This window comes from Marinobacter flavimaris (genome assembly GCF_002933295.1).
GTDB classification, from domain to species: domain Bacteria; phylum Pseudomonadota; class Gammaproteobacteria; order Pseudomonadales; family Oleiphilaceae; genus Marinobacter; species Marinobacter flavimaris.
This window is the reverse complement of the sequence record NZ_PSSW01000001.1, coordinates 109,988-225,330: the sequence shown is the minus strand read 5'-3', so window position 1 is coordinate 225,330 and position 115,343 is coordinate 109,988. Positions and strand designations below refer to the sequence as shown.

The 115,343-nt window shown below is 57.8% G+C and carries 102 protein-coding genes (2 of these 102 running past the window's edge); 46 read left to right on the top strand and 56 right to left on the bottom strand.

Translation table 11 applies throughout. The features are described from left to right. The 7 genes from MDHKLMBL_RS01070 to bioB form a co-directional block, all read right to left on the bottom strand. A protein-coding gene (locus MDHKLMBL_RS01070; protein WP_104269917.1) for a putative metalloprotease CJM1_0395 family protein crosses the window boundary here: on the bottom strand, positions 1-70 show its beginning. Its footprint begins 599 nt before the window's first position; 70 of the gene's 669 nt are visible here — the first part of the coding sequence; the start codon lies at positions 68-70; its stop codon lies beyond the left edge, outside the window. A gap of 22 nt (positions 71-92) precedes the next feature. Then, a complete protein-coding gene (locus tag MDHKLMBL_RS01065) occupies positions 93-338 on the bottom strand; it encodes a flagellar basal body rod C-terminal domain-containing protein (protein WP_014577776.1) in 246 nt (81 codons plus the stop codon). 51 nt (positions 339-389) lie between these two features. After that, complete coding sequence (gene bioD / locus MDHKLMBL_RS01060; RefSeq protein WP_104269916.1) at positions 390-1,082, bottom strand: dethiobiotin synthase; 693 nt, start codon at positions 1,080-1,082, stop codon at positions 390-392. A gap of 22 nt (positions 1,083-1,104) precedes the next feature. Continuing rightward, on the bottom strand, positions 1,105-1,935 hold the full coding sequence (bioC, locus tag MDHKLMBL_RS01055; RefSeq protein WP_338063625.1) for a malonyl-ACP O-methyltransferase BioC: 831 nt from the start codon (positions 1,933-1,935) through the stop codon (positions 1,105-1,107). Next, positions 1,923-2,678, bottom strand: a complete 756-nt coding sequence (locus MDHKLMBL_RS01050) for an alpha/beta fold hydrolase (protein WP_041645377.1) — start codon at positions 2,676-2,678, stop codon at positions 1,923-1,925. Before MDHKLMBL_RS01050 ends, bioC begins: the two co-directional genes overlap by 13 nt. After that, positions 2,675-3,850 (bottom strand): 8-amino-7-oxononanoate synthase, encoded by a 1,176-nt coding sequence (gene bioF / locus MDHKLMBL_RS01045; RefSeq protein ID WP_014577780.1) that lies wholly within the window; start codon positions 3,848-3,850, stop codon positions 2,675-2,677. The genes MDHKLMBL_RS01050 and bioF overlap by 4 nt, the downstream gene beginning before the upstream one ends. Before the next feature lie 73 nt (positions 3,851-3,923). Next, positions 3,924-4,982 (bottom strand): biotin synthase BioB, encoded by a 1,059-nt coding sequence (gene bioB, locus MDHKLMBL_RS01040; protein ID WP_008170083.1) that lies wholly within the window; start codon positions 4,980-4,982, stop codon positions 3,924-3,926. A gap of 263 nt (positions 4,983-5,245) precedes the next feature. Here bioB and MDHKLMBL_RS01035 point away from each other — a divergent pair, with 263 nt between their 5' ends. Beyond that, on the top strand, positions 5,246-5,767 hold the full coding sequence (locus tag MDHKLMBL_RS01035; protein ID WP_227497727.1) for a ComF family protein: 522 nt from the start codon (positions 5,246-5,248) through the stop codon (positions 5,765-5,767). On the opposite strand, the gene MDHKLMBL_RS01030 is transcribed toward MDHKLMBL_RS01035, so the two are convergent. Further along, positions 5,764-6,861 carry an NAD(P)/FAD-dependent oxidoreductase gene (locus MDHKLMBL_RS01030; RefSeq protein ID WP_104269915.1) on the bottom strand — a complete coding sequence of 366 codons (1,098 nt, stop codon included), beginning with the start codon at positions 6,859-6,861 and terminating at the stop codon, positions 5,764-5,766. The genes MDHKLMBL_RS01035 and MDHKLMBL_RS01030 overlap by 4 nt on opposite strands. Before the next feature lie 161 nt (positions 6,862-7,022). Here MDHKLMBL_RS01030 and MDHKLMBL_RS01025 point away from each other — a divergent pair, with 161 nt between their 5' ends. From MDHKLMBL_RS01025 to cmoB, 5 genes are read left to right on the top strand one after another with little or no spacing between them, the layout of a single operon-like run. Beyond that, positions 7,023-7,448 (top strand): hypothetical protein, encoded by a 426-nt coding sequence (locus MDHKLMBL_RS01025; protein ID WP_104269914.1) that lies wholly within the window; start codon positions 7,023-7,025, stop codon positions 7,446-7,448. Positions 7,449-7,458: 10 nt separating this feature from the next. Next, the gene (locus tag MDHKLMBL_RS01020; protein WP_104269913.1) at positions 7,459-8,475 is read left to right on the top strand and encodes a serine/threonine protein kinase; all 1,017 of its coding nucleotides are present in this window, start codon (positions 7,459-7,461) and stop codon (positions 8,473-8,475) included. A 34-nt stretch (positions 8,476-8,509) separates the two neighbouring features. Next, complete coding sequence (locus MDHKLMBL_RS01015; protein WP_008170074.1) at positions 8,510-8,878, top strand: PA3694 family proteiin; 369 nt, start codon at positions 8,510-8,512, stop codon at positions 8,876-8,878. Next, positions 8,871-9,647 (top strand): carboxy-S-adenosyl-L-methionine synthase CmoA, encoded by a 777-nt coding sequence (cmoA, locus tag MDHKLMBL_RS01010; RefSeq protein ID WP_104269912.1) that lies wholly within the window; start codon positions 8,871-8,873, stop codon positions 9,645-9,647. The genes MDHKLMBL_RS01015 and cmoA overlap by 8 nt, the downstream gene beginning before the upstream one ends. Before the next feature lie 2 nt (positions 9,648-9,649). Continuing rightward, positions 9,650-10,642, top strand: a complete 993-nt coding sequence (gene cmoB / locus MDHKLMBL_RS01005) for a tRNA 5-methoxyuridine(34)/uridine 5-oxyacetic acid(34) synthase CmoB (RefSeq protein WP_199185470.1) — start codon at positions 9,650-9,652, stop codon at positions 10,640-10,642. Positions 10,643-10,697: 55 nt separating this feature from the next. On the opposite strand, the gene MDHKLMBL_RS01000 is transcribed toward cmoB, so the two are convergent. The 11 genes from MDHKLMBL_RS01000 to MDHKLMBL_RS00950 form a co-directional block, all read right to left on the bottom strand. Further along, positions 10,698-11,993 carry an adenylosuccinate synthase gene (locus tag MDHKLMBL_RS01000; RefSeq protein WP_008170068.1) on the bottom strand — a complete coding sequence of 432 codons (1,296 nt, stop codon included), beginning with the start codon at positions 11,991-11,993 and terminating at the stop codon, positions 10,698-10,700. An 83-nt stretch (positions 11,994-12,076) separates the two neighbouring features. After that, the gene (locus MDHKLMBL_RS00995; RefSeq protein ID WP_062781852.1) at positions 12,077-13,258 is read right to left on the bottom strand and encodes an ATP phosphoribosyltransferase regulatory subunit; all 1,182 of its coding nucleotides are present in this window, start codon (positions 13,256-13,258) and stop codon (positions 12,077-12,079) included. A 174-nt stretch (positions 13,259-13,432) separates the two neighbouring features. Further along, entirely contained in the window at positions 13,433-14,308 is an 876-nt protein-coding gene (gene hflC / locus MDHKLMBL_RS00990; RefSeq protein WP_008170064.1) for a protease modulator HflC, read from the bottom strand. Positions 14,309-14,310: 2 nt separating this feature from the next. Next, complete coding sequence (gene hflK, locus MDHKLMBL_RS00985) at positions 14,311-15,498, bottom strand: FtsH protease activity modulator HflK (RefSeq protein ID WP_053112707.1); 1,188 nt, start codon at positions 15,496-15,498, stop codon at positions 14,311-14,313. 83 nt (positions 15,499-15,581) lie between these two features. Then, positions 15,582-16,880, bottom strand: a complete 1,299-nt coding sequence (gene hflX / locus MDHKLMBL_RS00980; RefSeq protein ID WP_008170060.1) for a ribosome rescue GTPase HflX — start codon at positions 16,878-16,880, stop codon at positions 15,582-15,584. Positions 16,881-16,998: 118 nt separating this feature from the next. Further along, a complete protein-coding gene (hfq, locus tag MDHKLMBL_RS00975; protein ID WP_008170056.1) occupies positions 16,999-17,250 on the bottom strand; it encodes an RNA chaperone Hfq in 252 nt (83 codons plus the stop codon). Between the two features lie 33 nt (positions 17,251-17,283). Next, on the bottom strand, positions 17,284-18,288 hold the full coding sequence (gene miaA / locus MDHKLMBL_RS00970) for a tRNA (adenosine(37)-N6)-dimethylallyltransferase MiaA (protein WP_425269220.1): 1,005 nt from the start codon (positions 18,286-18,288) through the stop codon (positions 17,284-17,286). A gap of 28 nt (positions 18,289-18,316) precedes the next feature. Further along, positions 18,317-20,227, bottom strand: coding sequence for a DNA mismatch repair endonuclease MutL (mutL, locus tag MDHKLMBL_RS00965; protein ID WP_104269909.1), 1,911 nt, complete (start codon positions 20,225-20,227; stop codon positions 18,317-18,319). 20 nt (positions 20,228-20,247) lie between these two features. Then, positions 20,248-21,606 (bottom strand): N-acetylmuramoyl-L-alanine amidase, encoded by a 1,359-nt coding sequence (locus MDHKLMBL_RS00960; RefSeq protein ID WP_104269908.1) that lies wholly within the window; start codon positions 21,604-21,606, stop codon positions 20,248-20,250. A gap of 38 nt (positions 21,607-21,644) precedes the next feature. Beyond that, positions 21,645-22,142 (bottom strand): tRNA (adenosine(37)-N6)-threonylcarbamoyltransferase complex ATPase subunit type 1 TsaE, encoded by a 498-nt coding sequence (gene tsaE, locus MDHKLMBL_RS00955; protein ID WP_041645383.1) that lies wholly within the window; start codon positions 22,140-22,142, stop codon positions 21,645-21,647. Then, entirely contained in the window at positions 22,139-23,692 is a 1,554-nt protein-coding gene (locus MDHKLMBL_RS00950; RefSeq protein ID WP_104269907.1) for an NAD(P)H-hydrate dehydratase, read from the bottom strand. The genes tsaE and MDHKLMBL_RS00950 overlap by 4 nt, the downstream gene beginning before the upstream one ends. A gap of 147 nt (positions 23,693-23,839) precedes the next feature. Between MDHKLMBL_RS00950 and queG the strand changes: the two genes are divergently transcribed. Beyond that, positions 23,840-24,919, top strand: coding sequence for a tRNA epoxyqueuosine(34) reductase QueG (gene queG / locus MDHKLMBL_RS00945; protein WP_104269906.1), 1,080 nt, complete (start codon positions 23,840-23,842; stop codon positions 24,917-24,919). On the opposite strand, the gene orn is transcribed toward queG, so the two are convergent. Then, positions 24,914-25,456: an oligoribonuclease gene (gene orn, locus MDHKLMBL_RS00940; protein ID WP_008174128.1), complete on the bottom strand. Its 543-nt coding sequence runs from the start codon at positions 25,454-25,456 to the stop codon at positions 24,914-24,916. The two genes, queG and orn, sit on opposite strands and share 6 nt — an antisense overlap. A gap of 253 nt (positions 25,457-25,709) precedes the next feature. Between orn and rsgA the strand changes: the two genes are divergently transcribed. Further along, on the top strand, positions 25,710-26,765 hold the full coding sequence (gene rsgA / locus MDHKLMBL_RS00935; protein WP_104269905.1) for a small ribosomal subunit biogenesis GTPase RsgA: 1,056 nt from the start codon (positions 25,710-25,712) through the stop codon (positions 26,763-26,765). Positions 26,766-26,780: 15 nt separating this feature from the next. On the opposite strand, the gene motB is transcribed toward rsgA, so the two are convergent. After that, positions 26,781-27,740, bottom strand: coding sequence for a flagellar motor protein MotB (gene motB / locus MDHKLMBL_RS00930; protein ID WP_104269904.1), 960 nt, complete (start codon positions 27,738-27,740; stop codon positions 26,781-26,783). Between the two features lie 31 nt (positions 27,741-27,771). After that, the gene (gene motA, locus MDHKLMBL_RS00925) at positions 27,772-28,623 is read right to left on the bottom strand and encodes a flagellar motor stator protein MotA (protein WP_008174118.1); all 852 of its coding nucleotides are present in this window, start codon (positions 28,621-28,623) and stop codon (positions 27,772-27,774) included. A gap of 174 nt (positions 28,624-28,797) precedes the next feature. Between motA and asd the strand changes: the two genes are divergently transcribed. Next, positions 28,798-29,652 carry an archaetidylserine decarboxylase gene (gene asd / locus MDHKLMBL_RS00920; RefSeq protein ID WP_104269903.1) on the top strand — a complete coding sequence of 285 codons (855 nt, stop codon included), beginning with the start codon at positions 28,798-28,800 and terminating at the stop codon, positions 29,650-29,652. Positions 29,653-29,667: 15 nt separating this feature from the next. On the opposite strand, the gene epmA is transcribed toward asd, so the two are convergent. Both epmA and efp read right to left on the bottom strand, forming a co-directional pair. Beyond that, complete coding sequence (gene epmA, locus MDHKLMBL_RS00915; RefSeq protein WP_104269902.1) at positions 29,668-30,636, bottom strand: EF-P lysine aminoacylase EpmA; 969 nt, start codon at positions 30,634-30,636, stop codon at positions 29,668-29,670. Positions 30,637-30,643: 7 nt separating this feature from the next. Next, entirely contained in the window at positions 30,644-31,219 is a 576-nt protein-coding gene (gene efp / locus MDHKLMBL_RS00910; protein ID WP_041645387.1) for an elongation factor P, read from the bottom strand. 45 nt (positions 31,220-31,264) lie between these two features. Between efp and epmB the strand changes: the two genes are divergently transcribed. From epmB to MDHKLMBL_RS00895, 3 genes are all read left to right on the top strand, one after another. Next, positions 31,265-32,305 (top strand): EF-P beta-lysylation protein EpmB, encoded by a 1,041-nt coding sequence (epmB, locus tag MDHKLMBL_RS00905; protein ID WP_104269901.1) that lies wholly within the window; start codon positions 31,265-31,267, stop codon positions 32,303-32,305. Between the two features lie 222 nt (positions 32,306-32,527). After that, positions 32,528-34,333 (top strand): cyclic-di-GMP receptor FimW-related protein, encoded by a 1,806-nt coding sequence (locus MDHKLMBL_RS00900; protein ID WP_014577808.1) that lies wholly within the window; start codon positions 32,528-32,530, stop codon positions 34,331-34,333. Positions 34,334-34,441: 108 nt separating this feature from the next. Beyond that, a complete protein-coding gene (locus MDHKLMBL_RS00895; RefSeq protein WP_014577809.1) occupies positions 34,442-36,526 on the top strand; it encodes an EAL domain-containing response regulator in 2,085 nt (694 codons plus the stop codon). An 11-nt stretch (positions 36,527-36,537) separates the two neighbouring features. Here the strand turns inward: MDHKLMBL_RS00895 and serB are convergent, their stop codons facing one another. Next, positions 36,538-37,770, bottom strand: a complete 1,233-nt coding sequence (serB, locus tag MDHKLMBL_RS00890) for a phosphoserine phosphatase SerB (RefSeq protein ID WP_014577810.1) — start codon at positions 37,768-37,770, stop codon at positions 36,538-36,540. Then, positions 37,763-40,072, bottom strand: coding sequence for a DNA topoisomerase IV subunit A (gene parC, locus MDHKLMBL_RS00885; protein WP_104269900.1), 2,310 nt, complete (start codon positions 40,070-40,072; stop codon positions 37,763-37,765). Before parC ends, serB begins: the two co-directional genes overlap by 8 nt. A 278-nt stretch (positions 40,073-40,350) precedes the next feature. On the opposite strand from parC, the gene MDHKLMBL_RS00880 reads away from it, so the two are divergent. Further along, positions 40,351-40,608: a hypothetical protein gene (locus MDHKLMBL_RS00880; RefSeq protein ID WP_053112721.1), complete on the top strand. Its 258-nt coding sequence runs from the start codon at positions 40,351-40,353 to the stop codon at positions 40,606-40,608. A 116-nt stretch (positions 40,609-40,724) separates the two neighbouring features. Here MDHKLMBL_RS00880 and MDHKLMBL_RS00875 read toward each other — a convergent pair whose 3' ends face one another. Together MDHKLMBL_RS00875 and MDHKLMBL_RS00870 are read right to left on the bottom strand one after the other, a co-directional pair. Then, positions 40,725-41,306 carry a YceI family protein gene (locus MDHKLMBL_RS00875; RefSeq protein WP_104269899.1) on the bottom strand — a complete coding sequence of 194 codons (582 nt, stop codon included), beginning with the start codon at positions 41,304-41,306 and terminating at the stop codon, positions 40,725-40,727. A gap of 66 nt (positions 41,307-41,372) precedes the next feature. Then, positions 41,373-41,918, bottom strand: coding sequence for a cytochrome b (locus MDHKLMBL_RS00870; RefSeq protein WP_104269898.1), 546 nt, complete (start codon positions 41,916-41,918; stop codon positions 41,373-41,375). A 525-nt stretch (positions 41,919-42,443) separates the two neighbouring features. On the opposite strand from MDHKLMBL_RS00870, the gene MDHKLMBL_RS00865 reads away from it, so the two are divergent. Continuing rightward, positions 42,444-43,730, top strand: a complete 1,287-nt coding sequence (locus MDHKLMBL_RS00865; protein WP_104269897.1) for an EAL domain-containing protein — start codon at positions 42,444-42,446, stop codon at positions 43,728-43,730. Here MDHKLMBL_RS00865 and MDHKLMBL_RS00860 read toward each other — a convergent pair. The 8 genes from MDHKLMBL_RS00860 to MDHKLMBL_RS00825 form a co-directional block, all read right to left on the bottom strand. Further along, complete coding sequence (locus MDHKLMBL_RS00860) at positions 43,725-45,503, bottom strand: SLC13 family permease (RefSeq protein WP_008174090.1); 1,779 nt, start codon at positions 45,501-45,503, stop codon at positions 43,725-43,727. The genes MDHKLMBL_RS00865 and MDHKLMBL_RS00860 overlap by 6 nt on opposite strands. Before the next feature lie 95 nt (positions 45,504-45,598). Further along, positions 45,599-47,494, bottom strand: a complete 1,896-nt coding sequence (gene parE / locus MDHKLMBL_RS00855) for a DNA topoisomerase IV subunit B (RefSeq protein WP_008174087.1) — start codon at positions 47,492-47,494, stop codon at positions 45,599-45,601. Positions 47,495-47,561: 67 nt separating this feature from the next. Then, a complete protein-coding gene (locus MDHKLMBL_RS00850) occupies positions 47,562-48,035 on the bottom strand; it encodes a protease complex subunit PrcB family protein (protein ID WP_104269896.1) in 474 nt (157 codons plus the stop codon). After that, positions 48,035-50,506, bottom strand: coding sequence for a S8 family serine peptidase (locus MDHKLMBL_RS00845; protein WP_158254274.1), 2,472 nt, complete (start codon positions 50,504-50,506; stop codon positions 48,035-48,037). The genes MDHKLMBL_RS00850 and MDHKLMBL_RS00845 overlap by 1 nt, the downstream gene beginning before the upstream one ends. A 309-nt stretch (positions 50,507-50,815) precedes the next feature. Then, positions 50,816-52,867: a TRAP transporter large permease subunit gene (locus MDHKLMBL_RS00840; protein ID WP_104269894.1), complete on the bottom strand. Its 2,052-nt coding sequence runs from the start codon at positions 52,865-52,867 to the stop codon at positions 50,816-50,818. Between the two features lie 15 nt (positions 52,868-52,882). Next, entirely contained in the window at positions 52,883-53,893 is a 1,011-nt protein-coding gene (locus MDHKLMBL_RS00835) for a putative solute-binding protein (RefSeq protein WP_008174079.1), read from the bottom strand. A gap of 58 nt (positions 53,894-53,951) precedes the next feature. Next, positions 53,952-55,016 carry a hypothetical protein gene (locus tag MDHKLMBL_RS00830; RefSeq protein ID WP_104269893.1) on the bottom strand — a complete coding sequence of 355 codons (1,065 nt, stop codon included), beginning with the start codon at positions 55,014-55,016 and terminating at the stop codon, positions 53,952-53,954. A 204-nt stretch (positions 55,017-55,220) separates the two neighbouring features. Beyond that, positions 55,221-55,880, bottom strand: a complete 660-nt coding sequence (locus MDHKLMBL_RS00825; protein WP_014577825.1) for a TetR/AcrR family transcriptional regulator — start codon at positions 55,878-55,880, stop codon at positions 55,221-55,223. A 106-nt stretch (positions 55,881-55,986) separates the two neighbouring features. Here MDHKLMBL_RS00825 and MDHKLMBL_RS00820 point away from each other — a divergent pair, with 106 nt between their 5' ends. From MDHKLMBL_RS00820 to MDHKLMBL_RS00785, 8 genes are all read left to right on the top strand, one after another. Beyond that, complete coding sequence (locus tag MDHKLMBL_RS00820) at positions 55,987-57,783, top strand: acyclic terpene utilization AtuA family protein (RefSeq protein ID WP_104269892.1); 1,797 nt, start codon at positions 55,987-55,989, stop codon at positions 57,781-57,783. Positions 57,784-57,933: 150 nt separating this feature from the next. Beyond that, positions 57,934-58,800 carry an SDR family oxidoreductase gene (locus MDHKLMBL_RS00815; RefSeq protein WP_008174073.1) on the top strand — a complete coding sequence of 289 codons (867 nt, stop codon included), beginning with the start codon at positions 57,934-57,936 and terminating at the stop codon, positions 58,798-58,800. 10 nt (positions 58,801-58,810) lie between these two features. Further along, a complete protein-coding gene (locus tag MDHKLMBL_RS00810) occupies positions 58,811-60,427 on the top strand; it encodes an acyl-CoA carboxylase subunit beta (protein WP_104269891.1) in 1,617 nt (538 codons plus the stop codon). A 456-nt stretch (positions 60,428-60,883) separates the two neighbouring features. Beyond that, positions 60,884-62,044 carry an acyl-CoA dehydrogenase family protein gene (locus MDHKLMBL_RS00805; protein WP_008174068.1) on the top strand — a complete coding sequence of 387 codons (1,161 nt, stop codon included), beginning with the start codon at positions 60,884-60,886 and terminating at the stop codon, positions 62,042-62,044. Between the two features lie 22 nt (positions 62,045-62,066). Further along, on the top strand, positions 62,067-62,888 hold the full coding sequence (locus MDHKLMBL_RS00800; RefSeq protein ID WP_104269890.1) for an enoyl-CoA hydratase/isomerase family protein: 822 nt from the start codon (positions 62,067-62,069) through the stop codon (positions 62,886-62,888). A 152-nt stretch (positions 62,889-63,040) separates the two neighbouring features. Continuing rightward, positions 63,041-65,011, top strand: a complete 1,971-nt coding sequence (locus MDHKLMBL_RS00795) for an acetyl/propionyl/methylcrotonyl-CoA carboxylase subunit alpha (RefSeq protein ID WP_104269889.1) — start codon at positions 63,041-63,043, stop codon at positions 65,009-65,011. Next, a complete protein-coding gene (locus MDHKLMBL_RS00790; protein ID WP_008174063.1) occupies positions 65,008-65,835 on the top strand; it encodes an SDR family oxidoreductase in 828 nt (275 codons plus the stop codon). Before MDHKLMBL_RS00795 ends, MDHKLMBL_RS00790 begins: the two co-directional genes overlap by 4 nt. Before the next feature lie 63 nt (positions 65,836-65,898). Next, positions 65,899-67,725, top strand: a complete 1,827-nt coding sequence (locus MDHKLMBL_RS00785) for a long-chain-acyl-CoA synthetase (RefSeq protein ID WP_104269888.1) — start codon at positions 65,899-65,901, stop codon at positions 67,723-67,725. 347 nt (positions 67,726-68,072) lie between these two features. Here the strand turns inward: MDHKLMBL_RS00785 and MDHKLMBL_RS00780 are convergent, their stop codons facing one another. After that, entirely contained in the window at positions 68,073-69,053 is a 981-nt protein-coding gene (locus tag MDHKLMBL_RS00780) for an NADPH:quinone oxidoreductase family protein (protein WP_104269887.1), read from the bottom strand. Between the two features lie 146 nt (positions 69,054-69,199). Further along, on the bottom strand, positions 69,200-69,766 hold the full coding sequence (locus tag MDHKLMBL_RS00775) for a BLUF domain-containing protein (protein WP_008174059.1): 567 nt from the start codon (positions 69,764-69,766) through the stop codon (positions 69,200-69,202). A 193-nt stretch (positions 69,767-69,959) separates the two neighbouring features. Here MDHKLMBL_RS00775 and MDHKLMBL_RS00770 point away from each other — a divergent pair, with 193 nt between their 5' ends. The 5 genes from MDHKLMBL_RS00770 (at position 69,960) to MDHKLMBL_RS00750 (ending at position 74,643) form a co-directional block, all read left to right on the top strand. Further along, the gene (locus MDHKLMBL_RS00770; protein WP_008174057.1) at positions 69,960-70,577 is read left to right on the top strand and encodes a trimeric intracellular cation channel family protein; all 618 of its coding nucleotides are present in this window, start codon (positions 69,960-69,962) and stop codon (positions 70,575-70,577) included. 151 nt (positions 70,578-70,728) lie between these two features. Next, positions 70,729-72,027: an NCS2 family permease gene (locus tag MDHKLMBL_RS00765; RefSeq protein ID WP_104269886.1), complete on the top strand. Its 1,299-nt coding sequence runs from the start codon at positions 70,729-70,731 to the stop codon at positions 72,025-72,027. 30 nt (positions 72,028-72,057) lie between these two features. Further along, a complete protein-coding gene (locus MDHKLMBL_RS00760; RefSeq protein WP_008174054.1) occupies positions 72,058-72,600 on the top strand; it encodes an adenine phosphoribosyltransferase in 543 nt (180 codons plus the stop codon). 23 nt (positions 72,601-72,623) lie between these two features. After that, positions 72,624-73,286, top strand: a complete 663-nt coding sequence (locus MDHKLMBL_RS00755) for a fumarylacetoacetate hydrolase family protein (RefSeq protein ID WP_008174051.1) — start codon at positions 72,624-72,626, stop codon at positions 73,284-73,286. Positions 73,287-73,335: 49 nt separating this feature from the next. Beyond that, on the top strand, positions 73,336-74,643 hold the full coding sequence (locus MDHKLMBL_RS00750; RefSeq protein ID WP_104270129.1) for an ABC1 kinase family protein: 1,308 nt from the start codon (positions 73,336-73,338) through the stop codon (positions 74,641-74,643). A gap of 3 nt (positions 74,644-74,646) precedes the next feature. On the opposite strand, the gene MDHKLMBL_RS00745 is transcribed toward MDHKLMBL_RS00750, so the two are convergent. Next, positions 74,647-75,324: an SIR2 family NAD-dependent protein deacylase gene (locus tag MDHKLMBL_RS00745; RefSeq protein WP_104269885.1), complete on the bottom strand. Its 678-nt coding sequence runs from the start codon at positions 75,322-75,324 to the stop codon at positions 74,647-74,649. Next, positions 75,324-76,727, bottom strand: coding sequence for a D-2-hydroxyglutarate dehydrogenase (locus tag MDHKLMBL_RS00740; protein ID WP_041646296.1), 1,404 nt, complete (start codon positions 76,725-76,727; stop codon positions 75,324-75,326). The genes MDHKLMBL_RS00745 and MDHKLMBL_RS00740 overlap by 1 nt, the downstream gene beginning before the upstream one ends. Before the next feature lie 190 nt (positions 76,728-76,917). Between MDHKLMBL_RS00740 and serA the strand changes: the two genes are divergently transcribed. Continuing rightward, a complete protein-coding gene (gene serA / locus MDHKLMBL_RS00735) occupies positions 76,918-78,147 on the top strand; it encodes a phosphoglycerate dehydrogenase (protein ID WP_008174043.1) in 1,230 nt (409 codons plus the stop codon). Positions 78,148-78,213: 66 nt separating this feature from the next. Here the strand turns inward: serA and MDHKLMBL_RS00730 are convergent, their stop codons facing one another. Together MDHKLMBL_RS00730 and MDHKLMBL_RS00725 are read right to left on the bottom strand one after the other, a co-directional pair. After that, complete coding sequence (locus tag MDHKLMBL_RS00730; protein ID WP_008174041.1) at positions 78,214-78,870, bottom strand: YiaD family glycine zipper/OmpA-like lipoprotein; 657 nt, start codon at positions 78,868-78,870, stop codon at positions 78,214-78,216. A 38-nt stretch (positions 78,871-78,908) separates the two neighbouring features. Then, positions 78,909-79,916 (bottom strand): alpha/beta hydrolase, encoded by a 1,008-nt coding sequence (locus MDHKLMBL_RS00725; RefSeq protein ID WP_008174039.1) that lies wholly within the window; start codon positions 79,914-79,916, stop codon positions 78,909-78,911. Between the two features lie 94 nt (positions 79,917-80,010). Between MDHKLMBL_RS00725 and MDHKLMBL_RS00720 the strand changes: the two genes are divergently transcribed. Continuing rightward, complete coding sequence (locus tag MDHKLMBL_RS00720) at positions 80,011-80,904, top strand: alpha/beta hydrolase (RefSeq protein WP_092031043.1); 894 nt, start codon at positions 80,011-80,013, stop codon at positions 80,902-80,904. Here MDHKLMBL_RS00720 and MDHKLMBL_RS00715 read toward each other — a convergent pair. Together MDHKLMBL_RS00715 and MDHKLMBL_RS00710 are read right to left on the bottom strand one after the other, a co-directional pair. Continuing rightward, entirely contained in the window at positions 80,882-81,136 is a 255-nt protein-coding gene (locus MDHKLMBL_RS00715; protein WP_014577843.1) for a GIY-YIG nuclease family protein, read from the bottom strand. The genes MDHKLMBL_RS00720 and MDHKLMBL_RS00715 overlap by 23 nt on opposite strands. Positions 81,137-81,149: 13 nt before the next feature. Continuing rightward, on the bottom strand, positions 81,150-82,055 hold the full coding sequence (locus MDHKLMBL_RS00710) for a DMT family transporter (protein WP_053112741.1): 906 nt from the start codon (positions 82,053-82,055) through the stop codon (positions 81,150-81,152). A 171-nt stretch (positions 82,056-82,226) separates the two neighbouring features. Between MDHKLMBL_RS00710 and MDHKLMBL_RS00705 the strand changes: the two genes are divergently transcribed. Then, positions 82,227-83,330, top strand: a complete 1,104-nt coding sequence (locus MDHKLMBL_RS00705; RefSeq protein WP_104269884.1) for a TRAP transporter substrate-binding protein — start codon at positions 82,227-82,229, stop codon at positions 83,328-83,330. On the opposite strand, the gene MDHKLMBL_RS00700 is transcribed toward MDHKLMBL_RS00705, so the two are convergent. From MDHKLMBL_RS00700 to MDHKLMBL_RS00690, 3 genes are read right to left on the bottom strand one after another with little or no spacing between them, the layout of a single operon-like run. After that, entirely contained in the window at positions 83,304-84,107 is an 804-nt protein-coding gene (locus MDHKLMBL_RS00700; RefSeq protein WP_008174028.1) for a mechanosensitive ion channel family protein, read from the bottom strand. The genes MDHKLMBL_RS00705 and MDHKLMBL_RS00700 overlap by 27 nt on opposite strands. A gap of 10 nt (positions 84,108-84,117) precedes the next feature. Then, positions 84,118-85,386 carry a hypothetical protein gene (locus MDHKLMBL_RS00695; protein ID WP_241956150.1) on the bottom strand — a complete coding sequence of 423 codons (1,269 nt, stop codon included), beginning with the start codon at positions 85,384-85,386 and terminating at the stop codon, positions 84,118-84,120. Between the two features lie 32 nt (positions 85,387-85,418). After that, positions 85,419-86,258: a 23S rRNA (adenine(2030)-N(6))-methyltransferase RlmJ gene (locus MDHKLMBL_RS00690; RefSeq protein ID WP_104269883.1), complete on the bottom strand. Its 840-nt coding sequence runs from the start codon at positions 86,256-86,258 to the stop codon at positions 85,419-85,421. 184 nt (positions 86,259-86,442) lie between these two features. On the opposite strand from MDHKLMBL_RS00690, the gene MDHKLMBL_RS00685 reads away from it, so the two are divergent. From MDHKLMBL_RS00685 to MDHKLMBL_RS00665, 5 genes are all read left to right on the top strand, one after another. Further along, complete coding sequence (locus MDHKLMBL_RS00685; RefSeq protein WP_199185468.1) at positions 86,443-87,738, top strand: imelysin family protein; 1,296 nt, start codon at positions 86,443-86,445, stop codon at positions 87,736-87,738. A gap of 2 nt (positions 87,739-87,740) precedes the next feature. Next, positions 87,741-89,147: a di-heme oxidoreductase family protein gene (locus MDHKLMBL_RS00680; protein ID WP_053112746.1), complete on the top strand. Its 1,407-nt coding sequence runs from the start codon at positions 87,741-87,743 to the stop codon at positions 89,145-89,147. 9 nt (positions 89,148-89,156) lie between these two features. Beyond that, positions 89,157-90,191, top strand: a complete 1,035-nt coding sequence (locus tag MDHKLMBL_RS00675) for an imelysin family protein (protein ID WP_104269881.1) — start codon at positions 89,157-89,159, stop codon at positions 90,189-90,191. 13 nt (positions 90,192-90,204) lie between these two features. Beyond that, positions 90,205-91,299 (top strand): DUF1513 domain-containing protein, encoded by a 1,095-nt coding sequence (locus MDHKLMBL_RS00670; RefSeq protein ID WP_053112748.1) that lies wholly within the window; start codon positions 90,205-90,207, stop codon positions 91,297-91,299. A gap of 83 nt (positions 91,300-91,382) precedes the next feature. Then, on the top strand, positions 91,383-92,696 hold the full coding sequence (locus MDHKLMBL_RS00665) for an MFS transporter (RefSeq protein WP_092031052.1): 1,314 nt from the start codon (positions 91,383-91,385) through the stop codon (positions 92,694-92,696). 14 nt (positions 92,697-92,710) lie between these two features. On the opposite strand, the gene MDHKLMBL_RS00660 is transcribed toward MDHKLMBL_RS00665, so the two are convergent. The 5 genes from MDHKLMBL_RS00660 to MDHKLMBL_RS00640 form a co-directional block, all read right to left on the bottom strand. After that, positions 92,711-93,076: a DUF4870 family protein gene (locus MDHKLMBL_RS00660; RefSeq protein WP_053112750.1), complete on the bottom strand. Its 366-nt coding sequence runs from the start codon at positions 93,074-93,076 to the stop codon at positions 92,711-92,713. A 68-nt stretch (positions 93,077-93,144) separates the two neighbouring features. Continuing rightward, positions 93,145-94,785 carry a methyl-accepting chemotaxis protein gene (locus MDHKLMBL_RS00655; protein ID WP_104269880.1) on the bottom strand — a complete coding sequence of 547 codons (1,641 nt, stop codon included), beginning with the start codon at positions 94,783-94,785 and terminating at the stop codon, positions 93,145-93,147. Positions 94,786-95,004: 219 nt separating this feature from the next. Further along, positions 95,005-97,017, bottom strand: coding sequence for a PhoX family protein (locus MDHKLMBL_RS00650; protein WP_014577854.1), 2,013 nt, complete (start codon positions 97,015-97,017; stop codon positions 95,005-95,007). Positions 97,018-97,196: 179 nt separating this feature from the next. Continuing rightward, a complete protein-coding gene (locus tag MDHKLMBL_RS00645) occupies positions 97,197-97,493 on the bottom strand; it encodes a hypothetical protein (protein ID WP_088556673.1) in 297 nt (98 codons plus the stop codon). Between the two features lie 90 nt (positions 97,494-97,583). Beyond that, a complete protein-coding gene (locus MDHKLMBL_RS00640; RefSeq protein ID WP_041645413.1) occupies positions 97,584-97,835 on the bottom strand; it encodes a hypothetical protein in 252 nt (83 codons plus the stop codon). Between the two features lie 183 nt (positions 97,836-98,018). Between MDHKLMBL_RS00640 and MDHKLMBL_RS00635 the strand changes: the two genes are divergently transcribed. Further along, a complete protein-coding gene (locus tag MDHKLMBL_RS00635) occupies positions 98,019-99,287 on the top strand; it encodes an alkane 1-monooxygenase (protein ID WP_104269879.1) in 1,269 nt (422 codons plus the stop codon). A 230-nt stretch (positions 99,288-99,517) separates the two neighbouring features. Here MDHKLMBL_RS00635 and MDHKLMBL_RS00630 read toward each other — a convergent pair whose 3' ends face one another. Continuing rightward, the gene (locus MDHKLMBL_RS00630; protein WP_041645415.1) at positions 99,518-100,297 is read right to left on the bottom strand and encodes a crotonase/enoyl-CoA hydratase family protein; all 780 of its coding nucleotides are present in this window, start codon (positions 100,295-100,297) and stop codon (positions 99,518-99,520) included. Further along, a complete protein-coding gene (locus MDHKLMBL_RS00625) occupies positions 100,297-102,099 on the bottom strand; it encodes an acyl-CoA dehydrogenase (protein ID WP_104269878.1) in 1,803 nt (600 codons plus the stop codon). Before MDHKLMBL_RS00625 ends, MDHKLMBL_RS00630 begins: the two co-directional genes overlap by 1 nt. Before the next feature lie 114 nt (positions 102,100-102,213). On the opposite strand from MDHKLMBL_RS00625, the gene MDHKLMBL_RS00620 reads away from it, so the two are divergent. Then, on the top strand, positions 102,214-103,209 hold the full coding sequence (locus MDHKLMBL_RS00620; RefSeq protein WP_053112755.1) for a GlxA family transcriptional regulator: 996 nt from the start codon (positions 102,214-102,216) through the stop codon (positions 103,207-103,209). Positions 103,210-103,319: 110 nt separating this feature from the next. Then, positions 103,320-103,484 carry a hypothetical protein gene (locus MDHKLMBL_RS20945; protein WP_008173988.1) on the top strand — a complete coding sequence of 55 codons (165 nt, stop codon included), beginning with the start codon at positions 103,320-103,322 and terminating at the stop codon, positions 103,482-103,484. Between the two features lie 10 nt (positions 103,485-103,494). On the opposite strand, the gene MDHKLMBL_RS00615 is transcribed toward MDHKLMBL_RS20945, so the two are convergent. Next, a complete protein-coding gene (locus MDHKLMBL_RS00615; RefSeq protein WP_008173984.1) occupies positions 103,495-104,517 on the bottom strand; it encodes a CNNM domain-containing protein in 1,023 nt (340 codons plus the stop codon). Then, positions 104,514-106,568, bottom strand: a complete 2,055-nt coding sequence (locus MDHKLMBL_RS00610; RefSeq protein WP_104269877.1) for an NADPH-dependent 2,4-dienoyl-CoA reductase — start codon at positions 106,566-106,568, stop codon at positions 104,514-104,516. The genes MDHKLMBL_RS00615 and MDHKLMBL_RS00610 overlap by 4 nt, the downstream gene beginning before the upstream one ends. Positions 106,569-106,921: 353 nt before the next feature. Between MDHKLMBL_RS00610 and MDHKLMBL_RS00605 the strand changes: the two genes are divergently transcribed. The 8 genes from MDHKLMBL_RS00605 to MDHKLMBL_RS00570 all read left to right on the top strand — a co-directional run. Beyond that, positions 106,922-109,723, top strand: a complete 2,802-nt coding sequence (locus MDHKLMBL_RS00605) for a monovalent cation/H+ antiporter subunit A (protein ID WP_014577864.1) — start codon at positions 106,922-106,924, stop codon at positions 109,721-109,723. After that, positions 109,723-110,091 (top strand): Na+/H+ antiporter subunit C, encoded by a 369-nt coding sequence (locus tag MDHKLMBL_RS00600; protein WP_014577865.1) that lies wholly within the window; start codon positions 109,723-109,725, stop codon positions 110,089-110,091. Before MDHKLMBL_RS00605 ends, MDHKLMBL_RS00600 begins: the two co-directional genes overlap by 1 nt. After that, complete coding sequence (locus MDHKLMBL_RS00595) at positions 110,088-111,605, top strand: monovalent cation/H+ antiporter subunit D (protein ID WP_014577866.1); 1,518 nt, start codon at positions 110,088-110,090, stop codon at positions 111,603-111,605. Before MDHKLMBL_RS00600 ends, MDHKLMBL_RS00595 begins: the two co-directional genes overlap by 4 nt. Next, entirely contained in the window at positions 111,605-112,093 is a 489-nt protein-coding gene (locus MDHKLMBL_RS00590; protein ID WP_014577867.1) for a Na+/H+ antiporter subunit E, read from the top strand. The genes MDHKLMBL_RS00595 and MDHKLMBL_RS00590 overlap by 1 nt, the downstream gene beginning before the upstream one ends. After that, positions 112,090-112,359 (top strand): K+/H+ antiporter subunit F, encoded by a 270-nt coding sequence (locus MDHKLMBL_RS00585; RefSeq protein WP_062781700.1) that lies wholly within the window; start codon positions 112,090-112,092, stop codon positions 112,357-112,359. The genes MDHKLMBL_RS00590 and MDHKLMBL_RS00585 overlap by 4 nt, the downstream gene beginning before the upstream one ends. Positions 112,360-112,400: 41 nt before the next feature. Then, positions 112,401-112,733 (top strand): Na+/H+ antiporter subunit G, encoded by a 333-nt coding sequence (locus MDHKLMBL_RS00580; protein WP_014577869.1) that lies wholly within the window; start codon positions 112,401-112,403, stop codon positions 112,731-112,733. A 115-nt stretch (positions 112,734-112,848) separates the two neighbouring features. Further along, positions 112,849-115,158, top strand: coding sequence for a putative monovalent cation/H+ antiporter subunit A (locus tag MDHKLMBL_RS00575; RefSeq protein ID WP_199185467.1), 2,310 nt, complete (start codon positions 112,849-112,851; stop codon positions 115,156-115,158). Then, positions 115,155-115,343, top strand: partial view of a Na+/H+ antiporter subunit B gene (locus MDHKLMBL_RS00570; RefSeq protein ID WP_041645418.1) — the 5' end (the start) only. Its footprint extends 237 nt past the window's final position; 189 of the gene's 426 nt are visible here — the first part of the coding sequence; the start codon lies at positions 115,155-115,157; the stop codon falls past the right edge of the window. Before MDHKLMBL_RS00575 ends, MDHKLMBL_RS00570 begins: the two co-directional genes overlap by 4 nt.

Here is a 115,343-nt window from a genome sequence, read left to right as displayed (position 1 = left end):
GCGGAGAAACCTGACCCTGAAACGAGGCCGCTGGGATAGGTGGGGGAACAGGGGGGAGAGATGAAAGCACGAGCCAGGCGCCCTTTCAGTAATCAGGCCATGATATCAAGCAGCGTTCCGAGAGTTTCGTCAGCGGTTTTCACCACTTGTGCGGACGCTTCGACACTTCGCTCGTAAATCTTGAGATCAACAATGGGTTCAACGAGGCTGCCCGCGCCTTCCGCGGTTCCCTGGGGACCATCAGTACCACCACGAGCAATCTTGCGGGCGGCATTTTCCATGCCCACCATGCCATCCTGGATGCCCTGAATCCCAACTGCGAGAGTGTTACTGATCATAACTGCGCTGCCCGATGACCATAAATTGACTTCATTAAGCCACAAACCTGGTCAATTTTCAAACAGCCCATCGATATTCAGATAACCAGCCAGCATTTCAGGCCGCGCCTGCTCCAGCCACGGAAGAATACCCAGACAGGGCGCTCCCATGTGGTTAACCAGATAGTTCAGGGTGTCCTGTTCGCAACTCATGGGCTCAGGCTCGGTGCGATTGGCAACCCACCCTGCCACTCTGAGACCGTCACTTCTGATGGCCTCTGCCGTAAGAAGCGCATGATTAATACAGCCAAGGCGCAGTGAAACCACGAGAATGACCGGCATGGACAGCTGGCGCGGAAACTCTGAATAGGTTTCCCGATCGTTAAGCGGGACCCGCCAGCCGCCGGCACCCTCAACCAGCAGAAGGTCCGCCGGACGAATCTGCAATCCGCGGCAGAATCCAACCAGACGATCAGACGTAATGTGTCGCCCAGCCTGCTCAGCCGCAACATGCGGTGCAATGGCAGGCTCCAGCGCCACCGGGTTGATCAACTCGTAGGCCAGTGGCTCAGTAATGGCGTTCTGCAGAATAAGGGCATCTTCGTTGCGAAGGCCTTCCGGCGTCCGATCGCAACCCGAGGCGATGGGCTTCATCGCCAGGGCGTGCTTACCCATGGCCTTTGCCGCCTGAAGAATGGCTGCGGATACCAGGGTTTTCCCAACCCCGGTGTCGGTGCCCGTTACGAAAAAGGATTGCTTGGCCATGTGTATTTCCAGTTAACGACTCTTACGGTTTCTGCCAGTAAACCCAGGCAGCCTCATAGCTTGCCATGATAGTGCCATCCGGCTCTTTGGGGTACTGCCTGCACATTTCCCGCATCCGCCCCGGTGCCGTGGCCGCTCGTCGCCGGCCAGCGCCGCGGAAGCCCGCGCCAAGATGGCGAAGCTCACCCGCCAGGGCCATCGGCGATTCGTAGGGTAAGCTGATAGTGCGCTCTTCAACAACGGCATCCGGTAACTCGGCCCGCACCTTGGCCTGCAAGGCAAGGTCAGTCTCGAAGCGATTTACGTGCTGATGGCCAGGATCCGCCGCCTGCCAGGCCGATTTCAACTCACGGAGCGTACCGTCAAGGAGTGTGGAGACCATCAGATTCCCACCTGGCCGCAGGATCCGCCGGCATTCCCGAAGCACGGCGCCGGGGTCATCACACCACTGAATCATGAGATTGCTGAAAATCACATCGACACTGCTATCCGGCAAAGGCAGGTGTTCGGCATCGCCCACGATCCAGCTGATTCCCGCAGGCCCATTCTTGCGAGCCTGTTCCAACATGCCAGGCGACAGATCAACCCCACTCAACGATTCAATCTGCCCGAAATCCGCAAACTTTCGGGTAAACCAACCTGTGCCACACCCCAGGTCCAGCAATGTTAGATCATGATCCTGACTTTCCCGGAACTCAAACTTCTGCAGCATGGTATTGCCCATGAAGCGCTGCAGTCTTGAGGCATTTTCATAGGTGCCACTGGCAATGCCAAAGCCCCGGGCAATATCAGACTTGCGAGTGTCGGAAATGCCCCGGGCTATCTGGTTGGTCGAGATGCTCATAACGCCCATGACAACGCCTTTTGAGTGGCAAAAAACGCCTGTATCGCCTCCCAGCAATCCGAAGCCGAGCAGCCGCCCGGCCAGTGCGCCATACCCGGTACAACCGCATGACCGCTTGACGTCGGAATAGCGAGATCACCCGCCCACGACCTGACCACAATATCGTTCTCACCCATCACATGAAGGGCCGGTGTGGCGAGTGAACGCCATAACGCCCTCTGATCCCCGCTTTCCAGCCAGGCAAGACTCGTGACGAGGTGTTCATGCGAGACCAGAGTGCCTTTCTCAAGCCACGGCTTGAGCCTCTGCCGCTCCAGTTTTTCGTCCGCAGAACCGTTGATCATCAACAACAGAAAATGCAGCCAGTAGCGCTGTGGGTCCCGGCGGATACCACGGGCAAACGCCCGAAAGTCGCTTTCCGCCATACCATTGAGCCAGCGTTCGTCGGCCACAAACTTCGGAAAACCACCGAGGGTAATAACACAGGACACTGCACCGGTCTCACGCCCGGCGGCCTCCATCACAACCTGACTGCCCAGGGACCAGCCCATCCAAACTGACGGCTCCGGATAAAGTGACAACAGCTCGTCCGTCACCTCCGAGAGAGACTGGCAGCGGCTCAGCAGCTCATCGTCCAGAGACACGGCAACCACCTCCCCCGGCCAATAGCCATAGAGCCCAGATAACATCTCTGCACGAACGCCCCAGCCAGCAACCACCACCAGACGCGGACAGACCCTGCAGGAACTCATACCGCCATGTCCGTTTTTTGAACCAGATGCCGGCAGTCTGACAGCGCGGTCAACAGACAATCCAGGTTCGCCTGGGAATGAGCGGCACTGAACGTAACCCGCAAACGCGCCTCCCCCGCGGGAACCGTCGGCGGGCGAATGGCCGAGACCAGCAAACCGCGCTCCTCCAATGCCTGACTGAGCGCCAGCGCGTCGTGATTGTCGCCAACCATAATCGGCTGGATCGGAGTACGTGAAGGCATCAATTCATACCCCATGGCCGAGGCTTCCCGACGAAACCGCGAAACCAGACCCAATACATGCTCGCGGCGCCCCTGATCCCGCTCAATAAGATCCAGACTCGAAATGGTTGCCATGGCAAGAGCCGGCGGCATCGCCGTCGTATAGATATAGGTTCTGGCTTTCTGAACCAGATAATCCATCAGCAGCGATGGCCCGGCCACGAATGCGCCACTGGTTCCGACCCCCTTGCCCAGGGTGCCGATCAACACGGGGACATCCTCTTCGGACAACCCCGCTTCAGCGACGCTGCCCCGCCCTTCAGGTCCGAGTACGCCAATTCCGTGAGCATCATCAACCACCAGTAACGTATCGTGGAACCGGCAGACCCGGGCCAGCTCCGCCAGGGGCGCAATATCGCCGTCCATGCTGAAAACCCCGTCGGTCACCACCAACTTGTGCCCGGACGTCTCCGCCAGCATCGCCTCCAGCGCCGCGACATCGCCATGGGCATAACGTCGAACCCTGGCCCGGCTCAGGATACAGCCGTCGATGATGGATGCATGATTCAGCCGATCCGAAAAAATCGTATCGCCCCGCCCGGCCAGTGCCGAAATAACGCCCATATTCGCCATGTAGCCAGTGGAGAAAAACAGCGCCGAACTGCGTCCGGTAAACTCCGCCAGACGAAGCTCCAACTGGTGATGGGCATCATGGTGACCACAAATCAGATGGGAAGCCGCGCCCCCAAGGCCTGTTTCGGAAAGCGCATCACGGAGGGCCTCGATATTGGCAGGGTTATTGGCAAGACCAAGGTAATCATTACTGCAGAACGACAACAAAGGTTTGCCGTCAGCAATGAGAGAGGGCCTCTGAGGACCGGCTACATGCCGACGCGTCCGATACAGACCGGCCTGTTTCCGCTCTTCGAGTTCAAGGGCAAAATCCCGCACGATAGCACCTGGAGGTTAACTCAACGATCCGGGCAACGAGCGGGTGAGCTCGCTGCCTCCCAAGATCAAATACTCAGGCAGACTCCCGCGTAGCGTCGTAGAACATGTGACGGGTCGCCTCATACTCCACGGCCTCGGCAATCGCCTCCTCTTCCTGCTCCTCCGACGCACACTGCTCCCGCTGCTCTGGGCGAATACCGAGGCGTTTGAACAACAGCATATCGGCATCGGCCTCCGGATTGGCGGTGGTCAGGAGCTTTTCGCCGTAGAAGATCGAGTTGGCACCAGCCATGAAACACAGAGCCTGCATCTGCTCATTCATGTTTTCACGCCCAGCTGACAGGCGAACGTGGGAAGCCGGCATCAAGATCCGCGCCACCGCAATAATCCGGATGAACTCGAACGGATCCAGGTCCTCGACGTCCTCCAGAGGCGTGCCTTTCACCTTCACCAGCATATTCACAGGCACACTTTCCGGATGATGGGGCAGGTTCGCGAGCTGAACCAGCAGTCCGACCCGGTCATCCTCGTCTTCGCCCATACCCATAATGCCACCGCAACAAACCTTCATTCCGGCCTTGCGAACATTGTCGAGAGTGTCCAGTCGATCCTGGTAGGTTCGAGTGGTGATGATGTGGCTGTAGTACTTCTCAGAGGTATCCAGGTTATGGTTGTAGTAATCCAACCCGGCATCGGCCAGTTCTGCCGCCTGCTCCTCTTTGAGCATGCCAAGGGTCATGCAGGTCTCAAGCCCCAGGGACTTCACCTGTTTGACCATGTCCAGAACATAAGGCATGTCCTTCTTCGAAGGACTGCGCCAGGCGGCGCCCATGCAAAACCGGGAAGCCCCCTTTTCTTTCGCGGCCCTGGCCTCAGCCACAACTTTTTCGATTTCCAGCAGCTTCTCTTTCTCAAGACCGGTGTTGTAATGACCGCTCTGGGGACAGTATTTGCAATCCTCCGGGCAGGCGCCGGTCTTGATCGACAGCAAGGTGCTTACCTGAACCTCGTTAGGATCAAAATACTGGCGATGCACACTCTGGGCACGGAACAGTAGATCGTTAAAAGGGAGTTCGAAAAGCTCGCGAGCTTCCTGCAGTGTCCAGTCGTGGCGGAGTTCTGTAGCGGTCATGTAAAAGTCCTGTTAACCTTTCCCGGTCTCTGGGTTTACGGATGAATCAGATGATAAAGGGACTGAACTGGCTGTCAACCTTCGTGGACAAAAAGGTTAACAGCATCAGGCACGGCGGACTGTGTGTCGCCTGCCTTTCCTCACAGGCATTCAACGGCTTATGCCAGCCTTGCCGGGGCGACCTACCAGTGAACCGCTGGCACTGTCGCTGCTGCGCCCTGCCCCTGGCTTTTCCCTCCTCGGAGCTGCTCTGCGGTGACTGTATGAAACACCCGCCGGCTTTCGATAGCTCTTTTATTCCCTGGCGCTACCAGTACCCACTCGACGGCATGATTGGCCGATACAAGTATCGGGGCCAGCGCAAGTTCGGAAGACCATTGATGGCGGATTTTGCTGACTTGGTGCAGAAGGCTCGGCTCGATGGTGCTATCGCAATGCCAGAAGTACTGGTACCCGCGCCAATGGATGCGCGGCGACGCCGGCAACGCGGGTTCAATCAGGCCCAGGACATTGCCGAGACGATTGCCAGCGCCCTGGATCTCCCGGTCGACAACGGACTTGTCAGAAGGGTTCGCCGTGTCCGGTCTCAACGGGAGTTGAACCGGGAGGCCCGACTGGCGAATCTTCGCGGGGTATTTGAGGTCATCCCGCCAGTGCCAGAGCGAATAGCGATTGTCGATGATGTGGTGACCACCGGCGCGACCGTCAGGGTTTTATCATCAGCACTTCGGGAGGCCGGGGCCCGGAACATTCAGGTTTGGGCACTAGCCCGGACGCCAGGTTAAGACAGCAAAGCTTTTACACGCTCAGCAATTGCCAGGCAGGATGTTAAACCCGGCGATTCGATACCGAACAGATTAACCAGTCCCGGCATACCGTGCGTCTCTGGACCATCAATCCGGAAATCCGCGAAGCCACCATCGGGGCCTATCAGCTTCGGTCGGATGCCGGCATAGGCGGGCTGAAGTCGGGTCGGGTCGAGTCCTGGCCACCATTGGCGGATGCCTCTGGCGAAGCTTTCCTGGCGGCTGGGTTCCACGGTGTAGTCTTCCTTTTCGATCCACTCTACATCCGGACCGAAACGGGCCTGGCCAGCGAGATCGAGAGTCAGGTGGATACCCAGGCCCCCAGGTTCAGGAACCGGATAGATCAGGGTCCTGAAAGGTGTTCGTCCGCTGTAGCTGAAGTAGACGCCCCTCGCGAACCATTGCCGGGGAATGCAGTCGTCGGGCAGACCTGCCCAGTTTTTTGCCAGCGGGACGGCGCCGAGCCCGGCGGCGTTAATGACATTTTTCGCTTCCAGAATTAGCGGGGTTTCTCCTGCTACGTTTAGACGGTGCCGCTGGCTATCCGATTCAGCAGCCGCTACCGGTGAGCGTAGAGCGAGCTGGCCGCCGGCATCATGGAGCTCGCCAAGCAAGGAGAGCATCAGCCCGTGGCTGTCGACAATACCGGTTTCGGGAGACCAGAGCCCCGAGCTGGCGCAAATACCCGGAACGCCTCGGGCGACTCTTTCGCCATCATAAAACTCAAGTTCAACACCATTGCTGGCTGCCGCAGCCTTAATATCACAGAGCTTGTCATTCTGGTCCTCGTCGACGGCAACAATCCACTTACCGCATTTACGGTGTCCAACCTTGTGCGTCAGGCAGTAATCATAAAGCTGCTGTCGGCCCTCAACACACAATTCCGCCTTCAGTGACCCTTGGGGGTAATAAATGCCGGCATGAATGACTTCGCTGTTTCGTGAGGAGATGCCCTCACCAAACCGGTCTGAGCTTTCCAGAACGATGACCTCATGCCCGGCTCTCGCCAGAGCGCGGGCAATAGCCAGCCCAATGACACCGGCGCCGATGACAACGGTTTGGATTTCCAGCACTTCTGTCGACACTTATGGTTGTCCCTGCTCCTCTGACAAGACGTTGAGCATATCCTATACCGCCAGCCCGGCGAAAACGGGCGCCGGCAGGCTCAATACATTACTCAAGAGCCCATACCGGTTATACTTGGCTCCGGAAAGTAGTGCATGGAGCCCGGCTTATGATGTCTGACAGGAAGCAGTTTGTTCTGGTAATGGTGGTGGCGGCCCTCTTTGTCGGGTGGCTAGGCTGGCGGGGCTTTGAAGTAATCAGCCTGAACGAGCGGCTGAAAGCGGATGATGTGGTTGCCAGCTACCCCTACAAGCACCGGGTACTGAGGGTGGAGGGCGACACGGCCATTATGAGCTCACTGCGGTCCCACACCACGTCCACCCACAAGGCGCTGAGTGCGATATTTCCGAGTATGCGCAATCTTGGGGACAGTCATCGCGACTGGCAGCGGGCAGAACGCGAGCTTGCACAGGTTCAGGCCCGTGCCGGAGACGTTATTCTTGGGGCTTCGGGCATCAGCCGTATCCGCTGGGAGCTGGACGAAAACTGGTACCATCTGCAAACCATGAAATCCAAATACGACACAAGGCTCTGAAACGCCCTTTATGACCCATGACCCCTCACTTGCGGCATCCACCCACCCCTACGATTCCCTGACGCCGGATATCATTCTGGATGCGATGGAAGAGGCAGGGTTTGCGGTAAGTGGCCGGCTGTTCGCGTTGAACAGCTATGAAAACCGGGTCTATCAGGTAGGCCTGGATGAAGGCGCCCCGGTAATTACCAAGTTCTATCGGCCGGGCCGATGGAGCGAAGCGGAAATCCGCGAGGAACATACATTCACCCTGGAGCTCCTGGAAGCCGACATTCCGGTTGTAGCACCTATGAAGCTGGCGACCGGGGACACGCTCGGGCGCCATGGTGAGTTCCTGTTTGCGGTATTTCCGCAGCGTGGCGGGCAAGCACCAGACACAAGTGTTACCGATACCCTTTACCGGCTGGGGCAATGGCTGGGGCAGATCCACAATATTGGCGCCAAAAAACCGTTTGCCCATCGCTCGGGCATGGATTTGCTGGATGGCATCGAAGCCAGCAATCGGCTTTTGTTACGGGGAGACTGGATTCCGACGGATCTCAGGCAAGCCTGGGACAGCCTGATTCCTGACCTGCAAAGACTCTGTGCCGCTCGGGTTGACGAAGCCGGCCCGGTGGAAACCCTGCGACTTCATGGCGACTGCCATGCCGGTAATATTCTCTGCCGGGACGAACAGATGCTGTTCGTGGATCTCGACGATTGCCGCACCGGGCCCGCCATTCAGGATATGTGGTTGCTGCTGAACGGAGACGACTTCGAGCGCGGCGCCCAGCTGGGAGAGTTGCTGGAAGGCTATGAAATGTTCCGTGATTTCAATCGCCGCGAGCGCCACCTGATTGAGCCGCTACGCTGCTTCCGGCAGATTGCCCATTGCGCGTGGCTGGCAAAGCGCTGGGATGACCCTGCATTTCCGCGATTCTTTCCCTGGTTTGCCCAGCCACGGTTCTGGTCAGACCAGATTCTGTCGCTCCGGGAGCAGTTATCAGCCTTGCAGTCACCGGCCATCACGGTGCCGGGACAATACTGACCAACACTTTTAATTCGTTTGATTTGAGGTATGCATGAGCCAGAATGAGGCCCGTTACACCGTCCGTAGCCTGATCGTAACCGCTGTGGTTGCGGCTATTGGCACCGTTCTTGTATTGGAGATGAGCGGCAGGATCAACCACAGCGAGAACAAGGATCATATGCCTGTTGGCGATTTCCAGGCCATCCATGTAACCGAGGAGGATCCGTTTCGCATGTCGCCCAAAGCCTCGGAACTGCACGCCGTTTGCGAAAATGGTTACCTGGCAATTGCCGCCGATGTGGATCCCTCGTTCCGGGGAATCCTGGTGGACTATAAAAATCGCGGCGTACGCTGCTCAAGGCCCTCCCCAACCGGGCCTGCCGTTCTGCCCGCCCCCGAGACTCCGGACACCAATGAATAAATCCCGCAAGCCGTCGGAGGCACCCGAGCAGATCACGGACCGGCTGTTTGCCACAGAGCGCCGGCCGGAGGACTTCCGATTCGACGCATCGGTGGCAAGGGTGTTTCCGGACATGATCCGGCGCTCGGTGCCGGGCTACACCACCATCATTCCGATGATCGAGGTTATCTCGGAGCAATATGCCCAGCCCGCCACCAACTGCTACGACCTGGGCTGCTCACTCGGCGCTTCCACGCTGGCAATGCGCCATGGTATCGCCCATGCGGACTGCAACCTGATCGGAGTGGATAACTCGAGCGCCATGATCGAACGCTGCGAGCATTACATTGCACTGGACGACAGTGCGCTCCCCGTTACCCTCAGGTGCGAGGATATTCTGGACACCGAGCTGAGTAATGCCTCGGTGACCACTCTGAATTTCACCTTGCAGTTTGTCGATCCGGAGAAGCGGGCCGGCCTGCTTGCGCGCATTGCTGATGCCACGCTTCCTGGCGGTGTCCTGATCCTGTCGGAGAAGGTTCGCTTTGAATCTGACGACGAGCAAGCCATTCAGACCCGACTGCATCACGAATTCAAGCGCGCCAACGGCTATTCGGATCTTGAAATAAGCCAGAAACGCACGGCGATCGAACAGGTGCTGATTCCCGAAACACTGGCTGCGCACAAGGCGCGCCTGTTGTCGGCAGGTTTCGATGACGTGGTGGTGTGGTATCAGTGCTTCAACTTTGTTTCCATGCTCGCCATAAAGGCCAACCAAACCACCGAATGACCATGGCAGACTTTGACTGGAAAGCCCGGTTCGGGCCTATCATCGATGAACTTGAGAAAGACGGCCTGGAGCACTGGGCGACGCAACTCCAACAGCAACTGACCCACCGCTTTGAGGACCGCCCCCACGGCGATCTCGATCGCTGGCAAGCTGCCCTTGACCAGCTACCCGGTCTGACTCAGGTAGACGCGCAACTGGACCAATCCGCGGTAACCCTGACCTCCAGGCAGCCCCTGACCGTGGCACAACGGGAGCAACTGGAACTCGGATTACGCGGCCTGATGCCCTGGCGCAAAGGCCCCTTCGACTTCTTCGGTACATACATCGATACCGAATGGCACTCTGACTGGAAGTGGGACCGCGTGTCGCCCTATCTTTCAGACCTTTCCGGTCGCCGCATACTGGATGTGGGTTGTGGCTCCGGGTATCACTGTTGGCGCATGCTGGGCGAGGGCGCGGGCCGGGTGATCGGCATCGACCCGGGGCTGCTGTTCCTGTTCCAGTTCTTCAGCGTCAAGGACTACCTCGGTGATGTCCCGATAGACCTGCTGCCCGTTCGGATGGAAGACCTCCCCGCCGACCTTGAAACCTTCGACACCACCTTTTCCATGGGGGTTCTCTATCATCGGCGCTCACCGCTCGATCATCTGCTTGAACTGAAGGGGACGCTTCGCAGGGGCGGGGAACTGGTACTGGAAACACTTGTCGTTGAAGGCCCTGAGGGCTTCAGCCTGATGCCCGAGGATCGCTATGGGCAGATGCGGAACGTCTGGTTCCTCCCCTCCTGCGACACACTGCTGCGCTGGCTGGAGCGCACCGGCTTCCGGAATGCCCGGGTGGTCGATGTCACCCCTACGACCACAGACGAACAGCGAAGCACCGACTGGATGCGTTTCAACTCCCTCCAGGATTTTCTGGATCCGAACGACCCCTCAAAAACCGTGGAAGGATACCCGGGGCCGTTGCGTGCTACCGTGATTGCCGAGAAGCCCTGAACACAAAAAAACCGCCGTGCCTTTTAAGCAGGGCGGTTTTTTTTAACGTTGGCGATTACTCGCCGAACGGGTGACGCAATGTAATCGTCTCGATACGATCCGGACCAGTAGATATCACATCGATCGGCGCTTCGATCTGCTCTTCCAGGAAACGGATGTAGGCCTTGGCGTTCTCCGGCAACTGATCAACGCTGGTCAGGCCAACGGTGCTTTCGCTCCAGCCGGGCAGTTCCTCATAAACCGGCTCGATGTCCTTGTAGCTGTCGCAGCCGATGGGCGGCCGGAAAATCTCGCCGTTAGGCGTCTTGTAGCCTACGCAAACCTTCACGGTTTCCAGTCCGTCCAGCACATCCAGCTTGGTCAGACAGATACCGGACACACTGTTGATCTGGATGGCGTGGCGCAGAGCCACCGCATCGAACCAGCCACAACGGCGGGCGCGCCCGGTTGTAGTGCCGACTTCGTTGCCCTTCACCGCCAGGTGGTTGCCCATATCGTCGAACAGTTCGGTCGGGAACGGTCCGGAGCCTACACGGGTGGTATACGCCTTGGTGATCCCCAGCACATAGTCGAGGAACAGCGGGCCGAAGCCGGAACCGGTGGCCGTGCCGCCAGCGGTGGTGTTGGAAGAAGTCACATACGGATAGGTGCCAAGATCGATATCCAGCAGCGAGCCCTGGGCACCCTCGAACAGGATATTCTCTCCACGCTTACGGAAATCATGCAGCATGTCAGTCACGTCTGCCGCCATGGGCAAAATTTCCTCGCCCATCTGCTTCAGCTCTTCCAGTGCGGCATCAATGTCCTCAGCCTCTTCCTTGAAGTACTCGGTCAGGATGAAGTTGTGGTATGACATGATCTCCCGGAGCTTCATTTCGAAGTCGGCGGGATTGCACAGATCGCCCAGGCGCAGGCCACGACGGGAAACCTTGTCTTCATAGGCCGGGCCAATACCGCGACCGGTTGTGCCGATCTTGTCGACACCACGAGCCCTTTCACGGGCCTGATCAATTCGAACATGAGTACGCAGAATGATCGGGCACGCCAGACTGATGCGGAGGCGATCGCGAACCGCCACGTCATTGGCTTCCAGCTCGCGCACTTCTTTCAGCAGAGCCTCGGGCGACAGGACAACACCGTTGCCGATGAGGCAATAGACGTGTTGCCGCAGAATGCCGGAAGGAATCAGGTGAAGCGCTGTTTTCTTGCCGTCAATTACCAGGGTATGACCGGCATTGTGCCCGCCCTGGAAGCGGACAACCGCTGCAACCTTGTCGGTCAGCAGGTCAACAATCTTACCCTTGCCTTCATCACCCCACTGGGTGCCCAGCACAACAACATTTTTACCCATGATTCTCTCTCAATGCGGCTGCCCCGCAGGACAGGCGTTTCGCAAGTTTACCTGTAAATGAATTCACCGAGGCCCCGGGGGCATCAGCCCAGCTTCTGCACAACCCATTGGCCACCCTGTTTGACCAGCTCACGGTCACAGCCTCTGGCGGCAGGGTTAACGCCCTCGTCTTCGGGAAGGGCACGAACAACGGTTTCCGTCATTCTCAGACCGGAGATCACGCCTTCCAGGGCGGGGTCGTCATCCGCCGGCGCCCAGACAGCGCCGGCACTGCGAGTCACGCGCTCGCCAAGAGAGACGAGCGAGCGAATATCAAGACTGAACCCCGTTGCCGGGCGGGCGCGGCCAAAGTCACTTCCAATCGCATCATAACGGCCACCCTTGGCCACGGAATCGCCGTGGCCCGGCACGTAGGCTGCAAACACCAGGCCCGTGTGGTAGTTGTAGCCACGAAGCTCACAGAAATCGAATCCGAAGCTGATATCCGGGTAATCCCTTCCCAGCATGTCAGACACACGCCCAAGCTGGTCGAGTGCCGCGTCCAGGCTGTCAGAGGCACCCTGCAGGATCCGACGGGCCTCGTTCAAGGCTTCCGGGCCACCACTGACCCGGGCAAGCTCACGCAAACGAGCACCCGCAGAGCCTGGAGGGCATTGACCGAGCAGTTGATCAAGCTCCGGCACCGATTTGCGGGCCATGGCATCAAAAATGGCGCTCTCCGTATCCCGATCAAAGTCCGCCTCGCCGATCAGACTCTCATAGATGGCAACGTGAGCCAGATCCAGATGGATACGGGGCAAGCCGGCAACCCTGAGGGTTTCCAGCATCAGGCTGATCACTTCCATATCCGCCGCTTCAGAGCCACTGCCAAACAGTTCGCAGCCGGCCTGAATCGGTGTTCGACCTGTCAGCATATGCCTTGGGCGGGTGTGGAGTACGTGCCCGGCGTAGCAAAGACGGGTGATCCCTTCCTGGCCCAGGGTATGGGCATCAATGCGCGCCGCCTGAGGCGTCATATCGGCGCGAACACCCATCATCCGCCCGGTCAACTGATCGGTGAGCTTGAAGGTCTGAAGCTCCAGATCGTTTCCGGTTCCGGTAAACAGGGATTCGAGATATTCAATGAGCGGTGGGATTACCAGCTGGTAGCCCCAGCGCTGGCAGGTATCCATTACATCCCGACGCAGGGATTCGATCCGTCCGGCCAGCGGGGGAAGAATATCCTCTACCCCGTCTGGCAGTAACCAGCGATCAGATACTGTCATGAGATTCCGTTGTCCGTTATATCCGCACCGGCACAGTCGGCTGGGGGATCACACAGGATTTAAGGCGGCACTCGGCAAAAGCCCGACACAAAACCGGCAGAATTTTACACGGTTGCCGGGCACAAAAAAACCGGAATACAGAGGTATTCCGGTTTTTGGTCTGAACGTGCAGGGTTAACGGGCACCCTGCGGATCGTTCAGGAACTTCATGAATGCGCTGTTGGAATCAATCACCATGATGTCATCCTTGCTCATGAAGGTATTGCGATAAGCCTGCAGGCTTCGGTAGAAGCTGTAGAATTCCGCGTCGGAGCCGTAGGCATCGGCGTAGATTCTGGCCGCTTGACCGTCACCTTCACCCCGGGTTTCTTCTGACTGAGCGAAGGCTTCCGCGAGAATAACGGTTCTCTGACGATCCGCATCGGCGCGAATACCTTCGGCCAACTCCCGACCCCGCGAACGGAATTCCTGAGCCAGTTTCTCACGCTCGGTCGCCATCCGACGGTAGACGTTTTCGCTCACCTGACCCGGGAATTCGATAGCCTTTACACGAATGTCGAGAACCTCGATACCGAATTCGTTCTGGGCAGTCTGGTTTACGCGATCCCGCAGCGTGTGCATCAGCTCATCCCGCTGGCCCGAGACCACTTCGACCATGGTCCGGATACCAAACTCGTCCCGCAGGCCGTTATCAACACGGGAGGACAACAGGGACTGAGCGCGGAACTCGTCACCGCCAGTCGCTCGATAGAACTGGTCCACATCACGGATCTTCCAGGCAATATACGAATCCACATCCAGCGGTTTCTTCTCCACGGTCAGATACTGCCGCGAGGGCAGATCCATGGTGAGAACCCGGATGTCGAATTCACGAACCTGGTCGATGACCGGAACCTTGAAATGGATACCGGCCTGGATATCGGTCTCTACCAGCTCACCGAACCGGAGCAGAACACCCCGATGGGTTTCCGGAATGATGTACACACTGGACAGTACCAGCAGGACAACGATCAGGGCGCCTGCAAGGCCCACTACACCTTTAGGTCCCATAATTATCTGCTCCTCCGAACGGTAGTATCCTGCCTGCTTCGCAGTTCCTGAAGAACCTGATCAGTCAGGGTCTGGATGTCCACGTTGCCCTGGTTGTTGCCGGAGGATGATCCACCGGTACGGGGCAGCGAGCCCTGGGTCAGTCGATCAAGCGGCAGGTACATCATGTTGCCACTGCTCTCCGTATCAACCAAGATCTTGCTGCTGTTAGCAAGGACTTCTTCGACCGTCTGTAAGTACAAACGTTCGCGAGTGACTGTCGGAGACATCTGATAGACGGCCAGTAGCTCAAGGAAACGCGAGGTCTCACCACGGGCCCGCTCGATCACCTCTTCCTTGTAGGCGTTGGCTTCTTCGATCATGCGCTGGGCCTCACCACGAGCCTCCGGAACGATCCGGTTGCGGTAGGTTTCAGCTTCTTCCTTCACCCGCTGCTCGTCCTCACGGGCCCTCTGGACTTCACGGAAGGCATCCTGGACCGCTGGTGGTGGCTGGGTGCTTTCAACGTTAACCCGCACCAACTCCAGACCAGTGCCGTATTCCCGCAGGAACATCTGGAGCCTTTGCTCGACCCGCACGGCCAGTTCTGCACGACCTTCGGTCAGTACGTCGTCGAGTGTCGAGCTACCGACCTCGTGACGGATCGCACTATCCGTTGCAAAGGCCAGCGCCTGGTTGGAGTCACGCACATTCAGCACGTAGGCTTCTGCGTCGCCAACGCGGTACTGCACCTGGAGGTCAACCGTTACCAGGTTTTCGTCCTGGGTCAGCATCTGGCCACTAGACTCAGCGGTACGCACGTTAGTCACGCGGACCTTGGTGACGCTATCGATCAGTGGCACCTTGAATCTCAGGCCAGGATTCTCGGTCTGGTGGTATTCACCGAAACGGAGAACCACCGCCCGCTCCTGTTCGTCCACGGTATAGAAGGACTGGAAGATGACATAGCCGACCACCAGTATGGCTGCCAGTGCGAGAATCGCACCAAAACCACCGGCGCTGCCGCCGCTACTGCCACCGCTGCCGCCGGACTTGCCACCCTTGCCGCCCAGCATCTTGTTGAGCTTGTCGAGACCTTTTTTCAGCGCCTCATCGAGGTCTGGCGGCCCCTGATCATTGCCGCGTCGACCACCACCGGTACCCCAGGGGTCATTGTCGTTACGGTTTCCACCCGGTTCGTTCCAGGCCATAGTGCTCTCCGTTACTGACTTATAAATAGAATGGCTGTAAATACTAGGGATTTATCTCCGCCCCGGCAATAGCCGCTGCGGTTTCAGGCGTGACCCACGTCCAGCCTGACTGACTTTTCATTCACACCGGCGCGGCTCAGCAGCTGATGCCAATCCCGGTTCTGCAGGCGCACCTCAACCACCGTGTCGCCGGTATCCCGGTATTCCTCGCTGATCACCGATCCTGCCTCATGCAAAAGTGCACGCAGTTTGCCATCCGCGGGACCCAGCAGGACAAAGTGGTGAACGACGTCTTCGGCCACACGCTCCACGATCGCATCGAACAAGCCGTCCAGGCCTTCGCCAGTAACCGCGGAAACCCACGCTCTCACCGGGATACCCTCTTCGTTGCGCTCAACCCGAGGCGTGAAATTTTCAAGCAGATCAATCTTGTTGAACACCTGCAGCATGGGAATGTCGTCCGCCCCGATCTCCGCAAGCACTTCCTCAACCTGCTCAATGTTCTCCTCGCGGCGCGGGTCATGGCTGTCGATGATGTGAAGCAGCAGCGTCGCCTGCGTTGTTTCCTCAAGCGTCGCCCGGAACGCCTCAACCAGCTTGTGCGGCAGATGCCGGATGAAGCCCACGGTGTCCGCCATTACGACCGGCCCGACATCCGGAAGTTCCAGCCGCCGCAACGTCGGATCCAGCGTGGCGAACAGCTGGTCTGCAGCATATACGGAGGAAGTGGTAATACGGTTGAATAAAGTGGATTTACCGGCGTTGGTATATCCAACCAGCGATACGGTGGGAATGTCAGCCCGCTGACGGGCCCTGCGGCCCTGGTTGCGCTGGCGACGAACCTTTTCCAGACGCTTGTGGATAGACTTGATGCGCTCCCGCAAGAGCCGGCGGTCGGTCTCCAGCTGGGTTTCACCAGGCCCGCGCAGCCCGATACCACCTTTCTGTCGCTCAAGGTGGGTCCAGCCCCGAACCAGTCGCGTGGACATATGCTCGAGCTGCGCCAACTCTACCTGAAGCTTACCTTCGTGAGTCCGTGCCCGCTGAGCGAAGATATCAAGAATCACACCGGTGCGGTCCAGCACACGGCACTTGAGCTCGTGCTCAATGTTGCGCTCCTGGCGTGGGCTCAGGGCATGGTTGAACAACACCACATCCGCTTCGTTCGCCGCTACTGCATCACGAATTTCTTCCAGCTTGCCCTCACCAACGAAAAATCTGGGGCTGGGCTGCTTGCGGGACCCGGTAACGGTCGAGACAGGCTCGACACCGGCAGAGGTGACCAGCTCCCGGAACTCACCGGGGTCTTCGGTACCATCGTGGGCAGTAAAATCGATGTGGACGAGGACCGCGCGCTCACCGACATCAGGACGTTCAAACAATTGGCATCAACTCCGGGGTAAACACATGATGAGGGTCATAAAAACAAACACCCGCGGCCACAAGACCCCTTGTCGGGATCCTCTGGAACGCGGGTGGCAAGATCGGGAAACGGATGGATCAGTCTTCAGACTCGCCCTCTCCTCCCGGAGCCTGCTGCGGAATGCGGACATTTCGGGCAGGAACCACAGTGGAAATAGCGTGCTTGTAGACCATCTGGCTGACAGTATTTTTCAGCAAAATCACGAACTGGTCGAAAGACTCAATCTGGCCCTGAAGCTTGATACCGTTGACCAGAAAGATGGAAACCGGAATGCGTTCCTTGCGCAATGCATTGAGGTAAGGGTCTTGTAACGAATGCCCTTTTGACATGTGTTTTCTCCTGTTTTTAGTAAATGCAGATCGTCATTTGTCAAAATTAAATGTGGTGCGAAGTCGGATTTTTTTCAAGGCTACCTCAGCGATATGTTTGTCGCCGCTGTCCAGCCAGTCCACATCTGACCACTTGCGCAACCAGGTCAACTGCCGCTTCGCCAGTTGGCGTGTTGCTGCCACTCCCTTGCTGACAAATGTCTCGTAGTCGTCTTCCCCGGACAAATAGCTCCAGGCCTGGCGATATCCGACACAACGCATGGAAGGGAGATCAGGGTGCAGGTCGTCCCGGATCATCAGAGCCCGAACTTCATCAACGAACCCCGCCTCCAGCATTTTCAGAAACCGCAGGCGAATCCGCTCATGAAGCACCCGCCGCTCAGGCGGCGTCATGGCAAGTTGAATTACAGTATACGGAAGCGAAGATGTTTCGTCTGCCTGCCAGCGCGTGAAATAGGTGTAATCCTCAATGTCGCCGACCTGCGCCACTGCCGTCGTTTGCTCACAGCCAACCTGATCGGCTCGCCAGAACTCCGAAATCGGCTTGCCGGTAAGGCGCAATACCTCCAGGGCCCGCATCAGACGCTGCCGGTTGTTCGGATGGATCCGCTCGGCTGCCACCGGATCACTGGCCCGCAGCTCTTCATGCAAAGCCTCCCAACCCCGCTCCTCTGCCTCCTGCTCCAGCGCCCGTCGTACGTCGGGGCTGGCCGATGGCAGACCGGACATTCCATGCAGCAACGCTTTGAAATACATCATGGTGCCGCCGACTAGAAGCGGGATCCTGCCTGCCGCCGTTATTTCGGCCATGGCGGTCAGCGCGTCCCGACGGAAATCCGCAGCGGAGTATGTTTCCGCCGGATCGCAGATATCAATCAGCCTGTGGGGCGCCCGCGCGAGCTCTGCGGCCGTGGGTTTGGCCGTTCCGATATCCATACCCCGATAGATCATTGCGGAATCTACGCTGATGATGTCGCAAGGCAGGTGGTCGCAGAGCGCCATGGCCAGGTCTGTCTTTCCGGAAGCCGTGGGCCCCATCAGAAAGATGGCAGGAGGCAGTGACACCTCAGCGCCCCCGGAGAAACAGCTTGTCCAGCTCAGACATGGTCACCAGGGTCCATGTCGGCCGGCCATGGTTGCACTGGCCACTGCGCTCGGTCGCCTCCATGTCCCTGAGCAGCGAATTCATCTCCGGAATGGTCAACTGCCGGTTGGCACGCACTGAACCATGGCATGCCATGGTGCCGAGCAGCTCATGCGTCACCGCCTCGACACGATCACTCTGACCGTGCTCAATGAGATCCGCCAGAACGTCACGCACCAGCTGTTCTGTGTCAGCACCCCGCAGAAGCGCGGGCACCTGCCGCACAGCGAGGGTTTCCGGACCAATCCGCTCAATCTGGAGACCAAGCTTCTGCAGTTCTTCACCGTGACTCTCGGTCAGGGCGGCTTCTTTCTGGCTGACCGCCAGCGACAGCGGCACCAGCAACGGCTGGCTTTTAAGGTCCTGCTCGGCAAGCGCCCGCTTCATTCGCTCATAGGTAATGCGCTCGTGGGCCGCGTGCATGTCCACAACAATGAGCCCCGCACGACCCTGGGCAAGAATATAGATCCCGTGCAGCTGGGCGATGGCATATCCGAGCGGCGGCTCCTGGTCACTGTCTGCAGGCGGTGTTGGCATTGGTGTGGCGGCGCGATCGCTTACGGGCATAGCCTGCTGTCCGTCGCTTCCGCCACCGGCATTCAGGGACTGATAAAACGCCATCTGATCGCTGGCGCGCCACTCCTGTTGGGGCTGCGACTGTCCGCCAAAGCCGGCGCCTGAGCTGCCGGGGTAACCATAGCTGGATACCGATGGCTGGCCGTTCCAGCCCGCCTCTGCAGAGGCATCGGTGGCCGGAACAGCTTCCTGACCCTGGGTGACTGCTTCGCGACCAAAGGACTGCGCCACCGCGCCGCGGAAATGATCGTCCGGCCGGACATCGGCCAGCGCCTTGTGCAGGGTTCTGAAGATGAAATCGTGAACCAGCCGACCATCCCGGAACCGGACCTCGTGCTTGGTCGGGTGGACGTTTACATCGACGGTGGCGGGGTCGACTTCCAGATACAATACAAACGCCGGGTGCCGGTTATTGTAGAGTACATCCCGATAGGCCTGGCGCACGGCATGAGCTACCAGGCGGTCACGAATAACGCGGCCGTTGACGAAGAAATACTGAAGATCGGCCTGGCTGCGCGAAAATGTGGGAAGAGCGACCCAACCCCAGAGGCGCAGGCCGGTGGCCTCCGCATCAATAACCACCGCGTTATCGATAAACTGCTGGCCGCACAGGGATCCAATCCGACGCTCGCGATCGAGGGCCGATTCCGCTGGCCTGAGGCTTTGAACGACACGCTGGTTATGACGCAACGTGAAGCCGGCATCGAAACGGCTCAGCGCTTGGCGCCGCACACATTCTTCGACGTGATTGAATTCTGTCTTTTCAGTACGCAGGAATTTGCGGCGAGCCGGGGTGTTAAAAAACAGGTCGCGCACTTCAACGGTCGTTCCGACAGGATGCGCTGCCGGCGAAATTCTCGCGTCCATTTCCCGGCCCTCGACCTCGACCCGAGAGGCCGCTTCCTGCGACTCGGTCCTTGAGGTCAGGGTAAGACGAGAGACAGAGCTGATACTGGCAAGCGCTTCTCCCCGGAAACCCAGGGACGCCACGGCTTCCAGATCGTCCAGACTGGCAATCTTGCTGGTCGCATGGCGGCTTAGCGCCAGGGGAAGATCGTCTTCCTCAATACCACTGCCGTCATCCCGAACTCGAATCAGCTTGACGCCGCCCTGCTCCACCTCAACATCGACGCGGTTGGCGCCGGCATCCAGGGCATTTTCAACCAGTTCTTTGACGACAGACGCGGGGCGCTCAACCACCTCACCCGCGGCAATCTGGTTCGCGAGCCGCGGTGACAGCAATCGAATGGGGGGCATGTTACAGAAAAACCTCTTGATCAGGACGCGGGAATACGAATGGTTTGCCCTACCATAACACGGTCGTCCCGAAGGTCGTTAAACTGCATCAGCTCACTGACGGTCGTCTGATTTTTCCGGGCCACGCCGGATAGCGTGTCTCCACGCTGTATCCGGTAGTGGCTGATGCTGTTTCCACCCTGGCGATTCTGTTTTTGCCACGCCAACAGGGTTCCAGGCGGGGGCGTTTTCTGGAAGTAGTCATCTATGCCTTTCATGATGGCGCCGGCCAGCTTGTTGCGATACCACTCAGTGGCCAGGTTTTTCTCTTCCTGGGGATTCGATATGAAGCCTGCTTCCACGAGGATGGAGGGAATATCCGGTGATTTCAGAACCGCAAAAGCGGCCTGCTCAACGCCAGGCTTGTGCAACTTCGCCACGCCGCCCAATTTGCCCAGGACCGAACTGCCAACCCCCAGACTGGCGTTGATACTGGCCGTCATGGAGAGGTCCAGCAGAACACCGGCAAGCATGTCGTCACGGCCATCGAGGGACAGCCCGCCGGCACCGCCGATCAGATCCGACCGGTTCTCACTATTGGCCAGCCAACGGGCGGTTTCACTGGTGGCGCCGCGTTGGGAAAGGGCGAAGACCGAGGCACCTTTGGGTTGTGGTGTACGGAAGGCGTCGGCATGAACCGAGACGAACAGGTCAGCGTTGTATTTCCTGGCCAGAATCGTGCGATTGCGAAGGCCAATGTAGTAGTCCCCGGTTCTGGTCAGCTTGGCGGTATAACCCGGCCGATTATTGATGAGGTTGGCCAGGGTTTTCGCCATTTTCAGAACCACGTCCTTTTCACGGGTTCCCCGCGGACCAATAGCACCCGGATCTTCCCCGCCGTGCCCGGCATCAATGACCACAATAACGTCCCGCTTCCCGGATGAATCCTGGGTCACGGTGGGCGTTGTCGCCTTCTCCAGCCGGCTACCGCTTTCATCAATCAGGTCGACAACCAGTCTGTGGCCGTACTGCTGATTCGGCTCGAGCTGAAAACTCCGCGGTTTGATGTCAGCCTTGAGATCCAGAACGACGCGCAAATCGGTGCCGTTTCTGGGGGCACTGCGGATTCTCTTGATCGGACTGCCGGAAAGGTCCAGACCGGAAAAATCGGTCTTCAGGTTGGCATTCTTGAGATCGATCACCAGCCGCGCCGGGCCGCTCAGGGAGAAAATGTTGTGCTCCACCTGTCCGCCAGTGTCCAAAACCAGCCGGGTATGATCGGGCGCGGGCCAGATACGGGCACTCTCGACCTGTGTCGCCGCCGAACCGTGAAACGCCAATGTCACAAGCAATAGCGCAATCGGCCAGACCAGTTGTTTACTCAGCTTTGCACAATTCATAAAGCTTACCTGCCAGTTTATTCCCGGTTCCGGACTCACTATGACGCCGGACCAATCAACTCCAGTTCGTTCAGCACCCCGGCGCCCAGCTCTGAGCGGGCTCTGAGGACTACAGAGCGCCCCTCTCCCCGGGTTTCGAGATGAACCTCCAGGTCCGGCTCGGGCAATATGCCCTTGCCTCTCTCGGGCCACTCGATCAGGCACAGGTTTTCGGCGGAAAAATAATCGCGGATGCCCATGTATTCCAGTTCTTCGGCGTCGCCCAGGCGATAAAGATCAAAATGGTATGTCGGTGGATTCAGAGTCTCGTAGGGCTCTACCAGGGTATAGGTCGGGCTCTTTACGGCCCCCTCATGACCCAATCCGCGCATGACGCCCCGACTGATGGTGGTTTTACCCATGCCAAGCTCACCATCCAGATAAACAACCAGGCCATGGCCAGACTCCACGACGGTCCTGGCCAGCTCCCGACCGAGATGCTCGGTTTCGGCCTCGTTCTCCAGAAAAACCCGACGCTCGTTACCCATTATGCTCATAACGATTCAGCCCCCGGACTCCTTTCAGATTCCCGAAACACCAACGGCAGCGCATCGATGACATCGGTCGGTATCAGCCCGATAAACCCCGTGGTTCTCGCAGCACGGTCAGCCGCAGCAAGGTGCACGGATGCGCCCAGCACGGCCGCTTTCTGTCCGTCGCCAATCTGAGCCAGAACAGCCGCAACAATACCTGAGAGCACATCTCCCATTCCGCCAGTCGCCATTCCGGGATTGCTGCCACTGATGATATCCAGGCCGCCGTCCTCAGACGCGACAACGGTGCCGGCGCCTTTCAAAAGCACCGTGCCGCCGTACAGCGCCTGCAGCTTTCTGGCGGCGGCCATCCTGTCTGCCTCAACCTCGGGTACCAGGCAATTCAGCAACCTGGCCGCCTCGCCCGGATGAGGAGTCAGGATGTGATTATCCGCCGGGATGGCTACCCGACCAGACAAAAGGTTCAGCGCATCCGCATCCAGCACCCGCGGCTTGCCGCTGGCAACCACCTGCTCGAGCATCTGCTGGCCCCAGGCGCTTCGCCCGATACCCGGGCCACACACGACAACCGAGGCAGCATCAAGCAACGTCGGCAACTCCGAGCCATGGATCAGGCCATGAACCATGACGGATGGACATCTTGCCAGAGCCGCTGTCACATGCTCGGGGCGGGTCGCCAACGACACGAGCCCGGCACCCGATCGCGCCGCAGCCTCTGCCGCCAGCAGACCGGCCCCACCGAATCCGCGATCACCCGCAACCACCAGCACATGCCCGAATCTTCCCTTGTGAGCGTTGGCAGGCCGGGGTGGTAGCCAGGGCATCACAGAACCCCAGTCACGACGGCGGGCGATGGGCTTCTGACCGCTACCGGCGATACCCTCGTCGGTATCCAGAGATTCGAAAACCACCTCGCCGCACGCTGCTGCACCTTGCCCCGTGAACAAGCCAGCCTTGAGCCCGATAAAGGTCACTGTCCTGGCCGCGTTTACCACATCCCCCTCGGCCGCTCCCGTGGTCGCATTAAGCCCGGAGGGCAGATCCACCGCAAGGACTGGCGCTGAAGCGCTATTACATCGGCCTATCAGAGTCGCAAACGGTTCCCGGGGGGCACCGGACACGCCAGTACCGAGCATGGCATCAACAATCAGGCCCGCGCTGGCAAACAGATCGTCCAGCGATGACTCGCCGAGAGCCTCGAGGTCAAGAACATCTACACCGTCCGCCAGGGCCTTTTGCCAGGCTTTACGGGCGTCGCCGGACAATTTGCCGGTTGGCGCAACCGCGACACAGCTGAAGTCCAGACCGTGCCTTTTCGCACTTGCCGCGACCAGGTAACCGTCACCACCGTTGTTACCCGCACCGCACAGGACCAGCACCGAGCCGCAGTTTGGCCAGTGCCGTACCAGGCAGCGAAAAGCGGCGTGGGCGGCGGACTGCATCAGCTCAAAACCATCAACACCTTGCTGATCAATCACATAGCGATCGATCTGCCTCACCGCATCGGCGGAAAACAGTGCGTCTGGTAGACTGTGCCCAGCGGACGGCGGCATGAACCTTTGCTCCCGTTACAGAAACCGGTTTAAGAAAATTGGCCAGATACCTGTAAAGCATAGCAAAACAGTAGAAAAGGTCATAACTTAATCAGATTAAATATCCGTACACGGGTTCAGCACCGAATTCCAGCATCGGCAGTCACTATGAGCACCACAGCAACCTGTACCACGACACACCCGGAACTTGCGGATCTGCCGTCGCTCATCCGCCAGTGGGCAGCTGAATTCGGGTTTGCCGAAGTGGGCATTACCAACGCGAACACGGGCGAGCACGCCGACCATCTGAAGGACTGGCTTGCGGCAGGTTACCAGGGCGAAATGGATTACATGGCCCACCACGGTGACAAGCGCTATACCCCTGCCTCTCTGGTGCCGGGCACCACGCGGGTTATATCCGTGAGAATGGACTATTTGCCCTCACCAGACAGTCCGAAAGAAGCGCTTACTAACCGGGAGGGTGCTTATGTCACGCGTTATGCGCTGGGTCGGGATTACCATAAACTGATCCGTAAGCGTCTTGCACAGCTGGCAGCGAAGATTGATGAGGCCGTTAGCGGATACGATTACCGGGCTTTTGTAGACAGCGCTCCGGTGCTGGAACGCGCACTGGCGCAGAGAGCAGGCCTCGGCTGGATCGGCAAGAACAATATGCTGATTCACCCGAAGGCCGGCTCGTTCTTTTTCCTCGGGGAAATCTTCACCAGCGCCCCCCTGCCCATCGATGAACCCTTTGAAACGGATCATTGCGGCAGCTGTTCGGCCTGCCTCGACCTGTGCCCGACGGACGCCTTTGTTGGCTCGCACAAGCTTGATGCCCGACGTTGCATCAGCTATCTCACCATCGAGCTGAAAGGGAGTATCCCAGAGGAGCTGCGACCGCTAATGGGCAACCGGGTTTTCGGTTGCGATGACTGCCAGCTGGTGTGTCCATGGCAGAAGTTCAGCAAACCGACCAGCGAAAAGGACTTTCAACCGAGGCATGGGCTGGACAACAGCTCCCTGGCAGAGCTTTTTCTCTGGACCGAGGAGCAGTTCCTCAAACGCACCGAGGGCTCTGCGATTCGGCGCACAGGCTACGAGGGCTGGCTCCGCAACCTGGCGGTCGGGCTGGGCAATGCGCCGTCAACCATTCCGGTAATTGAGGCCCTGAAAAAACGCGCGGACCACCCTTCCGAGATGGTCCGCGAGCACGTCCAGTGGGCTCTGAAGCGGCATGGCCTATAGCTTGAAGAACTGTTCCCGGTAATGACGCAGTTCGTTGATGGAGTCCCGGATGTCGTCGAGTGCAAGGTGACTACCTTTCTTTTTTACGCCGGCGAGGACATCCGGGCGCCAGCGGCGAGCAAGTTCTTTCACTGTGGATACGTCGAGATTCCGGTAATGGAAGAAGTCTTCCAGTTCGGGCATGTATTTGACGAGGAACCGGCGATCCTGGCCAATGCTATTGCCGCACAGGGGTGACTGGCCCTTTTCTACGTGTTTTTTCAGGAATTCGATGGTCTGCTGTTCGGCTTGAGACTCGGAGATATCGCTTTCCTGAACGCGTTTGGTGAGTCCGCTTTCACCATGGGTACGGGTGCACCATTCGTCCATGGAGTCCAGAAAGGATTGTGGCTGATGGACGGCAATAACCGGTCCTTCCGCGACAATATTGAGTTCCGAATCGGTGATGATTGTGGCCATTTCGATGATCCGTTCTTTTTCCGGATCCAGGCCTGTCATTTCCAGATCGATCCATACGAGGCGATTGCTTTCTGCCATTTTGTTACCAGCCTTCTGAGTGCGGTGGTAGTGGTGCTGGGTCCGGCTTTCCGGAAACCGCTACGAGCACATCCATGTGCGCTTGGCGTCGGCCATCCATGGCCGCCGACATTTCCGGAAAGCCGGACCCAGCCCCACTGCGAAATCAGGTGATATACCCTCGACGTCTCGGCATTGCCCAAGCCGAGTAGCTACGATTGCAGTATGATGGCACATCAAAGGCGAAACTTTCATCTGGTTATCCGGGACATAAATGGCAAAACGGCGACTGAATAAACAGCAACAATTCCGTATCAAGAAAGTCCAGGAAGAGCGTGCGGCCCGGGCGGCGCGCAAGGAGAAGAAGGTTCAGGAGCAGGCCGACGCCGGCGAGCTCGGGCCAGAGCAGGAAGGGTTGGTCATCGCTCACTATGGGCAACAGCTGGATGTCGAAGCGCTTGAAGGCGACCAGGAAGGCGATGTGGTTCGCTGCTTTGTTCGGGCCAACATTGATAGCCTGGTAACTGGCGACAAGGTTGTCTGGCGGCCGGGTAAGAATGAGACGGGGGTTATCGTTGCCCGCAGTGAGCGCCGCAATCTGCTGCAGCGGCCGGATAATTTTGGTGCCCTGAAGCCGGTGGCCGCAAACATTGATCATATTATTCTTGTGATTGCGCCGGAGCCGGACCCTCACGATAACCTGATTGACCGGTATCTCGTTGCATCCGAGATCACAGACATTCCGGCAGTGATTCTGTTGAACAAGACCGATCTGATCACCGACAGCAACCGGGAGTACATCGACGCGCTTCTGGGCCGGTATGAGGCCCTGGGCTATGAGGTGGTTCGAACGTCTGCGGCTGAGTCCGGTGATAAACCTTCGCCAGAGGTTGAGGCACTGGTGAAGGATCAGACCAGTGTGTTTGTGGGGCAATCCGGGGTGGGCAAGTCATCCATTATCCAGACACTGATGCCCGATGAGGCCATTCGCGTGGGGGCTGTGTCGGAGAGCACCGGCAAGGGGATTCACACGACAACCACGGCTAAGCTGTTCCACCTGCCGCTAGGAGGCGATCTGATTGACTCGCCGGGGATCCGTGAGTTCGGGCTCTGGCATATGACAGCGCAGGAGATCGAGTATGGCTTTCGGGAAATTCGGGAGGTGATCGGCACCTGCAAGTTCCGCAACTGCCGGCACATGGGTGACCCCGGTTGCGCCATCGACAGAGCTGCAGAGGAAGGGAAAATCAGCCCGGAGCGGCTGAAAAGCTTCCACCGGATTCTTCAGGATATGACGGAGCAGCAGGCCCGCGGGCTGAAGCTGGACTGACGGACCCGAACGGCCTTACCAGTTGAGCTCGCCAGGGGCCGGCTCTTCTTTTTCCTGCAACCATTCCCCGCTTTCCAGACGCTCACGGGCCGCCTCCCGCTCCGCCTCGGTCGGCTGGGTCAGATCAATCAGGGGCTCATCTGACTGGCCGGCAGTGCTCTGAATATTATCGACGGTCTTCTTGTTCAGAACGATAATGGAGATGCGACGATTCACCGGCGCGTTCGGGTCTTCCTTGTCAAACAGTACGGAGTCGCTCAGGCCAACCACGCGGGCAATCTGCTGCTGACGAACACCCCCTGCAACCAGGGCTCTTCGGGCGGTATTTGCCCGGTCTGCCGATAACTCCCAGTTCGTGTAACCCGGTCGGCCGCTGAATGGCGTGGAGTCGGTGTGCCCGGTAATACTAAGCTTGTTGTTCACTGAGCCCAGAGTTTTCGCAAGCTCAAACAGAATATCCTGAGAGTAGTACTTCAGCTCTGCTCGGCCGCTGTCGAACATGGGGCGACCGGAGCGATCGACGATCTGGATGCGCAAGCCCTCGTCGGTTATATCGATCAGCAACTGATCCTTGAACTCCTGCAACGTCGCATCCTGCTTGATTTGCTCCTTCAGCTCCTGAAACAACTCCTGCATACGTCGCTGTTCAAGAGTTTCAGAGAGCTCATCCACCACTTCGTCTTCAATCTGGATCTGGCTCGATTCGATATCCGGACTCGCCTCGTTGACGACCGAGGCACTGCCCTCAAGATCCACAGGGTTTGGAGAACCACCCTCGGTGAAGCCAACGGGATCCCGAAAGTAACCCTCAACCGCTTTTTTTTGCTCCGGCGATGCCGTAGCGGTTAACCAGAGAACCAGAAAGAAAGCCATCATGGCGGTGGCGAAATCGGCAAACGCGACCTTCCAGGAGCCACCGTGATGGCCACCTGCAACAACCTTTTTCCGTTTGATGATGATCGGCTGTTCTTCCACGAATCGGCTCCGGGTTCAGATGAGGGCGGTATTACTTGGAACGAACGTGATCATTAAGCTCCTGGAACCCAGGGCGCTTATCCGTGGGCAACGCCTTGCGGCCAAACTCAATGGCCATTTGCGGCGCTTGCCCGGAAACCGTCGCCACAATCGCTGATTTGACGCACTCGTAAGCCTTCAATTCGTACTTCGCAGCGTGCTCCATGGCGATAGACGCAGGACCCACAAAACCATACCCCATGAAAATACCCAGAAAGGTACCCACCAGTGCTGCAGCCACACTGAGACCAATCTTTTCCGGGCCTTCAGTGAGAAAGTTCATGGTAATTACGATACCCAGCACCGCAGCTACAATACCAAGCCCCGGCAGCGCATCGGCGATTTTGTTGACCGCGTGAGCAGGCTCCTCAAGCTCGTGCTGACGACTGTCGATCTCATTCTCCATCATGCCTTCCAGCTCGTGGGTCGCCATATTTCCGGAGCTGATGATGCGAAGATAGTCCGTGATGAACGCGAGCAGTTCCTTGGACTTCATGACGGCTGGATATCGACTGAAAATCTGGCTTGCCTCGGGATTATCGATGTCCTCCTCGATCGCCATGACGCCTTGTTTACGGGATTTATCGAAGATCTCGTAAAGCAGACTCAGCAGATCCATGTAGAAAGCCTTTTTGTAGGGTGAGCCTGTCAGTAACTGGACTCCCTTACCAAAGACCTCTTTGAGCGTATGGACGGGGTTAGCAATGATGAACGAGCCCAGAGCTGCCCCGAAAATGATTAACACTTCGGTTGGCTGCCAGAGCACCATCAGATTGCCGCCGTGGAGAACATAGCCAGTCAGTACGCTGGCCAGAACAATAATCGAACCGACGATCAGTAACATAGAATCTACGCACGCCTTATTTTATTGGTTATCGGCCGGAGCCGGAAGCTGTCACGCAAAAGGTGACACGATAATAGCAAGGCCGCGTCATAACCGCGAAGCCGTGAAACAATTTCTATACAGGTAGCAGTCTTTGGTAAACTTCGCGCCTTTGAGCGCAAAGGATCACATCTAATGTTCGACAAGCTTTTTGTTCTTAGCCAGTACATAACGCCGCAACTGGGGGTATCCAACCTCGCCGGCCGCCTGGCGGACAATGACCGCTCCCCTGCGCTCAAGAACCGGGTTATAAAATGGTTTATCGGCCGCTATGGCGTTGACATGAGCGAAGCCGCCGAGCCTAACCCTGAAGCTTACGCCACGTTCAACGATTTCTTCACCCGGGAGCTGAAGCCTGGCATCCGCCCCCTGGCGGACGGCGAAAAAACCCTGGTCAGCCCCGTTGACGGCGCCATCAGCCAGCTCGGCCAGGTCACCGGAGACCGGGTTTTCCAGGCAAAGGGCCAGTCGTTCAGCCTGAGCGAGCTGCTCGGTGGCGAAGAGGCGACCACAGCCCCGTTTGCCGATGGCGAATTTTCTACAATCTACCTCTCGCCCAAGGACTATCACCGGATCCACATGCCGATGGCCGGCACGCTTCGACAGATGATCCATGTTCCCGGCAAGCTTTTTTCGGTCAACCCGGTAACCGCCGAAAATGTCCCGAATCTGTTCGCCCGCAATGAGCGGGTTGTCTGCATCTTCGACACCGCTTCCGGCCCCATGGCCCTGGTACTGGTTGGCGCCATGATTGTCGGCAGCGTGGAAACCCGCTGGGCAGGCGTTGTTGTGCCCGGCAGTCGGCAGGTCACATCAACACTGTACGAAGGCGAGCAGGCCATCAGCTTCGATAAGGGTGAAGAAATGGGCCGGTTCCGCCTGGGCTCCACTGTGATTATGGTTATGCCAAAAGGCTCCGTCAGTTGGAACAGCGATCAGGTGGCCGGCAAAACCGTTCGCATGGGCGAAGCATTCGGCGCCCTGGCGTGATCACGTTCGGCAGGCTCAAGCCCGCTCGAACGGAAACGCCAAGACCTCACGGATGTCCTGGACTCCCAGCTTGAGCATCAGCAACCTGTCCAGCCCGAGTGCGACACCGGAGCACTCGGGCAAGCCCTGATCAAGCGCAGCGAGAAAAGCCTCATCCAGCCCCATTTCAGGCTTTCCGGATCGCCTGCGCAGCTCGTTATCAGCCTCAAAGCGCAGCCTCTGTTCTCCTGGATCGGTCAATTCCCAGTAACCGTTACAGAGCTCCAGACCATCAACATAGAGTTCAAAACGATGCGCGGTCTCATAGCCGTCAGACTTCGAAACTCTGGCCAGTGAAGCCTGCGAGGCCGGATATCCCGTTATAAATACGGGCCTGCCCCGTCCCAGATTCGGCTCCACGGCAAAACTCATCAGCAGATCGAGGCAGCCATCTCGACCAAGGTCAGCCAATTGCTCTGGCTCCAGCCACTCCTCACAGCGGCGCATCAGTTCACGGACCGTCGCTGCGAACGGGTCAATGTGCGCCCATCGCCTGAGTGCATCGCGATACTGAATGATTTCCGGCCGCTCGCAGCCCAGCCAGTCGCAGACAAGGTCCGACACTTCAGCCATGAGCGTCACATCATCAAAGCCTGTCCGATACCATTCGAGCATGGAGAATTCGGGGTTGTGACGACGCCCCTGTTCGCCGTTGCGGAACACCCTGGAGATCTGAAAAATGGATCCACAGCCGGCCGCAAGCAAGCGCTTCATGTGGTACTCGGGAGACGTCTGGAGCCACCCGCCTGTGCGTGTGCCGGCAGAAACCTGCGCGGGGATGCCGTCAAGATTGACATCAGTAACGCCACATCGCCCAAGCACCGGGGTTTCGACCTCCAGCACTTCTCGCTTCGCAAAAAAGCCGCGCACAAACGCCAGTTGTTGTGCGCGGCTTTTCAGGGCAGCCTGCGAGGCAGAGGGCTGCCAGACAGGTTCGCGGTTCATGACCGGATCAACTGCTCTTTACCCGGCTCACGTACTCGCCAGAGCGGGTATCAACTTTCAGGACTTCGCCGATGGTGATGAAGAGGGGTACGTTAACAACCGCACCGGTGGAAAGTGTTGCCGGCTTGGAACCACCCTGGGCGGTGTCACCCTTCATGCCCGGATCGGTATCAACCACCTCAAGTTCAACGAAGTTGGGGGGCGTTACGGACAGCGGCGAGCCGTTGTAGAGCGTTACCGTGTAAACGTCCTGCTCTTTCAGCCACTTCAGCGCATCGCCAACCGCTTTGGCGTCAGCCGGGTACTGCTCGAAGGAACCGTCAGTCAGCATGAAGTGCCAGAATTCACCGTCGGTATAGAGGTATTCCATATCCTGATCAATGACATCCGCAGCTTCAAGACTTTCGCCGGACTTGAACGTGCGCTCCCAGACCCGGTTGGTCATGAGGTTGCGCAGCTTGACGCGGTTGAAGGCCTGCCCCTTACCGGGCTTTACAAACTCGTTCTCGAGAATGATGCAGGGGTCGCCATCCAGCAAAACCTTAAGACCGCCGCGAAATTCGTTGGTAGAATATGAAGCCATGAAATGTCCACCTGACAAAATGCTGTTTAGAATTCGAAGGGCGTTATGATACAGCGAACCCCCGCCCGTATAGAAGCCCACCTTTCCGACCACGAACAACGCAGCTGGCAGCAACTGCTGTCGGGCGCTGTTACGTCGCCGAAGGAGCTGCTCCGCCGCCTGGAGTTGCCCGAGGAACCGTGGCTTGCAGGGGCAGAACAAGGCCACAGGCTTTTTCAGATCCGGGTACCTGAACCCTTCCTCAACCGGATGGAGAAGGGCAATCCGGCCGACCCTTTGCTAAGACAGGTCCTTCCGCTGGCCGACGAAGCCGGCCACGCGCCCGGTTTTGTCAGCGATCCTCTCCAAGAATCCGGCGCCATTGCCACCACCGGGCTTATCCGCAAGTACCGCAGCCGGGCCCTGCTCATGGTGACCGGACAGTGCGCGATCAATTGCCGGTACTGCTTCCGCAGGCACTTTCCCTACGACGAGCAACGCCTGAGCCCTCACGACCGGCAGCGGGTAATTGATGTCCTTGGCGCCAGCCCGGAAATCAACGAAGTCATCTTCAGCGGCGGCGATCCCCTGGCCGTCAATGATCGCCTGCTCAGTCAGTGGGCAAGCGCTATCAGCGGCATACCCCACATCCGCCGGCTGCGCCTGCATACCCGCTTGCCAGTTGTGATTCCCCAGAGGGTTTGCGACGAGTTACTGAAGTGGCTGTCGACGACTCCGCTCCAGGTAGTGATTGTCCTGCACATCAACCACCCTGCAGAGATCGACGGCTCCACTCGCCGTGCGCTCGGATACCTCCGGGCCGCAGGCGCAACGCTCCTGAACCAGAGCGTGATCCTCAGGGGTGTAAATGATCGAACGGCGGTGCTTGAAGAGTTGAGCGAGACCCTGTTTGATGCGGGCGTCCAGCCCTATTACCTGCACGCATTTGATCCGGTGACAGGCGCTCACCATTTCGACGTATCCGATGATGAGGCCCGAAATCTGGTGCGTGAGCTGCTGGAGCGCCTGCCCGGTTTTCTGGTGCCGAAGCTGGTGAGAGAAGAGCCTGGCAAGGAAAGCAAGACCCCGATCAACCTGTTCCCGTGACCGGTTTCGCAAAAAACGGCCCAAATTCACTTGTCAAAGATTGTCAACTCATGATCTTCTCGCTTTTTACGACTGGTTTGCTACTTTAAAGTCCAGTACCGTTAACGATAAAAACATGTATTTACGGCGTTTTCCTGACAGGCCGGCGGACAACCGGTAACCGCCAGCCAGGCAGGGCCAACCCCGGAATACCACCTGTGGTCCAGACATTGGCATGCATTCATGGAAGGTAAGACCCTGAAACCTGATCTCCGCGTTCCCGAACAGAAAACGGCCAGCCTGTCGTTCTGTGACACGACGCCCAAGGCGTTCCGGGTCTGGATAGACCAATTGCCGATGGCCAATATCGGCGAGGTGTCACGACAGCTTTACCACGCCATTATCGAACTGAATCACCTTTTCCTGGCGCCCCAGCAGCGCATGCAGTTCCTGGAATTGATTCGGGAAAAGATTCATTTTGTCTGTAATGAGCTCTCCCGCCACTACCTCGGTCTTGCCGTGGCGCTGCCCGAAAAACAAAGGAAGATCGCCAATCTGTCCCAGGCGCTCCAATTACATCTGGCCGGCGGCTACAAGCTGTGCGTTCTGGAGTTTATCGACAACGGGGGACTGGACAAGAATCGGCGCCAGATTGCCACAGCCGCACACCGGGCCATTTCCGAGCTGTCGGCAACTATTCTGAGATCGCACCAGCTCTACTGCCCGAGCCCCGCCCAGAGCTGGCTGGAGTGCCACCGTCTATTCCGGTTTGCACACCGCAACAAGCTCTCAGTAGTACAGGTGGAGGACGACACACTTCAGCATCGCCGCACCAGCTCGGTCGCCGACAGCTACAAGCGTATCCTCCTGCTCGGCTGTGCGCGCCCGAATCAGCTGCGACAGGCTGAGCTTCTGCACGTCTATGAACTCTTCGAATCCTGGACGGACCATACCCGTTGCGGACCGGATGTTGAGGACGACAGCCTGTTTGTAATCAACATGGAACGGGACAACCCGCCGGTTTACCGCAGCCTTCTCGAACAGAAACCAGGTGACGACAGCTTCGGCTTTGATACCCGGGATCTCTCGGCGATGCTGTCGGAGACGCTCCATGCCCGTCGCGAGCACAAAGATACCGATCACGAACTTCAGGTGCCGGCAAAGGTAAGCGACACCCTGCTCACCCACCTCAGCCAGGCCCTCGGCATTCTCGCGAAGCGGAACTTCAACCGTATCGCGAGCCAGGGGTCCCTTGAAGTCTGCGTGGGCCTCACAGCCGCGCACTACTTCATTGCCGGTGAGAAAACCTTTACGGAATTCGTGAATGGCAACGACAACGGTCATCATGAAGAAGAAAACCTGTTCGTAAGATCGTCGCGCCAGAAGCAGGACGCCTGGTCAGGCGCCCACGACGCCAGTCCCAGCGACGAGCGGCTTCACGCCGGCGACACGCCGATCAACTTCAAGGGTTCCTACGGCAACTCCCAGGCCCCGTCGACCGACCGGAACCGGCCAAAGTCACACCACTCTTTCCTGATCAACACCAGCCCCGGTGGCTACTGCGTTGCATGGGAAAGCAATGTGCCTCCGTCATTGCAGGCCGGCGAGGTTCTGGGCGTTCGTGAGCAAAGCTCACATCCCTGGAGCGTGGCGGTGGTGCGCTGGATTCGACAGATCAAGAACCAGGGCACCCAGGTGGGCATTGAGCTGCTCGCACCGAGCGCTTCACCCTGCGGTGTGCGCCTGATCCAGAAAGTGGGCAACAGCAGTGAATACCTGCGCGGCCTGCTGTTACCGGAAATCAGCGTGGTCAACCAGTCAGCCACACTGATCACGCCTCGCCTGCCATTCCAGTCGGGGAGCCGCATCTCCCTGCTCCATGATGGCCGGGAAGATCAGGGTCAGTTGTCTCGCAAGGTGTCCTCCACTGGCAGCATCAGCCAGTTCGAACTCAAGCTGCAGAACGCGGCAACGCTGAATGCTGGCGCACCGCCTGCATCCTCCGGAGCCAGCGAGGACGAATTCGACTCGCTCTGGCCATCTCTATAAGGTCTCCAAACTGAGACACCGGAAGCCCGCAGAGGGTTGTTATTGATCGGCAACCCCTGCATCATTCAGCGTTAGTGAATGAACCGTGTATCACGAGATGCCCTTCGAATGCAGAAAAAGAACGCGACCGTACACCTGCTGATTCTGGATCCATCGCAAAACGATGCCGAATCGCTGGTCAGCCTGCTCCGCAACTCCGGCAAGGCTACCCGAGCCCACAGAATCACCTCGGAAGAAGATCTGGAAGAAACACTCAAGGCCGGAAACTGGGATTTGCTTCTGGCCCGCGACCTGGAGCAGGAATTTTCGGCCGACGACGCCCTCGCCATGATCCGCCGGATGGACAAGGACATTCCGTTCATTCTCCTGACGGAACAAGAAAGCCGGGAGCGCACAGTAGGCATGATGAAGGCAGGCGCCCAGGATACGGTGTCGTTCGAGCACACCGATCTTATTGTGCTGAAGGTCAATCGTGAGCTGGCAGCTCTTGACGAACGTCGCCGGCGCCGTGTTCTGGAGTCCCATCTGCGGGAAGCGGAACAGCGGTGCCAGTTGCTGCTGGAAAGCTCCAAGGATGCGATTGCCTACATCAATGATGGCATGCACATCTACGCCAACCAGTCGTACATGGAGTTTCTCGGGTACGATGACATCGACGATCTAATCTGCGTTCCGGTGCTGGACACCCTCACCCCGGAAAGTCAGGAGAAGTACAAGGAATTCATGAAGTCGTTTGCCGAAAAGGGCGAAGACGGCATGACCATGAATTGCACGGCTCGACGCAGCGACGACCACGAACTGAACGTGACCATGTCGGTCTCGGCCGCTACCTACGACGGTGAGGAATGCACGCAGATCGTTCTGCAGCCAGAGCACAGCGATGCAGAGCTGGAAGAAAAGCTGCGCCAGATCAGCAGCCAGGACCTTCTGACCGGGCTGTACAATCGTCAGTACCTGATGGATGCACTCGCTGAAGCAATTGCCAACGCCGGCAAGAAGAATGAAACCGGTGCACTCGCCTACATCGCCCTCGATAACTTCATGAGCATGAAGGGCCAGGTGGGCATTTCCGGCGCCGACCTGCTGCTTGGTGACCTGGCAAACCTGCTCAAGGAGCAGGCCGGTGACGACCTTGCCCTGGCCCGATTGAGCGACGATGCCTTCAGTCTGCTGAGCCAGCCCTGCGATGAATCTACCATGGCAGGACACGCCGAGCGCATCCGCAAGGCGGTTGAGGACCATCTGTTTGATATCAATGGCCGCACGGTCCAGCTGACCGTGAGCATCGGTGTCGCCGCGATTACCGAGAATTCGCCGAAGGCCGAGGAACTCATGGCCAGGGCGCATACGGCATCGGCGGAAGTGCGCAAGCTAGAGGGTCATGCCGAGGGCAACGGTGTGGTGGTCTACAACCCTGCCGACTTCGAAACTCTGGATCAAAGCAATTCAGTGGAGGCGATTCAGAAGGCTCTGGAGGAAAACCGCTTCCGGCTGCTGTTCCAGCCAATCATCAACCTGCGTGGCGAAGGCGAGGAACATTACGAGGCCTTCGTTCGAATGCTCGACAAGGACGATGAAGAAGTCTCTCCCTATGACTTCCTGCCGCCAACAGGTCCGAGCGACACCGCGATCAAGATTGACCGCTGGGTTATTCTGCAGACCATCAAACAGCTGTCCAGCCATCGCTCACGGGGCCACGATACCCGCCTGTTCCTCAATGTGACGGCCGAAACCCTGCAGGATAAAACCTTCACTCCCTGGCTGAGCGTTGCCCTGAAAGCCGCACGGCTGCCGGGCGATTCCCTGATCTTCCAGATCCGGGAAGGCGATGCCAACAATTACATGAAGCAGGCGAAAGACTTCACCAAGGCGGTTCACGAGCTTCACTGCAAGGTATCCATCTCCCAGTTCGGCTGCGCCCTCAATCCCTTCAACACCCTGAAACACATCGATACGGACTATGTGAAGATTGATGGCTCCTTCACGGAAGAAATCCAGAAGAGCGACGAGGCCAAAGAACAGGTCAAGGAAATGGTCAAGAGCCTGCAGTCCAGCGGCAAGCTCACCATCATCCCGCTGGTAGAGAATGCCGGCGTTCTCGCCACCCTGTGGCAGGCTGGCGTGAACTATATTCAGGGCTACTACCTGCAGGCACCAGTACCTGAAATGAACTACGACTTCGGCGACAACTGAGCCTGAACGGCTCAGAAGTCGGCGTTTTCCAGACTCTGATTGGTTTCGCTCTCACGGAAACCAATCAGATACAGGATCGCATCCAGCCCCAGCGTCGAAATCGCGTGGCGCGCTGATTCCTTGACCAGGGGCTTGGCGCGGAAAGCCACACCCAGGCCTGCCTGGCTCAGCATCGGAAGGTCGTTGGCGCCATCACCGACAGCAATAACCTGTTCCCGGGAAATATGCTCTTTCTCGGCGATTTCCAAAAGCAGTTCCGCCTTTCGCTTGCCGTCGACAATCTGCCCGGAAACCTTGCCTGTGACCTTGCCACCCTCAATCTCGAGTTCATTGGCGTAGATGTAATCGATACCGAGTTTGCGCTGAAGGTGGCGCGCAAAGTAGGTGAAGCCGCCCGACAGGATTGCAGTGCGATATCCCAGCGCCTTGAGACTGAGGATCAGATGCTCTGCACCCTCAGTCATCCGCAACCGCGAGGCGATTCCCTCGAGGACCGATTCATCCAGGCCTTTCAGAAGTGCCAGGCGCTCGGCAAAACTCTGGCTGAAATCCAGCTCGCCCTGCATGGCCCTTTCGGTAATCTCTGCCACCTGCTCCCCGACTCCGGCCTCCGCAGCCAGCTCGTCGATCACTTCGGCTTCGATCAACGTGGAATCCATGTCAAAGACCACCAGCCGGCGATTGCGGCGGAAGATGGAATCTTCCTGGAAGGCGATATCCACATTCATTTCGCCAGCGATATGCAGGAAATCCGCCCGAAGTTTCTCAAGATCTGATGGTGTGCCTCTTACCGAGAACTCGACACAGGCGATACGATTGTCTGCGGCATTCAGCGAGGGCCTGGCAGACAGGCGTGAGATGTTATCGATGTTCAGACCATGACGCGCCGTGATGGCGGAAACCCGGGCAATCTGCTCGGCTTTGATATCCCGGGCAAGCAGCGTCACGATGTAGCAGGCCCGGTTCCGGGCCGCGGCCCAGGATTGGTACTCCTCGACGGTGATCGGCGCAAACCTGACCTGCAGATCCAGAGCGTGTAGCCGGAACAGCAAGTCACGAATGACGGGCGAGGATTTGGATTCATCCGGAATCTCGATCAGAATGCCCCACGTCAGGTGGTCGTGGATGACCGCCTGTCCGATATCCAGAATGCGCACATCATAGCGCCCCATGATGCCGGTGATTTCCGACGTCAGGCCGGGCTTGTCACGCCCGGAGACATTAATCAGTACCAGTTCACTCACTGTCGGTACCCTCGCTGTCAGAGCCCGCCTCTTCCTGCGCTCGTGCGGCGGAAGGAATCACGTCAATGCCATCAACCCGTTGCAGACCCCTTGGCAGCTTGTGGCCGCGGCGCCCCCGCTCTCCGAGGTAGTGCTCGAGGTCCGCGAACTGCAACCCCATCTTGCGCTTGCCGGCCCGTATTTCCAGCTGGTCATCCTCGGCAAATACTGCTACTGCCACCACATATTCTTCACGGCTCTGAACCCTGGCCGAGGGAATGCTGATGATCTTGTTGCCTTTACCCTTGGCCAGTTCCGGCAATTCGCTAAGCGGGAACACCAGCATCCGTCCCTCGTTGGACACCGCCCCCAGATACAGCGTTTTCTCGGTCGTCGGTATGGTCAGTGGAGGCATGATCCTCGCGCCCTTGGGAACACTGACTACTGCCTTGCCATTGCGGTTCTTGCTGATCATGTCGTTCAGCGATGTAACAAACCCGTAGCCACCGTCGGTAACCAGCAACGCCTTACGGGACGGATCTCCCATCAACAGGCCTGAGAAGCTGGCACCGGAGGGCGGGTTGATGCGCCCCGTCAGCGGCTCACCCTGGCCTCTGGCAGATGGAAAACTGTGAGCCATCAAGGAATAGGCGCGCCCGGTAGAATCCAGGAATATCGCCTGTTGGTTGTTCCGTCCCCGGGCCGCGAGGGAGAAACGGTCACCGGCTTTATAACTCAGACCTTCCGGCTCAATGTCATGCCCCTTGGCGGCGCGAACCCAGCCTTTTTCAGACAGCACAACCGTAACGGGGTCGTTCGAGATCAGGTCCACTTCACTGAATGCCTTGGCATCCTCACGCTCGACTATCGGTGAGCGGCGATCATCGCCAAAGGTCTGGGCATCCGCTTGCATCTCGCTCTTGATCAGTTCGCGCAGGCGATCCTCGGAACCCAGAATGGATTGGAGCTCATCCCGTTCAGCCGCAAGCTCATCCTGCTCGCCCCGGATTTTCATTTCCTCAAGCTTGGCCAGGTGGCGCAACTTGAGTTCGAGGATGGCTTCCGCCTGGTCCGGGGACAGACCGAACCTGGCCATCAATTCGGCCTTGGGCTTGTCTTCAGTGCGAATGATCTCGATCACCTCATCGATGTTGAGATAGGCGATCAACAGGCCTTCCAGAATGTGCAGGCGTGCAAGCACCTTGTCCAGGCGGTGCTGGAGACGGCGGATGACAGTGGTGCGCCGGAAGGTCAGCCACTCGGTAAGGATCTGGTGCAATCCCTTCACGCCCGGTCTGCCATCGTTGCCGATCACATTGATGTTGACCCGATAGGTTTTCTCCAGATCGGTGCTGGCAAACAGGTGCGCCATCAAACCATCCAGATCAACCCGGTTGGATCGGGGCACGATCACCAGGCGGGTCGGGTTTTCATGATCGGATTCGTCACGAAGGTCCGCCACCATCGGTAGCTTCTTGGTCTGCATCTGATGGGCAATCTGCTCCAGAACCCGGTTGCCAGAGACCTGGTGCGGCAGATCCGTAACCACGATCTCACCACTCTCGCGGATCCAGCGGGCCCGCATCCGCAGCGACCCGCGGCCGGTTTCGTACATCTGCCGGATGTCTTTCCGGGGGGTGATGATTTCTGCCTCAGTCGGAAAATCCGGGCCCTTGATGTGCTCGCAGAGTTCATCAACCGTCGACTCCGGCTGATCCAGCAAGCGTATGCAGGCTGCGGTGACTTCCCGAACGTTATGCGGCGGGATATCCGTGGCCATACCAACGGCGATACCGGTGGTGCCATTAAGCAGAACATGGGGCAACCGGGCCGGAAGCACTGACGGCTCATCCATGGTGCCATCAAAGTTGGGCACCCAGTCCACCGTTCCCTGCCCCAGCTCTCCCAGTAGAACTTCCGCAAACGGCGCCAGGCGAGATTCGGTATAGCGCATGGCAGCAAAGGACTTGGGATCGTCCGGAGAGCCCCAGTTACCCTGCCCGTCTACAAGAGGGTAGCGGTAGGAAAAAGGCTGAGCCATGAGCACCATGGCCTCATAACAGGCGCTGTCGCCATGGGGATGGAATTTACCCAGCACATCACCCACGGTACGAGCAGACTTCTTGTACTTCGAGGTAGATTTGAGCCCCAACTCGGACATGGCATAGACGATTCGCCGCTGAACCGGTTTCAGGCCATCGCCGACATTCGGAAGTGCCCGGTCGAGAATGACGTACATGGAATAATCGAGATAGGCCTTTTCCGTGTAATCCCGGAGCGAAACCCGCTCGAAGCCTTCATCCGTTGTCTGAAACTCTGGCATGGATGCCTCTTTGATTGCCTGTATTGCCTGATTTGAATACCGTCGGTGATGCTACGCCCTGGCCCCGGAATAATCACCGGTTAGCAGGAGCGCACATTATATGGAGCAAGGCGCCGATACACCAACAACCTGCGGATTTATTGGCCAAAACTGCCGGGGTGTCGCACAGACGTCTGATTCCAATAGCGGAATTCCCGCATGGAGAGTCCGTAAGGTGAGCCGTATGCTCCGTCGAAGTGAATAGAAGACCGTTTTACTTCTCTGACAAGCGGAACACTATGAAACCCAACATCAAAGCCTGCGGGCAAGCCATGGTGACAGCCATGGTAAATGCGGTTCTGGCGGTGGCACTGATGCTCCTCGTGGAGTTTGCAATCAGCGGCAGCTTCCAGATTCCCGAGCCCTACCTTTGGGCGGGTTTGCTGATCTGGCTGGTCATCTTCGCGGGACAATTCTGGCGCCAAAGGCACCTGTGCAAATCTTGTGAAACAGACAGGTCATCGTCAGATCATCCACAGAGCGAATCCACGCTCTGAACCAGCCAGAATGCGGCATTTGTATTCACGGACAATCATGATGCATCGTAGAGGGGAATCCTGAAGTGAGGTTCCGGGCCTGCGCCCGGAACCCCCTCTGACAGGGTCAGCCAGTTTTACTGCCGGATACCCTCGACAGAAATGATGATCTCGACGGTCTCGGAGGTCTTTCCGAGATCCATCGGGATGCCGAAGTCCTTGAGGCGAAGCTCGGTTTCAGCTTCAAAACCCATGCGATAGCCACCCCACGGGTCTTCCCCGTGGCCCAGCATTTCCGCGTCAAGGGTCACTTCTTTGGTCACACCACGGAGGGTCAGGTCGCCGATGATGTCGGCCTCGCCTTCTTCATCCAGAACAACGCGCTTGCTCTTGAAGGAAGCCTCAGGAAACTCGTCGACGTACAGGAAGTCTTCACTTCGTAGATGCTTGTCCCGCTCGGCGTGATTGGAATCCACGCTCGCGGTATCAATGGTGACGTTAACGGTGCTGTTTTCCGGGTTCTCGGCGTCGTACACGAATTCGCCGTCGAAGTCGTTGAATCGGCCGTAAAGCCAGCTGTAGCCAAGATGAGAAATCTTGAAGGTTATGAACTGATGGGCTCCCTTTTTATCAAACGCATAGGTGCCGCTGTGTTCGTTAGCATTGACTGCACCTACAAGCGCCATCGACACGGCCGAGGCAAGCAGAACTTTTTTCATGGTTATCTCCCTTGTTGCATTGGTGCCCGACTTCCGGGCGTTAAACGATAAAAAACGGCCGGCCAGTCACTTCCCTAGCATACGCCGTAACGTGCGGTCGCGATCAAGCAGATGATGTTTGAAGGCGCCAGCCGCGTGAATGGCAGCAAGACCGACAATGGCCCAGGTGGACCAATAGTGAACTGTTCCGGCGATGTCCTCCATTCCCTTTATCTGGCCAGTGACCGATGGCACTTCAAACCAGCCGAACACGCTGATCGAAGACCCGTCGGCGGTCGATATCAGGTAGCCGCTGACCATGGCGACGAAAATCAGCACGTATAGGAGAAGGTGGGCTGCATGGGCGCTTCGAATCTCCCAGCTCTTGTGCCCATCCAGCGGATCCGGCGAAACATTCACCGCTCTCCAGACCACCCGGAAAAGCATCAATAAAAACAGCAGTATGCCAACGCTGCGATGAATATCCGGACCGCGGCGATACCAGTCGTCGTAATAGGACAAATCCACCATCCAGAAGCCGAGCCCGAACAGGCCGAAAACAGCCAGAGCAACGACCCAGTGATTCACGATGGTTACAAGACCGTAGTCGGCTGAGGTATTCCTGATTTGCATGATGAAAATTCACCCTGTTCCCTGGTTACATCGTTGAAGCCAAGTCTAGAAACTTGGTTGTGTGAAAAAAATCAAAATCTTTTGCAGCGCTACATCAGAAATTCTGACCATTCGCCCGGGCGTTTGCCTTTGGTCGCATAGGGGTTTTACGGATTGTTCAAAATTATAGCAACGATAAACTTGACCCATACTTGAATGCCCCGTCTGGGGCCTCATTGACCGAGAGGACAGGACATGGAACTCGAATTCGACGAAAGCGTGGTTGTACCCAGTAATAACTGATTCTCTGGCGGTCCGTCCGGACCGCCGGGCTCCCCTCTCTTCTTTCCTCTTGCAGACCCTCAAAGATACAAACCGTTTCCAGTTTCTACATGAAACAGTGGTAATAAACGCGTTTTTTTGGCAATCTTCCTTCCAACTATCAGTAACTTCCCGATTTTTCTGGCGAAACCTGTACTGATAAAAGACAGTTCAGGCGCCAAACTGGGGCGACTGATGCGTTCGTTAAATCAACCAGAATCATCTATGTCGAGACGCCTCCCTGAAAAGCTGACAGCTCCGGAAGTGGACCTGTTGTCTCCTATGCTGAACAGGGACGGTGACACATGGACCGCAGATTTTCGCGGACTGACGTTGAGAACAGCGCTCCAGCCGATCTACAGCATTTCACACAAGCGTATCGTCGGCTATGAGGCCCTGATCCGGGCCTTTGATACGGATAACTCCGCGGTACTGCCGCTGCACCTGTTCCAGCTACCGGCCTCCGAGGCGGAGAACCTTCTCCTTGACCGGCTTTGCCGCTATCTGCACATACGCAATTACAGCGGCATCCGCGATCAGCTGAACTGGCTGTTCCTCAACGTTTCGCCCCAGGTGGTAACCAGCGGCAGCCAGGCCGATTCGTTCTTCGGACAGCTTCTGGCCAAAACCGGCCTACCTCCACACCGGATTGTCATGGAAATTGTTGAGCAACCCACAGACGACGCCGAAAGGCTTCGGGAAACGGTTGCCTATTACAAGAAACTGGGCTGTCTGACGGCCATTGATGATTTCGGTGCCGGCCACTCCAATTTCGAACGAATCTGGAACCTGTCACCCGACATCGTGAAACTGGATCGAAAACTGCTTACCCGTGCGACAGACGATCACAAGGCACGCCAGATTCTGAACGGCATCGTGTCACTGCTGCACCAGTCCGGCTGCCTGGTTCTTCTGGAAGGCGTGGAAACCCGTGATCAGGCAATGATTGCGATCGATGCGGGCGTGGATTTCGTTCAGGGCTTCTATTTCCGCAGACCGAGCACAGACCTCGACCAACTGACCCACTCACCCGCCGATTTCGATCATCTGTTGCAGGAATACAAAACCCGCAACCAGGTTACCCTGGATCCGACCCGGCAACTGGTGGACTTTTTCAGTGGCTTCTTCGACCACGCAATCACGAAGCTTCGCAGCGGGATGAGCATGCAGCAATCCTGTCTAGAATTGTTGAACCACCCAGCCGTTTCCCGCTGCTACCTGGTCGACGACAAGGGCGTTCAGATGGACGACACCCTGGTTTCTGACGCGGGCACACGCAGTATGGACCCGCGTTTCAAACCCCTGGAGAGCACCAGCAGCGCCGACTGGTTTCGCCAGCAGTACCTTCGCCAGGCGCTGGCTCAACCGGAAAGCCTGCACGTAACCGCCCCCTACCTTTGCGTTACCGGAGCCTATATGTGCGTGACCCTGTCACTGGGGTACTATCAGGACGGCAAGCTTCAGGTGCTGTGCTGCGACATTCTCGCCAACCCGACCGAACAGCGCTCATAGACCCGGAGTGATGTCGTAGACCACGGCAATAACCACAACGGTAACGGCGCCAACAAACACGTTCATGGGTAAACCGACCCGCACGAAATCACTGAACCGGTAACCACCAGGCCCGAATACCATCATGTTGGTCTGGTACCCAAGCGGCGTGGCAAAACTGGCGGACGCGGCCATCATCACCGCAATCACAAACGGCTCGGCGGCCACCCCCATACTGTTCGTCATCGACAGAACGATGGGAATGACCAGGACCGCCGCCGCATTGTTGGTAATAACCTCGGTCAGGACCGACACCACGAGATAAACCAGCAGGATCGTTAACAGTACGTCGCCCTGACTGAATTCAAGGATGCCTGCAGCCACAAAGCCTGCCGCGCCGGTCTGCTCCAGGGCCGCGCCCATGGCAAAGGAGGCCGCAATGGTAAGGATCACCGGCACATCCACGGACTTCTGGGCCTGGCCCACCGAGCAGCAGCCAGTCAGAATCATTCCTGCGGCGCCCAGCAGGGCCGCGTTAAGCATGCTCAAGGTGCCACAGGCAGCGAGACCCACCAGCACCAACAGGATTCCCCAGGACAGCCACGCCCGGTCATGCCGGGGTGTCTCGGTTTCCAGGTCATTAATGAGCAGGAAGTCCTTGTTATAGCGCTGTCGGCTGACAAACGCGGGGCGGGCCTCGAGAAGCAGCACATCGCCAGGTTTGAGGCGGATATTCCCCAGGTTGCCGGAAACACGCTCCCCACCCCTGGCAACGGCCAGCACAACCGCACCGTAACGGTCCCGGAACCGGGCGTCGCGAATGGTCAGCCCCAACACATCGGACTGGGGCGACAATGCCGCTTCAACCAGACGCCGTTCCGCCCGATCCTTGCTCAGACTCGGCTCGTCTTCATGGACTGACGGGACGATACCGTTTATCCGCAGGAGGTCAGAAATGGCCTGGGTATCACCGGCAAACACCAGACGATCGCCACCCCTGAGTCGCTCCTCCGAGGGCACCGCCGTAACCACGCTGCCATCGCGTTCGATCTCAACCAGATACAACCGCTCAAGCTCCCGGAGCCCGGCTTCACCAACAGTCTTGCCGACCAGCGGCCCGTCAAACGACACCGCGACCTCCAGGGTAAACTCCCTCATGGAGCCAAATTTCTGCTGATCCTTACGATCCGGAAGCACACGGGGCATAACCAGCAGCAAAGCGGCCACGCCGATCACCGCCACCGGCAGCCCGACCGCCGTGATCGAGAAAATGGAGAAGCCCTCTTCGCCGGTTAGCTGCTGGTACTGGCCGTTGACGACCAGATTCGTGCTGGTGCCGATCAGTGTCAGGGTACCCCCGAGAATGGCGGAGTAGCTCAGGGGAATCATCAATTTGGACGGTGAGATACCGATCTTGCGGGACCACGCATGCACCGCCGGGATCATGGTGGCGACAACCGGGGTGTTGTTGAGAAAACCACTGAGAAGGGACACCGGGAGGGCAATCCGTGCCTGGGCAGAACGAACGGTCTTGGGATTGCGAAGCAGGTGATGCACCAGCAGATCGACACCGCCGGAATGATGAATGCCCGCAGCCACCACAAACATGGCAACCACGGTGATCAGACCACTGTTGCTGAACCCGGCGAGCGCCTGGTCCGCGGACACAATCCCGCTGGCACTGAGCACCACGAGCACACCCATCATCACCAGATGGGGCGCAAATCGCCCTGCACTCATCAGTATCAACGCGGTGCCTGCGAGGCCCAGCGCAAACCAGCCCTGCCAGTCCATCAACGGTTCTTCCCGATCAGAAAACTGGCAGGATAACGACTTTGCAGAAGACAGAGAAAGAATAAAGGATGCTTTTTATAGCATCTTATAGAATATTAAACTTCGATGTCCGCCATGTTGCCGTAGGTCTCGAGCCACGCCCTTCGATCGGATGCGCGCTTCTTGCCCAGCAACATGTCCATCCGGCTATCGGTATCATCCCCGTCTTCGATGGTCAGCATGACCAGGCGACGGGTGTCCGGGGCCATGGTGGTCTCACGCAGCTGAAGCGGGTTCATCTCACCCAGACCCTTGAAGCGGGTCACCGAAATCTTGCCCTTGCGCTTCTCCGCGGCAATACGGTCGATAATGCCCTGCTTTTCATGTTCATCCAGGGCGTAGAAGGTTTCCTTGCCCAGATCTACCCGATACAGCGGCGGCATGGCAACGAACACATGGCCGGCGGCAACCACAGGGCGGAAGTGTTTGACGAACAACGCGCACAGCAGCGTGGCAATGTGAAGGCCATCCGAGTCCGCATCAGCAAGGATGCAGATCTTGTTGTACCGAAGGCCATCCAGCTGGTCAGAACCGGGATCTACACCAATCGCAACGGCAATATCGTGAACTTCCTGGGACGCCAGGATCTCGCCCGAATCAACCTCCCAGGTATTGAGGATTTTCCCCCGAAGCGGCATCACCGCCTGGAACTCCCGGTCCCGGGCCTGCTTGGCGGAACCGCCTGCAGAATCACCTTCTACCAGGAACAGCTCGGACCGGGCGGTATCCCCACCGGAACAGTCCGCCAGCTTACCCGGGAGTGCGGGGCCCGAGGTGACTTTCTTGCGGGCCACCTTTTTGCTGGCTCGCAGCCGACGCTGGGCATTGCTGATGAAGAGCTCAGCTAGTGCTTCTGCCACATCGGTGTGCTGGTTGAGCCAAAGGCTGAAGGCATCCTTGACCACGCCGGAGATGAAGGCCGCGGCCTCACGGGAAGACAGACGCTCTTTGGTCTGCCCTGAGAACTGGGGCTCCTGCATCTTGAAGGACAGGACATAGGCTGCCCGTTCCCAGATATCTTCCGGAGAGAGCTTAACGCCCCGGGGTAGCAGGTTGCGGAACTCGCAGAACTCGCGCATCGCTTCAAGCAGGCCGGTACGCAGCCCGTTCACATGGGTGCCGCCCTGGGCCGTGGGAATCAGGTTTACGTAGCTTTCCATGATCGCTTCGCCGCCCTCGGGCAGCCACTGGATGGCCCAGTCCACCGCTTCCTTGTTTCCGGAAAAGCTGCCGGTAAACGGCTCAAGCGGCACAACCTCGATATCGGCAAGGGCCGTGCGCAGGTAGTCCCGCAACCCGTCTTCGTAAAACCATTCGTCTTTTTCCCCGGTTTTTTCCTGGAGGAAAGTAACCGTCAGGCCCGGACACAGAACCGCCTTTGCCCTCAGGTTATGGCGGAGCCGGCTAACGGAAAAATTGGGGCTGTCGAAATAGGTTACGTCGGGCTTGAACTTCAGGCGGGTACCGGTGTTGCGCTTGCCCACGGTATCGATCACTTCAAGCTCGGACGCTTTGTCGCCATTGGCGAACGTCATCCGGTGCAATTGGCCATCGCGCTTGATGGTTACTTCCAGATGGGTGGACAGTGCGTTGACTACGGATACACCGACACCGTGGAGACCACCGGAAAAGTTGTAGTTGCCCTGAGAGAATTTGCCGCCGGCGTGCAGGCGGGTAAGGATCAGTTCAACGCCAGGCAGGCCTTCCTCTTTGTGCAAATCCACGGGCATGCCGCGGCCGTCATCTTCAACGCTCAGCGAGCCATCGCTGTACAACACCACGTCGATGCGTTTGGCGTGCCCTGCCAGCGCCTCATCCACACTGTTGTCGATAACTTCCTGCGCCAGGTGATTGGGCCGACTGGTGTCTGTATACATCCCCGGCCGCTTGCGCACCGGATCCAGGCCGCTCAGTACTTCAATAGCATCGGCGTTATATTGTTGCTGGCTCATGGGCAGGAACTGACTCCGCGATTGATATGAAAAGCTGAGCCATAGCTTAGGGATTCGTGAGGAAAGATCAACGGTTGTTTTCGGCGCGGGTGATCTGGATATCATCCCAGCCTTCAGCGGTCACCGCGATGACCGCGCAGGGGGTGGTGAGCGCCTGGGTGACGATGGTGCCAGGGGCGGGTTCAGCCACTCTGACCCTCAGCTCCAGGGTTCCGCCACGGATCTCAGAGGAGTCAAGGGTGACACTGTAGCCGCCGGTTGGCTTCTGGCCAATTGAAGCCAAAACGATGTGTTCTCTTTCAAACTCAATAGTTTTGAGCGCCTCGAGAGAGAGGTTTCGCCCGGGCAACGCTTCCAGCTTCTGAACGTCCTGACGGCTTGCCAGATGAATATGGCCGGGGGCCGTAAGGCCACAGTGCGCCGACTGCGTGATCTGGCGAGCTAGCGGCCCACCTTCTGCGGTTTCTGAACGACTGCTTGCACATCCGGATAGCATCAGCGTTGCTGCCAGAAGACAGACAGCGCGAAAGTGAATGGGCATCAACGATTGACCTCCAGGTTTCTCACCGGCTCAGCAGCTGTGCTCCCAGGTTTTTTTAAACGATAGCCCTCGAAGCCGATGCGGGGCAAACCCATGGAAGCAATGGTCGGGCGCCGGAAGCTCGTGCTCAGAGTAACGCCGGTGACCCGCTCTTCCCCGATGACGATCTTCTCTGGCAAGCCATTTACCGGGTACTCGGCACAGGCCTCACCGCTCTCACAAATAAAGCCATTGTTGTCCATGTCCGTTCCGGCCACCAGGAAATACTCCCCGGGTTCTATGTCGTCGAAGGAGAAGCTGTAACTTCCATCGCGGGCCGTCACCACGCGCTGTTCGATGGTTTCGCGGCTTTCATCAGGGCTTACCAGCAGTACATAATGGCGACCTGCGTCTCGCTCATCAGCCAATTCCCTGAGGTCTATCGAAACTGGAACCTTCAGGGTTCCGGTTTCGCCACCAGCACTGTAGTCAATCTGAATCGTCGTCGCATAACTCTGCCCGTCAACGACATTTTCCTCCAATACCGAGACGGCCACCGAGCTCGGCAGAGAGCTGCCAGCTGAAAGCGCCGGATCGAGAGAGATCAAATTTGAATCGAAGGCAACGTTATCAACTAAGACCGATTCGCCTTCGGGATAAACGGTAAAATCAAGCTCGCTATTGAAGCGTGCCCGGTCAAACTCGATAGCAGAAGGCGAAGAAAGGACTATCGTGCTCACGGATCCGTCCAGAGCCGCGTCAACTGACTTGAGCGCATTTATCAGACCAGCACCATATTCGGTACTGTTGCCTACGTTCTCTGTCAGCACACCACTGACCATCCAGGCCCGAAACTGGCCAGGAGTAACTCCCTCAGGATTTGCCCCTTTCATCAAGGCATAAACGCCTGCAACGTGCGGAGCAGCCATTGAGGTACCCTGTAATCCTGCATAGGAGCGGATAAAGTCACCACCATCATCAACCCCCCAGGTGCTGATGACCAGGTCGGCGTTACCATCCAGATTCGCGTCTCTGGTCGCATCCCCGCCCGGCGCAACAAGATCCACTGAACCACCAAAATTGGAGTATGAGGCGCGCACCTTCCCCGCATCGACTGCGCCAACGCCAATAACTCGCTCAAAGGCCGCTGGATAGGTCAACTCATCTGTACCCTGATTGCCAGCCGCAGCGACAACCAGCTTTCCATTTTCATCAGCCCGGTTTATGGCTGCTTCCAATACTGTGCTCGGACCAACGCCTCCGAGGCTCAGGTTTATGACATCGATATCGGGGTTGTCGGCAGCCCAATTTACCGCTGCGACAAGGTCATCCAGCGTGCCCGCCCCATCACGCCCAAGCACTCTGACAGGCCAGAGTGTTGCCGCCGGCGCAACGCCGTCCACGCCGGCAGAATCCTGAAGCGCAGCCACAATGCCCGCAACATGGGTTCCATGGAAGTTACTGCTCTGAGGTTTACCGTCACCCGGATCAGCCGGGTTGTTGTCATAGCCCAAGGGGTCATTGAACTGTGGATCGATATCCACTTCAGCAGACACATAATCGAGAATTCGTCCGGAATTGAACGGAATGACATTGGTGTCCAGGTCCAGGTGCCAATCGCCATAGGTTTGCGGAGTGGAAGTGAACAGGCCGGTGTCCATCACAGCCACTCCAACCGAGTTACCAAGGGTCGGCGCCGCTTGCCAGGCAAGGGGCGTACTGATGAGAGGCAGATTCCATTGCAAAGATGACAGATCCCGGTCCGCCAGAGCCCGGTAGATATAGTTTGGCTCTGCCACCTGCACGCCCGGCTGCGACTTCAGACTGGTAATCCAACGAAGGGTCTGGTCCCGCAGGGCCCCGGAAGCGCTGGACGATTGGGAAGCGACGACACCAACAGGCTCACGCCTTACTAACCAGGCCCCCTGCCCCAGTGATTTCGCAGAGGAGGCCGACAAAGCTCCTGCGAGACCCTGCGGATCCAGGCGCCCCTGCTCTTGCCGCGACACCACCACAATGGCCTCGTCCGGGACAAACTCCGGCTGGCTGTAATAAGAGCTCGAAAAATTAGTGACGCCGGTTGTCGAAACAGACAGCACGTACCGGAATGGACCCCCACCGGCTGTTCGGAGACTTATCTCTGCGGGCCCTTCCACGGGTGCAGTGACCATCAAGGCTGTGTCGCCGGCACCGAAATCGGAGTCCGAAGCGCCGCTCTGGTCGACCGACAGGCTAATCGAGGGGGCTAAAAAATCAGAATCCCTGAAAACCTGAACGGTAATCGTGCTGCCCGCTGCGAGATCCGCGCGGAATGTATCCTGCTCGTCAGCGAAATACTCGAAGATAAACTCGCCGGAATCGGGGTAGATGCCTGAAGTAGCGCTCAAATAGCCACCCAAAATACCTGTTGAAGGCACTAACTGGGCGGTACTGAAAGAATCGTTGGACACTGCTTCATTGACCCGACTGTCATCAGCCGTATCCGAATCCACTCGCGTTCCACTTTCGATAGAAATAGTTCCGCCCAGCCCGGGCTCCTGCGAATCGAGGCTGTCGCCACCGCCGCCACCTCCGCAACCCACGAGGAGAAATAGAGCTGAAAAAACTGAGATCAATTTTGATGAGACATCAAACGACATAAGTCAGGCCACTGGCAGAAGATCGATTTTATTTCCTAGGGTATAACAAACACGTTCCTTGCGAGTGTTCGGTTTCGTTCAAACTACGTTTCCTCTTGTATTCCAGATGCAAAAAGCCGCCTGGAGTTTCCCTCAGGCGGCCCTCTTTATCTCACTTCAACATTACAACGCGTAGAATAGCATCGGCACAAAGGCCACGAACAACAGTGTGGGGCCCATCACAGCCAGGGGCAGCAGCAACCGCTCATAGCGATGCCAGAAGGAACCTGAGCGCTCTGCCGCCAGCACTTCGGTCTCGCCCACCACCTGGCGGGTGAGCAGGTGGTTCAGCGCCACTGGCGGGCTCAGGTAACCGAGCTCAAATGCCACCAGACACACAATCCAGAAGTGCAGCGGATCAATACCCAGCTGGATCGCCGGCTGGGCAATGGTCGCCGACACCAGGATTACCGCGCCGAACGGGTCCATGACCATGCCTATAACTGTGAGCATCACGACGATCACCAGCATGGCGATCCAGGGACTGGTCAGGTCCTCAGGGAAGAGCGCGTGAACAATATCCGAGCGTTCCAGGATACCGCCGAGGCAGATCGAAAACCCAATAAGCGCAAGCAGAGCTCCGATGTGCACCGCTGAATCGCTGGCAGCGGCGGAGCTTCGGCTCCAGAATGCCGGAGAGCGTGTCTGGCCCTGCTCCTCACTGTTTCGGCCGGAATCCAGGAGTACCAGGGCAAGCATAACCAATGGCAGGATCAACGGGGCACTGTACTCGTTGAACTTCAAGCCCAGAACAACCCAGATCGACAGGATAACCAGAGCCGCCACTGCAACATAAGGCAGCAGGGCCCGGCTTTCCGAAAGAGCCGCACGGAAGGCGCCGGGCGCCGGACGGGGCTTCCAGTTTCCCTGGGTCTTGCAGACAATCAGTGAAAACAGCGTTGCCGACATGATGAAGACCCAGAAGCCCCAGCTGTACATCTCCGTGGTCGTCACTTCCTTATTGAGAGCCGCGACGACAACAATCAGCAGGCATGGGTTGAGGACCACCCCGAGGCTTCCCGACATGGCAGTCGTTGCCAGGGAAAGCTGCCGCCCTGCCCCGGCCCGGCGCAGCTCGTCATAGACAACACCACCCACGGCCAGGATGAAAATGCCCGATGCGCCGGTGAACGCGGTCGGAAACGCCGTTGCGAAGATGATCACCGAAGCCAGCATCGGCGCTGGCAGATTAAAAGGTTTGATGAGATTGAGCAGGAGCTCGGGAATCCTGGTCTGCTTCAGCATCATGCCCACCAGCACATAAAGGCCGATATTGATGAACATGGATGACAGATTGGACATCATTCCAAAGTAGATCGCCAGGCCCGAGGCATACCCGTCTACCAGGAAGAAATAACTCATGGCGATCAGGCCCATGGCACAGTACAGAGGAATCACCAGACCGGACGAGGCGGCAAGACCGCCGGGGCGGATACGTTCCGGGACGTTCAGGAAACGCACTGCATTGATCACCATAAAGAGGCCGAAGACCCCGCCCCAGGCATATTGAAGGCTCATCGTACCCTCCGAACCCGGCGACGTGGCCAGCTTGCCCAGGTAAGCGTTCAGCGACAGCACCATCAGACCATTAACCACAAACTGCACACCCTGGCTCAGCCGCCATTCAGCTCGATTGCGGGGCAGGCGCAACGCTATGTGGTCCGTGTCCAGCGCAGCGATTGCCGCAGCCATCGCGAACATCGCAATGAACAGGTACTTGGTTAGCTCAATGTTCTCGAGCAGGAAGTCCGCAAGTCCCTGCTCTACCGTCTTGAACGCCCCTAGGGCTGGCGTAGCGTGGGCCAGGTTCTGTTCATAGACGTCGTATTGCTGCTGGCAGAGTTCCAGATTGCTCTGTAGCGATTTGCGGATGGCATCGGGATTGGGCGGTGAGCTGAACAGGTCATCGGGGTCGGGCTTGTAATTGGCCACCCGGCGAGCCACTTCGGCATCAACATCCATTTCCAACTGACAGGACGGCTCTGTCGCCTCGGGATTCAGCAGATAATAGTTCGGCCAGGTCTGTTCTCCGACCCAGAGCAACCGGGAATGGAGCGAGTTGCCCATCCCCAGCAGCAGGGTAAACAGCAGGAGAAGCAGCAGAACCGCCCCGTAAATGCGATGTACGGGGTAGAGGGTCCGTGCTGCCGGAGCGGTAATTGCTCGCCAGTTCATGATGGTTCCGCCCCGTTATTCGCGGTTGTCCGCGGTGCACTCGGCTGCAGCAGGGTTACTTGCACAGCGGATCTTGCTGAGCAGCCCCATCATTTTCGGGTGATACACATCCGGCGCCCCGTTCAGGCCATCGCGCATCTCGATCCGGTTCTCCCGGAACATCTCCTGATAGCCGCGGATGTCTTTTTCAGGAATGCGCACCCATTTTTCTTCGGGAATGGCTGCTTCCTGGCCTTCAATCAGCCCCATGGCCTGAGGAAACATATTCCAGGCAACTTCACGGGCTTTCTGGGCTGTGTCGTCGTCCAGCACGTCATCACGGGCAACCATCTGAAGCGTCAGCTGTGCCAGCGGATAGTCCACAACCCCACCGCTTTCGCCGATGCCCTTATAGAGTTCCAGAGCTTCGTAAGCAAAGGCCGGCGCATAGGCGGTATCCACCGAACCGTTGTTAAATTTGCCGGCGAAGTTGGTGATGTCAGAGGGCACGACCGTGGCCTTGACGAAGTTCACCATGTGAATCGCGTCTTTCTGATAGTCGAGGGTTGCCATTCGCTTGCCCGCCAGCTCGCCGGCAGTATCAATACTGCGATCATTTACAAACAGGTAACCGGCACCCACCGGTATGATGCCGAGCACTTCGTAACCGTTATCCTTCATCAATGGCGCGGCTTTCGGCTGCGCCAGCGTGGCCAACAAGGTTTTCAGGTTGTCGTAGGTGGGCAGCGCTCCCACAGCGCTGATGCTGCCCGTGAACTTGTTGAATGGACGAATCCGGATGTCTGTGGCGGCAACGGCATCGCATTGTCCGGCGTTAAAATCACCGATCGCCACGCCCTCATCGGTGTAGGGTTTCAGCTCGAAATCCACGCCGTGGCCCTTCATCTCTAGCGCATAGTCTTTGACGAAGTTGTAGAAGTCGCCATTGGCGCCGATTACATCGAACACGCACATGGAAACAGACTGTGCCGATGCCAGCGGAGCGGCGGCCACAAGGGCCATGGCAGCGAGGGATTTGCGGATCATATCGACCTCCGGGTCATTCTTGTGTTTGTCAGTTTTCAGAGGATGTCGGCAACCTGCCTTAGAGCAGGTCGTCCAGATTCATGGTTTCGACGTTTTCGGTTTGCCGCTCAGGGCTCATCCTGCCGAAGAAGGATTGCGGCGTCCGGTAGCCGTAATTGGCGGTCCAGTGTTTGTCAGAAGAGAAGCGCACCACGCCCGCCGCGACTTCATCCACCAGACGATACTCGTCCCAGACCTCCATAGTTGCATCGGCCGCGGCGAAACTGGCGATGGCTTGCTCAAGCTTTTCCGGGCGACCAAAGGTTTCGGCGGCGACCGCTTGAAGCGCGTGCGGAACCCGCATGCCTTTCTCAACCCCCAGTTCCCGGCTGTGCTCAAGCACCTGCCAGGGGTCCGGCGCCAGAGCCGGACGGGTGTCGGGCAGCAGCAGCCAGACCAGGGCCCGGATGGCGTTTGGCATACCACCCCACTTTTCATTGTCCAGACAGGTAGCGGCACGCTCGGCCTGGGGAGCGATATTCCTGGGGACTCCGGCCATGGCGCCGGAATTGGCATCGTTTACGATTGCCTGCATACCGGTCAGCAAGCCCAGCAGGAAGGTGATTTCGTCCTGTTCGGTGAACAGAAAGGGGCACTCGAGGGGTTCAGCAGCGGGATCGAACTCGTAGGCGGCCATTGCTCGCTTAAAGGAGGCATACCGACGTTTCGCGGTCAGCGCATTCAATCGCTTTGCCACTTCCCTGGCGTCCTTTGCCGCTTCCACATCTCCCTCATAATCCGCTCTGAGATAGGCGAGCTCAGCCTCCCAGGCCTTGTACTCCGCACAATTGCCTGCCAGAAGCATCAACAGGGAGCCGGTGGTGTCAGGTGCATCGGTGACCCGCGAGAAGGAATAGAGCAGCGGATCCACGCCCTCGCCCAGCGCACACGCCATCTGGGTGTCGGACATCTGCAACACGTAGGGCGTGGCTTCGCCCTCCGAATAATTGGAGAGCACAACGCCGGTGGTGGTGTAGATGGGGTTGGCCGAGCAACCTGTGAGTATGGCAACGGCTGCCAGCGAGAGAGCCTTGAGGCGAGCCGCAAAGACATGCGGTCCGAGCTTTGCCAGAGAGGAGATCATATTTCACCCTGCATCACGTTGTTTTTGTTTGCCCGATCTGAACTCGGTTTTTGTCAACGGGTGCAAGAATGCGGTGAAAACTGTCCTACAAAAATGGCTCGAATGCCGATTTTGTTATGCCGATCGGGCCAATGGCCCGGAAGGAAAGGAATTTGCCAGAATATTATTGATATAAAACAATGACTTTTGAAAACGCCAATCCGCTTACAGAGCCATCATTGCCATTACCTGATCGGTCAGGCCATCCAGTGTCAGCCCTCCCCGCTCCGGTTTGTACCAGGTTACGGTCCAGCTGAGAGCGCCGGTCAACATCCTTCGAACAACGAAGGGATCCGCCTCCAGCGCGCCCTCGCGCTTCAATGATTCCAGCACATCCAGCCACAGTTTCTCGTAGATGTCCCGAAGTTCCAGCACTTCGCCCTGGGACGGGGCCGACAGACTCCGCCATTCAAATACCAGGACTGCCATCGCTTCGCCGGTCTGGCCATTGATAGATTCAAGTTCCGCGCGGATCAGTCCACGAAGCTTCTGCCTGCTGGTATCGGCGGCCTCCAGAGCCGCCTGCATGAGCGCGGTGTTCAGCCGGATGGTTTCTACCATCACTGCCTTGAGGATCTCTTCCTTGGTTCGAAAGTGGTGGAACAGGCTGCCGGACTGAATACCCACGGCAGCGGCAAGGTCACGAACTGTAGTGCGCTCGTAGCCTTTTTCCCGGAACAGCCGAGCCGCCTCAGTGAGCAGACGGCCGCGAGCGCCTTTGGGGTCTGACACAAGGTTTTCTGCGATCAGGGACTGGAGGATCTGGTTCTGGCTCACTACGGCTACTCGGTTGGCATAAGAGGCCTTTAATTCTACCTGAAACATGCCTGTTTACAAACCAAGCGCTTGCTTGGTATTGTCATCTCCATCGTGTGGCAAAACCGCCACCGCTCCCATTTTCAATCAGCAATCATTTACAGGGCACAGGAAGATGGCTGAATCCCCCAACACTGTTCGCATCGGATGCTCCGCCGCCTTCTGGGGCGACACGGAAACGGCTGCCGCGCAGCTGGTCCACAAGGGCAATATCGACTATCTGGTAGCCGATTATCTGGCCGAAATCACCATGTCGATCATGGCGGGCCAGAAAATGAAGGACCCATCCCAGGGGTATGCGCGGGATTTCGTACAGACGGTCATGGGCCCCTTGCTCGATGACATCAAGGAAAAGGGCATTCGGGTGCTGGCCAACGCCGGCGGCGTCAACCCGGTGGCCTGTCGTGACGCCCTTCAGGCTCTCTGTGAAAAAGCCGGCGTGGACATGAAGATCGCCCTGGTTCTGGGCGACGACCTTCTGATGAAAAAGAAAAATCTCGCAGATATGGGCGTCAAGGAGATGGGTTCCGGCCAACCGATGCCCGCAATGATGGTCAGCCTGAATGCCTATCTGGGAGCGCCAGGTCTGGTTGCGGCTCTGGAACAGGGCGCGGACATCGTTATTACCGGCCGGGTGGCAGACAGTGCCCTGGTATTGGCACCGCTGGTGCACGAGTTCGGCTGGAGCTGGCAAGACTACGACAAACTGGCGCAGGGCAGCCTGGCCGGGCATCTGCTCGAGTGCGGTGCCCAGGCCACCGGCGGCAACTTCACCGACTGGGAAGCGGTAGCTGGCGGCTACGCCAACATGGGATTCCCGATAGCCGAAGTGAGTGCCAACGGCGACTTTTTTATCACCAAGCCCGAAGACACCGGCGGGCTGGTTAGTCGTGGCACAGTTGCGGAACAGCTGGTCTACGAAATCGGTGACCCAAGGGCCTACCTGCTGCCTGACGTTACCTGCGATTTCACAGGTGTAGAGCTGGAGGAAACCGGTAAAGACCGTGTACAGGTGCGGGGCGCACGGGGGCTACCACCCACCGACAGTTACAAGGTATCGGGCACCTGGCCGGATGGTTTCAAGTGCACGGTTACCTTCCTGCTGGCAGGCATGAATGCCAGGGCCAAGGCCCAGACTGTCGCACAGGCCATTCTGGCCAAGACCTCACGCATGTTCAGCGAACGTGGCCTGCCTGATTACAGCGAAACCAGTATTGAGCTTCTGGGTACGGAAACGACCTACGGTGCTCATGGCCGTGGCGAGGATTGCCGCGAAGTAGTGGTCAAGATCAGCACCGCCCATCCCAAGAAAGAGGCCCTTGTACTGTTTTCCCGCGAGATTGCCCAGGCAGCCACGGGGATGGCACCGGGAATCACCGGGATTGTGGGTGGCCGGCCGACCGTGTGGCCGAAGATCCGGTTGTATTCATGCCTGGTGCCGAAAACGGAAGTTGATGTGTCCGTGGATCTGGGCGGCGAGCGGCAAACCGTTGGAGTCGAAACCAGCGGCGGTTTCGATAACAGCGACCTCCAGCCCCAGTCGTTCACACACGAGACAGACGAAACGGACACCACTGTGCCGCTGGTGAAGCTTGCCTGGGCCCGCAGCGGTGACAAGGGCGACCACACCAACATTGGCGTGATCGCCCGCAAACCGGAATTTCTGCCGTTCATTGAAACCGCGCTGACGGAAGCGGCGGTTGCGGACTGGATGGCCCATACCCTGAATCCGGAAACCGGCCGGGTGACCCGCTGGGCCATGCCCGGGCTGAAGGCCATCAATTTCCTGCTGGAGCACAGCCTTGGCGGCGGTGGCGTGGCCAGCCTGCGGATTGATCCACAAGGGAAGGCGTTTGCGCAGCAGCTATTGGAGTTTCCGGTGCCTGTTCCTTCTGGTCTGGTTAAAGATTGATTTATTGGTGCATGCACTCTGGTTGATAGCGCGTTCCGGGACACGCCGTGAATACATCCATGTAGGCTTGATCGCAGCATCCTTGCTGCTCACAGTCCCGAAACGCGCTACCAACCAGAGCGCCCGAACTTTGAAAGGGTCTTCGTTACTATGAGCTATCAGTCTGTGTTTCATCCCGACTTGTTTAAGGGCCAGGTGTATATTGTTACCGGCGGCGGTTCTGGTATTGGCCGGTGTACGGCCCATGAACTCGCTGCCCTGGGCGCACGGGTTGCCCTGGTCGGCCGCAAGGCCGAGAAAGTGGAATCTGTGAAAGCAGAGATCACCGAGGACGGCGGCATTGCGTCCGCCCATGTCTGTGATATCCGTGAAGAGGACTCGGTCAAGGCCACGGTGAAGGCGATCATTGCCGAACACGGAGGCCTGAATGGTTTGGTGAACAATGCCGGCGGGCAGTTCCAGGCGCCGCTGACCGGGATCAACCAGAAGGGCTGGGAGACGGTGGTTCGAACCAATCTGACCGGCGGCTTCCTGATGGCACGGGAATCCTACACCCAGGCGCTGTCAAAAACCGGGGGCGCTATTGTAAATATCGTGGCCGATATGTGGGGTGGTATGCCCGGCATGGGACACTCCGGCGCCGCCAGGGCCGGCATGGTGAACTTTACCCAGACAGCCGCCGTTGAGTGGGGCGCGTCCGGGGTTCGTGTAAACGCAGTCGCTCCGGGCTGGATTGCCTCCAGTGGCATGGATAACTACCCCGAACACATGAAGCAGTGGATTCGCAGCCTTGGTGATAACGTCCCGATCAAACGCATGGGCACCGAATCCGAAGTCAGCTCGGCCATCTGTTTTTTACTCAGCCCTGGCGCAGCGTTTATCAGCGGGGATTGTCTGCGGATCGACGGCGGTGCGTCACAGGGAGGTCGGGTCTGGCCGCTACCGAAAGCCAAGAACAACGAACCCTACAACGGCTTTCACCGGGCCATCACCCCGAAAGTTCTGAGCGACGACTGAGGAGCCGACCATGCAGGTACTTGAATCCACGGTAAGCTCCACGTCCGAGGACTTCCGCACCAACGCCGAAGCCATGGACGCCCACATCACCACGTTCCGGGACGTTGAGCAAAAGGTTCTGGATTTGGCGGAAGCCGCCCGGGAGAAGTTCATCAAACGGGGCAAGCTGCTCCCGAGGGACCGTATTAACCGGTTGCTGGACCGCGGCACGCCCTTTCTGGAACTCTGCTCCCTGGCAGGCTACAAGATGCACGACGACAAGGACGGCAGCCTCGCCGGCGGCGGGATCATCGCCGGTATCGGTTATGTGAGCGGCATCCGCTGTCTGGTGGTGGCCAGCAACAGCGCCATCAAAGGCGGCACCATTACCCCTGCCGGCCTGGACAAGACGCTGCGCCTGCAGCAGATCGCCATGGAAAACAAGCTGCCGGTGGTATCCCTTTCCGAGAGCGGCGGCGCCAACCTGAACTACGCCACTGATATTTTCGTGCTCGGCGCCCGGGGCTTTGCCAATCAGGCGCGGATGTCGGCTGCGGGCATTCCCCAGGTCACCGTAGTTCACGGCAATGCCACTGCCGGCGGCGCCTACCAGCCGGGTCTGTCCGACTACGTGATCGTGGTGCGCGAACAAGCCAAGATGTTCCTGGCCGGCCCACCACTGCTGAAGGCAGCAACCGGCGAAGTTGCCACCGATGAGGAACTTGGCGGCGCGGAGATGCATGCGACCGTGGCAGGAACGGCAGAGTACCTGGCCGAAGACGACGCCGACGGCATCCGCCAGGCCAGAAACATCCTCGAAGCCCTGCCCTGGAACGAGCAGCTGCCACCCCGGCGCGAACTTCAATGGGAGGAACCGCTCTACCCGGCCGAGGAGCTGTTGGGTGTCATCCCGGCGGATTCCAAAAAGCCCTACGATGTGCGCGAAATCCTCGCCCGCATTGCCGACGGTTCAAAGTTCATGGACTTCAAGAACGAGTTCGACGACCAGACCGTCTGCGGCACCATCCGAATTGAAGGTCATTCAGTCGGCATCATCGGCAACAACGGCCCGATCACCCCGGCTGGATCCGCCAAGGCCGCCCAGTTCATCCAGCTCTGCGACCAGGCCGGAACGCCCCTTTTGTTCCTGCATAACACCACCGGTTTCATGGTGGGTACTCACTCAGAGCAGAACGGCATCATCAAACACGGCTCGAAAATGATCCAGGCTGTGGCCAACTGTCGGGTGCCAAAGGTCGCAATTGTCATCGGCGGTTCCTATGGTGCAGGTAACTACGCCATGTGCGGACGTGGCCTGGACCCGAGGTTCATCTTCGCCTGGCCCAACAGCCGAACCGCGGTTATGGGGCCGGCACAGGCAGGCAAGGTGATGCGTATCGTAGCTGAAGACAAGCAGCGCCGCGGCGGCATGGAGCCGGATCCGAAGACACTGGATTTTCTGGAGCAGGCCACGGCGAAGAAACTGGAGGAAGGCTCAACGGCGCTGTTCGGAACGGCCAGATTGTGGGACGACGGGCTAATCGATCCGCGGGATACGCGGCGCGTTCTGGCCCTGGTTCTGGACGTTTGCCGGGAAGCCGAGGCTCGGCAGTTGCGGCCCAATACCTTTGGTGTGGCCCGCCTGTAGGTCTGCTTGTTTTGCGGGAGGAACCGGTTGGGACACCCTGCCCAAAAAACGCTACGAGCACATCCATGTGCGCTTGGCGTCGGCCATCCCTGGCCGCCGACATTTTTGGACAGGGTGTCCCAACCGGCTCTCCGAGATTCAGAGTTAACGCTTAAAACCAGCATGCTTTTCAGCGGCAGCATGCAAAAAACAACGGTAGGTCGGATTACTCATTCGGTTAAGCCGACCTACAAAAACAACAAGCCTGCCAGCAGGCAGCAACCAGTTTGCAGACGTAAGCGGCTGTGTGGGATCGGTTTCAGAAAATGTCGGCGGCCAGGGATGGCCGACGCCAAGCGCACATGGATGTGCTCGTAGCGGTTTTCTGGAAGCGGCCCCACACACCTGCCGCCAAGCTAAAGAACGTGCACCAAAACAAATACGGCACGAACTCTCTACCAGCAGGAGAACAAGAACGTGAAATTCACAGCCGAACACGAAGCCCTCAGAAAAACGGTCCGCGATTTCGTGGAGAAGGAAATCAATCCCCACTGCGACGAATGGGAAGCCGCCGGGGAATTCCCGATTCATGAACTGTTCAAAAAGCTCGGAAACCTCGGAATCCTCGGGATCCAGAAGCCCGAAGAATACGGTGGTATGGGGCTGGATTACAGCTACAACCTCGTGGCTGCGGAAGAGCTTGGCATGGCCCATTGTGGTGGTGTGCCGCTGGCCATCGGGGTTCAGACCGATATGTGTACCCCGGCCATTTCCCGGTTTGGTTCCGATGAACTGAAACGCAGTTTCCTCGCGCCGGCCATTGCCGGCGACATGGTGGGATGTATTGGCGTCAGTGAAGTTGGCGCAGGTTCTGATGTAGCGGGAATGAAAACCACTGCCAAGAAAGACGGCGACGACTACATCATCAACGGCTCCAAGATGTGGATTACCAACAGCCCCAAATCCGACTTCATCTGCTTGCTGGCCAACACCTCGGACGACAAGCCCCACAAGAACAAGTCTTTGATCATCGTGCCCACGAAAACGCCGGGCATCTCCTTCAGCCCGCACCTGAACAAGCTCGGCATGCGCTCTTCCGAAACCGCGCAGATTTTCTTTGACGACGTCCGTGTGCCCCAGCGCTACCGGATCGGCGCCGAGGGCACCGGTTTCATGATGCAGATGTTGCAGTTCCAGGAGGAGCGGATCTGGGGTGCGGCGAACGTGATCAAGGCGCTGGAGAACTGCATCACCAAGACCATCGAGTACTGTCGCGAGCGGAAGACCTTCGGCCAGCCACTGATCGACAACCAGGTAATCCACTTCCGCCTGGCCGAACTGCAAACCGAAGTCGAGGCCCTGCGCGCCCTCACCTACCAGGCCTGCGAGCTGCACGTTGAAGGCAAGGATGTCACCCGCCTGGCCTCCATGGCCAAACTCAAGGCCGGACGTCTTGGGCGTGAGGTTACAGATAGCTGCCTGCAGTACTGGGGCGGTAACGGTTACATGTGGGACAACCCGATCTCCCGGGCGCATCGGGATGTTCGGCTGGTCTCCATCGGCGGTGGTGCCGACGAAATCATGCTGGGAATTATCTGCAAGATGATGGGCACCCTTCCGGGCAAGAAGCGCGAATAACAAACGGACGGTGGAGTCACTTATGGACCAGGTACCGCATTGCGAAACACTGCTTCTGGAAAAACAGGGCCCAACCCTGTTTATCACCATCAACCGACCGGACGTGCGCAACGCCATGAGCCTCGAGATGGTGGCGGAACTGTCCGCGGTGTTCACCCAGATTGAAAACGACCTGCACATTCGCGCCGTCGTCATCCGGGGCGCCGGTGGGCACTTCTGCGCCGGTGGTGATATCAAAGACATGGCCGGAGCCCGCGGCCAGAAAGCGGCCGAGGGTGAGGCGGACCCGTTCTATCGTCTGAACCGCGCCTTCGGTCAGATGATTCAACAGGTCAACGAATCCTCGAAAGTGGTCATCGCGATCACCGAAGGCGCCGTCATGGGCGGTGGATTCGGTTTGGCCTGCGTTTCCGACGTCGCCATCGCCGGGCCGAGCGCCAAGTTCGGCATGCCAGAAACCTCTCTCGGCGTGATTCCCGCGCAGATTGCGCCGTTTGTGGTTGAACGAATCGGCCTCACTCAGGCCCGACGGCTGGCCCTGCTGGGTTTGAGAATCGATGCGAACCAAGCATGCAGTCTTGGCATTGTTCACCAGGCGGCTTCTTCAGAGGATGAACTGGAAGAGATGCTGACAAGCGCTCTGGATCGTGTCCGCCACTGCGCACCGGTTGCCACGGCAGAAACCAAAGCGTTGCTACACAGGGTTGGCCATGAACCCATGAGCGGTTTGCTGGACAGCGCGGCTGAAAAATTTGCGGAAGCCATCCGGGGAAGCGAAGGAACGGAGGGCACCATGGCCTTCATGCAAAAACGTCCACCAGCCTGGGCGGGCGAATCCGAATGATGCGGAGCGAGGTTGGGAGCCGTCTGGCTTCCAGAAAATGTAGAGGGCCATGGATGGCCCGAAACAAGCGCACATGGATGTGCTCGTAGCGGTTTTCTGGAAGCCAGACGGCTTCCGGCCTCGCGGCGAACTCCACAGGGGAAAACAAGAACATGCTAAAAAAACTGTTAATAGCCAACCGCGGCGAAATCGCAGTCCGGGTGATCCGCACTGCGAAAGCTCTGGGTTACCGCACCGTGGCCGTCTACTCCGAAGCCGACGCCAAAGCCATGCACGTGGAACTCGCCGACGAGGCCGTCTGCATTGGCCCGGCACAGGTATCCGCCTCCTACCTGAACAGCGATGCAATTCTTGAAGCCGCCCGCAAAACCGGCGCCGACTGCATCCACCCGGGATACGGCTTCCTCTCTGAGAATGCCGCCTTCGCCAACGCCTGCAAAGACGCCGGATTGGTGTTCGTTGGCCCTCCCGCCTCGGCCATCGAACTCATGGGCAGCAAGCGCCGATCCAAAATCGCCATGCAGGAAGCCGGCGTGCCAGTGGTGCCTGGCTATGAAGGCGACAACGCCAACGACGACGAACTGATCGCCGCCGCCAAAGACATCGGCTACCCCCTCATGATCAAAGCCTCTGCCGGCGGTGGTGGTCGCGGCATGCGCCTGGTTGAGAGTGAATCCGAACTGGCCGACAACATCAAACGGGCCCGTTCCGAATCAAAACAGGCCTTCGGCGACGACGAACTGATCCTGGAAAAAGCCGTGATTGAGCCCCGCCACGTGGAAATCCAGGTGTTTGCGGATCGCCACGGCAATGCGGTCTACCTCGGCGAACGGGACTGCTCAGTACAGCGCCGACACCAGAAAGTAGTGGAAGAAGCACCCTCCCCCTTTGTCACGCCGGAACTACGACAGGCCATGGGTGAGGCTGCAGTCAAAGCGGCTCTGGCCTGCAACTACGAAGGCGCCGGCACCGTCGAGTTCCTGGTCGACAAGCACCGAAGCTTCTACTTTCTGGAAATGAACACCCGCTTGCAGGTAGAGCATCCGGTCACCGAACTCATTACCGGCCAGGACCTGGTCGCCTGGCAGCTCAACGTGGCTGAGGGACGGCCGCTGCCGCTCAGCCAGGACGATATTCACCTGAATGGCCATGCCATTGAGGTTCGACTCTATGCAGAGGACCCTGCCCACGGATTCACACCCCAGACCGGATCGCTATACGCCTTTGAACCAGCCGAAGGCGAAGGTTTACGGTTTGATACCGGGGTACGATCTGGAGATGCTATCACTCCCCACTACGACCCGATGCTGGCAAAAGTAATTGCCTGGGGCCAAAACCGAGATGAAGCCCGCCGGCGGCTGATCCGCTCGCTTGAGGACACAAGCGTGTTCGGCGTGACCACCAACCGCCATTTCCTGAGCCGGATTATCGCAGACGAGACTTTCGGGGCCGGCGGGGCGACCACGGCCTTCCTGCAGCAGGCCTTCAAGGACGATCCGTCCCTTCAGCCGCAAAACCTGACCATTCGCCAGTTGGCCCTGGCCGCCTGCGTGCTCGACCATGGCATTTCGGGCCAGAGCGCCTGGAGCAATGCGCCGGCCACCATGACGCCGATCAAGCTGGAAACCGGCGACACCACTGTCGAGCTACTGGTGACCCGCAGCGGCAGCCGGTTGTCTGTCAGTATGGGCGAAACCCGGCATTCCCTGGTACTTGAAAGCCAGAGGGATGGCCATTTGTGCATTATCGACAACGGCGTTCGTCAGGCCTGCCAATATCACCGCCAGGGCGATTCCCTATATTTGCAGGCGTTCGGGCAATCCTGGTCGGTGCGCGATGTTACCCACCAACCAGCCAGGACTGCTGGCGGCGCAGGCAGCGGTCGCATCCAGGCGACCATGGATGGCGCCATCATTGATGTGTTGGTTGAGGCTGGTCAGAGCGTTCACCAGGGCGATACGCTGGTGATACTGGAAGCCATGAAGATGGAGCATCCGGTAAAAGCAGACCGGGACGGCAGAGTCGCCGAGATTCTTGCGAGCAAGGGCGACCAGGTGAAACGCAGTCAGTTACTGGTCCAGATAACCGCCAACGAGACGGCCGAACAGGAGAACGAGGCATGAGTACCATGCGTGATCGCACCGTTTTTATCACCGGCGCCAGCCGTGGCATCGGCCGGGCCATCGCCCTCGCCGCCGCCCGTCAGGGCGCCAACGTAGTGATTGCCGCCAAATCAGACACGCCTCATCCGAAGCTGCCAGGCACGATCCATACGGTGGCGGAGGAAGTTCGGGATGCTGGAGGCAAAGCGCTACCGCTGGTTCTGGATGTCCGGGATGAAAAGCAGATCCGCCAGCGCATTGATGAGGCCGGCGAGCATTTTGGCGGCATCGACGCACTGGTAAACAACGCAGGCGCCATTCGGCTAACCGGTGTGGAAAACCTCAAGGTCAGCCGGTACGACCTGATGCATCAGGTCAATGCCCGGGCCGTCATGGCCTGCAGCCAGGCCGCACTGCCCTGGCTGAAACAGTCGGACCGGGCTCACATCCTGAGCCTGTCGCCGCCTCTGAATCTGAATACCCGGTGGTTCGCCCAATATGGCCCCTATACCACCACAAAATACGCCATGACCATGCTGAGCCTGGGCATGGCGGAGGAGTTCAGGCGGTACGGCATTGCGGTTAACACGCTGTGGCCAAAAACGCTGATTGCCACGGCAGCCATCGAATTTGAGGTTGGCGGGCCCCAGATGATGGCCCAGGGCAGGAAGCCGGACATCATGGCCGATGCTGCTGTCAGCATCCTCAACCGGTCGTCTGAGACTATGACTGGTCAGACCCTGATCGACGAGGACCTGCTACGGCAGGACGGTATCACCGACTTCGAGCATTACCGGTATGAGCCGGGCGATAAGCCCCTGATGCCGGACCTGTTTCTGGACTGAACCCGAGGCATGCGTTGTTCCGGGTTCAACGTCCACACAATAAAAGGGACCAATGGAAACACCATGAGCCAAGACAACGTATCCGCACTGGACATTGCCCGCAGCCTGCCCGGAATATTCCGGCGCTTGCCGGCCATAACCCGGGGGCTGTATTACTATGCCCTGAAAAACGAGAACCGTGAGCTTACGCTCGGCACTCTTATCGAAAGCAATGCCCGGAACCTGGGAAGCCGGCCCGCCATTCTGTTTGAAGACCGCTCGATCACATGGAGCGAATTGGATGGCTGGGCCAACCGCATTGCCCGCTACCTGCAGGACCAGGGGCTTGCCAAAGGGGATGCCATTGCGATCTTCCTTGAAAACCGCCCCGAATTGCTGGCCGTGGTAGCCGGCGCAGCCAAACTCGGCGTTGCCTGCGCCATGCTCAATACCTCCCAGAGAGGCAAGGTACTCGAACACAGCATCAACCTGATCGAGCCCAAAATGATGGTGGTTGGCGAGGAACTGGTCGAGGCGTTCGACGGCATAAGAACAGATCTCAAGACCGCCCATCCCCAGCCATTCCAGTTTCTGGCAGACACCAACACGCTGAACGCCTTTGGGGACGCACCAACCGGTTACGCCAACATGGCCGAGCAGGTCAGCACCTTCAACAGCGACGCCCCGGTTCTCAGCGATGCGCCGAAAATGGGCGATACCGCCATCTACCTGTTCACCTCCGGCACCACCGGCCTGCCCAAGGCCGCCCCGGGCTCACACCGCAAATTCATAATGGCCTACGGCGGGTTTGGCCTGATGTCTCTTGCCATGAAGCCGGAGGACGTTCTTTACTGCACGCTCCCCCTTTATCACGGCACCGCACTGCTGGTCTGCTGGGGCTCAGTCCTGGCCGGCGGCTCCGCCATTGCCCTGCGCCGCAAATTCTCCGCCAGCGCCTTCTGGGACGACGTTCGCTATTACCACGCCACCACCTTCGGCTACGTCGGCGAACTCTGCCGCTACCTGCTGAACCAGCCACCCAGCGAACAGGACCGGAACCATAGCCTCACCAAAATGATCGGCAACGGCCTCCGCCCGTCCATCTGGAAGGAATTCAAGGAGCGCTTCGGGATAGAGACAGTCGCAGAGCTCTACGCCTCCAGCGAAGGCAACATCGGCTTCAGCAACTTCTTCAACATGGACAACACCGTGGGCTTTTCCACCGCCCCCTACAAGCTGGTGAAATTCCACGACGGCACACGGGATCCAATTCGTAACGAAAAAGGCTTCATGCAGGAAGTGGCTAAAGGCGAGCCCGGCCTCTTGATCGGCGAGATCACCAAGAAATGGTCGTTCGAGGGTTACACCCAGAAAGAGGCCACGGAAAAATCGATCCTCCGCAACGCTTTCAAGAAGGACGACGCCTGGTTCAACACTGGCGATGTCCTGAAGGAGATCGGGTGCGGCCACCTGCAGTTCGTCGACCGTATGGGCGATACCTACCGCTGGAAGGGCGAAAACGTCTCAACAACGGAAGTGGAAAACATCATCGACGGCTCGGGGATGGTCGAGGAAGCCATCGTCTACGGCGTCGAGATTCCGGGCACCAACGGCAAGGCCGGCATGGTGACCCTGGTTCCCCACAGCAATGGCGGAGAGTTCGACGTGAACAGTTTGTTCGCCTATCTGAGGGACAATCTGCCGACCTATGCAGTTCCGGTATTCGTACGGGTAACCCACGCCATCGAGAAAACGGGGACGTTCAAGTACCGGAAGGTGGATATCCAGAAGCTGGGCTATTCGCTTCGGAATGGGGAGGAGGTCTATGCCTGGCTGCCCAGGACTGATGGGTATACCTTGCTGACGCGAGAGCTGGTTTCGGAGATTGACTCGGCTTCGGTCCGGTTTTGATGATTGGCCTTTTGTCTGGGCCCTAGCCTTATGGATTAGCGGATTGGTGAGGGTGGGCACCTCCTCCCAAAAACCGCTACAAGCACGTCCGTGTGCGCTTGTTTCGGGCCGTCCATGGCCCTCTACATTTTTGGGAGGAGGTGCCCACCCTCACCACCGGGCTGTTGCGTTATAGTCTCGATATTCAGAGATACCACTGATTCCAGAAGTTGCCGGTTGGAAGCACTTCCCAAAAATGTCGGCGGCCATGGATGGCCGACGCCAAGCGCACATGGATGTGCTCGTAGCGGTTTTTGGGAAGTGCTTCCAACCGGCAACCTCACAAAACTTTCAGGCTTTGATAAAACTCAGGAGCCGACTTTAAGCACAACCTTGCCGGTCGCTTTCCGCTCGGTCAAAGCCCCCAGTGCCTTTGCGTAATCCTCAAATTCGTAAACCGCACTGATCTTCGGATCAATCTTGCCCTCGGCATAGAGCTTCATCAGCTCCATCATGTTCTGGGCACTGGCCTCCGGCTCGCGTTGTGTGAAACTGCCCCAGAATACGCCAACAACGGAACAACCTTTCAGAAGCGTCAAATTTGCCGGGATTTTCGGGATCTCGCCGGCGGCGAAGCCGATGATCAGATGGCGGCCATTCCAGCCCATGGCGCGGAGGGCCTGTTCGGTGAAGTCACCGCCGACGGGGTCGTAGATGACATCCACGCCTTTGCTGTGAGTGAGCTTCTTCACCGCGTCTTTAAGAGGCTCTTCTGCGTAATTGATCAGCTCATCGGCGCCTGCTTCCTTGGCAACCGCTAGCTTTTCCGCGGAACTGGCGGCTGCAATAACCTTCGCGCCCATGGCCTTGCCGAGCTCAACCGTTGCCAGGCCCACGCCACCACTGGCGCCCAGAACCAGAAGCGATTCGCCAGGCTGAAGGTTGCCGCGCTGCTTGAGGGCATAATAGGAAGTTCCATAAACCATGGTGAAGGCCGCTGCCTTCTCGTCGGACATGCCATCGGGGACGGGGAGAAGATTCTGCTCCGGCACGATGACTTCTTCGGCAAAGGCGCCATAACCTGTCAACCCAGCAACACGGTCGCCTACCTTGAAGCGGGTTACCTTGTCGCCAACCTCGATAACCTCACCCGCCATTTCGCCACCCGGGGAAAAAGGCAGGCTTGGCTTCAACTGATATTTGTTCTCGATGATGAGGGTGTCCGGAAAATTCAGGCCGGCGGCTTTAACGCGCACTTTGACACCGCGGCCTTTCACTTCGGGGCTGGGAACTTCTTCGATGACCAGCTTCTCGGCCGGACCATATTCCTTGCAGAGGATGGCTTTCATGAGTGCTCCGTTTTTGTTTGATCGGATTCCAGGCGACAGGCGCCTGTGATTGTTATCCGTCAAGCTAAACAGAGTCTTAACATGAAGCAAATAAAGTTCTTTTATCTAAGCGCATAAGCGGCGCTTATTTCTCAGAGCGAGTCCATTCAGAGCATGGTCCCGCCGATCACGAGAGCGCCAACCAGAACCACCCCGGCCACAATCAGGCCAGTTTTCATTCCTGAGGACAGCACCTGAGGCGCGTCGCCGACAGATTTAGGATCATCACGGGTAGACAGATTCTGTTCCTGGCTGGAGTTGCGAACGAGCTCGATCATTTTCTCACACTGTTCAGAGGTGAACGCGGCCGGATCAAAGGATTCAAGTCCCTGATCATCCAGAAATGCCCGAACGTCCCTCGAAAGCGGCACGTATTTCATGGACCAGTTACTGAACGTTCGGCTCTTGAGGGGCTCTTCTATCAAGGTGACGATGTTGCGGTGGCGGTCATCCTTCAGGATCCTGTCATACGTGCGACGGACGGCGTCCTCTTCACCTTCCAGATACTGGAAAAACCGGTCGTTTCCGTAGTAGAGGCCACCGACCAACTGGTCTTTGGCATTGTTCTTACGGGAGGTCATCAGAATTCGTGCAACGTGGGGTTCAACACCCTTTTCCACCGGTTTGGCTTCGAACGTGGCTTCACTGGCATAGGCCAGACGCATCAGGGACATAGCAACTCCGTACAACAGGATACAGGTAAGTTGAATGCAAGATACGTTCAGAACTGTCGCTATGGATCACAGTCCGGAGGCCCGCGCTTTCTAACACCTATCTGGCCTCAGGTGAAAGCCATCCGCTTTTTCGCTATCCTGCGCGCTTTGACTTTAGGCATCCGGCCACTCCTGGCCTATCTCGGGGCTCCCCATGATCGACATCATCTACGTGCTTGAAATGGTTGGAATCGTCGCGTTTGCGATTTCCGGCATGATCGTGGCGCGCTCCAAAAATATGGATCCTGTGGGCGTATTTACCATCGGCTTCATCACGGCACTCGGTGGTGGCACCCTGCGCGATCTGATCATGGACAACCACCCTCTTTACTGGATCAAGCACGAAGAGCAACCGATGCTGATTCTGGCCATGGCGGTTGTCTTCAGCTATTGGAAAAAAGCAGAGCGGCTGCGGGAGTCAAGAATTGTGTTCCCCGACGCCATCGGACTCGGCGTTTTTTCCATCCTTGGCGCCCAACTGGCCCTGGATCTGGGACATTCCTGGTTTGTCGCGTCCCTGCTAGGAGTGATGACGGGCACCTTTGGCGGCGCCCTGCGGGACACCCTCTGTAACGAGGTCCCCTATATCTTTCGCAAAGACCAGATCTACGCCTCGATCTCATTCGCCGGATGCTGGCTGTACTTTGTCTGCCAGTGGTTCCTCGACAACGAGGTCCTGCCGCTGACCATTGGCCTGCTTTTTATCGTCATCGTGCGGATGCTGGCGGTCCGCTTCGATATCCGGCTCCAGCGTGACTCTCACAGCAACTAACGCCACATTCGCTTTGACGAACTGTCAATCATCCCTTGGCCTCAGGAGGCTGAGCCGGTAATATTGCCGTTTTTTCACGCAATTCAAGAATTCCGTCCAGACCAGACCCCCAAACACAAACTTTCAGCATCCTGTGAGGCAGACACCCGTCATGCTTGAACGACTGTTCCAACTCCAGGCCCACGGCACCACTGTTCGTAAAGAAGTGGTTGCGGGCATTACCACCTTCCTGACCATGGCGTACATCATCGTGGTCAACCCGAGCATCCTGTCATCGACCGGCATGGATTTCGGGGCTGTCTTTGTTGCGACCTGTCTTGCAGCCGTGATCGGCACCCTGATCATGGGGCTGTGGGCCAATTACCCGATCGCCATGGCACCAGGCATGGGGCTAAACGCCTTTTTCTCCTTCACGGTCGTCGGCAGCATGGGCTACAGCTGGCAAATAGCGCTCGGAGCGGTGTTCATCTCCGGCTTCCTGTTCTTCCTGCTGAGCATCTTCAAGGTGCGGGAATGGATCATCAACAGCATTCCCATGTCCCTGCGCTTCGGCATCTCCGCGGGCATTGGCTTCTTCCTGGCCCTGATCGCCCTGAAGAATGCCGGCATTGTTGTGGATCACCCCGCCACGCTTGTGGGGCTGGGCGAAGTGAAAGTGGCAGAGAGCCTGCTGTTTTTCGGCGGCTTCGTGCTGATTTGCGCACTGTCCTTCCGCCAGGTAACCGGCGCCGTCATGATTGGTATTATTGCGGTTACCGGCGTAGCCATGGCTCTGGGAATGGTGGAGTACAACGGTCTGGTTTCAGCACCCCCGAGCATAGCGCCGACGTTCATGCAGCTGGACCTGGCGGGCGCCCTGAATATCGGCATGATCAGCGTGATCTTTGCGTTTCTGTTCGTCGATCTGTTTGATACATCCGGCACCCTGATCGGCGCCGCACAGCGCGGTGGTCTCCTCGACAAGGACGGCAAACTGCCGCGCCTTGGCCGGGCCCTGATGTCGGACTCGGTTGCGACCATGTCCGGTGCTGCCCTCGGTACCTCAACCACCACCAGCTACATCGAATCCACCGCGGGCATCTCCGCCGGCGGCCGAACCGGCCTGACCGCTGTCGTGGTTGCCGTGCTGTTTCTTGCTTGTTTGCTGCTGTCACCGATTGCCAGCATCATCCCTGCCTACGCCACCGCACCGGCACTGCTTTACGTGGCGGTTCTGATGGCCAGCGGCCTCAAACTGATTGATTGGGAGGATGTCACTGATGCAGCCCCGGCTGTTGTCACCGCCCTGATGATGCCTTTGACCTTCTCCATTGCCAACGGCATCGCCCTGGGATTCATCACCTACGCCATTCTGAAGGCACTCAGTGGCCGCTGGGCAGATCTGAACGCCAGTGTTGTTATCATTGCGGTTGTGTTTGTTCTGAAATTCATTTTCCTGGATGCGGCCTGATCCACTTCCAGGGCATTAACCGGAACGTTTATGGATTATTTTTCTGAAAGCATCAAAAAGGCCATTCGCACGGTCCCGGACTGGCCAAAGCCGGGCGTGGCCTTTCGCGATATAACCACGGTACTGCAGGACAAGACTGCCTTCCGTAAACTGATTGATGCCTTCGTACACCGCTACCATGGACACAAGATTGATGCCGTGGCAGCGGTGGATGCGCGCGGCTTTATCATTGGCTCGGCACTGGCCTATGAGCTCAACGCCTCCCTGGTACTGGTACGCAAGAAAGGCAAGCTTCCGTTCGATACGCTGGTGGAGGACTACGAGCTTGAATACGGTACCGCCTCCGTGGAGCTGCACAAGGACGCTTTCAAGCCGGGCGACAACGTGGTTCTGGTGGATGATCTGATTGCCACTGGCGGCACGATGCTCGCCGCGACCCGTCTGATCCGCAGGATTGGCGCGGAAATTGTGGAAGTGGCAGCCATGATTGATCTGCCCGATCTCGGCGGCTCCCGCAAGCTGCAGGACGAAGGCCTTCAGGTTTATACTGTTTGCTCGTTTGAAGGGGAATAATCAACAGCAATCAGGAGGCGACCATGCCGGATTACCAACACCACTGGAAGGATGGCACACCCGTCCATCTGCCACTGGGAAAGATCGTCTGCATTGGTCGCAACTACGCCGAGCATGCCCGGGAGCTCAATAACCCGGTGCCGGATGAACCGCTGCTGTTCATCAAACCCGCAACCTCGGCGGTGCATATCACCCGTCCCCTGGATTTTCCAAGAGACCAGGGGGCGGTTCACTTCGAGACCGAACTGGCGGTTCTGATCGGTCGACCCTTGACCCGGGCTTCAGCCAGCGAAGCCAAATCCGCGATACTGGGCTACGGTCTGGCACTGGACCTGACTCTGCGGGATCTCCAGGGCAAACTCAAAGAAAAGGGCCAGCCATGGGAAAGAGCGAAGGGGTTCGATGGTGCCTGTCCGCTTTCGCCGTTTGTCGCGGCCGATAAGTTTCCCGATGCCCCCATTCACTTCACAATGGACATTGATGGCAACCGCCAGCAAACCGGCGATACCGGCGATATGCTCAACCCCATTATTCCCCTGATCGCTCACATCAGCAGCCAGTTCACTCTGCTGCCCGGCGATGTGGTGCTGACAGGAACACCAAAAGGCGTGGGCCCGCTGGTTTCTGGCCAGACCCTGTCGCTTGAACTGGAAGACCTGCTGTTCGTGGAGACCAAAGTGGTTTAACGTGCAGGGCCGGCTAAACCCAAATCCGGTCAAAGGCGTACATCTGTTTATGGCAAAGAAACCGGTAACCTCCCGACGTGGTCGCTTCTTCAAACTCGCTGGCATGACTGCCTCTGTGGCAGGGCAATATGCCGGCCAGCGTGCGCGCCGCCTGTTCCGCTCAGAAAATGACGAGGGCGCGCAGAGCGAAAGCTACACACGCATGGCCGACCAGATCGCCGATACCCTGGGCGAGCTGAAAGGGGCGGTCATGAAAGTCGGGCAAATCGCTTCCCAGACCCAGGACTTTCTGCCCAAGGAATTCTCGGACGCGCTCGAGAAGCTTCAGAAAGAAGCCCCGCCCATGCCTTTTGAAGTCATCGTGGGGCAGATCGAATCGGAACTGGGCAAACCGGTCTCCGAGCTTTTCGAGTACCTGCAGGAGACACCCTACGCTGCGGCTTCCATCGGCCAGGTGCATCGCGCCAGACTCCACGATGGCACCGATGTCATTGTGAAAATCCAGTACCCCGGCGTGGACGAATCCTGCGATTCAGATCTCAAACAACTGCGCATGGCACTGAGATTGGGCGGCCTGCTGAAAATGCCCAAGGAGTCGGTCGACCGGCTGTTCGCCGAAATCCGGGAGCGACTGAAAGAAGAACTGGATTACGAGAACGAAGCACGAAATATCGAACTCTTTCGGGAGTTTCACAAGGATCAGCCCTGGGTGCTCATCCCTTCCGTGGCGAAGAGCCACTCAACCCGACGTGTCCTGACGATGGAACTGGTTGAGGGAGATCACGTCAGCAAGGTTACGAGAGACCGGTACGACCAGGACACCATCAACCTGATAGGTCACCGGATCTTCATGCTCATGGCGGACCAGCTTTTCCGTTTCCAGTGCATCCATGGCGATCCCCACGCCGGCAACTTCGCCTACCGGCCTGATGGCTCCATCGTCATGTACGACTTCGGCTGCGTAAAGAAGCTGAAACCGGAAATCATCGCCGCCTACCGCAACGCCCTGGTTTCTGCCCTCGAGGAAGACTACCAAGCGCTTGACCGTCATCTGATTGACCTGGGCGCGCGTGTCGGAAGCCAGCCAGCCGTGGATGAAGCCTACTACGCTATGTGGCGGGACATTCTGGTGGTGCCCTTTGAGGATCGGGAGGTGCCCTATAACTTCGCAGAAGCCGACATCCACAAGCGCGTGGCCGAGAAAACCAGCACCGTGTTCAAATACCTCGACTACTTCAAGCCGCCGGTGGAAAGCATCTTTGTCGACCGGATGATTGCCGGTCATTACTGGATGCTGAAGCGGCTGGGTGTTCAGGCCGCGTTCAGGGAAGAACTGGAAAGGTACCTGAAAGCCTGAACCCTACAGGTAATGGGCAACCCACTCGGCAACACCCTCGACGGCACCCTTGCGAATAAACCGGGCCCGTGACACTGACGCCGGCTCGCCCGGGTCAATCACGGTGATGGGGACATTTTTGTCCACTTCGTAAACCAGTCCTGCAGCCGGGTATACCTGCAGAGACGTTCCCACGATCAGCAGGTGATCGGCCGTGCGGACAACTTCGGCAGCCTTGTCCAGCATGGGCACTTCCTCGCCAAACCAGACAATATGAGGACGAAGCTGGGCGCCACGGTCGCAGGTGTCGCCAGGGTTAATATCACGATAACCGATGTCATAAACCAGCTCCGGATATTTTGAACTGCGCGCCTTGGTAAGCTCTCCGTGAAGGTGAATGACGTTGCTCGCGCCACCCCGTTCGTGAAGATCGTCCACGTTCTGGGTGACCACGGTGACTCGGTAGCGCTGCTCAAGCTCCGCCAGCAGCTGATGGGCCCGGTTCGGCTGGGCGGAGGCGAGCTGGCGGCGTCGGTCATTGTAGAACCGCAGCACCAGCTCCTGATTGCGCGCAAACGCCTCGGGCGTAGCCACATCGTAGACGCTGTGCTGCTCCCACAACCCACCGTTGTCCCGGAAGGTGGAGAGACCGCTTTCGGCGCTTATGCCCGCGCCTGTCAGCACTACGATATGATCCTGCATCAGTCGAAAATCTTGCCCGGGTTCATGATTCCGTTGGGATCGAATACCTGCTTGATTCCTCTCAGGTAAGCGATTTCTGCCTCGCTACGGGTGTACTGCAGATACGGCTTCTTGGTCATACCCACGCCGTGCTCGGCAGACACGCTGCCCTGGTAGCGCTCGACAATCTCGAACACCCATTTGTTGACCTGTTGGCACTTCTCGAAGAAATCCTCGTTGGCCATGTCCTCTGGCTTAAGGATATTCAGGTGCAGGTTGCCATCGCCGATGTGACCGAACCAGATAATCTCGAAATCCGGATAGTGCTCGGTGACCACGGCATCAATTTCCTGCAGAAAGCCCGGCACCTTGGATACGACCACGGAAATATCATTCTTGTAGGGCGTGCGGGGCGCGATGGACTCGGAAATGCGCTCGCGCAGTTGCCAGAGGTTCTGGGCCTGGGTTTCGCTCTGGCTGATCACGCCATCCAGCACCCAACCGTTCTCCACGCATTGTTCAAACAGAGCCATGGCATCGTCCATCACCTGATCGGAGACAGATTCGAACTCCAGCAGCGCATAATACGGCGCCTCGGTTTCAAACGGCGCCTGAACCTGACCGTGGGCCAGCACGTGTCCCATGGCTTGATGGGAGAAAAACTCGTAGGCGGTGAGATCAATCTTTTTCTGGAAAGTCTGCAGCACATCCATGGTGTTGGTCAGGTCATTCAGACCCAGCACCAGCACCGTCAGGTTATCCGGCTTCCGGGACAATTTCATGGTGGCTTCGGTAATAAAGCCCAGTGTGCCCTCAGCGCCGATGAACAGATGACGCAGATCGTAACCCGTGTTGTTCTTCTCAAGATCCTTGTTCAGATCCAGAATATCGCCCTTGCCGGTCACGACCTTGAGGCCGGCAACCCAGTCCCGGCTCATACCATAGCGAATTACCTTGATACCGCCGGCGTTGGTGGAGAGGTTGCCACCGAGCTGGCTGGAACCGGCGGAGGCAAAATCAACCGGATAGTAAAGACCGTTGTCTTCAGCACAATTCTGCAACTGCTCGGTCACAACACCGGCCTGACACCGAACCGTCCTGTCGCTGGCATTGAAGTCCAGAATCTGGTTCATATTGTCGAACGCCACAACCACCTCACCATTGGCGGCCACAGCACCGGCACTCAGACCTGTTCGGCCGCCAGAGGGCACCAGTGCCACCTGATTCTCGTTGGCGAACTTCACCAGCGCCTGCACCTGCTCGGTGGTCTTGGGCAACGCGATCGCCAGGGGCTTGGGCGGGTAGATCTTGGTCCAGTCCTTGCCGTAGGTATCCAGATCTGCCGGGTCGGTCAGCACCTTGCCGGGCGCGTCGCCAGTGGCCATCAGGTCTTTGAGGGAAGCAATGATCTGTTCAGAATTCATGAATTTTTCGGTCTCGTCAGGTTTGGGCCGGAGCATCCTGCAACAGGAATCACAGACAGTTGATTCAGGCAAACCGGCGCGCTGTGAAAATCTTTGTTTATGGTATCATACCGCCCCTGTTCTGTGAGCCAGCCCTGACGATCACTGGCCACGGGTCATTTCACGTGACGAAAGGTTCGGAAGCAAGCCCATGTCAAATACGTCTCTTGAGAAGAGCAAAATCCGTATCCTGCTGCTGGAAGGCGTGCATCAATCTGCCATTGATACGCTGAATGCTGCGGGCTATACCAACATTGAGTACCTGTCTCACTCGCTGGCCGAGGAAGAGCTGATCGAGAAGATTGCCGATGCGCACTTCGTCGGCATCCGTTCCCGCACCCAGCTGACCGAGAAAGTATTTGAGGCCGCCAAGAAGCTGGTGGCTGTGGGTTGCTTCTGTATTGGCACCAACCAGGTGGATCTGCAGGCGGCCACCCGGCGCGGTATTGCCGTTTTCAATGCGCCTTTCTCCAACACCCGAAGCGTCGCGGAACTCGTTCTCGCCCAGGCCATTCTGCTCCTGCGCGGTGTCCCGGAGAAAAACGCCAAGGCCCATCGCGGCGAGTGGCTGAAATCCGCCAAGGACAGCTATGAAATCCGTGGCAAAAAACTGGGCATTATCGGCTACGGCAACATCGGCACCCAGTTCAGCGTCCTGGCCGAGGGCCTGGGCATGGATGTGTACTTCTACGATGTCGTCTCAAAACTGTCGATCGGCAACGCCACCCAGGTAGGTACGCTCCAGGAGCTGCTCAACATTGCCGATGTGGTCAGCCTGCACGTACCGGAAACCCCGGCCACCAAGTACATGTTCAAGGCCGAGCAGTTCGCCCAGATGAAACCCGGCAGCATTCTCATGAATGCCTCCCGCGGCACCGTGGTGGACATCGACGCCCTGGCCGATGCTCTGGGCAGCGGTAAACTGCTGGGTGCTGCCATTGACGTATTCCCGGTTGAGCCCAAATCCAACGACGAGGAATTTGTCTCTCCGCTGCGGGAGTTCGACAATGTCATCCTGACCCCGCATGTTGGCGGCTCCACCATCGAAGCCCAGGCAAACATCGGTCGGGAAGTGGCAGAAAAACTGGCCATGTACAGCGACAACGGCACGTCGGTTTCTTCCGTGAACTTCCCGGAAGTCGCTCTGCCGTCACACCCCAATCAGCACCGTCTGCTGCATATCCACGAGAACGTTCCCGGCGTGATGTCAGAGATCAACCAGGTGTTTTCAGAGAATGGCATCAACGTTTGCGGCCAGTATCTGCAGACCAAGGAAGACATCGGCTATGTTGTCGTCGACGTGAACAAAGAGTACGGCGAACTGGCGCAGGAAAAGCTGCTCAAAGTGAAAGGGACCATTCGCTGCCGCGTACTGTTCTGATTAACGGCCAGATATAAAAAAACCGGAGCCTGTGCTCCGGTTTTTTTATGGCTGCGAACGCCCTGCTTACTGCATGGGCACCAGCGTCAGCTCAACACGACGGTTCTGCTCACGGCCGGCCGCGGTATCATTTGAGGCAACCGGGTAGCGTTCGCCGTAGCCAACAGCACGGGTACGCTTCGGCTCAATACCCTGGTTCAGGAGGAAGTCACGCACGGATGAGGCGCGACGCTCACTGAGCAGCTGGTTGTAGCTGTCAGAGCCGGAGCTGTCGGTATGCCCCTCAATCTGGATGATGGTCTTGTCATACTCCTTCAGTACCAGAGCCACGGATTCCAGTGTTCCGCTGAATGACGGCTTGATGCTCGATTCATTCAGATCAAAGGTGATATTGCCTGGCATCACCAGTTCAATCTCATCGCCGTTGCGCACCACGCGAACACCAGTGCCCTCCAGCTTGCGACGCAGCTCGGCTTCCTGTTTGTCCATGTAGTAACCAACGCCACCGCCAATGGCCGCGCCGCTGGCCGCACCAATCAGGGCACCTTTTCCGCGGTCACTCTTGCTGGAGGTTGCCGCACCGATAGCCGCACCGCCAATAGCGCCGATGATGCTTCCCTTGGTCGCATTCGAAGTTTTCTCTTCACCGGTGTAGGGGTCGTAGGTCATACAACCGCCGAGACCGAAAGTTGCCACCATAAATACAAGAATCATCTTCTTCACAGCTTTCTCCTGTGCCTGGTTTCTTCAGCCAACCCGGTTTAACGGGTCTTTTCCGCCGAGTTCGTGAATGTATCAATAATGGTATTGAATACGGTTGCCTGCAAATCCTGAGCTTCGTTCACAAGATGATGACGTCCGTCAGGGATTTTCCGTTCCTCAACCGAGGAAAATTTATTCCGGATAATACGCAAATTGTGTTGCCAGTCGACTGTCAGATCCTTCTCACCTTGCACGACGGTCACAGGAAAGTCGACCGGCCGCGCAGATTCAATATGGGGGACCCATTTTCGGAGTGCACTCACCCAGTCGACATGCACTGCCCTCGCCTGAAGCGGGTCGTACTCCCGCAAGAACCTGAGGAAACGACCGTTGCCACTGTTCTCTGCAAATACCCTGCGCCAGCGGGAAATAAACGGCTTCACCATGCTATGCAGTATTTTTGCGCCCAACCAGCCGGCCGGCCTCACCAGGGGCGCCAGAAGCACCACTTTCCGGAAGTCGGAGGTTTGCTGGCTGTGATGGTTGGACAACAGATAATCAATCAGGATCGCTCCACCGGTGCTCTGCCCAACCGCGAACCAGGGCTGACGCAACTTGTCCCTGACCTGAGCCATCACGTCTGACAGAACGCCCTGATACTCAAGAAAACTGCCAATGGCTGCGGGCGTGCCGCTGGAAAGGCCATGGCCGGGCTGATCGTAGGCCAGCACATCAAACCCGGCTCCCAGGCACCGATCGATCAACTGACTGTACAACCCGACGTGGTCGAAATAGCCGTGCAGAATGAACACCGTGCCACGCTCTGTTGACTGGTCCGGCAATCGGAAATAATGCACCATGACTTCATGACCGCAGGCTTTGACGTAACCCTGATGATAAGCAACGTCCGGATGTTCCACCCAGAGATCCAGCCCATAAAAACGACAATAGGCCACCATTTCATCACTAAGATCACGCGAGCGGGTCGGGTCGAAGGGTTCGAGTCTGTCCAGGAGCGAGTGCCTGTCCCAATCCGGTATTTCTATGGTATCCGTTTTCCAGTACACGTAGAGTTAAACGCCTGTCATGAATGAGTTATCTATTTCGGGGTTTCAATCCTAACCTATAGCGGGCCTAACCCATAGCAGGGGAAAGACACAGATGTTGCAACACGTTTTAGAGAGTGCGTTGCGCCAGACCATGAACCGGCTGGTCAGACCGGTTCTCAACCCGGCGGTACCGGTGCCACTTCAGCGACGCATTGTTCGCCAGGCTTATCGGAGTTCGACACCACCGAGAGGCGCGAAATTCGAGAACATAACCATTGGGGGAGTGCCAGCAACCCGGACAACCTTCGGCAATGATCCCCGGGGCGCCGTTCTCTATCTCCACGGCGGAGGCTACATCATCGGGTCCTCGAGTACCCACCGTGGCATAACCGGGCATCTGGCGAAAACAACCGGCTGCGCCATCGTTACGCCGGATTACCGGCTGGCGCCCGAGTTTCCGTTTCCCGCTGCGCTGGATGATGCCGAAGCCTGCTGGAACGGGCTTCTGGAGGCTGGCCTGAAACCGGACCAGATTGCCGTCGCCGGCGATTCCGCTGGCGGGGGGCTCTCTGTTGCCCTGGCGATGCGACTGCGCGATAAGGGCCTGCAGCTTCCGGCATCGCTGACGGCGTTTTCACCCTGGATAGACCTCACTCAGGAGCAGCTTTATGCGCCGGAAATTGAGCCGGTACTTCAGGCCAGCTGGACCAGCAAGGCCGCCAGGCTTTACGCCGGAAAGGAACCCCTTACCAACCCGTTGATCTCGCCGATCTTCGGGGATTTAAGCGGCCTGCCACCCCTGTTGATCCAGGTAGGCAGCCAGGAAATCCTGCTGAACGACGCCGAACGGCTGGCCGAGGCCGCAAGCCGGAACGATGTGGAAACCCGCCTTGAGGTCTATAACAGTCTTTGGCACGTTTTCCAGGTACACAGTGGTCAGCTGGATCGAGCCACTGCCGCGTTGGAAACCGCAGGCGAACACATCAAACGTCATCTGGCAGACTGAGCTCGCCCCGGGCCAGGGCCTCTTTCCTGGGCCGGGGCCATTGCTTGATGCGCCACTCCAACCGTGAAGCCCGGCTTCTGTCTCCGGCTGGCGCGCTGAACACCAGTTCCAGTGGCCCCTTCCCCCTCAGACTACGCGCCCCCCGGGGAGCGCCTCCCTGATGTTCATTGAACCGCCGCTCAACGTCAGTGGTTATGCCGGTATAGAGCGAACCTCTGGCGGTTCGAACCATGTAGACAAACCAGTCAGCCAAGGTTCAGGGCCTCTTCCCGATCCTTCACTTTTTTCTGCTGAATCCATAGCCCCATCATGATCAGAACCAGGCCAATGTATGTGGAGGGCAGGATATGCTCGCCCAGAATAAAGTAGATGAACACCAGCGAAAGGAACGGAGAGATAAAAATCAGGTTGCTGACTTTCGAAGTATTCTCCGCTTTTTTCATGGCATAGGACCAGAGCACGAAAGCGATACCCATCTCGAACACGCCTACATAGAGCGCTGCAACCAGCGACGTGCCCGGGGCAAAACTGAGCCCCTCTGTCCACCAGCAAATCAGCAGAATCACCGGCAATCCACACAGGAAATTCAGGAACAGGCCAACCACCGGATCCCGGGTATCCCGTGTGGCGATAATCCAGTAGGACGCCCAGACCACTGTGCTTCCGAGGGCGAGAGAAACGCCAAGTGGATCCTCGAAGCTCAGCGAAGTGACAGCCCCGCGGGTGGCAATCACCACGACCCCGGCATAACAGATCAGGCCCGCGACAATATCCAGTTTGCGTAGCCGGTGCCCCAGAAAGGGTACCGACATATAGGCCAGCACCAGAGCCCAGGTGTAGTTCAGCGGTTGCGCTTCCTGGGCGGGCAGTCGGTCAAAGGCACCGAACAACAGGAAATAGTACAGACAGGGATTGATCAGCCCCATGCCAAAAGACTGGGCATACTGTTTGCGACTGAGCGAGAACACCAGGTGCCAGCGCCCCTGAAGCATCAGGATGACGGCCATCACAACCACCGACGCACTGCACGCAATCAGCAGCATCTGAACGGGCGCGAGCTCTCTGAGCGAGAGCTTGAACGCGGTTGCCACGGTAGACCACAACAGCACCGTGCCAAGGCCATAGAGCATCGCCTGCTTCTGGTTTGTCATTCCCGGCCTCCTGCCCAACACTGAAACTCCATGAACTGTCTCCTATATGCACTTGATCGTCTGGGTCGACAGTGTAATTCAATCCAACCCCGTAACCCACGGCAGTGCGCATTCTTGTGTTACCTTGTATGGCAATATCAACCAAGGATCGAGAAAACTGGAGTTCCCGTTATGCCCACCGTCCGTTTCAGGTTCTGGCCATTGAGCCTGGCATTGGCCATTGCACTGACCGGTTGTTCAGACAACCAGACCAGCGGTGAGGACGAGACCGCCGATGTCCCGGAACCCCCCGATTACCCGGTTACCTGGCGTTTTGCCCTTGAGGAGATCGAGGGTAGCGTTCAGCATGCTTATGCCGAAGCGTTGAAGGAACGGATTGAGGAGCGTTCCAACGGCAGGATTGAAATCGATATTTTTCCCTACGGTTCTCTGGGAACCTCGGCACAGCTTACTGAACTGGTTCGCAATGGTTCCATAAGCCTGGCGTTCGCCTCCCCCGGGCATCTTGCCAACACCATCCCCGAAGTCGGTCTCTTCACGCTGCACTATGTTCTTCCGGACGACGCCGACGTTACACGAGAGATTCTGGCCAGTGCAGAATTGCTCGAATTGTTTGAATCACCCTATGCCAACCAGAACATGAAACTGCTGGGTTTCGTGCCTGAAGGCTGGATGGCCTGGACAGCTAACAAGGCGCTGCGGTCGCCGGAAGACTTCACCGGACAGCGAATCCGAACCATGACCTCCGACATGGCGGAAGAAACCTTCCGGGCCTATGGTGCCGAGCCCAGCCAGATCCCCTATTCCCAGGTATACAGTGACCTGCAGCTGCGCAAGATCGATGGCCAGAGCAATCCGGTTTTCGCCATCGAGGAAATGGATTTCTACGAAGTGCAGACCACCATGACCCTGGCGCGACCGGCCCAGTTCGTCGCTTCAGTGGTCTCGAATCTTGACTGGTACGACGCCTTGCCCGAAAACCAGCAACAATGGCTCGACAACGGACTCAAGGACGTCGCGCAGATCGCCTGGGAGACTCAGGAGGAGCTAAATCAGACCCGGCTCGAGCAGATGCTGGAAGGGGGCCACATGAAAGTGGTCCGCCTGACCGATTCAGAACGCGAGGCGTTTCGGGAAGCCAGCATGCCGGTGCGTGACATTTACCTCGAGCGCACCGGTGAAAGCGGGCAGCGTATTCTCGGCAGGTTGAATCAATTGATTGAGCAAACGGAAACCCGCAAGCAAAGCTCAGGGGTTTCCGGTGACGGGGACTGAGACAAACCTGACGCCCTCTGAAGCCAACGCACTTGCGCCCTTTGCAGTGAGCTCGGAAATAAACCGGAACTGATCCTTCAACTCGATCGGGTATGCCTTCAGCCGATAACACATGCCCCAGGGTTTGTTGGAGACCACCACCACGACAGGCCGGAACGTGCGGGTAAGAGGACAGGTGTAGGCCACATCCCGCAAGAGCGCCATAACCCGGCTGACGTCATGGTGGGGTTCAAGGTTGAACTCCGCCACGCACATCAGGTTATCCGTTCCGTTGTTGGCGTTGGCAATGAGGGACGCCCAGAGTTTGCCGTGGGGTATCACCACCACGGTATCATCCGGCGTAACAAGTTCCGCGGCTCTGGTGCCAATCGAACGGACCTCTCCGTACTGCCCGTCCACCTCGATCCAGTCGCCGGGCCGATACGGCATTTCGTAGAGGGTTACGATTCCGGCAATCAGGCTGTTCGCGTAATCCTTGAAGGCAAACCCGAGAGCCAGTCCCAGGGCTCCGAAAATGGCAACCATGTTCTCGAACGAAGGTTCCACCAGGATCGGAACCACAACGATGATGGTCACCACGATAATGATCAATCGCAGCAAGGGCACCGACGCCAGGATATAAAACCGGGGCTTGCCCCCGAGTTTCACTGCGATTCTCGGAAACAGCTTCTGTATTACGATGATCAGGCCCGTCGCCAGCAGCACAACCATCAACGATTCCAGCAACGCTTCCGACGTGATCGCTGAAAACGCCTCCCGAATGCCAAGATCACCCATCACTCATCTCCTAGAAAGTGTCGACCGGAAATCCCCAGCTCTGCAAATGCCGACGAATCGAGGGGTATCCCTGAGCGGTGACTTGCCAGCGACCACCAGATGACTGCTGCTCAATCAGATCCGCGCGGGCCAGACGTGCCAGCACAAACCCTGCCTCATGTTCCGCGACCCCTGTTACCAACTGCAGATGAGAGGCGTCCAGTCCATCGTGCAACAGCAGGGCGTGCAATAGCAGGCCAATGTTGTCGCCCTGGCTCTGGGGGACCGCTGGCAAACCCAGTTGATCAAAAGGGATAACCCAGGCCCGGGTGACTGAACCGCCGTCTGAAGAACCCGGGCCGGATTCCTCCGTGCCCGCCTCTTCTTCAGGGCGGTCTCTCAGCGCGCGTCGCCATATAGCCAGCGCAACACCGGGATTACCTCTTGCTACTGAGGCGAGATCCCGGAGAAAGCCACTGTGTTTGCGCTTTTTCCCGTCATTTCCTTCCGTCATCGGCAATACCCATAGGCCATCGTCTGCCATTCGGGCCGTGATTGAGTAATCACTATCACCGGCAGCAAGGGATTCAAACCATTCACCAAGTTCGACTGCTGCCATCGGCGCAGGTGTCATCGGCGAAAAGTGCGCATCCCTGAAGTAAGAGGACCAGAATTGCCAACACCAGCTCGAGCAACCAATAGCGCCAGGAGCAGTGCCTCCCGCGGCAACCCGACGGAGTAATTCCCGAACCAGAGCCAGTCCGGACAGATGGCGCAGCCAGAAATCAGCCAGTTCCGGAATCACCCACGGCCTGGAAAGATCCTGCGTGTCCCACCACTCCCTGGCGCCCTGTTCATCAAGAAGCAGATTCTCGGGTGGCAGGATCAGCGACCACCGGCCCGCCTCGCCCTCTTGCTGCAATTCAAGCTCGGGAAAACACTCAAGGGCAGAACGAATACCTGAGAACGGTGGAGCCACCAGTAACGCAACTCTCTTGCCGGAATCATGGTTTAGCCCAAGCTCTTCAAGGGCCCTTGAGAGCACTTCCGCCAGCACGCTTGGATCTGGCCGGGGTGCAAAGGATTCGAGCCGGGCGGCTGAAAGTTCGGGAAGGTTATCGAGGCTTTCAAACACTTCCTTTTCTGCAACCACGCCCGCCCGAATCTGGGCCAGGGCATGGCGCAACGCATCTTTGAGTGAACGTCTCACGGACGTTTCAGGCACTTTCCACTGCTCAACCGGAATCAGGCCGCCGGGCATCCACACGGATCCTGCCTTGTTTACTGGCTTATCCTTCAACCTCGTTGCTCCCTTGCTTGCCGTCCTTTCAATTACTCAGGAACCAGCCAACCAATATCGTGAGACAAATTCAAAACGTCCGACCCGGCAACATCGCTCATCATTGCGGCAAACCGGGAGTCAAAACCCCAGGGTGGGTTTACCACCAGCATGCCCGATCCGACCATACCTCGCTCCGGCGGATTATTCAGATGCACCTCACTGCAGAGTATCTTGCGCGCATCAGTGCCCCTGACCGCATCTTTCAACTGTTCCTGCAGGCCACTGGTCAGTATCGGGTACCAGACAAGAAAAATGCCATGACGGCACTTATGCCATGCTTTCCCCAAAGTTTGCGCCACTTCAATGTAGTCGGTTTTGACCTCGTAAGAGGGATCAATCAGCGTCAGCAGGCGCGGCTGTCTGGGAGGCAACTGTCTTAGCAGACCTGCCAGGCCGTCCTGTCTGAGCACCCGAATCGGAGCCTCGGAAGCCCATTCCGCCAGTTGCTCGCCCTCAGATGGATGCAGTTCAAACAGCGTCAGCGCATCTCCATCCCGTAGAAAATGCTGAAACCACGCAGGAGAACCGGGGTAAACGGACAGTTCACCACCGCCGGCATTGAATCCTTTCAGCACGTCCAGAAACGGCTTCCAGTCCCCGGACAGCAACCGATCTCTGGCGCCCCAAAGTCTCTGAACTCCGTGGTCGGCTTCTCTAGTCTTGCGGGCCCGCTCACTTCGCAGGTCGTATATGGCACTGCCGGCATGGGTATCGAAACAGGCAATACCGGAGGCCTTCGCCCGCATCATGGTCTGGACCAGTGCCAGGGCTCCATGTTTCTGGACATCGGCGAAATTGCCGGCGTGGAAGGCGTGCAAATAACTCAACATACAAGAATAGCTCCCTGGTGACGGGGCCATTAAGCCCGATCACGGTTGCCCGGGGCAAGAGCACAATCGTCAAACCTGATCGATCGAGTCCGTTTCCCGCTTGCGTTTCGATAAAACGGAACTCATGATATTTAACGCGAATATTTCTCATTATTACTAGTATTAACAGAACTTGGAAAAAGGAATGACGCCCATGTTTCGTCCAGCACCCCTGGCATTGACAGTAACCGCTCTGCTCACTGCAGGCTGCGCTAATCATCCCTGGTCCACCAAGGACTATCAGCCAGCAACCAAAGACTCAGTGGTCGATCACTACGCCGATCTGGCTCATGCCAACTACGAAGATGCCCTGATCACCTCCCGCGCGCTGGACGAAGCAACTGACCGCTTGATCGCCAATCCGACCGAAGCCAATCTGGCGACCGCAAAAGAAGCCTGGCTGGCAGCTAGGGTTCCTTATCAGCAAACAGAAGTGTTCCGGTTCGGCAATGCTATTGTCGATGACTGGGAAGGCCAGCTGAACGCCTGGCCGCTTGATGAAGGCCTGATCGATTATGTGAAGGCAGACGGGTACCAGCACGAGCTGGGCAACGCCGGTGCCACCGCAAACATCATCGCAAGCAACAGGATCAATGTGGGTGGTGAGACACTGAATGTGGCATCTCTTTCCCCTGCACTGCTCGCAGATCTGAACGAAGTTGGCGGCTCTGAAGCCAACGTTGCTACCGGCTACCACGCGGTTGAATTCCTGCTTTGGGGTCAGGATCTCCACGGTTTTGAAAGCGGCGCCGGTGAGCGTCCGGTCACGGATTACGCGAAGGGCGCTGATTGCACCAATGGCAATTGTGAGCGTCGTGGCGAATACCTGGATGCGGTAACAGACCTTCTGGTATCCGACCTCGAGTGGATGGTGGCCCAGTGGGCGCCGGGCGACAGTGACAACTACCGGGCGCAATTGACCGCTGCAGACGCCAATCAGGGTGTTCAGAAAATGCTGTTCGGCATGGGTTCACTGTCTCTGGGCGAGCTGGCCGGCGAGCGAATGAAGGTTGCTCTGGAAGCCAACTCCTATGAGGACGAGCACGACTGCTTCAGCGACAATACCCACAATTCGCACTACTACAACGGCCAGGGTATCCAGAACGTCTACACGGGTACCTATCGTCGCGTGGATGGCAGCCTGGTGACCGGCCCTTCCCTGTCTGATCTGGTTCAGCAGAGCGACCCAGAGCTGGACGCGCGTCTTAACAACCAGCTGGACGCCTCCATGGAAGCCCTGGCGCTAATGAAGGCCCGCGCGGAGAGCAGCGAAAATCCCATGGCTTTTGACACCATGATTGCACCCGGGAATGCCGAGGGCACTCGTATCGTCAACGGCGCTATCATGGCGCTGGTCGCACAGACCGGTTCCATTGAGCAGGCTGCGCGCGACCTGGGCATTGAAGCCCTGTCTCCCGATGATGCCGGCCACGCGTCCTGAGCATGATGAAACCGCTTGCCTTAATCGGGGCGCTGGCGATCGCCAGCGCCCACGTTTGTGCCCAGACTCACGAGGGCTATCCGATCCAGACATCTCCGGCCTCTGGTGGTGAGGGCACCGTACAACAGTCAGACACCAATGCCTACTCGCTTCCCCAGGGCAATCTGTCCATGACCAAACGTCTGGACTTCAGTGTCGGCAACAGTTTCTTCCGGAACCCCTGGGTCGAAGCCCCGGCAAGCACTGACGCCCGTGACGGCCTGGGCCCGCTGTTCAATACCAACTCCTGCCAGGGGTGTCATATCAAGGATGGTCGCGGACACCCACCCGGTGTCGACGAGCCGCCGGTCTCCCTGTTTTTGAGACTGGCAGTCCCTGCTGATCCGGAGCTGGACGCGGACATTCTGCGCAAACACGGTTTTAAACCGGCGCCAGTATATGGCAGCCAGCTCCAGACAGCCGCGCTTCCTGCAGCCAAACCAGAGGCTGATTTGATCGTCGAATGGACGCCAGTGAAGGAAACACTCGCGGATGGGACGGTGGTGGAACTGCGCAAGCCCGTGTACCGCATTGAGAACCCAAATTATGGGCCACTGCCCGAGGACCTTCTGGTATCGCCCCGGGTAGCACCGCAGATGATCGGAATGGGTCTGCTGGAAGCCATCCCCATCGAAGATTTGCAAGCCCTCCAAGACACTGATGATGCGGACGGAAACGGCATCTCCGGAAAGCTTAACCAGGTCTGGGATCTGGCAACGGAACAGACAGTGCCCGGTCGATTCGGCTGGAAGGCAGCCGAGCCCGATGTCCACCAGCAAAGCATGGGTGCGTTCGCCGGAGATATGGGACTGACCTCTACTCTGAAACCTAAAACCGACTGCATGCCCGAGCAGAATTGTGAGCGGTTTACCCATGGCGGTGAACCGGAAGTAAGCGACAAGGTCGCCAACTTCGTGACCTTCTACGCCAAGAGTCTGGCAATACCCGCGCGTCGAGATATTGAGTCTGAATCCGTCCGGCAGGGAGCAAGGCTGTTCAACGAAAGTGGCTGCGCTGGCTGCCATACGCCGAGACATCAGACCGGCGAGGTTGCCGATCGCCCGGACCTTAGCAATCAGACTATCTGGCCCTATTCGGATCTGTTGCTGCACGACATGGGTCCTGCCCTGGCCGACGGCCGCGATGAATTCCTGGCCAATGGCAATGAATGGCGAACCCCGCCGCTCTGGGGCATTGGCCTGGCCCAAGTGGTGAATCCGCAAGCCGGGTTCCTGCACGACGGCCGCGCCCGAACTCTGGAAGAAGCCGTGCTCTGGCACGGTGGCGAGGCTCAGGCGGCCGCCGACCGATACCGCCAGATGTCGCCCGAAGATCGATCCGCTCTGATCGATTTCCTGAATTCACTCTGAGGATCAGCCATGCAAGGGATCACCAGACTGCTGTGCACATCTATCCTGACACTAACCTCGCCCCTGGCGTGGGCAAGCGATGCCAACATCCAGGCCCGCCAGCAGTGGTATGAAGGCATTGCGACCGGCTATCAATCGTTGACCACAGAAGCGGGAGAGCTGGCTGAATCCGCCCGTGACTACTGCCAGAATCCAGCCGAGGGAAGCCGGGAACACGTGGAAGCCGCCTGGCTGAATGCCTTCCTGGCCTGGCAGAAGGTGCGCTTAGTCGATTTCGGCCCGGTCGAAAACAACAACCTTTCCTGGCAGTTCCAGTTCTGGCCGGATCCGAAGAATCTGATTGCACGGAAAGCGGCTTACCTGATCGGAAACGACGAACCGATCACCCCGAGCGTGATCAATCAGTCCGGTGTCGCTGTGCAAGGCTTCCCGATGATCGAATATCTGCTGTTCGACCAAGAGTTCAATGCCGGGGAAACTTCACTCCCAGTCGCCCGGACCTGCGAGCTGCTAACGAACGTCGCGGGACACTTGAAAAGCAACAGTGACGCATTGATGGCTGGCTGGCAGGCTTTCAGACCGCACTATCTGGAGACCGAGCAGTACTTCGACACCACTATCCGAGCGGGTATGGCAACACTGGAAATTCTGGAAGAAAGAAGGCTGGCCCAACCCATGGGTCTTCGCGGCAGTAACAAACGCAATCCTTACATCGCGGACGCCTGGCGCAGCGGCAAAAGCCTGCAGACTGTCGCGGCGACTGTCGACGGCCTGAACCGGTACTTTTTACCAGGGCTCGAAATTTCGCTGGAAGCAAAGGGGGCGTCCGACCTGGCAGACCGCATTCGCAAACAATTCAACGAGGTTCAGCAGAACTTTCCCGGAGCCCACCTACCCCTGGCAACGGCTTTGAAAGAAGAAGACCAGTTCCGGGCTCTGCAGAGCCTTTACGTTGATATTTCCCAGTTGACCACGCTGGTGAATGACCAGGCGGCAGTGGCACTTGGCGTAGTACGAGGCTTCAACTCGAGCGATGGCGACTGAGGAACCTGATCCTATGCTTTTGAACCGGAGAGCCCTTCTCAAGGTGTCCATTGCCGGCGGCGTTGCCGTGGGCCTGACCGGCTGTTCCCTGCTGCCCCGAAAAGCGTCAGTCCAACCTGATGGCTATGCCGGCGCCGTCGGGTTCCCGGATGGCAGTTTTGGAGTCAGCGCATTCAACCGCAACGGCCGGATAGTGTGGCAGGCGCCTGTCGATTCCCGCTGCCATAGCGGCTGCAACCGACCGCACCAGCAAGAGACCCTGTTTTTCGAGCGCCGCCCGGGTTGGTCATTCTACGTTTTCGATAGCACTACAGGTGCCCGGAAACACCATATTTCAGCCGAGCCGGGCGAACACTTTGTTGGCCACGGTGTGTTCTCGACCGATGGCCGACGCCTCTACGTCACCGCCAGCCGGTACGATCAGGGCGCGGGGATCATCGCAGTCTACGATGCCGAAAAGGGTTATCGGCGGACAAAAACCTTTGATCTGGCGGGAATCGGCCCCCATGAGCTGACCTTGCACCCCGACGGCGAAACCCTGGTGATCGGTCTCGGAGGCATCCTCACTCACCCGGATTACGACCGCATGAAACTGAATCTGGACACCATGGATCCAGCCCTGGTACTTATGAATCGTCACTCCGGCAAAATCGTTGGCCGTTTCAGGCCGCCCCACCACCAGCAAAGCGCCCGCCATGTCAGCGTCAGCGGCGATGGCCGCGTGTATGTGGCCTATCAGCACCAGGGCCCACTCTACGAAACGCCGCCTTTGTTGGCACGTCTTGAAGAGGGAACTTTGCGGGAATACCGGTTCGATGAGGATACCCGGACAGCGTTGGCCAACTACATCTCCAGCGTGGTTGCGCATCCGGAAAACGACCTCGTGGCTGCGGCTTCGCCGATTGGTGGAACGGCCATTATCTTTCGGGGCAAGACCGGTGAGCTGGTCAGCCGCGCACACATCGCCGATTGCGCGGGCATCCAGACCCTTGCCGGAGGGGATTTTCTTGTTTCCTCCGGACGGGGAAAACTTATCCGGCTCGGCGCCGGCAAACCCGCCAGAGAACTCGCAGATCTATCCGTTCACTGGGACCACCATCTGGTCTGATCGCTCGCAGTTGCCGTAATCCGGACTTAAGGATACCGCGCCACACTGGTATCCTTTCGACACATTTTCCGGAGGATAGCGGTTTGCCTGAGAGCAGAAAGGACACCATCGAACAACTTTATGGCCTGATTGCCAACGAAGAGGATGCACGGGTCTGTACCGACATCTCCGATGACGCCTGTCGCGAAGTGCCGCGCAATTTCTTTCTGATTCTTGCCAGCAACGTCCTGACCAAACTGGGCGACCTGCTGATCAGTCCCAAAACCGTATTGGCCTGGTTGATGAGCGCCATTGGTGCACCCGCGCTGGTGGCCTGGCTGGTGCCGATCCGGGAATCCGGTTCCCTCGTCCCACAGATGGTCATTGCGGCCTGGGTCCGCCGCAAACCTGTTCGCAAGTGGTTCTGGACTCTTGGAAGCTTCGGACAGGCCGCCAGTGTTGTGGCCATGGCGGCCAGCATCTGGTTTTTCGAGGGGTATGCCGCAGGTTCCGGGATCATTGCAGCCCTCATTGTATTTTCCCTCGCCCGTGGATTCTGCTCCGTATCCATGAAAGATGTACAGGGCAAATGCATCCCGAAAACCCGCCGGGGAAGGCTCGGCGGGCTCGCCTCCACCATTGGCGGCACCGCCACCGTTGTGTTGACCGCGCTGCTGTTCTGGGAACGCGGCGACCCCACCCTCGCCTTTTACACCGTATTATTACTTCTGGCCGCGGCACTCTGGGTGATCGCCGGCCTGCTGTTTGCCGGAGTGGAAGAATACGACGGTGAAACCGGTGGCGGCGGAAATGCCATCAACGAGGCATTTCGAAGCCTGTCCCTGCTCCGGGATGACGTTCCGTTCCGGAACTTCGTGATTACCCGGGCCCTGCTGCTCAGCTCGGCACTGGCTTCACCCTATTTGGTCGTACTGGCACAGAAAGAATCCGACATTGGCTGGATGTTGGGCGTTTTCCTGCTGGCCAGCAGCCTCGCCAGCTCGCTCAGTGCCAGCTTCTGGGGCTGGGCTGCAGACACCTCCAGTCGGAGAGTCATGATCCGTGGGGCGGCAATGGCCAGCGGTGTGTGCCTGATCGTCGGCTTCACCGCGCTGTTTATCGGGACGGAAATCGGCAGCGTCTGGTTTTACCCGATTGCGTTTTTCGTACTGAGCATTGCCCATGCGGGCGTCAGGCTGGGGCGTAAAACCTATCTGGTGGACATGGCAGGGGGCAACAAGCGTACCGATTACACGGCGGTGAGCAACACGGTCATCGGTGTTCTGCTGCTTGTTACCGGCGGCCTCACCGCCCTCGTGTCAATGATCTCAGAAGTGGCGGTCATCATCGTTCTGGGCCTGATGGGGCTGGCTGGGATGTTCAGTGCCATGGGGCTGAAGGAAGTGACCGAAGACTGATAACGGTCGCCCGTTCAGGAGGGCGCCTTGCCGTCATTCAGGGCCAGAGCCCCTTTCACGATCCGGTAGATGATCCAGATAGAAATACCAAGGAGAATAAACCATCCGATGATGATCGGCGTGGTCACTATGCCAATCACGGTCCAGAGCAGGCCGATCCAGAAGGTGCGAATCTGCCAGCGGAAGTGCCGCTCCACCCAGGTATTACGGACGTCGTCCAGTTTGACGTAATTGATGATCACGCCCACCAGACCGGTAATGCCTCCTACGAAAAACGACAGCGCCTGAAGGATGTAGACCACCACCGCCAGGTTACGCGCCGGATCACTTCGGCGGGAGGCGGGGTCCGTGTCGGCAGGAATAAACTCCGGTTCAGCCAAGACAAGTCTCCTATTGATCTATTAATCGGAGTCTACCACAGCCCCCGTGGCCGAAAATCCCGCCGCGGTCAGTGATTGTCCGGACGGTAGCCCAGGCGGAAACCGCCCCAATGCTTGCCATTCACATAAATAGGTACGGAGAGATCATGCATGATTTCGCCGGTATCCCTGCGATAGGTTTGCAAAAGCATGTTCTCGGTGTGCGTGCCACAACGAATGCCCGTTCGGTCGTTGAACAGCCGCTTGCTCCGGCTCTTGACCAGATCCACCTTCGGATCTCCGGTCGGTGCGTGGGCGAAATCCCTGTTGTGGGTCGGTACATACCCGTCAGGCGCAGCGGCTATGGCAAAGACAATGGCCTCATGGGCGTTTTTCACCTGCTCCTGGATGGTCGGCAGGTATTGATCGGTAAATTTGTCAAAGCTGCTTGAGTACTTTGGCGGGTGCGTGTTCGGGATGGGAGTCCGGCTCTTGTCGAACAGCGCGCTTTCTGAGAGCTTGCCATCCCGGATTGCCTGCTCGAACATCTGGCCGATCTGGTCAGCGCCCGCTCTGGCCTGATCGAAGAACGGCCGGTGATAACTGGCTTCGCTGTTCAGGGCAAATGAAGCATTGGCTTTTTCCGCAAGCTCCATCAAAGTAGCAGCCTGCTCCGCCAGCGAGGAAACGCTGGTATCGCTCTCGGAAATCTGGTCACGCACCGTTTCAATGGCGGAGAACACCTGGGCCAGACTCTGCTCGTTGTTCTGATCTATTTCGGCTATCCGGGCAACCTGCTGCTGGACCCGATCAGATTGTTCGCTGATCTGTTCCAGACGCTCACCCACGCTTTCCACAGACGTCAGGCCCTCCTCAATGCTGCGGGCAAGATCTTCAATGCGGGATACAATCAGTGTGGTATCGGACCGTATTTCCTCGAGGGTTTCCGCCACTTCTCCCGTTGCCTGAGCGGTTCGCCCCGCCAGTTGGCGCACTTCATCGGCCACCACTGCAAACCCGCGACCCTGGTCACCTGCCCTGGCCGCTTCGATGGCGGCATTGAGTGCAAGCAGGTTGGTCTGCTCGGCAATGCCCTGAATCGTGGTAGTCACACCCTGGATCTTGTTGGACTTTTCGTTCAGTTCCTGGATCAGCCGGAGGTTTTCCCCGGACTGCTCGTGCACAGCCCGCACGCTCCCGATGGCCGACATCAGGGCTTCACGACCCTCGGTACTCACCTGCTTGTTCTGCAGCGCCATGGTGGCTGCATCGGTGGCCTGCTCCGAGGATTCCCGCACGGTTTCGGTAATCTGCCCCGCGTAATCGGCCATTTGTGCAGTTTCTTCAACCTGGCGATCCAGCCGCAGCTTCAACTGGTCGGCCGCGAAAGACACCTGGGCGGCGGAAATCGCGTTCCTGTCAGCGCTACCGGAAAGCGTTTCGACGAGCGCGCGCCCCGCCCTCGCATCAGCTAGCAACTGATGACATTGCGCATGCAGTGGATGATCTTCAGCCAGGGTGCCGTTATTCAAGGCCTTGAGGCCACGCTCAGTCGGCTCCAGGACACGAACAATCATGAACCCGCCGGCAGCAACGAGACCTACGACAAGCCCGATGAGCATTGAGGTAATTTCAAGACCTAGCAACGGCGCCACCGCTGCGCAGACGACTGCAAGAAGTCCGGCAACCGCCATCCCCCATAAAACTGAAGCCCTATCCAGTAACCCCATGGAAACCTCTTCTTTTTTGTTGTTTCTGCAAGCATCTTGTTATTAAAGGCCATTGTGGAGACTAAAGAATTGACATGAGTTTATAACTCATACTTTAGTGTATTTAATAACCATATCGGCGGGGAATAGCGTTTCTGAAACAAAAAACCGCAAACCCGACTCACTCTGTAACCGAGTGGGCCGGGTTTGCGGTGTTCAGATGACTACTTTGGCGTTGGCTCAGGCGCCGATCACGCCACCGTCGTCCTTGGTAACGATCACGGTTGCATCGCGGGGGCGAGGATCACTGGAGTCCGGCCAGTTACCTTCCGGATGCTGGATGTTGACGAACATGGTTTTCACATCCGGCGTGGAAACAACCCCCGTCACCTCACAACCCTGGGGACCTACGAAGAAACGCTTGATTTCGCGAGTCTCCGGATTGGCAGCCAGCATCATGTTGTTCTGGTAGGGTGCAGCGTCGGAGCCATCGGTCTGGATCCAGAGACGACCGTTGTAGTCGAACCAGAGGCCATCCGGGCTGTTGAAGATATTGTCGTCGGTCAGCGAAACGATAACTTCGTCACCCACTACGGTTTCCGTACCCTGCTCACCGGCAAAGACGAAAATGTCCCAGTCGAAACTGGTCGCGGTGTGATCATTACCCTCCTCGCTCCAGCGGATGATATGACCTGTACGGTTATTCGCGTTGGGGTTGGCCGCGTTAACCTGATCTTCAGTACGACGGGAATTGTTGGTCAGGGTGAAATAAACCTGGCCTGAATTCGGGTCAACCGCACCCCATTCCGGACGGTCCATCGGGGTTGCACCCGCGATATCGGCAGCCAGGCGTGTATTCAGGAGAACGTCAGCCTGGTTCTCGAAGCCGTCGAAGGCAATGTCGCCAACGGTCGTACCCACGGCAGCATCAACCTTGGCCTTGAATTCAGCATCATTGAGGTCCAGCGACAACCAGTCGCCGGAGCCGTCGTCATTGAAGCGGGCTACATACAGAGTGCCTTCGTCGAGGAGGTATCCACCGGCTGTGGCGGCATAGTAAGGCTTCGACGATACAAACTTGTAGATGTACTCGAAACGGGAGTCATCGCCCGAGTAACATACCACCGGCTCGCCTTCCTTGGCCGGCGCGAAGATGACACCCTCATGACCGAAACGACCCAGGGCAGTGCGCTTCTGCGGCTTGCTTTCCGGGGTAAAGGGATCAATCTCGACCATGTAGCCATAGGTATTGGCTTCATTTCGGTAATCATCGGCAGCGGATGCGCCGATAGAGCTTACATTGAGTCGAACGTACTGATCCTCACCACTATCAGCCAGTTCCCAGTCATAACGGCTGGAGCTTCCAACACCATGGCGGGTCTGCTCCCGGGGCTGCGTGGCGTCGCTGTTTGCAAAGTAGCCGTGCCAGTTTTCCTCAGCAGCCAGGTAAGTGCCCCAGGGTGTCGGCCCCATCGCACAGTTGTTAAGCGTGCCGCGGGTCTCGGTGGCGTCCGGGCTGTATTTGGTGATCAGCTTGCTGTAGCCGCGAACCGGCCCACGAATGTCCATTTCGGTGTTGCCGGTGATGCGACGGTTGAACGGGCTGCCAAAGACAATGTCCCACTTTCCGCTGGTGTCGCGTTTGATGTGCACCACAGAAACACCGTGCGCTGCGATTTCCTTACGGACTTCATCCGCCGGACGTACGCCACCGTTATCCGATGCCTTGGTGGCACCATTGGCATGCAGAGCGCCCTGATTGATGTACTCATGGTTCATCACCAGAAGGCCTTCGCTTGAGCTATTGCCGCCGGCCTTCTGGTCAATCGGGAAGAAGTGCACGCCGTCGTGGTGCATGCCCATCTGTTGTTCCTGCTCCGCACCGGTGTTCGTGCCATCCGGCTTGTACTCCGGGTAGGAGCCGGTAATCGGAGTGCCCCACGGCAGGAACGCCTCAGTAGAGTACCCTTCGGGAACAACCACCTCGTTGGCTGTTGATGTCGGTACCGCCTTGAAGCCGATATCGGTACTTGAAACATTGCTGCTGGTGGTGCCGTCGTTACTGTCGCTGCCACAACCTGCGAGGCCCAGGCCCATCACACTGGCAAGGGCAGCTCCAACGCTGCCTTTCATCACTGTACGGCGCTGCATGCGTGCGGCCAGAACCTGGTGGAAAGGGTTGTTGTCAGTGTGGTTGACTACCGGCTCGTAGTTGGGATCCAGATAGTTGGGATCAAGGTCGTGCTTAGCCATGTTTTTGCCTCTCTCAAAGAACAGCGGGTCGGTGTTGTTGAGAGGCCAGTTTCGGCGGGAAATATGACAGTAAGGGTAAGTTTAAAAGACAAATTCGTTAACATTGCTTTACAAGGGCGGCCACCGGAACACCGACCGCCTCGCAAAGACTGTTGCTGCGAAGCGGTCAGCCCACCCGGTTACTGCTGGGTGGCTTCTTCGTAGCCTTCTTCAATGGAATCGCCGGCTTCTTCGGCGGCATCAGTCATGGCATCACCAGCTTCCTCTGCGCCTTCCTGCAACTCGCCCATGGCACTTTCATCCTGGCCGGTGGCTTCTTCCAGGGTTTCCTCGGTGGAATCCGCCGCGTCTTCCATCATCTCTCCGGCGTTATCCGCAGCCTGCTCGACATCCACGCCTTCGTTGTCTTCCGAACTGCAGGCTGCAAGGCCGAGCGTCAGAACCATCAAAAGTGCACTCAGTGTGAGCTTGTTCATACCATATCCCTCTGTTGGTAAGCATTTACAACGGTGCACAGAGTACGGGGCGGTTGGCCCCGGGGCAATTACCGGCCCATTACCCTTTCGTTAACCGGCACTGTCCGAGAGCAACTGGCCATCGATGGTAATAACATGATCGAACGGGAGCATGGTTCCGCGCCCGAGCAGCAGAAAATCCTGCCCGGCGCGACTGAAGAGATCGCGAATAACATCATGGACCAGACAAATCTGACCGGCGCTGTCACGGTAAACAACTTCGGTAAGCCTGCCGGAAGACAAGTACTCACGAATGATTCCCTGAACAGAATATGAGGCGGTCGCAGACGACGGATTTGGCATGGCTGATTCTTCCTTGTGATCAGACTCTTGTTGTTCAGATGAGTTTGGTCCAGAAACCGGCTTTCTGCCAAAGAAATGGTAATTGTCATTTTGAGCCAAGGTTCCAGACAGCTGTCGACGCCCGTTGCATTGTTGGATTGTCCGACATAAATTGCAGGTACGCGCACTGCAAGGGAGACAACAATGAACGCCAAAACCCCGGATAACCTGCAATCACACAAAATCTCGGCGCCCGCTGAAAAAGACGCCCCTGGCAACTGGAAAGACCCGAAGCGTTACATGTGGCTACTCGGTCCCGCACTGCCAGGAATCGGACTGGCCGCACTGACCGGCTATGCGCTGGCTCCAAAAAAACTGAAAGCCCTGGCATGGACTGGCCCGGCGCTGGTACACGGCATCATCCCTGCCCTGGATCGGGCTATCGGCGAGGATAAGAGCAATCCGCCGGAATCGGCGGTGAAGACACTGGAGCAGGACAAGTACTACGACCGGATTGTGAAAGCATTTATTCCGACCCAGTACGCCATGACCTTCATGGGTGCCTGGCTTGCCAGCCGCAAAAACACACCTCTGGATGACAAGATAGGGCTCACGCTGACGGTTGGCGCTATCAATGGCGTCGGGATCAATACCGCCCATGAGCTCGGCCACAAATCCAACAGACTGAACAAGCTGCTGGCCATGGCAGCCCTGGCGCCCACCGGTTACACCCACTTCGTTGTTGAGCACAACTTTGGTCATCACAAGCGGGTAGCCACGCCGGAGGATCCTGCCAGCAGCCGTATGGGCGAGAGTTTCTGGAAGTTCCTGCCGCGTACGGTGCTTGGTGGTATCAAATCATCCATCAAGATCGAGAAGGCGAGGCTTGCCCGCAAGGGCAAGAACTTCTGGAGCCTGGACAACGAGCTGCTGCAGGGATGGGCCATGAGCGCCGGGTTCTTTGGCGCCACAACGCTGGTTTGCGGCCCGAGGGCGGTTCCGTTCCTGGCGGCCCAGGCGGTGTACGGTGCCAGTTTGCTCGAGAGTGTGAACTACATCGAGCACTACGGCCTGCTGCGCCAGAAAGACAAGAACGGCAAGTATGAGCGCACCCAACCAGAGCACAGCTGGAACAGCAATCACATTGTGACCAATCTGTTCCTGTATCAGCTCCAGCGGCATTCAGACCATCACGCGCATCCACAGCGCAGTTACCAGGCTTTGCGGCATTTCGAGAAGGCTCCACAATTACCCGGTGGCTATGCCTCGATGCTTCTGCCGGCCTATCTGCCCCAGTGGTGGTACGAAACCATGGATAAGCGGGTGATTGATCACTACGAGGGAGATCTGAGCAAAATCAACTGGGATCCGGACCGGAAAGAGGAGCTGATGGCCAGGTATGCGGACTACGCTGCTGAGGTAGCTGCTGAAGCGAAGGCTCGCCGCGAATCCGCGAATTCCGAGGCTGCCTGAATATAGCCACCTGCCAGCTCGGGCCCCAACCTTCAGGCTCGAGTGCAGGCGGCCGACCGGGGTCTTCCTTCCGGGAGACGCCGTGAACCCATCCATGGGGGCTTGATCGCAGCATCCTTGCTGCTCACACTCCCGGAAGGAGGACCCCGGTCAGCTGCCCTGAGCTCTGGCGATATAGTCAGGTTTCTTTTTAAGCGCTAAAACCCGTGATTTCTGACCAAGTTGAGCCGTTACTTACCTTTGAAAGCGGCCTCTCGACGTTCCAGGAATGACTGAATTCCCTCCTTTACATCCTCACTGGCCATAACCGGCTGAAGGTCCGGGAACAAACGCTGCTTCGCAGCCTCCTGCCCTTCGCTGACAGCAATTTTTGAGGATTTAAGACTGCCCTGGACACCCAATGGCGCCGCCCTGGCAATTTTCTCGGCAATTTCCAACGCGACGTTGAACTGCTCGCCGGGTTCCACCAGTTCCTGAATCAACCCCCACTGATACGCCTGATCGGCGGTCCACTCATCGCCAGTCAGCAGGTAACGCTGGGCATTGCCCCAGCCGATTTCCCGTTGCAGGCGGATGGTGGCACCACCACAGGCGAAGATGCCCCGCTTCACTTCGAGTTGGGCAAAGCGCGTTCCTTTAGCAGCGACGCGCACGTCGGTGTTGAGCATCATCTCAACGCCGCAGGTGAAGCAGATGCCCTGGGCGGCGAAGACCACGGGTTTGGTCAGCGCCTGACCGGTAATGTGGAAGGGATCCAGTTCGCCCTCACCCGGTTCAATGCCCTTGCCGTTGGCAAACACACCCGCCCAGTCGTCCAGTTGCAGGCCGCTGGTGAAGTGGTCGCCCTCGGCGTACATCAGCCCGACCCGTAGCTCCGGGTCGTTTTCCAGCTGGTGGTAGGCCGCCGCAATCTGGTGGTACATCTCGCGGTTCATGGCGTTCATTTTTTCCGGGCGGTTCAGCCCGATCAGCAAGATGTGATTTTTCTTCTCAACATTTACCAGAGCCATCAGAACCACTCCGATTTCATGTTCAGGCAGGTATCGTCCTGATTGCGCAGCAGCACCAGATCCTGAGCCACGGTTGGCAATTCCCAGTGGAAGAAGTACTGGGCCGCCTGCAGTTTGCCCTGGTAGAAATTGCGTTCATCATCGGTATTCGCGGAACCCAGGGCATGGGAGGCGGCATTGGCCTGACGCAGCCACATCCAGGCCACCATAATGTGCCCGAACAGGTGCAGGTAGCAGGAGGCATTGGCCAGAGTTTTGCCGGGATCGCCTTCCATCAGGGATTTACCCAGGCTTTGGGTAACCTTCACTGCCTGCTGCAGGGTTTCACTCAGGGACAGGGCCCATTGCTGGCAACGATCGGTGGTGGCTGCCTGAAGATCTACCTGCATCTCCTGCATGAGCAGCTGCAAACCGTGGCTCTGATCCTGCCAGATCTTACGGCCCAGCAGGTCCATGGCCTGGATACCATTGGTGCCTTCGTGAATCGGGTTAAGGCGGTTGTCACGCCAGCACTGCTCTACCGGATACTCCCGGGTGTAACCTGCGCCACCGTATACCTGAATGGCCAGGTCATTAGCCTTGGGGCCGTATTCGGAAGGCCATGCTTTGATCACCGGAGTGAGCAGGTCCAGCAGCTTTCCGGCTTCCTGGCGTTTCTGTTCATCGGGATGGGTGTGCTGGTCATCCATCAGTCGGGCGCCGTAGAGGCACAAAGCCAAACCACCCTCACTGTAGGCTTTCTGGGCCAGCAGCATGCGCCGGACATCGGCGTGATCAATGATCGGCACCTGTGGGGATTCCGGGTTCTTCTCGCTGGCCCTACGGCCCTGCAGGCGATCTTTGGCGTATTCGAGGCTGTGCATGTAGCCGCGATAACCGATCACAGCGGCGCCGAAACCCACGCCAACCCGCGCTTCGTTCATCATCTGGAACATATACTTCAGGCCCTGGTGGGGCTCGCCAACCAGATAGCCGTGACAGGGAGCATCATCACCGAAGCTCAGGGCGGTGGAGGTGGTGCCACGGTAGCCCAGCTTGTGAATCAGACCAGCGAGGCTGACGCCGTTGCGTTCAGTGGGATTGCCTTCACCATCCACCAGAAACTTGGGCACGATGAATAGGGAGATACCTTTCACGCCCGCCGGCGCACCTTTGATCTTGGCCAGCACCATGTGAACGATGTTGTCAGTGATGGACTGCTCGCCACCGGAGATATAAATCTTCGCGCCCTTGATCAGGTAGTGACCTTCATCTGTGGGCGACGCCGATGTCCGAATATCCGCGAGGGAGGACCCGGCGTGGGGCTCGGTCAGGGCCATGGTGCCGCTGAAACGACCGCTGAGCATGTTCGGAAGGAAGGTGGTTTTCTGCTGTTCGTTGCCAAAAACCCGGATGAGGTTGGCGGCAGCTGTGGTCAGAAACGGGTAACCGGCGGTGCCGGGGTTGGCAGCTGTGAAGAAACCGTTGCAGGCGGCCATGACCGATTCAGGCAACTGCATGCCACCCAGTTCATAGTCGTAACGTCCTGCGATAAAGCCGGCCTGCGCATAGGCGTCGAAGGCTTCCTTCACTTGCGGCAGCATCTCGACCTGGCCGTTGACGAACTTTGGTTCGTCCTTGTCGGCGGCGCTGTTATGGGTGGCAAACTTTTCCCGTGCCATCTTGTCGGCGGTTTCAATGACGGCATCGAAGGTGTCGCGGTTGTGTTCGCTGAAGCGCTCGCGGGTGGTGAGGTTTTCGGTATCGAGAACTTCGTAGAGCTGGAACGCCAGGTCGCGGCGGTCGATCAGGGTGTCGGTCATGCTTGGTCTCCTGTTTGATGTCGTTAGCCTCTCACAACTGGTTTTTCCTGGAAACCGGCGTTTATGACATAATTATGGTCAACATTGCCACTGATGACCTAATTTGGAGTTTGCATGCGAACGGTCTCTGTTATCGGTTTTGATGGCGCTTTAGCCAGCGCCATCACTGGCATTATTGATCTTTTCCGTCTTGCCGGCGTTACCTGGGCGCGGATTAACGATGAAGCGCCGACACCCCGGTTCACAACCCGGCTTCTGACGAAGGACGGAGCGCCCTGCCGCTGCATTAACGGACTGACCATTCAGCCAGACGGAGCCTGGAACGATTTGTTACCGGGTGGCGACGACAGCGATCTGGTGGTGATACCGACTATTGGTGGTCCTATCGAAGTCGTTCTGGCGGGGAATTCGGAGCTTATTGAATGGCTGAGCGCATTTCGGTCTTCAGACGCCGGGCAGGTGCGGGTAGCCAGTAACTGTACCGGGGCGTTCATGCTGGCCGAGGCGGGGCTGCTGGATGGTCGTCAGGCGACGACGCATTGGGGCTTCAGCCATCAGTTCCGCCAGCGCTTTCCGGCGGTGAACCTTCAGCCGGACAAGCTGGTAACGGTGGACGGCGACATCGCCTGTGCCGGGGGCGGCATGGCCTGGTGGGATCTGGGGATCTATCTGGTCGAACGTTACGCGGGGGCTCAGGTGGCGCGGGAGCTGGCGAAGGCGTTTGTGATTGATGCGGGGCGGACCAGTCAGGCGCCTTATAGTGCCTTGCAGGCTCGCCGTTACCATTCTGATGCCGCCATTCTGAAGCTGCAGGACTGGCTGGACAGTCATTACCGGGACCCTGTTACCCTGCAACGCCTGGCTTCACTCAGCGGACTCACCGAGCGTTCTCTGATTCGCCGATTCAAGGCAGCCACTGGCGACACGCCCACCGGGTATCTACAACTTCTCAGGATTGAGGTGGCACGTCAGCATTTGGAGAAATCGCGGCTACCGATTGATGAAATCACTCAGTTGGTGGGCTACGAAGACGTGAGTTCCTTCACGCGTCTGTTCCGCAAACATACCGGGCTTTCACCGGGTGCCTACCGCTCTCGCTTTGTCAGGTAATGTCTGGTCGGTCCTGACTGGCCCGGGTTATGCATTGGTTTCCAGTGAAGGCCAATGTTCGGCCTGAAACGTAAAGAATACCGACAGGTGTCACTATGGGGAGGTCCGCCATGAATGCACCGATCAGACAAAGCCAGGCAGAGATTCTGAGCAGGCTGTACGACATGAAGCGCAAGCAGATCGAGCAGGCACTGCAGCAGGGAAACAGCCTTCGAAGTCAGGTACTTGAAGCTGAAGCCGAGGCGATTTCAAATGCCTTGAAAGCCTCCCGCTAACCAAACCCTTCTATCCGGAGCCATACTTCTTCAAACGCCGGCTCCAGCGCTGCTTCGCATACCGGCGGAGGTTCGAGACATTATCGGTTTCATCCATGATTTCCGTGCCCAAAAGTGTCTCCAGTATGTCCTCCAGCGTCACTATTCCCAGCCAGGTTCCCAATTCGTCATAGACGACGGCCAGGTGTTGCCGCTCTCGCAGCATGTCCGAAAACAGGAATTCGATGTTGGTGTTGCCTTTCACTCGCTTGATCTTGCGCATGTGGTCGAGCAGGTCGACATCGGAATCGAGGTTGATCAGGTCTGCCCGATGCAGGTACCCGAGCGCCTCGCCTTCCTCATCGATTACAGGGTATCGGGAGAACGGTGATTTGCTGACCTGCTCCCGGAACTGGTCGTAAGTGATTCCCGGATCAACGTATTTGCAGACCGTCCTTGGTGTCATCACAGAACTGACCTTGATCTCGTGGAATCGCAGGACGTTGTGAATCATGCGCCGTTCGTCTTCGTCCAGGGCCTGCTGATCCTTGCCGATCTCCGCCAGGGCGCTGATCTCCGCACGGATATCAACGTCGGCCTCACCAGACCCAATTCGACGGGTGACCTGTTTGGACAACCAGATGAACGGCAGCAGCGCCTTGATCATGAATCCCAGAATAGCTGGCAGCCGTGGCGCAATACTCCGCCAGTATTTGGCGCCAATGGTTTTGGGAATAATTTCCGAGAATATCAGGATAGCCAGGGTCATTACCGCAGAGGCAATTCCGAGCCACGCTTCCCCAAAAACCACCGTCACCTGGGCGCCAACGCCGGTGGCGCCCACGGTGTGGGCAACCGTGTTCAGTGTAAGGATTGCAGACAGGGGATCGTCCACATCGTCTTTCAGTTTTCGCAACCGGGCGAAAAGCTTCGGCTTCTCTTTTTTCAGTGAGGCGATGTAGCTCGGAGTCACCGAAAGCAGGGCCGCCTCTAGAATGGAGCATAAAAAGGAGAAGCCAATCGAGAGCACTGCGAAGGCAATTAGTAATGTCATAATTTGGCTGCGACTTCCGTTCCCTGCCGGATGGCCCGTTTGGCGTCCAGTTCTTCGGCGACGTCTGCACCGCCGATCAGATGCGCGGTCACCCCAGAGTCCGATAACTCGTCGAAAAGTTCCCGATAAGGTTCCTGGCCTGCACAAATAATCACATTGTCCACGGCCAACACCCGGCTCTCCGTGACCTTGCCATCTTTGTCGGTCAGGGAGATATGCAGCCCCTGGTCGTCAATCCGCTCATAGCGACAGCCCCTCAGCATCTCGACTTCACGGTGCTTCAGGCTGTTGCGGTGCACCCAACCCGACGTCTTGCCCAGACCGCCGCCGACCTTGCCGGTTTTTCGCTGCATCAGGTAAATCTTTCGGGGCGACGGTGTTGGCTGGCGCTCGGCCAAGCCTCCGGGGCCATCGAAGTCCGGGTTGACGCCCCATTCCGCCTGCCAGTCGGCAACGCTGACCTGCTCGCCTTCGGGATGGTGGCTGAAGTCGTGCGTCAGGAACTCGCTGACATCGAAGCCTATACCGCCGGCACCAATAACCGCCACAGTCGCACCAACCGGTTTGTTGTGACGGAGCACATCGAGGTATCCGAGCACCTTGGGATGATCGATGCCTTCAATTGCCGGTGTTCTCGGCTTCACGCCAGTGGCGATCACCACATCATCAAAGCCCTGGGCCTTGAGTGAGTCCGCGTCCACGCGCGTGCCCAGCTTCAGGTCGATCTCCAACAGCTCTATCTGGCGCTGGTAATAACGAAGGGTTTCGTAGAATTCTTCCTTGCCCGGGATGCGTTTGGCGTAGTTGAACTGACCGCCAATCCGATCGTCTGCGTCGAAAAGGGTCACCTTGTGGCCCCGTTTCGCGGCGGTGGTCGCTGCTGCCAGCCCCGCAGGTCCGGCCCCCACCACTGCGACCCGGCGCACAACCGGCGCTACCGTCAACACCAGCTCGGTTTCGTGGCAGGCCCTCGGGTTTACAAGGCACGATGCCCGCTTGGCCTGGAAGGCATGGTCAAGACACGCCTGGTTGCAGGCAATGCAGGTGTTGATTTCGTCACTGCGCCCCTGCTCGGCTTTGCGAACAAACTCGCTGTCCGCCAACAGAGGCCGGGCCATCGACACCATATCCGCCTTTCCGGCAGCGAGAATCTCTTCTCCTTTTTCGGGGGTGTTGATGCGGTTGGTGGTACACACCGGGATATCCACTTCGCCATAGAACTTGGCGGTGACATCGGCGAAGCCGCCCCGGGGAACCGAGGTAACGATGGTGGGCACACGGGCTTCATGCCAGCCAATCCCGGTATTGATGATGGTGGCTCCTGCCCGCTCAATGGCCTTGCCCAGCGTCACGATCTGATCCCAGGTCTGGCCACCCTCGACCAGGTCCAGCATGGACAACCGGTAGATAATGATAAATTCAGGCCCAACAGCCTCGCGCATACGGCGGACAATCTCCACGGGCAGGCGCATACGGTTCTCGTAAGGGCCACCCCACTTGTCCGTTCTCTTGTTGGTCCGCTCACACAAAAACTGGTTGATGAAATAGCCTTCGGAGCCCATCACCTCGACGCCATCATAACCCGCAAATTTGGCGAGCTTCGCGGCACTGACGAAATCGTTGATCTGACGTTCAACCCCTTTCGAGGAAAGGGCGCGGGCCTTGAACGGGCTGATCGGCGCTTTGGTTGCCGACGCAGAGACAATCAGAGGCTGGTAGCCATAACGCCCTGCGTGCAGGATCTGCATACAGATCTTGCCGCCGGCCTCATGCACCGCGCCGGTCACATGACGATGTAAAAGAGCCGTTGCCCGATTGTTCATGGTCGAGGCAAGGGGGGCCAGCTGCCCAACCAGATTGGGCGAGAAACCGCCCGTCACCATGAGCCCCACGCCACCTTCTGCGCGCTCGGCAAAGTACCTCGCAAACTTGTGGATGTTCCAGAACCGATCTTCCAGGCCCGTGTGCATGGACCCCATCAGCACTCGGTTCTTAAGTTCAGTGAAGCCAAGATCCAGGGGTTTCAGAAGGTTGGGATAGGTGTCGCTCATGGGACTCTCTCAATAAATATTTATCGCGAGTATACACTTGATCAATGGCAAGTTGACTTGACCTTCCAGACGGGGCACGTATCATCGGCAATCAAGTTTCATTGACGGAGCAACCATGACCGCAAGGTCCTTCGGCTGCATAAGAGTTACCCGCCCACCTGTTACCGCTGACATCGCGCGGCACCGGGGACGTCTTCCGTACTTCCCGGACCCGCCTGCCTTCTGCTGATCCACCCCACCCGCCATGCCGTAAAGGGATCGTTGCCCGATGTGCAGGGTGGCCGGCCGGAGACTAGACTCAGGCAAACATGCCTTCAATACTCACGTAAAAGAAAACCAATAACGAGGTTGCGATGTCGCTACCGCTGGTTGTTTTACTGCCTTTTCTGGGTGCCATAGCCGCACCCCTGTTCGCCCAGGGCGGCAGAACGGCGATTGCCGTTGCATCTTCTGTACCCGCGTTGATCGCACTCGCTGCCCTTTTCCCCCATTGGGAAACCCTTGCTGACGGCGGCGTTGTGCTGCACAGCTACGAATGGCTCCCCGCGCTCGGCCTCTCCTTCAGTTTTCGTCTGGACGGGCTGTCCCTGCTGTTCGCTCTGCTGATCCTGATCATCGGGCTGCTGATCATTCTTTACGCCCGCTATTACCTGAAAGCCCATGAAAACGTCGGCAAGTTCTACGCCCTGCTGCTGTGCTTCAAGGGATCGATGCTCGGCATCGTGCTCTCAAGCAACCTCCTCCTGATGATGATTTTCTGGGAACTGACCAGCCTGACCTCGTTCCTGCTGATCAGTTTCTGGACCCATAAACAGGACGCCCGCCGTGGCGCCCGGATGGCACTCGCGGTAACCGGCGGCGGCGGCCTTGCACTGCTCGCCGGCATCCTGATCATCGGCAACATTGTTGGCAGCTTCGAGCTTGATGACGTGCTGGCAGCCGGAGACCAGATAAAGGCTCATGCCATGTATCCGGTCGCCCTGACCCTGGTTCTGCTGGGCGCGTTCACCAAATCGGCCCAGTTCCCGTTCCATTTCTGGCTGCCTCACGCCATGCAGGCACCGACACCGGTATCTGCCTACCTGCACTCGGCTACCATGGTCAAAGCCGGCATCTTTCTCATGGCCCGGCTGTATCCGGCCCTGGCAGGTACTGAACAGTGGTTCTACATGGTCAGCTTTACCGGCATGGCCACCCTGCTCATTGGTGCCTATGTGGCCATGTTCAAGCACGACCTGAAAGGCCTGCTTGCCCACTCGACGGTCAGTCACCTGGGCCTGATCACCCTGCTGTTCGGCATGGGCACCCAGCTTGCCGCCGTGGCTGCGGTGTTCCACGTCATCAACCACGCGACGTTCAAAGCCTCCCTGTTTATGGCCGCCGGTATCATCGACCATGAAACCGGCACCCGGGACATGCGGCGCATCAATGGCCTTTGGCGTTACATGCCGCACACCGCAACCCTGGCCATGGTGGCCGCCTCGTCCATGGCAGGCGTACCACTGCTGAATGGCTTCCTGAGCAAGGAGATGTTCTTTGCCGAATCCCTGGAGCTGAACCTGCCGGGGCTCTGGGCCTGGCTACCTCCGATCGTTGCCACGCTCGCGGGTATTTTCGCTGTGGCGTACTCTGCACGCTTTGTCCACGATGTGTTCTTCAACGGCAAGCCCGTCGATCTTCCGATCTACCCACCGCATGAGCCTCCGCGCTACATGAAGTTTCCGGTGGAGATCCTGGTATTTGCCTGCATCATGGTCGGCGTGTTCCCTGCTGTTTCCGTGGGCCCGTTGCTCCAGATCGCAGCGTCCGCCACGCTTGGCGGCGATGTGCCGGACTACACGCTTTCTGTTTATCACGGCTTCAACCTGCCGCTGGTCATGAGCTTCGTCGCTTTCTTCGGCGGACTGTTGATGTACAGCCAGCGTCAGCGCTTCTTCGACTTCCACGCCCGGTTCAAGGAAATTGATGAGAAGGCGGTATTCGAAGCGGTGGTGCTGCGGGTTGTCGATCTCGCCAACAGATTTACCACGCGCATCGAAAATGGCTCGCTTCAGCGATACGCCATGCTTCTTCTGGTAAGCGCTATCGCGGTCGCAGCCATGCCGCTTCTCGGGCTTGGCATTTTTGTCGGCGAAAACGGACTGAGCCCGGTGGATTTACCAACAGGGATCGCGGCCGTTCTGTTGATCTTCTGTGCTCTGACAACGGCCATCCTGCACCGTCAAAGGTTCTATGCCCTTGTTTTGCTGAGCGTCGTCGGTCTGATCGTGGCTCTGGCTTTCGCCCGTTTCTCAGCACCAGATCTGGCAATGACACAACTTTCCGTTGAGGTCGTCACCATTGTTCTCCTGATGCTGGCAATCTTTTACATGCCTGCATGGACGCCTATCGAGACACCACTGAAACGCCGGTTGCGGGATATTGCCATTGCGGCGGTTGCCGGCATTGGCATGACGCTGGTCACACTGGCGATGCTGACTCAACCGTTCAGTTCGATTTCTGATTTCTTCCTCGAAAACAGCAAAACCGGTGGCGGCGGCACCAACGTGGTCAACGTGATCCTGGTGGACTTCCGGGGCTTCGATACCCTGGGTGAGATTACCGTCCTTGCCATTGCTGCCCTTGGCATCTACGCCATGCTGAAGGACACGGCCCTGACGCCACCTCCCAGCGACGGCGAGGGACATGCATGGACCCGGGATTCCCACCCGCTGATGCTGAGGTTGATTGCCCGGCCCATGCTGCCACTGGCACTGATGGTATCCGCCTTCATTTTCCTGCGGGGTCACAATTTGCCCGGGGGCGGCTTTATCGCCGGCCTGGTGACTTCGGTTGCCCTTATTCTCCAGTACATTGCCAGCGGTATGGACTGGACCGAAGACCGAATCACTGTCCGTTACCACAACGTGATCGGCCTTGGCCTGCTCTTCGCAACAGTTGCGGGCGCCGGAAGCCTCGCCTTTGGCTATCCGTTCCTGACCTCCACGTTCGATTACATAACCTGGCCTGTGGTTGGCAAATTCGAGGTCGCGTCTGCACTGATTTTTGATCTGGGCGTCTATCTCACTGTGATCGGCGCTACCCTGCTTGCGCTGGTCAGTATCGGCCGGATATCTCCCCACTCCGCCATAAAGAGTAAAAAGGAGGGTGCATAATGGAGCTTGTTTTTGCGCTGGTCATTGGTGCCCTGACGGCATCCGGCGTTTATCTGATTCTGCGGGCTCGCACCTTTCCTGTCGTGGTGGGACTGACCATGCTGTCCTACGGGGTGAACCTCTTTCTCTTCTCCAGCGGTCGCCTGGCGACCGGCCAGCAACCGGTCCTCGGAACGGCTGCGAGCTATTCCGACCCGCTGCCACAGGCACTGGTACTGACTGCTATCGTGATTGGTTTCGCCATGACCGCGTTCGTTGTCGTCCTGTCACTGCGCAACCTGGCGGACAACGAGGACGACCACGTGGATGGTAAACAGCCCTACAAATCGCCTGCTCCGGAACAGGAAGAGGAGGTAAACGGTAAATGAACCACTGGCTTACCGCTCCTGTTCTGATTCCGCTGCTAGGCGGCATTCTTCAGGCTTTCATGGGCTATGCACCCATCAGTCTTCGCCGCACCCTGGCACTGGCTACAACCGTTTTGATGCTGGTTTCCGCCATCGTGCTTCTGGTACTGGCAGACGACGGCAGCTATCGCATCTATGCGTTCGGCAACTGGCAGCCACCGTTCGGGATCGTACTGGTCCTGGACCGTCTCGCAGCACTTATGCTGGTCATGACGGCCGTGCTGGCCCTGTTCTGTCACATCTATTCGATCGGCGGTGCCGACGAAGGCAACCGCCAGTTCCATGCACTTTTCCTGTTCCAGCTGATGGGGCTGAACATCGCCTTCCTGACCGGTGACCTGTTCAACCTGTTTGTTGCCTTCGAGGTGCTGCTCATTGCCTCCTACGGGTTGCTGATGCATGGCGGTGGCACGGTAAGGACCGTTCCGGGCCTGCACTATGTCGTGCTGAACCTGATAGGCTCCGCCGTGTTCCTTATCAGTGTTGGCATGATCTACAGCGTCACCGGCACCCTCAATATGGCAGACCTGGCCGTCAAGATTCCGCAGGTGTCCGGGGAAGGTCTGAACATCGTTAAAGCCGGCGGCATGATGTTGCTGGTGGTGTTCGGTCTCAAGGCCGCGATTCTACCCCTATGCTTCTGGTTACCCCGTGCCTACTCCAAAGCCACGGCGCCCGTGGCCGCGCTGTTTGCGGTGATGACCAAGGTTGGCATATACGCCATTCTGCGGGTGTATCTGCTGATCTTCGGCGACGACGCCGGCGAACTCGCCAATCTGGGCATGGACTGGCTGTTCCCCATTGCCCTGGCCACCCTCGCCATGGGGGTTATTGGTGCGCTGGGGTCCGGCAGCCTGAAAACCCTGGTCGCCTGGCAGGTCATCATTTCCGTGGGCACTTTGCTGGCACCGATTTCGCTCGGGTCCGAAGCCGGTCTGTCTGCTGCCCTGTTCTATCTTTTGAGCACCACCTGGACGGTTGGCGGCCTGTTCCTGGTATCAGAGCTGGTGGCCAACCAAAGGGGCTCGGCCAAGGATCGAATCGTTACCGCCCCCAAAATGCAGAACCGCACTTTCCTGAGCGTGCTGTTCCTGGTCGGAGCCGTAGCAGCGGCTGGCCTTCCGCCATTGAGTGGCTTTTTCGGCAAAGTCCTGATTCTGCAATCTGTTCAATCGGGAACCGAAATGGCATGGCTCTGGTCAGTACTTCTGATCGGCAGTTTCCTGACCGTTATCGCGTACAGCCGCGCTGGCAGTATCGTTTTCTGGCGCACGGTGGATGGTCATCTGGAAAAGCCAGATCCGCTCAACGGCCGGATTTCTGTCGCAGCCGGTGCCCTGACTGCACTGGCAGTGGTGATCGTTGTGCTGGCTGGCCCGATTACCCGCTACACCGATGCCACGGCCGAACAGTTGCACAACAAGGATGCCTATATTGAGATCCTGCAAACCAAGATGGTCAGGGAGGACAGCTGATGCTTGATCGCCTGAGTTTTCCCCAGCCCTGGCTGAGCCTTACCCTTTTTATCACCTGGCAGTTTCTGAGTGACGGAATAAGCGGTGGCAGCGCAGTACTGGGCCTGATCCTGGCATGGGCAATACCGCAGATAACCCAGGGCTTCTGGCCGGATCCGCCGGCATTCATCAAAGCCTGGAGAGTCCCCGCCTACCTCCTGCGCGTTGTCTGGGATATTGTTATCGCGAGTGTTGAAGTGGCACGGCTCATCCTCAGCCCGCGGCCGGCACGTCCCGCATTTGTCTGTTATCCCCTGGAGCTGGAGCACCCTCTGGCCATCACGATTCTGGCCAGCACTATCTCGTTGACGCCCGGCACTGTGAGCGCTGACGTCAGCGATGACAACAAGCTGCTGCTGATTCACGCGCTTGACGCCGAGGACGACCAGACAGTTATCGATACGATCAAAACCCGCTACGAGAAGCCTCTGCTGGAGATGTTCCAATGATAGTCATCGCCCTCTACATCACCATTGCCATGGTCACTGTGGCGGCGCTTCTGAATGTATACCGTCTGATCAAGGGGCCGGATGCACCCGATAGAGTGCTGGCACTCGACACGCTCTACATCAACGCCATTGCTTTGATTATTCTGCTCGGCCTCACACTCGGAACACGCATGTACCTTGAGGCGGCTCTTCTGATTGCTGTCATGGGCTTTGTTGGAACCGTCGCCATGGCCAAATATCTGAAGCGGGGCAGCGTCATTGAGTAAGCCCGCACCCGGCACACAAATGCTCCAGGAGGAAACATCCGATGAATCCCTACGCTGAATTCGCCATCTGCCTGCTTTTGATCATCGGTGGCGCATTTACCCTGATCGGCGCCATTGGCCTGGCTCGCCTACCGGACTTCTTTACTCGCCTTCATGGCCCCACCAAAGCAACCACGGTTGGAGTGGGCGCCATCGTCATCAGCTCTGTGATCTACTTCAGCACACTTGGACAGGGCATCGGTATTGAGGAATTCCTGATCACGGCCTTTCTGTTCATGACGGCCCCTGTGAGTGCCAACTTCCTGGCAAAAGCTGCCATGCATTTGAAGGTTAACACCACAGAAAACACCCGGGGCCATCCCTGGGACCAGTAATTCAATCAACAAGTCCAAGAACTTTTTGTGCCAAGGAATCGTATTAAATACTGATTATAAAAACCGCCGTTAACTGCAGGACGTTTTAACTTGGGTCTTAAAGGAGCACCCTTGAATGATGTTACTGGCTGTGCTTTCGGGATTTTTGCTGGCTGTGGCGGTTCCCGCGCTCTATCGCGTGGCAGGTAAACACATTGGCTGGGTGCTGGCCCTTCTCCCCGCATTGCTCACGGCCTATTTTGTCAGCCTCATCCCGGCGGTCAGCGGCGGTGAAACTCTTCTGATTCGTAACCAGTGGATGCCCGGACTCGGCGTCTCGCTGGATTTCATGGTTGATGGCCTGGCACTGGTCTTCGCGCTTCTGATCAGCGGTATCGGAACCTTTATCCTGATCTATGCCGGTTCCTACCTCCAGGGCCACAAGGATCTCGGCCGATTCTACGTCATCATGCTGTCGTTCATGGCGTCGATGCTTGGGCTGGTATTATCCGACAACCTCATCACTTTTTTCGTGTTCTGGGAACTGACCAGCATCACGTCCTACATGCTGATCGGCTTCAACCATGAAGATGCAGAAGCCAGGAAATGCGCCCTGCAGGGGCTCTTCGTCACAGCGGGAGGCGGCCTGGTACTGATGGCCGGCCTGATTCTCCTGATCTTCATCACGGGGAGCTATTCGTTCTCCGAGATACTGGCATCCGATCTGGCCATTCACGACCATGGTTACTACACCGCGGCGGCAGTTTGCATACTCATCGGAGCCTTCACCAAGTCTGCGCAGGTACCATTTCACTTCTGGTTACCCAATGCCATGGCTGCGCCCACCCCCGTTTCTGCCTACCTGCACTCGGCGACCATGGTCAAGGCCGGCGTCTATCTGCTGGCGCGCCTGAATTCATCCATGGATGGGGATGCACTGTGGAGCAACTCCCTGATGCTTTTCGGCGCTGCGACCATGCTCACTGGCGCCTACCTGGCCTTCAGTAGCACCGGCATCAAGAAGGTGCTGGCATACTCGACGGTCATGGCGCTGGGCACCCTCACCATGCTCATCGGGATCGGCACGGAAAAGGCGATCATCGCTTTCGTCTGCGTTCTGGTGGCGCACTCGCTGTATAAGGGCGCCCTGTTCATGCTGGCGGGCGCACTGGACCACGAAACAGGCACCAAAGACATCACGAAAATGGGCGGGCTCTGGCGCAGCATGCCCAGGACCGCGGTTATCACCGGGCTGGCTGCATTGTCGCTGGCAGGGCTTCCGCCACTCTTCGGCTTCGTTGCCAAGGAATTGATGTTCGAGTCGGTTATCAACTCGCCGGTGTGGCCATGGGGGCTCCTGACAGCAGCTGTCGCTTCGTCGATTCTGGTCGTGGCCGTAGCGGGACTGGTTTTCCTGAAGCCGTTCTTCGGTCCCGTTCGCACCACTCCAAAACAGCCCCACGACGCGCCCGTCGCCATGTTGATTGGCCCGGCCGTATTGACCCTTCTGGCGCTGATTTTTGGCGTGGCGCCATTTGTGCCCGCAATCTTCGTACTGGATGCCACAGTCTCATCCGTCTATGGCACTGGGGTGACGACGGCTCTGGCCCTGTGGCACGGAGTGAATGTTCCATTGATGCTGTCTGGCGCCAGCCTCCTCGCAGGCTCCCTGCTTTTCATAACCTGGCAGCGACTGCATCCGAAGCTTTATGCCGTCAACACGGCCGCCAGCCGCTTTGGTCCGGAGGCGGGCTATTTCCGATTCATGCTCGGGATCACCCAGGTTGCAAGCTGGCAAACCCGGGTGCTGCAGAACGGGGTTCTGGGCATCTATCTGCTGATCCTCGTTCTGGTCACTTTCGGTCTGACAGGCTACACGCTGTTCACCCGCCACGGTTTCCAGCTGGATTTCGATTTCAGCAATGGCTACTTCTACGAGTTTGGCATCGCTCTTCTTATTGTCGCAGCCACCGTGTTTGCCAGTGTCACCCGGTCCCGGCTGGGTTCCGTTGCGTCAGTCGGCGTGCTGGGTTTCGGGGTGGCCCTGATATTCATTCATTTCAGCGCGCCGGATCTTGGCATCACTCAGCTCCTCGTGGAGACCCTGACTGTGATACTGCTGGTCCTGGTGCTCTTCAAACTGCCGCCTTTCGTCAACCTCTCATCGCCGTGGGAACGTTATCGGGACCTGTCCGTGGCTATCTTTGCCGGCGCGACCATGACCCTGCTGATGCTTGCGGTGCTGGATATCCAGTACTTCGACAGTATTTCCAGCTATTACATTGAAAACAGTTATGGCCTGGCCTTCGGCAAAAACATCGTCAATGTAATTCTGGTGGATTTCAGGCAGCTGGACACCCTGGGGGAAATCTTTGTTCTGGGCCTTGCGGCGATGGGGGTTTACTCGATGGTCAAACTCAGGGCGGAGGACCAGCACAAGCCATGAAAACCAATACGCTCATACTCCACACCGCCGCTCTCGCGATTATGCCGCTACAACTGATGTTTTCGGTGTTCCTGCTTTTGCGCGGGCACGACGAACCCGGTGGCGGTTTTATCGGTGGACTGGTGGCGGCAAGTGCGTTTGTGCTCTATGCCTTCGCGTTTGGCGCCGAATCAACCCGCAAGCTG

What these genes read in the sequence shown, in the direction of transcription:
- MDHKLMBL_RS01065 (WP_014577776.1), bottom strand. Translation starts at nt 338, where the DNA reads ATGATCAGTAACACTCTCGCAGTTGGGATTCAGGGCATCCAGGATGGC.
- bioD (WP_104269916.1), bottom strand. Translation starts at nt 1,082, where the DNA reads ATGGCCAAGCAATCCTTTTTCGTAACGGGCACCGACACCGGGGTTGGG.
- bioC (WP_338063625.1), bottom strand. Translation starts at nt 1,935, where the DNA reads ATGGGCGTTATGAGCATCTCGACCAACCAGATAGCCCGGGGCATTTCC.
- MDHKLMBL_RS01050 (WP_041645377.1), bottom strand. Translation starts at nt 2,678, where the DNA reads ATGAGTTCCTGCAGGGTCTGTCCGCGTCTGGTGGTGGTTGCTGGCTGG.
- bioB (WP_008170083.1), bottom strand. Translation starts at nt 4,982, where the DNA reads ATGACCGCTACAGAACTCCGCCACGACTGGACACTGCAGGAAGCTCGC.
- MDHKLMBL_RS01035 (WP_227497727.1), top strand. Translation starts at nt 5,246, where the DNA reads ATGAAACACCCGCCGGCTTTCGATAGCTCTTTTATTCCCTGGCGCTAC.
- MDHKLMBL_RS01025 (WP_104269914.1), top strand. Translation starts at nt 7,023, where the DNA reads ATGATGTCTGACAGGAAGCAGTTTGTTCTGGTAATGGTGGTGGCGGCC.
- MDHKLMBL_RS01020 (WP_104269913.1), top strand. Translation starts at nt 7,459, where the DNA reads ATGACCCATGACCCCTCACTTGCGGCATCCACCCACCCCTACGATTCC.
- MDHKLMBL_RS01015 (WP_008170074.1), top strand. Translation starts at nt 8,510, where the DNA reads ATGAGCCAGAATGAGGCCCGTTACACCGTCCGTAGCCTGATCGTAACC.
- cmoA (WP_104269912.1), top strand. Translation starts at nt 8,871, where the DNA reads ATGAATAAATCCCGCAAGCCGTCGGAGGCACCCGAGCAGATCACGGAC.
- cmoB (WP_199185470.1), top strand. Translation starts at nt 9,650, where the DNA reads ATGGCAGACTTTGACTGGAAAGCCCGGTTCGGGCCTATCATCGATGAA.
- MDHKLMBL_RS01000 (WP_008170068.1), bottom strand. Translation starts at nt 11,993, where the DNA reads ATGGGTAAAAATGTTGTTGTGCTGGGCACCCAGTGGGGTGATGAAGGC.
- MDHKLMBL_RS00995 (WP_062781852.1), bottom strand. Translation starts at nt 13,258, where the DNA reads ATGACAGTATCTGATCGCTGGTTACTGCCAGACGGGGTAGAGGATATT.
- hflC (WP_008170064.1), bottom strand. Translation starts at nt 14,308, where the DNA reads ATGGGACCTAAAGGTGTAGTGGGCCTTGCAGGCGCCCTGATCGTTGTC.
- hflK (WP_053112707.1), bottom strand. Translation starts at nt 15,498, where the DNA reads ATGGCCTGGAACGAACCGGGTGGAAACCGTAACGACAATGACCCCTGG.
- hfq (WP_008170056.1), bottom strand. Translation starts at nt 17,250, where the DNA reads ATGTCAAAAGGGCATTCGTTACAAGACCCTTACCTCAATGCATTGCGC.
- miaA (WP_425269220.1), bottom strand. Translation starts at nt 18,288, where the DNA reads ATGGGGCCCACGGCTTCCGGAAAGACAGACCTGGCCATGGCGCTCTGC.
- mutL (WP_104269909.1), bottom strand. Translation starts at nt 20,227, where the DNA reads ATGCCCCCCATTCGATTGCTGTCACCGCGGCTCGCGAACCAGATTGCC.
- MDHKLMBL_RS00960 (WP_104269908.1), bottom strand. Translation starts at nt 21,606, where the DNA reads ATGAATTGTGCAAAGCTGAGTAAACAACTGGTCTGGCCGATTGCGCTA.
- tsaE (WP_041645383.1), bottom strand. Translation starts at nt 22,142, where the DNA reads ATGAGCATAATGGGTAACGAGCGTCGGGTTTTTCTGGAGAACGAGGCC.
- MDHKLMBL_RS00950 (WP_104269907.1), bottom strand. Translation starts at nt 23,692, where the DNA reads ATGCCGCCGTCCGCTGGGCACAGTCTACCAGACGCACTGTTTTCCGCC.
- queG (WP_104269906.1), top strand. Translation starts at nt 23,840, where the DNA reads ATGAGCACCACAGCAACCTGTACCACGACACACCCGGAACTTGCGGAT.
- orn (WP_008174128.1), bottom strand. Translation starts at nt 25,456, where the DNA reads ATGGCAGAAAGCAATCGCCTCGTATGGATCGATCTGGAAATGACAGGC.
- rsgA (WP_104269905.1), top strand. Translation starts at nt 25,710, where the DNA reads ATGGCAAAACGGCGACTGAATAAACAGCAACAATTCCGTATCAAGAAA.
- motA (WP_008174118.1), bottom strand. Translation starts at nt 28,623, where the DNA reads ATGTTACTGATCGTCGGTTCGATTATTGTTCTGGCCAGCGTACTGACT.
- asd (WP_104269903.1), top strand. Translation starts at nt 28,798, where the DNA reads ATGTTCGACAAGCTTTTTGTTCTTAGCCAGTACATAACGCCGCAACTG.
- epmA (WP_104269902.1), bottom strand. Translation starts at nt 30,636, where the DNA reads ATGAACCGCGAACCTGTCTGGCAGCCCTCTGCCTCGCAGGCTGCCCTG.
- efp (WP_041645387.1), bottom strand. Translation starts at nt 31,219, where the DNA reads ATGGCTTCATATTCTACCAACGAATTTCGCGGCGGTCTTAAGGTTTTG.
- epmB (WP_104269901.1), top strand. Translation starts at nt 31,265, where the DNA reads ATGATACAGCGAACCCCCGCCCGTATAGAAGCCCACCTTTCCGACCAC.
- MDHKLMBL_RS00900 (WP_014577808.1), top strand. Translation starts at nt 32,528, where the DNA reads ATGGAAGGTAAGACCCTGAAACCTGATCTCCGCGTTCCCGAACAGAAA.
- MDHKLMBL_RS00895 (WP_014577809.1), top strand. Translation starts at nt 34,442, where the DNA reads ATGCAGAAAAAGAACGCGACCGTACACCTGCTGATTCTGGATCCATCG.
- parC (WP_104269900.1), bottom strand. Translation starts at nt 40,072, where the DNA reads ATGCCAGAGTTTCAGACAACGGATGAAGGCTTCGAGCGGGTTTCGCTC.
- MDHKLMBL_RS00880 (WP_053112721.1), top strand. Translation starts at nt 40,351, where the DNA reads ATGAAACCCAACATCAAAGCCTGCGGGCAAGCCATGGTGACAGCCATG.
- MDHKLMBL_RS00875 (WP_104269899.1), bottom strand. Translation starts at nt 41,306, where the DNA reads ATGAAAAAAGTTCTGCTTGCCTCGGCCGTGTCGATGGCGCTTGTAGGT.
- MDHKLMBL_RS00870 (WP_104269898.1), bottom strand. Translation starts at nt 41,918, where the DNA reads ATGCAAATCAGGAATACCTCAGCCGACTACGGTCTTGTAACCATCGTG.
- MDHKLMBL_RS00865 (WP_104269897.1), top strand. Translation starts at nt 42,444, where the DNA reads ATGTCGAGACGCCTCCCTGAAAAGCTGACAGCTCCGGAAGTGGACCTG.
- MDHKLMBL_RS00860 (WP_008174090.1), bottom strand. Translation starts at nt 45,503, where the DNA reads ATGGACTGGCAGGGCTGGTTTGCGCTGGGCCTCGCAGGCACCGCGTTG.
- parE (WP_008174087.1), bottom strand. Translation starts at nt 47,494, where the DNA reads ATGAGCCAGCAACAATATAACGCCGATGCTATTGAAGTACTGAGCGGC.
- MDHKLMBL_RS00850 (WP_104269896.1), bottom strand. Translation starts at nt 48,035, where the DNA reads ATGCCCATTCACTTTCGCGCTGTCTGTCTTCTGGCAGCAACGCTGATG.
- MDHKLMBL_RS00840 (WP_104269894.1), bottom strand. Translation starts at nt 52,867, where the DNA reads ATGAACTGGCGAGCAATTACCGCTCCGGCAGCACGGACCCTCTACCCC.
- MDHKLMBL_RS00835 (WP_008174079.1), bottom strand. Translation starts at nt 53,893, where the DNA reads ATGATCCGCAAATCCCTCGCTGCCATGGCCCTTGTGGCCGCCGCTCCG.
- MDHKLMBL_RS00830 (WP_104269893.1), bottom strand. Translation starts at nt 55,016, where the DNA reads ATGATCTCCTCTCTGGCAAAGCTCGGACCGCATGTCTTTGCGGCTCGC.
- MDHKLMBL_RS00825 (WP_014577825.1), bottom strand. Translation starts at nt 55,880, where the DNA reads ATGTTTCAGGTAGAATTAAAGGCCTCTTATGCCAACCGAGTAGCCGTA.
- MDHKLMBL_RS00820 (WP_104269892.1), top strand. Translation starts at nt 55,987, where the DNA reads ATGGCTGAATCCCCCAACACTGTTCGCATCGGATGCTCCGCCGCCTTC.
- MDHKLMBL_RS00815 (WP_008174073.1), top strand. Translation starts at nt 57,934, where the DNA reads ATGAGCTATCAGTCTGTGTTTCATCCCGACTTGTTTAAGGGCCAGGTG.
- MDHKLMBL_RS00810 (WP_104269891.1), top strand. Translation starts at nt 58,811, where the DNA reads ATGCAGGTACTTGAATCCACGGTAAGCTCCACGTCCGAGGACTTCCGC.
- MDHKLMBL_RS00800 (WP_104269890.1), top strand. Translation starts at nt 62,067, where the DNA reads ATGGACCAGGTACCGCATTGCGAAACACTGCTTCTGGAAAAACAGGGC.
- MDHKLMBL_RS00795 (WP_104269889.1), top strand. Translation starts at nt 63,041, where the DNA reads ATGCTAAAAAAACTGTTAATAGCCAACCGCGGCGAAATCGCAGTCCGG.
- MDHKLMBL_RS00790 (WP_008174063.1), top strand. Translation starts at nt 65,008, where the DNA reads ATGAGTACCATGCGTGATCGCACCGTTTTTATCACCGGCGCCAGCCGT.
- MDHKLMBL_RS00785 (WP_104269888.1), top strand. Translation starts at nt 65,899, where the DNA reads ATGAGCCAAGACAACGTATCCGCACTGGACATTGCCCGCAGCCTGCCC.
- MDHKLMBL_RS00780 (WP_104269887.1), bottom strand. Translation starts at nt 69,053, where the DNA reads ATGAAAGCCATCCTCTGCAAGGAATATGGTCCGGCCGAGAAGCTGGTC.
- MDHKLMBL_RS00775 (WP_008174059.1), bottom strand. Translation starts at nt 69,766, where the DNA reads ATGTCCCTGATGCGTCTGGCCTATGCCAGTGAAGCCACGTTCGAAGCC.
- MDHKLMBL_RS00770 (WP_008174057.1), top strand. Translation starts at nt 69,960, where the DNA reads ATGATCGACATCATCTACGTGCTTGAAATGGTTGGAATCGTCGCGTTT.
- MDHKLMBL_RS00765 (WP_104269886.1), top strand. Translation starts at nt 70,729, where the DNA reads ATGCTTGAACGACTGTTCCAACTCCAGGCCCACGGCACCACTGTTCGT.
- MDHKLMBL_RS00760 (WP_008174054.1), top strand. Translation starts at nt 72,058, where the DNA reads ATGGATTATTTTTCTGAAAGCATCAAAAAGGCCATTCGCACGGTCCCG.
- MDHKLMBL_RS00755 (WP_008174051.1), top strand. Translation starts at nt 72,624, where the DNA reads ATGCCGGATTACCAACACCACTGGAAGGATGGCACACCCGTCCATCTG.
- MDHKLMBL_RS00750 (WP_104270129.1), top strand. Translation starts at nt 73,336, where the DNA reads ATGGCAAAGAAACCGGTAACCTCCCGACGTGGTCGCTTCTTCAAACTC.
- MDHKLMBL_RS00745 (WP_104269885.1), bottom strand. Translation starts at nt 75,324, where the DNA reads ATGCAGGATCATATCGTAGTGCTGACAGGCGCGGGCATAAGCGCCGAA.
- MDHKLMBL_RS00740 (WP_041646296.1), bottom strand. Translation starts at nt 76,727, where the DNA reads ATGAATTCTGAACAGATCATTGCTTCCCTCAAAGACCTGATGGCCACT.
- serA (WP_008174043.1), top strand. Translation starts at nt 76,918, where the DNA reads ATGTCAAATACGTCTCTTGAGAAGAGCAAAATCCGTATCCTGCTGCTG.
- MDHKLMBL_RS00720 (WP_092031043.1), top strand. Translation starts at nt 80,011, where the DNA reads ATGTTGCAACACGTTTTAGAGAGTGCGTTGCGCCAGACCATGAACCGG.
- MDHKLMBL_RS00715 (WP_014577843.1), bottom strand. Translation starts at nt 81,136, where the DNA reads ATGGTTCGAACCGCCAGAGGTTCGCTCTATACCGGCATAACCACTGAC.
- MDHKLMBL_RS00710 (WP_053112741.1), bottom strand. Translation starts at nt 82,055, where the DNA reads ATGACAAACCAGAAGCAGGCGATGCTCTATGGCCTTGGCACGGTGCTG.
- MDHKLMBL_RS00705 (WP_104269884.1), top strand. Translation starts at nt 82,227, where the DNA reads ATGCCCACCGTCCGTTTCAGGTTCTGGCCATTGAGCCTGGCATTGGCC.
- MDHKLMBL_RS00700 (WP_008174028.1), bottom strand. Translation starts at nt 84,107, where the DNA reads ATGGGTGATCTTGGCATTCGGGAGGCGTTTTCAGCGATCACGTCGGAA.
- MDHKLMBL_RS00690 (WP_104269883.1), bottom strand. Translation starts at nt 86,258, where the DNA reads ATGTTGAGTTATTTGCACGCCTTCCACGCCGGCAATTTCGCCGATGTC.
- MDHKLMBL_RS00685 (WP_199185468.1), top strand. Translation starts at nt 86,443, where the DNA reads ATGACGCCCATGTTTCGTCCAGCACCCCTGGCATTGACAGTAACCGCT.
- MDHKLMBL_RS00680 (WP_053112746.1), top strand. Translation starts at nt 87,741, where the DNA reads ATGATGAAACCGCTTGCCTTAATCGGGGCGCTGGCGATCGCCAGCGCC.
- MDHKLMBL_RS00675 (WP_104269881.1), top strand. Translation starts at nt 89,157, where the DNA reads ATGCAAGGGATCACCAGACTGCTGTGCACATCTATCCTGACACTAACC.
- MDHKLMBL_RS00670 (WP_053112748.1), top strand. Translation starts at nt 90,205, where the DNA reads ATGCTTTTGAACCGGAGAGCCCTTCTCAAGGTGTCCATTGCCGGCGGC.
- MDHKLMBL_RS00655 (WP_104269880.1), bottom strand. Translation starts at nt 94,785, where the DNA reads ATGGGGTTACTGGATAGGGCTTCAGTTTTATGGGGGATGGCGGTTGCC.
- MDHKLMBL_RS00650 (WP_014577854.1), bottom strand. Translation starts at nt 97,017, where the DNA reads ATGGCTAAGCACGACCTTGATCCCAACTATCTGGATCCCAACTACGAG.
- MDHKLMBL_RS00645 (WP_088556673.1), bottom strand. Translation starts at nt 97,493, where the DNA reads ATGAACAAGCTCACACTGAGTGCACTTTTGATGGTTCTGACGCTCGGC.
- MDHKLMBL_RS00640 (WP_041645413.1), bottom strand. Translation starts at nt 97,835, where the DNA reads ATGCCAAATCCGTCGTCTGCGACCGCCTCATATTCTGTTCAGGGAATC.
- MDHKLMBL_RS00635 (WP_104269879.1), top strand. Translation starts at nt 98,019, where the DNA reads ATGAACGCCAAAACCCCGGATAACCTGCAATCACACAAAATCTCGGCG.
- MDHKLMBL_RS00630 (WP_041645415.1), bottom strand. Translation starts at nt 100,297, where the DNA reads ATGGCTCTGGTAAATGTTGAGAAGAAAAATCACATCTTGCTGATCGGG.
- MDHKLMBL_RS00625 (WP_104269878.1), bottom strand. Translation starts at nt 102,099, where the DNA reads ATGACCGACACCCTGATCGACCGCCGCGACCTGGCGTTCCAGCTCTAC.
- MDHKLMBL_RS00620 (WP_053112755.1), top strand. Translation starts at nt 102,214, where the DNA reads ATGCGAACGGTCTCTGTTATCGGTTTTGATGGCGCTTTAGCCAGCGCC.
- MDHKLMBL_RS20945 (WP_008173988.1), top strand. Translation starts at nt 103,320, where the DNA reads ATGAATGCACCGATCAGACAAAGCCAGGCAGAGATTCTGAGCAGGCTG.
- MDHKLMBL_RS00615 (WP_008173984.1), bottom strand. Translation starts at nt 104,517, where the DNA reads ATGACATTACTAATTGCCTTCGCAGTGCTCTCGATTGGCTTCTCCTTT.
- MDHKLMBL_RS00610 (WP_104269877.1), bottom strand. Translation starts at nt 106,568, where the DNA reads ATGAGCGACACCTATCCCAACCTTCTGAAACCCCTGGATCTTGGCTTC.
- MDHKLMBL_RS00605 (WP_014577864.1), top strand. Translation starts at nt 106,922, where the DNA reads ATGTCGCTACCGCTGGTTGTTTTACTGCCTTTTCTGGGTGCCATAGCC.
- MDHKLMBL_RS00600 (WP_014577865.1), top strand. Translation starts at nt 109,723, where the DNA reads ATGGAGCTTGTTTTTGCGCTGGTCATTGGTGCCCTGACGGCATCCGGC.
- MDHKLMBL_RS00595 (WP_014577866.1), top strand. Translation starts at nt 110,088, where the DNA reads ATGAACCACTGGCTTACCGCTCCTGTTCTGATTCCGCTGCTAGGCGGC.
- MDHKLMBL_RS00590 (WP_014577867.1), top strand. Translation starts at nt 111,605, where the DNA reads ATGCTTGATCGCCTGAGTTTTCCCCAGCCCTGGCTGAGCCTTACCCTT.
- MDHKLMBL_RS00585 (WP_062781700.1), top strand. Translation starts at nt 112,090, where the DNA reads ATGATAGTCATCGCCCTCTACATCACCATTGCCATGGTCACTGTGGCG.
- MDHKLMBL_RS00580 (WP_014577869.1), top strand. Translation starts at nt 112,401, where the DNA reads ATGAATCCCTACGCTGAATTCGCCATCTGCCTGCTTTTGATCATCGGT.
- MDHKLMBL_RS00575 (WP_199185467.1), top strand. Translation starts at nt 112,849, where the DNA reads ATGATGTTACTGGCTGTGCTTTCGGGATTTTTGCTGGCTGTGGCGGTT.